Source organism: Rubricoccus marinus, assembly GCF_002257665.1.
Taxonomy (GTDB): Bacteria; Bacteroidota; Rhodothermia; order Rhodothermales; family Rubricoccaceae; genus Rubricoccus; species Rubricoccus marinus.
Genome location: NZ_MQWB01000001.1, coordinates 2,215,711 through 2,329,551, shown reverse-complemented (window position 1 = coordinate 2,329,551; position 113,841 = coordinate 2,215,711). Strand labels below are relative to the sequence as shown.

Sequence of the window (113,841 nt, the reverse complement as noted above, 5' to 3'; positions counted from 1 at the left end):
CAATAGGGGCGCAAGAGGCCTCTGGCGGCGCGCTCGGCTACGCCCCTGACTTGGACGCCCGCGTGGGGGTAGCGCTCAGCCGCTCCAACACGTCGTGGCGGCGCGACCGGCTCACGCTCAGAACGGGCCCGTCCCGGAGGCGCACCGAGTAACTGCCGCCGGCCGCCGTCATCATCGCCTCGACGTGCCCGAGTTGGACGATCGTCGAGCGGTGGATGCGGGCAAAGAGCGCGGGGTCCAGCGCATCCTCGATCTCCTGCATCGTCTCTCGGATCACGTACACGTCGTCTCGGGCGTGCAGCTCAGCGTACGGACCGGAGGCGGAGATGTACGCCACGTCCAAAACCGGGACAAACGCGGTCTGGCCGCGGACGTCTACGGGAAACCGTTCGAGGTACGTGGGGGCCTCGGCAGAAGTGGGCCTCTGGCGACCTTCGACCTGGCGGAAACGGACGGCACGGCACGCCCGCTTCAGTGCTTGCGCGAACCGCTCGTCGTCGTACGGCTTCAGGAGGTAGTCCGCCGCAGCCGCGTCGAACGCCGCGATGGCATGCTGATCGTACGCCGTCACGAAAACCGTCTCCGGCATCGCGTCCACGCCAAACTCATGGATCACGTCCAGCCCGCTCATCCCCGGCATCCGCACGTCTAGAAACACGATGTCGATGGGCTCGCCCTCCGCCTGGTGCTTCTCCAGCGCCGCGATCGCCTGCGGACCCGTCGCGGCGGTGCCCACCACCTCCACGCCAGAGGCCCGCGCGATGAGGTCCTCGACGCGCCGTCGCGCGAGGGGCTCATCGTCGACGACGAGGACGCGAAGCGGGCTGCTCATGGCCACACCTGGCTAAGAGGCTCGTCCGCCAAAGGCGCCTCTAACGAGCCGGCCTGCACCCTCGCGGGCGCCTGCTCTGCCGCCCCGTTCTGCAACGGGGCTCTGGCCTCTGGCGAGCCCACGCTGCGGTACGGAATCACGACCTCGGCCACGACGCCGCCGCCAGAGGCCGGGGACAGCGTCAGGGAAGCCGCGCCACCGTAGAGCGCGTCCAGGCGCGCTCGCGTGTTGGCAAGCCCAACGCCGAGGCGGGAGCTTTTGGCCTCTGGCGGCAGGCCCGGGCCGTCGTCCTCCACGCGCAGCACGAGCGTGGCGCCGACTCGCGAAGCCGAGAGCCGCACCGTTCCGACGCGGTCGGAGATCTGGGAGATGCCGTGGCCGACCGCGTTTTCCACGAGCGGCTGCAGGATGAGAGGTGGCACGAGTGCGGCGAGCGTACCGGGCTCCCATGACTCCTCGACGCGCAGGCGGTCCTGAAGCCGGATCTGTTGCACGTCCAGGTAGTCGCGAAGGAAGTCGGCCTCCTCGCGCAGCGGCATCTCCTGAACGCTCCCGTCTGAATCCAGCACACGGCGCAAGAGGCTGCTCAGCCGCGCGATCATCGTCCGAACGCCCGCAGGGTCGTGCTCAACGAGCGCGCTCACGGCGTTGAGCGTATTAAAGAGGAAATGCGGGTTGAGCTGCATCCGAAGGGCGGAGAGCCGCGCTTCGGCGAGCTGGGCTTCGAGCCGCGCGCGGTCCGCGACCAGTTGCGCTCGCTCGGAGCGCAGGCGCTCGGCCTCGGCCCGCCGCTCCTGCACCTGAAACATCGCGGTCCGGGCGTACCCGGCGGCGAGGATCGCGAGGTACACCACCACCTCGTCCAGCATCCGGAGCCGCACGAACGACCCCGCGGCGGTCCACTGGCGGTCCAACGGGACCGGCCCTCGGAGCAACGGGCGGAAAACGCCGCGCGTGATGTATTCCACGACGAACGCGATCGCGAGACCGGCCACGACTTGCAACGCGATCCGGCTTACCCACGCGCCGCGTTCGGCTGGAGCGCGGCGGACGAGCCAGAAAACGGCGGGCGTCAGCAGCGCCCACAGTCCGATCTCGGCCATCATCTCGGCGATCGCGTTCCACGCGATGGGCTCTCCGGGTCCAGACCGCGAGATCTCGCGCGCCGACATCAGCAGCCCGAGCGTGAACCAGAAGGCGACGGCCACAGCCCCTTCCATGCGACGGGACCACGGCCGGGCGGGCGTCATAGGCGTCGGGTCCGGCGGAATCATGCGCACAATCTAGCCTCTGGCGAGCCGCCGTTTCCCCGAGTTGAGCGCTCTGAGGACCGTTCGTGACACGGACGTGCTACTCGTAACAGCCAGAGGATCTGTGCGGGCGTCGCGCGATTTGCCCACCAGAATCCCACCCGACATCATGCACCGCTTGCTTCGCCTTTCCCTTCTCGCATTCGTCATCTTCGCCTCTGGCGCGGTGGCGCCAGAGGCCCTCGCGCAAGACGGCTCGGTTACGGGCCGCGTGCTGGACGCCGAGAGCGACCTCCCGCTTCCCACCGCGACCGTCGCGCTGTGGTCGCTCGGCGCCGACTCCACGTTGGTCGGCGGCGGCTCGGCCAACCTCGACGGCGAGTTCAGCGTGACCGCCGAGCGCGGACAGTACACCCTTGTCGTCAGCTTCGTCGGCTATGGCGACGTGCGCCAGAGGCTGACGTTGGGGGCTCAGCCGGTGGAGGTGGGCGCGGTCCGGCTCTCGCCCGATACCGAGGCCCTCGCAACGGTCAGCGTCCAGGGCGAGCGCACGCAGGTCGCCTCGCGCATCGACCGGACGGTGTACAACACCGCCGACGATCCTGTCTCCTCTGGCGGCAGCGCGACCGACGTACTCGCGAACCTGCCCTCGGTAGACGTGGACATCGACGGCAACGTCTCGCTTCGCGGTGCGGGCAGCGTCGCCGTGTTCGTCAACGGCCGCCCATCGCCGGTCTCTGGCGACTTTATCGCGTCGTACCTCCGCAGCCTGCCGGCGGGCACCATCGAGCGGGTGGAGGTGATCCCGAACCCGTCTGCGGCCTTCGAGCCCGATGGGGTGGGGGGCATCATCAACATCGTGCTCAAGGAGAACACGGACCTCGGGCTGGGCGGCACGCTGACCGCCGGGACCGATACCCAGGGCGGGCTGAACGCGACCGGCGCGCTGACCTACGGCAAAGGCCCGTGGTCGCTCGCGGCGACGTACGGCTACCGCGGCGACGTGCGCGCAGGCACGGGCACGAGCTTCCGCATCAACCGCTACGAGCTGGCCCCGTCTTCCCTGGACCAGATCGAGATGCAGGAGCGCAACCGCACGAGCAACTTCGTCAGCTTCGCTGCCGACTACTCCATTTCGCGCGCGACCGTTCTCACCTCACAGTTCCAACTCAGCGTGCAGGACAGCGACGAAGAGGAGCTCAACACCACGCTCCGCGCCGACGCCTCTGGCGCCCCGATGCTCCGGTACGAGCGCCTCGCGACCGAACTGGGCGACGGCTACTCCGGTGGCATCCGCCTGGGCCTACGGCAGACCTTCGGCGAGCGGCACACGCTCACCGTTGAGGGCAACGCCGAGGCCGAGGAAGAGGGCGAACTCCAGACCTTCCGCAACACCGTGCTCTCCGGAGTGGGCGACGACCTCGACGCGCCGCAGCAGACCGACGAGAACGATTCCGAGCGTGAGCTGGAGTTCCGCGTGGACTACACCCGGCCTCTGGCGGGATTCCAGGTCGACTTCGGCTACAACGGCAGCATTGAGCTGGAATCGAGCGACGTGGACGCGCAAAAGACCGATGACGCCAGCGGCCAGCTGGTGCCGGACCTCGACCTCAACAACGCCTACGACTTCGACGAGCGCGTCCAGGCAGTGTATGCTCAGGCCTCGCGAGACTGGGGTCTGTTCGGCGTCCAACTCGGTCTCCGCGCCGAGCAGGCCGTGACCACCTTCGACCTGCTCACGACCGATCAGAGCTACGACAACGACTACCAGAGCCTTTTCCCGAGCGCGTACCTCTCGGTCAAGCCATCGGAGTACACCACGCTCCGCGGCGGCTACAGCCGGCGCATCAACCGCCCGCGCCGGTGGGAACTCAACCCGTTCGTCTCACCCGAGAACCCGGACAACATCCGAGTCGGCAACCCCGCCCTGAAGCCTGAATACACGGACTCCTTCGAGATCCGCGCCGAGCAGATCACCGGGTTCGGTTCGCTGTCCATCACGCCGTACTACCGCCATACGACAGACGTCATCCGCCGGATCACGACGGTGCGCGAGGACGGCGTGACGGTCCGCACCACTGACAACCTCGACACCGCTGATGCGTGGGGCGCCGAAGGCGTCGTCTCGTTCGACGGCATCGGCGGCCTCAAGGGCTTCATAAGCCTCGAAGGCTACCGGCTCCAGACCGATGGCACCACGACCCAGGCCGCGCTCTCCAGCGACGCCTACGGTTGGGGCACACGCGTCAACGCGAACTACAGCTTTGGCGACCGCTTCGGCGTCGGCGCCCTTGACCTCCAGGCGACGGCGCGCTACACCGCGCCCATTGATACCGAGCAGGGCCGCGTCGGCGCCCGCACGTTTATCGACCTTGCGCTTCGCCAGAGGCTTCTCGGTGACAAGGCCTCGCTCACGCTCCAGGCGCGCGATCCGCTCGGCCTCGCCGGGTTCTCCTACGTCCAGGATGGCGTGGACCTCTACCAGGAGGTCTCGCGGGACTGGGGCGCGCAGCAGGTCGGCCTCACGTTCTCGTACACCTTTGGCCAGCAGGAGCCGCAGCGGGAGCGCGGCCAGCAGGGCGGCGGCGACTATGGCGGCGGCGAGGAGTACTAGGCTTTTCGCCAGAGGCCTCTGGCGGGCCTTCCGCACAAACGCCCCGGCGCATCGCGCGCCGGGGCGTTTTCTGTAGTCTCTGGCGCCAGAGGCTCACCCCCCGATCCGCTCTAGCGCCGCTTCCGCCTGGTCCGTCTGCCCGGCCTGCTGCCGGGCGCGCGCCCAGGCCCGCACCTCCTCCGCGCTTGCCGAGACGTGCGCGTCCTCCCGGACCGCCTCGGCCTCTTGCGTCTGACCCAGCGCCGCCAGAAGCCCTGCCTTGGTCATGCGGTTGGCGAAGGTGGGTTGCCGCGCGATGGAGGTCTCCACCCAGGTCAGCGCCTCCTCCATGCGCATCTCGTTGTCCAGCGCGTACTCCGCGATCTGATTCCAGCCCTCCCAGAAGAAGCGCGGCACGCCGCGAAGCTCGCGCTCCATGCTCGCGAGCACGACCGCAGGCGTGTCCACCGTCACGGAAACGGGCACTTCCAGCCCCGCCCAGTGCAGCACGAGGGTCGCGCCAGAGGCGGAGGGGGCGTCAAAGCGGTACTGCAGGCGCTCGGCCTCTGGCGCCGAGCGCGGCGCGACCGTCACGCGTAGGGCGTCCTCGGCGCGGTCATAGGAATACGAGCCCCAGGCGTCGGCCATCGTGGAGAAGATGACGGTCCATTCGCCTTCGCCCGGAATCGTGTGCAGGCCGTAGCGACCCGCTTCGAGAGGCTGACCCTCAATCATGATCGCGGTCGAGGTCTCGAACACGGTGTTCTCGTTGGCGCCCGCGCGCCACACCTCGCCGTAGGGCACCAGGCCGCCCCAGATCTCGCGCCCGCGGGCGGCGGGGCGGTGGTACTCCACGCTCATCTCCGTCAGGCCGACCGTCTGTTCCACGCGCGCGTGCGGACTCGCCTCGGGCGTGGTGAGCGTACGGTTCTGCGCCTGCGCCGCGCCAGAGGCCAGCACGAGGGCGAAGAGGAGAGGGGCAAGAGCGAGGCGCGGCATTGAGTCGTGACGGAGTGTGTGGTGAAACCTACCGCCTCTGGCGCGTTGCGGTATCTTGAACGCCCATGTAAGCGCTTACCCTCCCGATTCCAGATGTCTCTCGATTCTCCCCGCGTCGCCTACTTCTGCATGGAGTACGGCCTCGACGACGCGCTGAAAACCTATTCCGGCGGCCTCGGCATCCTGGCCGGTGACCACCTCAAAGGCGCCCACGATCTCGGCCTCCCGCTTGTCGGCATCGGCCTGAAGTGGAAGCAGGGCTACGTCCAGCAGCAGATCGACGAGGAGGGCTTCCAGGTGGACGCCTTCCCGACGTACTTCTACGGCGACGACGTCATGACCGACACGGGCGTCGAGGTGGCTGTCACCATCGCGGGTGACCACGTGCGCGTGAAAGTGTGGAAGTGCGACGCCTACGGCAACGCGCCGCTCTACCTCCTGGACACCGATCTCGACGGCAACCCGCACCGGTGGACGACGGGGCAGCTCTACGCCGGCCCGGAAAGCCGCCGCGTGGCGCAGGAGATCGTGCTCGGCGTCGGCGGCGTCCGCGCGCTCCGCGCCCTTGGCATCGAAACCGACGTGTACCACTTCAACGAGGGCCACGCGCTGCTGGCGGCGTTCGAGCTCGCGCGCGAGAAGATGGAGAGAGGCATGTCCCGCGACGAGGCGCTGGCCGAAGTCCGCGAGGAGTGCGTGTTCACCACACACACGCCCATCCCGCAGGGGAACGAGACCCACCCGACCGAGCGCCTCGTCTACATGGGCGCCGGGCTCGGCGTGATCGATCAGGACAAGCTCCGTGAGATCGGCGGCGAGCCGTTCAACATGACCGTCGGCGCGCTGCGCCTGGCGCGTGTTGCCAACGGCGTGGCGCAGCTGCACGGCAAGACGGCCAACGACATGTGGAACTGGGTGGAGGGCCGCGCGCCCATCCACGCCATCACCAACGGCGTCCACCCCGGAACCTGGATCGATCCGGACGTAGACCAGGCCGCGGTCGACGGCGACCTCGACGGCCTCTGGCGCGCGCACCAGGCCAACAAGCGCGCCCTTATCGCGCACACCAAAGAGCGCACCGGCGTTCAGTTCACCGAGGACAAGCTGCTGATTGGCTTCGCACGCCGCGCTGTCGCGTACAAGCGCGCGATGCTGATCTTCGAGGACGAGCAGAAGATCTCGCCGCTCTTGGAGACCGGCCGCGTGCAACTCGTCTTCGCCGGCAAGGCGCACCCGATGGACTCCAGCGGGAAGGCCATCGTGCAAGGGCTGGTGGAGATGCAGCGCCGCTACCCCGACTCCGTCGCGTTTATCACCGACTACGACATGGTGACCGGCGCAGCGATGACGCGCGGCTCCGACGTGTGGCTCAACACGCCGCGGCGCCCGAAGGAGGCCAGCGGCACGAGCGGCATGAAGGCCGCCATGAACGGCGTGCTCAACGCGAGCATCCTCGACGGCTGGTGGCCCGAGGCCGTCAACGACGGCAAGAACGGCTGGGACATCGGCAGCGGCTTCATCTCCGCAGACCAGCGCGCGCAGGACGAGCACGACGAGGCCTCCCTCTACGACGTGCTCCTCAACAAGATCATTCCGACGTACTACGACGAGCGGGACACGTGGATCGAGATGATGCGTCAGAGCATCCTCGACACGCGGGACTTCTTTTCATGTCATCGGATGGTGCGCGAGTATGTCGAAATGATGTATCGTCAGCCCGTCGCAGCGTAGAAGCCTCTGGCGAGCCGCTCGCCGCGATACACGACCGCCCCGTCGTCTCCGTGACGGCGGGGCGGTTTGCGGTTGTGGGGTCCGCGCGGGCCTCTCGCGCCAGAGGCCCGTCCTGGAAAGCGGCGTTTAGCGCGCGTTCAGCGTGATGCCGCCGGAGCCGGTGTGGATGTCCATGTCCGGCCCGCCACCGCCGATCTCGCCTCTGGCGTCGCCGCGGCGCTGTTCGCCGCGGAAGCCGAGTGCGTTGTCAATGCGGATGGGACGGCCCGAGAGGTCCACGTCGGCGCGCGCGCGGCGCGGCAGCGTGAGTTCGACCCGGCCCGAGCCGGTGTCGATGTCGACCTCGGCATCGCGCCAGAGGCCCGCGCTCACGGCGCCGGAGCCGGTGTCGGCCGAGAAGCGGTCCACGTCGGCGCGCTCCACGCGAATGCTGCCCGAGCCGGTGTCGCCCTCGAACGAGCCACGGACGGCGTCGATGCGGATGGCGCCGCTGCCGGTGTCGGCGCGGATGGCCCCATCGAGCGACTCGGCACGGATGGAGCCCGAGCCGGTGTCCAGAACGATGCGGCGGCCTCTGGCGGAGCCGACGGTGACGGACCCGCTGCCGGTGTTGACGTCCAGGTTGCCGACGACCTCGTCCACGCGGACCGACCCCGAGCCCACGTCGATGCGGCCGTTGAACTCGGCCGGGATCTCGATTGTGACGACGAAGCGGGCGTCGCGCGAGCGCATCCGCACGGACCGCGGCGGGTCGGTGCGCACGGTGAGGGCGTTCGCGGCGCGAGAGGCCGTAAAGCGTCGGCGCTCGAACTCGCTTCTTGCGTCGCGGCCTTCGCCGCGGACGGTCACGGTCGCCTCGCGGCCTCTGGCGCGGAGGATCTCGACCCGCTCGCTGCCGAGCTTGACGACCAAGTCGCCGCCTCTTTGGACGGCGAAGGAGCGTTCGTAGAGCACGTCGTCATCGGCGCGGACTGTACGGACTTCGTACTCCTTCTCGTGCGCCTGAGCGGCATGCGTCCCGCCAGAGGCGGAGAGGTGCTGCGCGACGAACGCGGTGCTGAGGAGGCCCACGCCAACAAGGGCGAGGCGTTGAAAGGTGCGACGAGGGGAGATGGACATGGCGAACCAGAAGTGAGGTGCATCGGTAACGGACCGCGCTCTCCGATGGTTACACCCCCATGACACCGCTCGACCGCTCCTTCTTCTCGCGCCCCACCCTGGAGGTCGCCCCGGACCTGCTCGGCGCCGTCCTTGTCCACGAGCATCCAGACGATGGGCTTCTGGCGGGGCGGATCGTCGAGACCGAGGCGTACACCGACGACGATCCGGCCATGCACGGCTGGAAGGCGACGTTCGGGACAGACGGCCGCGTGCTGCCGCAGGGCCGCGCCGCTGACCTGTTCGCCGCCCCCGGGACGGCGTACGTCTACCGCGTCTACCGCACGAACTGGCTCATCAACGTCGTGACCGAGCCCGAGGGTACGGCGGGCGCGGTGTTGATCCGCGCGCTGGAGCCTCTGGCGGGGGAGGAGGCCATGAGCGCGCGCCGCGCAGCTGCCCGGCGTCAGCGCGATCTCACCAACGGCCCGGGCAAGCTTACCCAGGCGCTGGACATCGCGGAGCCCACCTTTCACGGCCACGACCTCACCACGCCACCGCTCTACATCGCCTCGGACGGCTTCGCCAGAGGCGATATCGACACGACCTCGCGCATCGGCCTCTCGCGGGGCGTGGACCGGCCGTGGCGCTTTTTCCTGGCCGGCAACCGCTTCGTCTCGCCCGGCGTGCCGAGCGACGTCCGCGTCGCGCGCAAAACGCGACGGCAGTAGCCAGGCGCCAGAGGCCTCTGGCGTGCGGGAGCCCGTCCGCGCCCGCCGCGTATCGGCGAACCCTACCCCGACGCCTCTGTGCACGCCCGCTTCCTCGCCCTAGTCGACAAACTGAAATCCAGCTACTGGTTTATCCCGACGCTTATGGTGATCGGGGCGTTTGCCCTGTCGTTCGCGACGACGGCTGTGGACGGGTGGCTTGGGCCGGACTGGATCGAAAACGTCTCGTGGCTCTACGCCAACAAGCCCGAGGGCGCCCGCAACCTCCTGACGACCGTCGCCGGCTCCATGATCGGCGTCGCGGGCGTGACGTTCTCGATCACGATTGCGAGCGTGGTGTACGCCAGCGGCCAGTACGGGCCGAGGCTGCTGACCAACTTTATGTCCGACCGGGGCAACCAGATCACGCTGGGCACCTTTATCGCGACGTTCGTCTACTGCTTGCTCGTGCTCCGCACCGTGCGGTCGGCCGACGAGGCCTCTGGCGGCGAGAACCCGGCCGGCGACGTGATCGGGGCGTTCGTGCCTCACGTCGCCATCGTGACGGCCCTCGCGCTGACGCTGGCATCGGTGGGCGTGCTGATCTTCTTTATCCACCACGTGCCGGAGTCCATCCACGTGTCCAACGTGATCTCGGGCGTGGGGCGGGACCTGCGTAAAAAGATCGACACGTTGTTTCCGGAGCGCATTGGCGACGCGGATCCGGGGTGGGAGGCTCGCCGCGACAGCGATGTGCAAACGCAGATGCCGGCGGACTTCTACCTCACCGCCGAGGCCATCCGGGCCGACGGAACGGGCTACATCCAGGGCGTTGACGCGGATACGTTGCTGGAGGTCGCCACCGAGCACGACTTGGTGCTGAGGCTCCGCCACCGACCGGGCGATTTCATCTCGGACGGCGACGCGCTTCTCCTCGCGTGGCCCGCCGAGAACGTCACCGATGACGTGTGCTCCACGCTGCGGGTCGCATTCGCGTGGGGGCGCCAGAGGACTGCGTTGCAAGACACACGCTTTCTCGTCAACGAGCTCGTCGAGATCGCCGCGCGCGCCCTCTCGCCTGGAATCAACGACCCGTTTACGGCCATCTCCTGCCTGGACTGGCTCTCGGCCGCTCTCAAGGCCCTCGCGGACCGGGACTTCCCCAGCGCCGCACGCTACGACGACAGCGGCAACCTCCGCGTGGTCGCGGAACCGACGACGTTCGAGGAGTTCGTGGGGCACGTGTACGGGCAACTCCGCCCGTACGTGGCCTCTGACCGGAACGCGGCGCTCCACACCCTGAAGACCATCGGGGAGCTGGCAGCGCGCGCCTCTGGCGAGCAGCGCCGAGCACTCCAGTTCCAGGCGGACGCCATTTTGGAGGGGACGCAGAAGATCCTGTCCCTCGAAGCCGACCGCCACGCCGTCCGGGACCGCCACCGGTTGGTGGCCCAACTGCTGTTTGGCGAGGTCAACTTCGAGGAGGCCGCGAGCCGTGCGGACTGGATCGGCGGGACCGCCTAGCCGCCGGAGGCGGCCTCTGGCGCCAGAGGCCTGTCCACCCACCGCACGAACGCCTCGGCGAATCGCTCGGGCGAGGCGGCGTCGTAGGGGAAGTAGAGCGAGGGCTCGATGATCTCCAACTCCATGAGCGCCCACGTGCCGTCCGGCATCCGCACGAAGTCCGGGCGGGCGTAGAGCAATTCCTCTGGCGCTGCGGCGAGTGCGCGGTCTGCGGCTTCCAACAGCGAGGGCTCAGGCTGGATCGCGCGGATCGTCCCACCGTGCTCTTCTTGGACGCGGAAATCGCGGGGCGCGGGCGTTTTCAGAATGGCGTGGCTGTACGCGCCGTGGAAAAAGAACAGCGAGAACTCGCCGCGCTCCACCACGCTCCGGACGAACGGCTGGGCCATGAACCGCTTTGCCGCGAACGTGCGGAGCGCGCCCGAGGCGTCGGCCTCTGGCGTGAGGCGGAACGCGTTGTCCGCGTTCGCGCCCACGATAGGCTTGATCACGATCTCGCTTCCATGCTGCCGAAAGAGGCCATCCAACGCCTCTGGCGTGAGCCGCTCGCCCCAGGTCGTCGGCACGATGGTGACGCCGGCTGCCTCCATCTCGCGGAGGTAGGTCTTGGTCAGGTTCCACCGCACGGCCCGCAGATCGTTGGCGAGCCGCGCGCCAGAGGCCTCAATGGCTTCCAGCACCGCGAGAAAGTCTTCCGGGGCGTCCTGGTAGTCCCACGGCGTGCGGATCACGACGGCCTCGAATCGGCTCCAGTCCACATCGGCGCGCCACGGCACGTCGGTCACGTCCCAGCCTCTGGCGCGGAGCGGCGCTACGGCGAGGTGATCGTAGGCGACAAAGGCTTCCAGCGAGTCCATCGTCAGGAACGCGACGTGCCTCATGCCGTCGGGGTCTCGCCTCCTGGCTTGATGATGGGGCTGCTTTCTGAGGCCGCGTGGCCGGCCCCGCCGTCCGGGGTGTCGTCGCCGGAGGCGTTGTCGCTAGAGACGGTGCCGCCAGAGGCGAGTTGCCCGGCGATGGTGCGCGGCTTGGGAGCCTTCCCGCTCTTGGGCACCGGCCAGCCCTCGCGCTGCCGCGTGCGGTCGCCGTCGGTGGCTTCGGTCTGATCGTGCCAGAGGATCTGCTGCGTGGGGAAGGGGAGGTCGATGCCTTCCGAAAGGAGCGCCTGGCTGACCTTGCGGAGCACGGCGTCGCGGAGTTTGACCACGTTTGCGCGCGTGGGATCGCTCCACCAGCGCACGCGGAGGTTGACCGAGGAGCCCGCGAGGTCCCACGTGATCACGTCCGGCGCCGGGTCATCCATAATGCCGTCGATGCTCTTGAGCGCCTCCAGCGCGATCCGCTTCGCCTCGTCGATGTCGTCTCCGTAGCCGATGCCGACGTCGTACTGGCTCCGCACCATGTGGTAAGCGGTGATCACCCGTACGGGGTCTGTATAGATCTGGCTGTTGGGGATGATGACGCGCGTGCCGTCGTACGTGCGGATAAACGTCGCCCGCGTCTCGATGCTCTCCACGGTCCCGGTGTACTCGCCAGAGGTGATCTCGTCGCCTTCGCGGAACGGCTCGCGCAAGAGGATGAGAATCCCCGCGAGGAGGTTCTGGAAGATGTCCTGGAACGCGAAGCCCAGCGCGACGCCGCCCAGCCCAAAGGCCGCGAAGATGGCCGAGAACTCCAGCGAGGGGATCACAATCGTCAGCGCGACGAACACGCCGAGAAGGATCATCCCCGCGTATGTCAGCCGGCCCAGGACGATGCCGATGTTGGAATCCACCGGCCCCGGCGTGACGCGATGGACCACGCTGCGGAGCCCCCGCGCGACAAACCAGAACAGCACGAACACGACGAGCGCGATGCCGATAAGCGGCAGCAGCGCAAAGAACCCGTCCACCATGTCCTGCAACTGGCTCACGGCCTCACCCGTCGCCTCGGCGACGCTTACCGCCGCGGTGTCCGCCTCTGGCGCGAGGTCCGCGCGCGTGATCACGGTGTCGATGGGGACGGACCCTTGGAAAAGGGTGTCGGCGGTCTGGAGGGGCATCGCAGAAGGGAGGAGCGAAGCCGTAGCACGCCCCTTCCGCGCCGTGGGGTCCCTCTCGCGTGGTTATGCCTCCCATCCGGCCTCTGGCGCCAGAGGCCGCACGCGTCTCGCTACCGGCTGATTCAGCCCCGCCAGAGGCTAGGCGGCACGGGCGGCCGAGGCGGTGGCGTGGCGCTGAAGCCAGAACACGAGCACGTCGTCTTCGAAGCCGGGCTTGGCGCTCCGCTGGAGCATCCACGAGAGCAACTCCTTGACCGGCTGCTCGGCGGTGCGGGCGATCCGGGCGGCCTCCGCCACGCCGGGCTCTCCGAACATCTTGCCGCTGCGGGCCACCTGCTCGTTCAGGCCGTCGGTGTAGCACAGGAGCGCGTGGTCCGGCGGAATCTCCAGGGAGTAGTCCGTGTACTCCGTCATCGGGTCCAGCCCGAGGATGAGGTCGGAGTGCTCCACCATGCCGGCGCCCTGCGGGCCGACAAGGATGGGGCGGCAGTGGCCCGCGTTGGTGTACACCACGCGGTTGTTCGCGGGCTCCCAGCGCATCAAGAGGAGGGACGCGAAGGTCTCCTCCAGCACCTGGTCATTGATCAGCATCTCGTTGACGCGCTTCATCAGCGCGGCCGGCGAGACGGTGTTGCGGAGCATCGCGTGGATGGTGCTCCGGATGTAGGAGAGGAAGCTGAAGGCGTAGAACTTCGCCTGCAACCCCTTGCCCATGATGTCACCCACCGTGATGAGGTACGTGCCGTCGCCAGAGGGCGTCCAATCGAACAGGTCACCTCCGCCGTCCTCCTTCGGCTGGGAGAAGAACACCGTCCGGTAGCCGGCCTCCACGGGCATGTGGCGGGGCAGCAGCTTGTCCGAGAAGTCCCGCCCGATCTTGGACGTGAGCTTGGTCTGGTACAGCTGGCTCCGCTGCACGATCTGGTCCACGCGCCCGATGAGGTGGTCGATGTCGAACGGCTTCGTGAGGTAGTCGTCGACGCCTTTGCGGAGTCCCTTCTGGCGGCTGAGGTCGTCGTTCTTCGCCGTGAGGAAGATGAACGGGATGGCCTGGAACCGCTCGTCGGAGCGGAGCGCCGCCAGAAGCGCGAACCCGTCCATGTGCGGCATCATGATGTCGCTCACGATCAGGTCCGGCGGCTCCTCCTCGATCAGTTGGAGCGCGTGCTCGCCGTGCATGGCGGAGCGGACCTCGAAGCGTTTGCCGAGGCGGTATTCCAGGAGACGCCTCAGGGTGGCGTTGTCCTCGACGACCAGAACAGCGGGGCGGGCCGTCATCGTGTGTGGGGCTGAAAGGGCTGAGGGAAGGACGAGAGTTCGTCACCGCTCGCGGCGCCGTCTCCGCGGCTCTGCAGGGACGCAGGCAGCGAAGGCGCGCCAGAGGCGGCGTCGGAATGGAAGAGGCCGGCGAAGATGGCCTCGTCGGGGTTGTAGAGCTCGAACGAGAGCCTCTGGCGGCCCTCCGTGGCGGGGCGGTAGTCCAGGGTCTCGGTGCACGTGATGAGCATCAGCAGGCCGCGCCCACGCTCGGAGGGAGCGGGCGCGTTGAGGAGCTCGTGCTGCTCCTCGAGCTGGCCCAGGAGGTCGAACCCCTGGGAGGTGTCCTCGATGCAGACCTCGACGACCTCGGGTCGGATCTCGATCGAGACGCAGATTTCGGGCACGCCTACGTGGAAAGAGGCGTGCTGCACCAAGTTCGCGACCCACTCGTGCACCGCGAGGCGGAGCACGATTTCTCCGTCCTTGTTCAGGGGAGGGCGGAGCATCCCGCCATCGCTCCACGCATCAAACAGCGCGTGGAGGTCGTCGATGACGGTCGTAAGGTCGGTGAAGCGGTGCGTGCTCATGGCCGCAACGCGCGTTTCCCAGGAGAGCGGAGCCTCCCGGAAAAACGCTACGCCGTTCCTGTGGGACGGGGAGCCTGAGCCGCGTGCTGCGACTGGATCGCCGCGTCGACGGTCGGGAACTGGCGGAACACCTTGTAGGTGCGCGTCAGCTGCACGACGACCTGAACGGGCCGGCTCACGCTCGCGAAGACCACCTGCCCGCCTGCGGGCGTCAGCTGGCGGTAGAGCGAGAAGATGACGCCGAGACCGGTGGAGTCGAGGATGCCGGTGCCGGAAAAGTCGAGCACGAAGAAGCGGACGCCCTGGCGAGCGTGCTCCTGGCAGGAGGCCTTGAACTCAGCCGCGTTGCGGAAGTCCAAGGCTTTGCCGACGCGGATGACGGCGGCACTGGGGGAGGTCTTCTGAATGGTGAAGCTCATGGCGCTGTGGGCGCAGAGGCCGAGGGGGCCCGGGTAATGGGTAAACGGGGTCGCCGAGAGGGTATCGGCTGACGCACGCCCCAGGTCGAATATCGTACCAGCCTCTGGCGAGGATAGGGCCTTCAGCTGTGCAGGCGGGTGCGGGCGTGAGACAGGGCGCGAAACCAAAGCCTAGGGGCGTTGAGACCCCAACGCGCCCTCGCAGATCCGCCTCTGGCGCAAGCGGCCTGCCACGCCAGAGGCGCCTCGTGTGCAGGGACTTTGGTAATCCGCCGGGGCGAAACGTACCGCCAGACGCCTCGCGCTAGCTTGCCGCATGCCGCACCGCTTCCCGTTCCTCCTCGCGCTTCTGGCGCTCGCCGCCAGCGGCTGCGCGCGCTCAAGCGCCGGGCTCCCAGAGGGCATGACGGTGGAGGACTTGCCCGACGGGGAAAGCTGGAACGCCGAGCTCCGCGTGTCGGAAGACGGGCGCCAGTCGCTCGCGCTCGGCGCGCCGTACATGGCGCGGTTCGACCGCCCGGACACCGCCTACGTCTACCTCGGGCCGCCGCCCCAAACGCCGGACTCTGTGCAGGCCCGCATCACTGTCCAGCTTTTCGACGAGAGCGGAGAACCCAGCGCCACGATCTCGGCGCGGCAGGCGTGGTACTACGAGCGCCAGAAGCGGCTCGTGGCGGACGGCGGCGTCAAGGCCGAGACGTTCGGCGACGGCGCAACGGCCATCGAAGCCAACCGGCTTCGTTACACCAGCGGCGGCGACTTCTCCGCCTCTGGCGAGGCGCGCGTAGACGTGCGAGGCGCTGCGAACGCGAAGATCCGGGCGCGGACGATCTCCGGTCGGCTGGACGGCGGCCGCTACACCGCCGAGGGCGACGTGTTCGTCGACGCGGGCGGTGGCCGCTCGCTGCGGTCCGCCCGCGTGACCTGGGATGGCTCGCGCTTCCGCGCGCCCGGGGCGTTCTCGTTTACCGGCCCCGGCGAGCGAATACGCGGCGTGGGTCTGACGGCGAACGCGGACCTATCGCGCTACTCGTTCTCGCAGATGCGCGGCGAGATCGACGTACAGGAGTAATGATGCACTGGACCATGGAGACTGGGGGCCTCTGGCGAAACCGATGGGCCTCTGGCGCCAGAGGCCTGGCGGTGCTACTCGCGCTGCTTGTGAGTGCGCTTGCGCCAGAGGCGCAGACGCGGACGATCGAAGTCCTTTCTGCAGATCAGAGCGTGTCCGAGAGCGACAGCACGACCGGCCGCGTGGAGCGCTTGACGGGAAGCGTCGAACTCCGAAGCGATACGACCACGATCCGAGCAGATCGCGCTACCCTCTACGACAGGCGCCGCGTTTTACTGTCAGGGCGGGTGCGCATCGTCGCGGGAGATGATACCCTCACGGCCCGGGACGTGGAGTACGACGCGCAGACCAAGCTTGCTGTCGCCAAAGGGGATGTCCGAATCGGAGCCGATGGGGGCGTGCTTTTCGCGCCAGAGGTGACCTACAACTCGCGCGACAAGCGCGCCGCCTTCTCCGGCGGCGGCCGCATCCTCCAGGACGGCGCCGAGATCACCTCCCCGAGCGGCACGTACGAGACCGAGCGACGCTTCGCAACGCTGACGGGGCCTCTGGCGATCACGGACTCCTCTGGCGTGCTCACCGCCGCCAGAGGCACGTACGCCGCCCGCGCCCAGCGCGCCGACGTGGTGGGGACGGTCCGGCTGGTGCGCGAGCGAGACCGGCTGGATGCGGATTCCCTCGTCTACTTCCGCCGGACCGAGCGCGCGCGCGCCTTCGGGCAGGTGGTCCTGGACAGGCTCGGCGGGGAGGCGCCAGAGGACAGCCTCCGCCGGTTCGTGCTCTTCGGCTCCGCGTTGATCTACGACGGGCAGGCGGAGACCGCCGAAATGACGGCGGGAGACGGCCTCGTGCTCCTCGCGAGCCTGGAGCAGGACGCCGAGGGCCGCGTGGACACCACGCTCGTGCGGGCCTCTGGCGTGCGCGCTGCCCGCGAGACGGAGGGGGAGACGCGAACCGAGCGGCTCGTCGCCAGAGGCGGCGCGCGACTCTGGCGCGAGGGCCTCGGCGCCGCGGCCGACTCAGCGGTGTTCGTCCGCACAGCCCCAGTTGACACGCTCGACGCCACGCCACCGCGCGACCGGCTAGACCTTATCGGCGGCTATGCGGGGCCTGCGCCAGAGGCGGCAGGGGCCTCTGGCGACGAGCGGCCGACGGTGTGGCTGCGGGGATCGCAGCTCACCGCGGACTCGCTCTGGATCGTCTCCGGCGCCCTGCGCGATTCGGTGTTCGCCCGCACCCGGGCGTTCGCGGGCAAGCTGGATTCCACGCTCGGGCGCGTGCAGCAGCTCGCGGGCGGGCGGATGCTCGGCATCGTGCTGGACGATCAGTTGCGCCGCCTGCACGTCTCCACTGCCGCCGAGGCAATGGTGTATCAAGCCACGTCGGACGGCCTGCTGGACAGTGCGATCCGCCTGGGCTCGGACAGCCTCGTCTTCCGCTTCGACGCCGGAGGCGAGATCCGCCGGCTGGACGGCAAGCGCGTCACGGCGGGCATCGAGGGCACGCTGTACCCCGGCGCGCTCGTGCCAGCGGTCCAACTCCCCGGCTTCACGTTCACGCCAGAGGAGCAGCCCACGCGCGAAGCGCTTCTCACGGGTTGGGAAGCCGCCTGGCTCCTCTCGCACCCGGACTGGAACGCGCCGCCAGAGACGCTCCCGGCCGACGCACCGCCCGCCGAGGACTCTGGCGAGACCGAGCCGGCGCCTCTGGCGCCAGAGGCGAGCGCGGAGGTGGAGACCAGCGCCGAGGACGCGGAGTAGGTTGCGCGCATGGAAGCACCCCTCGTCCTCCGCTCCGAAGGCCTCGTCAAGCGCTACCGCCGCCGCACCGTCGTGGACGGCGTCTCGCTGCGCGTGCAGCAGGGCGCGTGCGTGGGCTTGCTCGGCCCCAACGGCGCGGGCAAAACGACGACGTTCTACATGACCGTTGGGATGGTGCGGCCGGACGCGGGCGACGTGTTCCTGGGCCGCGAGGGCGAGAAGGAGACGCGCCTCACGCGCATGCCGATGTACAAGCGCGCGCGCCTCGGCATCGGTTATCTCGCGCAAGAGGCCAGCATCTTCGCGCAGCTCAGCGTAGAGGACAACCTGCGCGCGGTCCTCGATTTTCAGCCTCTGGCGAAGGCGGAGAAGAACGAGCGCGTGGAGCGGCTGATCGGCGAGTTCGGGTTGGAGACCGTCCGGCGGAGCAAGGGCTACCAACTGAGTGGCGGTGAGCGGCGACGGACCGAGATCGCGCGCGCGCTCGCGACCGAGCCCAAGTTTCTGCTCCTCGATGAGCCCTTCGCGGGCGTCGACCCCATTGCCGTCGAGGATATTATGCGCATCGTAAGCGGCTTGCGCGACAAAGGCATCGGCGTGCTCATCACGGACCACAACGTCCACGAGACGCTCGCCATCACGGACCGCGCGTACCTCCTCTACGACGGCGAGATCTTTATAGAGGGGACGGCGGAGGAGTTAGCCGCGAACGAGGAAGTCCGCCGCCGGTACCTCGGGGAGAACTTTACGCTCGAACGCTACCAGGCCTAAGGCCTCTGGCGCCAGAGGCCCGGGGCGTCCGCACTAAGGGCTCAGGCAGCCTCCACCTCGGCCTCTGGCGAGGCGGCAATGGTAATGGAGTCGAGTGCCTGGGAGAGGTCGGCGAGGATGTCCTCGACGTCCTCCACGCCCACGCTGAGGCGGATCAGGGAGTCTGGCAAACCGGCTTTACGGCGCACGTCCGCCGGGATGGAGCCGTGCGTCATGCTCGCGGGGTGCGAGACGAGGCTTTCCACGCCACCAAGGCTCTCGGCGAGCGCGAACACACGCGTCGCCTGCATAAAGCTGACGGCCGTGTCGATGGTGTCGTCGGCGAGCGTGAACGAGACCATGCCGCCGAAGCGCCGCATCTGCTTTGCCGCGACCTCGTGGCCGGGGTGGTCCTCGAAACCGGGGTAGCGGACGTGGCCCACCTTCGGGTGGTCTTTGAGAAAGCTCGCGACAGCCTCGGCGTTGTCGCAGTGGCGCTCCAGGCGGAGATGCAGCGTCTTGGTCGCGCGGAGGAGCAGGAAGCAATCCATCGGCCCGGGGACCGCACCGGCGGACTTGATGAGAAAGCGGAGCCGCTCTGCCCAGTCATCGTCGCTCGTCAGGACCGCACCACCGACCACATCGGAGTGGCCGCCGAGGTACTTCGTCGTTGAGTGCAGCACGAGGTCCGCGCCCAGCGCCAAAGGCTGCTGGAGGTACGGGCTCGCAAACGTGTTGTCCACCACGACGGTCACGCCTCTGGCGCGGGCGCGCTCGGCCAGCGCCGCGATGTCGAACACGCGCAGCAGCGGGTTCGTCGGCGTCTCGATCCAGAGCAGCTTGGTCTTGTCCGTGAACACGGCGTCCACGTCGGCCGGGTCGCTGAGGTTGGCGAAGGTGAAGTCCAATCCCCACGGCTCGTACACCTGCGTCATGAGTCGGTACGTGCCCCCATAGAGGTCGTCCGTCGAGACGATGTGATCGCCTGGCTTGAGGCATTTCAGGATCGCATCGATGGCGGCCACGCCAGAGGCGAAGCAGATGCCGTGCTCGGCGCCTTCGAGCGCGGCGAGGTTGCCTTCGAGAGCGGTCCGCGTCGGGTTGCCCACGCGGGCGTAGTCGTAGCCCTGATGCACGTCGGGCGCTTCCTGGACGTACGTGCTCGTTTGGTAGATCGGCGTCATGATGGCGCCGGTGGAGGGGTCGGGGGTTTGGCCAGCGTGGACGGCGAGGGTGCCGAAGCGGGCGTCGGGGATGTGAGCCATGATGGGAGCCTCTAGCGCGCGCGGATCCGGTCCGCGGCAAGCGCCGGCAGGCAATGGGGTCAAAGGGTGGCCTCTGGCGTCGCGCGAGAGACCGGGGAGATGGGGGCTTGGCGAGACTCGTCCCGCCAGAGGCCAACAAAACGGGGGGCGCAGCGAACCACGCCCCCCGCTAGAGAGAGTCAGACTTGTGGCGCCAGAGGCCCCACAAGACCGGCGGCCTTACATGCCACCGTCAGCGCAGGCCTGGGCGCTTGTCGCATCGTCGGCGCGGCCGAGCGAGTTGTAGATCGTCACGAGCGTGCGGCAAACCGTCGGGCGCGTGGCGCCGTCGGCGAGGTCGCGCGCGGTGGTGAGCGCCGAGAGGGAGCCCTCGATCAGCTCGTCACGCTGGGCGATCATCGAGTCGTAGGTGTCCTGCTCGCTGAGGTCCAGCGCGCCGGCTTCCGTCTCGATCCGTCCGGCCTCGCGGAGGCGAGCCACGCCGAGGTTGTAGAACGCGTCGGCGTTGTCGTCCTCCATCATCGATGCGGCCTCGAACTGCTCGATGGCGTCCGCGAACCGGTCGACTCCGAGGAGGAGCGTGCCGTAGTTGTAACGGATCAGCGGGTCGTTCGGGAAGTTGTCGACCTGCGTCTCGAACTCCGCAATCGCGCGGTCAGACTGGCCGCTGGAAGCGAGGGTGTTCAGGTACTCCTGCTGGAGGCGGTCGCGGTCCTCGTCGGCTACCATCGTGCGGGCCTTCTCGAGAACGGTCACGGCGTCAGCGCCGCGGTCCATCTGGAGGTACGCCTTGGAGAGGTAGATGGAGGCGTTGGTGTAGCCGGGGTCCATCTCCAACGTGTTCTCAAACGCGGTGGCCGCAGCCGCCGAGTTGCTCGAAAGAAGTTGAGCGAGACCGAGGCCGAAGTGCCCACCGACGGAGTCGGGGTTGACGGCGATCGCACCCTCGAAGAACGGGATGGACTCGGCCGCTGGCGTACGCTCGTTCTGGAGCGACTGGTTGCCCGTGTTGAGCATCTGCGCCCACGCGAACCCGCGCATGGCAGCAACGTCAGCGTCCTCTGGCGCGAGGCGAGCTGCGCGGGTGATCGTGGCCTGGAGCTCAGGAATGAACGCGGCACGCTCAGCGACGGGGGCCTTCTCCATCTGAAGCGTCAGGACCTGGGACTTGAGGCGAAGGGCCTCAACGTTGTCCGGGTCCTCTTCCAGGGCCGTGTTGAGGTTCGCGAGCGCGCCGTCGAAGTCCTCGGTGCGGATCTTGAGCTTGGCACCCTCGACGTTCGGGTCGCTGGAGCACCCGTCCGCGCCACCGACGACGAGCGCGAGGGCGAGCAGAGCAGGGAGGAGGGGGAGGCGGAATCTCATGTCGTGGGGTGTAAGAAAGGCGCGGGTGACGGCGCCGATGTATGGATCGGAAGCGGCCGGGGAAGCGCTGGAAGCTACTCGTACCTTCCACGCCCGCACAGCCCAGAGGGTCCCGAAACCGGCCTGAACCTCCCCATGTTGCCCGCATTCCGCGCGTTTCTCACCGAGATCATCGACTACGCCGGGCTCTTCCCTCCCGCCGCGCTTGATCTCGATCCCGCCATCCGCAACCACGTCCGGTACCGGCAGAGTCCGGAGGCCTGGATGCTCGGTCGGTTTATCGTCCCTGCGGCGCGGCTGAGTGCGCTGGACGCCTACGCGGACCTGTTCGCCCAGGCGCCGCCGGTCGGCTTCAGCGTGCTCGGCCTCACGGACGCCTCTGGCGGGCTGGACGGCACCGCTCGCGCCACGCTTGAGGCCGCGCGCGCGTTTGAGGCCCGCCACCCCGGACGGGTCCGCTGCGACCGGTTCGAACTCCGCGCCGCGCCAGAGGCCGCCGGCGCGCTCGCGGCGGTCCTCTCGGACCTGCCTCTGGCGGACGGCGACGGCATCGCGGTCGAGTTTCCCATGACCGGAGACGGCTACGCGCCAGAGGTCATCGAAGAGGCCGCACACGGCATCGCGGAGGCCAACGCGCGAGCGCGCGAGAAGCGGTTCGCGCTCAAGCTCCGCTGTGGCGGCGTGACGCCAGATCTCGTCCCCGGCGTCGAGCGCCTGGCGGACGCCGTGGCCGCTTGCGCGAAAGCGGACGCCCCGTTTAAAGCCACCGCCGGCCTCCACCATCCGTTCCGCAACTACGACGAGGCGGTGGGAGCCGAGATGCACGGCTTTATGAACCTCTTCGGCGCCGCCACGCTCGCCCTTGCCAGAGGCTTCGACCGTGACGCGATCGCGGAAGTCCTGGACGACGGGGACGGCTCCCACTTCCAATTGGGCGACGCGTTCGCCTGGCGCGGCTTCGCCGTCGAGGCCGCTGGCGTCCACGAAGCACGCCAGCGGCGGGCTCTTTCCTACGGCTCGTGCTCGTTCGACGAGCCCATCGAGGACCTCCGCGCTCTCGGCTGGATGGCCCCCGCCGAGTAGGCCGCGCGATCTCTCGCCACGCCAGAGGCCTCTGGCGCCCGAACCGATCCCGGCGTGCGGCGGTATGCCTGCCCGAGCCCTGACCCCCGACGACTGCACCCCGCGCATGACCGCCTTTCTCGACCTCCCCGCTGACACCGCTTTCGGCCTCGACAACCTCCCGTACGGAGTCTTCTCAACCCAAGATGATCCGAGCCACCGCGTGGGCGTCCGCATTGGCGAGCACGTGCTGGATCTCGCGTACCTCGAGACGCACGGGTTGATCGCCGCGCCAGAGGCCGGGCGCGCGCCGGTCTTCCACGGCACGCTCAACGCATTCATGGCGCTCGGCAAGCCGTCGTGGGACGCCGTCCGCGGCCGCTTGCAGGACTTGTTGAGCGCCGACGGCCCGGACGACCTCCGCGGCTCGGAAACCCACCGCGAGGCCGCGTTCACGCCTCTGGCGGAGGTCGCGATGCACCTCCCGGCGACGATCGGGGACTACACGGACTTCTATTCCTCGCGCCAGCACGCGACAAACGTGGGGACGATGTTTCGCGGTCCAGAGAACGCGCTCATGCCCAACTGGCTGCACCTCCCGGTGGGCTACCACGGCCGCGCGTCTAGCGTCGTCGTGAGCGGGACCGACATCGTGCGGCCCAAGGGACAGCAGAAGCCCGAGGACGCACCCCCGGTGTTCGGCCCCTCCAAGCTGCTGGACATCGAACTCGAACTCGGCTTCTTCGTTGGGCCTGGCAACGACCTGGGCGACGCGATCTCCATCGACGACGCGCGGGACCAGATCTTCGGCTTCGTGCTCGTCAACGACTGGAGCGCGCGCGACATCCAGAAGTGGGAGTACGTGCCGCTGGGGCCGTTCCTGGGCAAGAACTTCGCGACGAGCATCAGCCCCTGGGTAGTGCCCTCCGCAGCATTAGACCCGTTCCGCGTAGCGGGCGAGGCGCAGGACGAAAGCGAGGGCAACCCGGAGCCTCTGGCGTACCTGCAGCAGAGCGGAAACCGTTCGCTGGACATCGCGCTGGAAGTCCACCTGGAAACCGAAGCGATGCGCAACGACGGCACGGCGCCAGAGGTCGTCTCGCGCTCCAACGCGAAGTACCTCTACTGGAGCCCGGAGCAGCAGCTCGCGCACCACACCGTCAACGGCTGCAACGCGCGCCCGGGTGACCTCATGGCGAGCGGTACGATCTCGGGCGAGACCGAGGACAGCTACGGCTCTTTCCTCGAACTGACGTGGCGGGGGAGCAAGCCTCTGGCGATGCCCTCTGGCGAGAGCCGGAAGTTCCTGGCCGACGGCGACCGGGTGGTCCTGACGGGCGTGGCCGAGCGAGACGGAACGCGCATTGGCTTTGGAGAGGTGGAGGGAACGGTGGTGCCCGCTCGCTGAGCAGGGCGGAGTTCTGCTGCGCGCACAGGCGGTAAAGGCTTATCTTTTCGGTCCTCGGGAGCGGCGACCCACCGCGCCGCCCTCATGCGCTGACCTGGCCCTGTAGGCCTCCATTCCCGCATGCGTCTCGCCCCTGCGTCGAACCTGCTTCGTCATACTGCCCCCACTCGGCTAACGGATTTCGACTTTGACTTCCCCCGAGAACTCGTCGCCGCGTATCCGGCCGAGCCTCGGGACTCGACCCGCTTGATGGTCGTCGATCGTGCAGAGCGCACGATCGAGCACAAAACGATGGTGGACCTCCCGGATTACTTCGGGACCGGGGACGTGCTCGTGGCCAACGACACCCAGGTGTTTCCGGCACGCTTGCGCGGCTACAAGGACAAAACGGAGGCCAAGGTCGAGGTTTTCCTCTTGCGCGAGCTCAACCCCGAGCAGCGCCTCTGGGACACGATCGTCGACCCCGCCCGCAAGGTCCGCGTCGGCAACAAGCTTGTCTTTCAGGACGGCCTGGAAGCCGAGGTGCTGGACAACACGACGAGCCGGGGCCGCACCCTCCGCTTCATCTTCGACGGCTCGCCAGAGGCCCTCCACGCCCACATCGACCGCATCGGGGAGACGCCGATCCCGCCGTACCTCCGCCGGCCGGCCGAGGCGGCGGACAAGGTGCGCTACCAGACCATCTTCGCGCGCAACCGCGGGGCCGTTGCGGCACCCACGGCCGGCCTGCACTTCACGCCGGAACTCATCTCCGCGCTCGAAGCCAAAGGCACGGCGGTGACCTCGGTGACGCTGCACAAGGGGCTGGGCTCGTTCCGCCCCGTGGACGTGGAGGACCTCTCCAAGCACCGGATGGACGCCGAGAAGATCGTCGTCACGCCAGAGGCCACCGAGATCGTCAACGCGGCACTCACGTCCAACGACCGCACCGTGACGGCCTGTGGCCTCACGGTGATCCGCGCGATGGAATCCTCGCTCTCGGCCGAGCGCACGCTCAAAGCGGTCGAGGGGTGGACCGACAAGTTCATCCTGGAGCCCTACGACTTCCTCATCACCGAGCGGCTGCTGTGCAACTTCCAGCGTCCCCGCTCCACGCTCCTGATGATGAAAGCGGCCTTTATGGGCCACGACCTCTTGCGCGCGGCCTACGACGAAGCCGTCAAAGAGGAGTACCGCCTGTTCTCCTTTGGCGACGCGATGTTGATCCTCTGATCGCCTCTGGCGATAGGGGAGGGCGACACGCTCGCCAGAGGCCTGCGCTGGCCTCTGGCGAGAGCCTGCCGCATTACCGGACGATGGTGATCGTGCGGGTTACGGTCCGCGTGCCCGCGACCAGGCGGACCACGTAGAGGCCTGGCGCGAGCGACGCGGCATCCAAGGATGCCGTGAGGGCGCCCGACGCCTCGCCGTCGTGGAGGAGAGCGACCTCGCGCCCGAGGGCATCGTGGACCGAGAGGCGGGCGGTGCCGGGCGTTTCCAGCGCCGCACGGATCTGCATCACGCCAGAGGCCGGGTTGGGACTGACGGCGATCTCAAACGGGTTGGCCTGAACCGGAGGCTCCGCGTCGGTCGCGTTGACGTCGAGCTCGATGACGAACAAGCCGCTCTGGCGGTCGGAGACGACGACGCGGCCGGAGGCGAAGTACGGATAGATGCTCCACACGCCGCTGTAGCCATAGCCCTCGCCCTGGTACGTGTCGTACAGCGCCACTTCAATGGGCGCCGTGGGGTCCGAGATGTCGAACACGCGGTAGCCCTCGGTGTAGTGGCCGAGGTGGAGGAGGTCGCCGGTGACGTAGCAGTTGTGCACCACCGCTGCGGGGTCCACGATGATCTCGGTCACGAACTCGGCGTTGAGCGGGTCGGAGACGTCGAACACGCGCGTCCAGTTGCCCGCGCTGCCGATCTCGTCGCCGACGAAGACGTAGCGGCCATCCGTCGTTCCGCAGACGTTGTGGGCGCCGCTGTTGGGGTACCCGAACGTGCCAATCCGTTGCGGGGCAGCGGGGTTCGAGAGGTCGAGGATGTCCACGCCGCCACCGTAGATGTTGGGGCCGTAGCCCGTGGTGCCGTCCACGTAGAAGTCGTGGTAATAGGGCGTGGCGAAGTGGCTGGGGCGATACTCACCGATCAGCGTCGGGGCCTCTGGCGTATCGGTGGAGTAGATGCGGACGCCCGCGTTGCCGCTCGTGCGGCCGCCGGTGACGTAGAGCCGCCCGCCATCCACGCTCACGTTGTGCGAGCCGCTGCCGCTCACGCCTTCCTGCACGTCCAGCAGGCCGACTTGGACGGGGTTGGTCGGGTCTGCGAGGCTGATGATCTGGACCGGGCCACTCTCGTTGACGAGGTAGGCGTACGCGCCGATCACCTTGACGTCTTTGGAATCGTTCGCGCCAGAGGCCGTCGGCACGAAGCCGACTTCAGTAGGCGTGCTTCCGCTGATGTCGACCACGCTGAGGCCGAAGTTCTGGAGCGCGATAAGCGCGTACTCCGTGCCGTCGGGCGCGGTGTAGCCCCAGATGTCGGCGTAGCTGCCCCGCTCGTCCCAGCGTCCCACGAGGGTGGTGTTGAGAGAAATCACGGGCTTGACCCGGACCACGTCGCTCTGGTACAGCGTGCCGCCGCTGGCGTCGCGGACGACGGCCTGGAAGGAGTAGGTACGCGCCGGGTCCAACCCGTCAACGCTCCCGATCGCCTCGAACGGCGTGCCCTCGGCGGGGTAGGTGGTGCCTACGTCTTGCGGCGAGCCGCCATCAGGCGCGTAGGTGAACGCGAGCGTGGCGCCAGAGGCGAGGGCCGCTGGCGGAAAGTAGGACGCGGAGACCTCCACCTGCCCGTTGTTCACCACGCGGGCAGACGGAAAACGCAGAGTTGGGAAGGTCAGGGTAAGCGAGGCGGGCTCCGTCTCGTACAGGGTGCGGCCTGCAGGGACACGCGCGGCGACGGCGTAGAGAAGGTCGAAGTCCACGCTGTACGGGCTCTGGTTGGCGTAGGTGTTGCCGCGCCCGTCGTAGTCGCTTGCCATGATGTAGAGGTACTCGCGGCATCCCGTCTGGTCTACCTGAGGGTTCCAGATGCCGTTGGCGCCGCCACAGAGTCGCCCGTCCTCGACAAACGTGACGTTGAGGCGCCGCGGGTTCGCCGGGTCGGAGACGTCGTAAGCCGCCCCGCGGAAGGTGCCGACCCCGGCATCGGAATAGTTGCCATCGCGGCGCCACACGCGCCCGAGCGTGGTCTCACTCGTCGAAAACACGATCTCGACGGGCACGTCGCCAGAGGCCTCGATAGAGGAGCCGGAAAACCAGTTCCGCCCGTAGAAAGCGCCACCGCCAAACGCTGAGCCGGTAAAGCTCACGCCTTCCAACCACTGCGGGGTGCCCTCCCACGTGGCGACGAGGTCTGCCTGACCGCCGCTTTTGGCCTCTTGCGCCATCACGAGGGCGGGCTCCACGCCTACACGCGAAGGGACGGCATCGGAGGCGAACTGCGCGTTCGCGGAAGCGGAGAGCCCGAGGAGGAGGGCGAGGAGAAGCGTGCGAGACATCTGTAGCGGGGATGAGCGGCTACAGTCTACGGCGCCAGAGGCGAAATCATTCTCCCAGGACCACCTTCAGGGACACGTCGAGCGCGAGGACGGAGTGCGTGAGCGCGCCGCTGGAGATGAAGTCGACGCCCGTCGCGGCGATGGCAGCTACGGTGTCGAGCGTGACGTTGCCAGAGGCCTCGGTTTGGACCCGCCCGCCAACGCGGTCTACGGCTGCCTGGAGCATGGACACGTCGAGTCCGTCGGGCGTCCGGACGGCCATGTTGTCCAGGAGCACGCGGTCTAGGCGGAAGCCAGCGGCGTGGGCCGCGAGGGCTTGGTCGAGCTCCTCCATCGTGCGCGTCTCGCACTCCACGGGCACGTCCAGGCCTCTGGCGCGCAGGTGCGCATCGGCGGCTTCGATGGCGGCACGGACGCCGCCAGAGGCCGCGATGTGGTTGTCTTTGATAAGCACCATGTCCCACAGCCCGACACGGTGGTTGGCAGCGCCTCCCAGCGCGACGGCCCACTTGTCGAGTTGGCGCAGACCGGGGACGGTTTTGCGCGTATCCAAGACCGTCGCGGGCCGCGCGGCCTCTTGCATCCGATGCGCCGCGGTGGCGACGCCGCTCATGCGCTGCACGAGGTTGAGCGCGAGCCGCTCCGCGACGAGGATGGAGCGCGCCTTGCCGCGCACGGTCCCGGGCTGATCGCCTCTGGCGACGCGGTCCCCGTCGGCGGCGGTCCACGAGACCTCCAACTCGGGATCGACCATCTCGAAGACGCGCTCGGCCACGGCGAGGCCAGCGATCACGCCGTCCTCCTTCGCGAGGAACCGGGCGACGGCAGGCGTGCCCTCGGGGATGGTGGCCTCGGTGGTGACATCGCCTGCGCCGATGTCTTCCGCGAGGGCGTGGGGGAGGAGCCAGTCCAGGGCGTCGGCAACGGGGGAGGGGATCGGCAGCATGGAGCGGGAAGCGGGAAGCGGGAAGCGGGAAGCGGGAAGCGGGAAGCGGGAAGCGTTGGACGGGAGACGCGCGAGAAGTTCCGGCCTCTGGCGCCCGAGGCGCGCTCGGCGATGGCCCTCGCGGAACCTGTGCGCCGCCAGAGGCCTCAGATGGCGACGCTAGATTCCGACGATTCCCTTCTCTACACCTGATGCGCCGACTCCTTTCTCTCGCCCTCGTTCTCCTCGCCGCGCCTGCGCTCGCGCAACCCGGCACGTTCGACCCCGACACGGTCCGCGCCTTCCCGCTCGACGGCGGCAAGATGTGGCTGTTCGAGGACCCGCCGACCGAGTACCTCGCCGAGACCTACGACTTCGAGCCCGACGACGCGTGGTTCGAGCGCGCGCGCCTCGCCTCGCTGCGCATGCCCGGCTGCTCGGCCTCGTTCGTATCCCCGATGGGACTCGTCGCCACCAACCACCACTGCGCGCAGAGCAGCGTGGTAAGCGTGAGCGCCGATGACGAGGGGCTCTTGGACGCCGGCTTTTCCTCGCGCTCCCGCGCCGAGGAGCGGCCCGTCGAGGGGATGTACATGGACCAGCTCGTCGAGATCGTGGACGCGACGGCGGAGCTCGCCTCTGGCGCCACGCCAGAGGCCATCCAGGCGCGCCTGCTGGCCGCGCGGGGCGTAGAAGACGCCGACGCCGATGACGCGCCGTACGTGGTCCAGATGGTGGACCTCTACGACGGCGGTCGGACCTCGGCCTACGTGTTCCGCCGCTACCGCGACGTGCGCCTCGCTTTCGCGCCAGAGGCCCGGCTGGGGTACTTCGGCGGCGACTTCGACAACTTCACCTACCCCCGGTACGCGCTGGACTTCGCCTTTTTCCGCATCTACGGCGACGACGGCCAGCCTCTGGCGACCGAGCACTACTTCCCGCTCTCGCCCGAAGGCGTCGACAAGGACGACCTCGTGTTCGTGATCGGAAACCCCGGCCGCACCAACCGCGGCTACACCGTCGCGCAGTTGGAGTACACCCGTGACGTGAACCTCCCCGCGACGCTCGCCTTTATCGACTCCCGCGCGGCCGCTCTTCAGGCGTACCTCGCGACGGGCCCCGACAACCCCGACCCGATTCGAAGCCAGCTGTTCGGTCTCCTGAACTCGCAGAAGTCGACCGGCGGCCGTCTCCGCGGTCTGCGTGATCCGTACATCATCGCGCGCCGCGCGAAGGCGGAGGAGGCCTTTGTCGCCGCGACGCCAGAGGCCCGCGCGCTCGTCGCGCAGATGGCCGAGGTGCAGGCACAGAAGAGCGCGCTCGGGCCGGACTTCAAGGCCTTCGCCTACCTCTTCAACGCGCGCTACGGCTCCGCGCTGCTCCAACGCGCCCGCGCCGCCGCGATGGGCGGCGACCCGTCGGCGATCGCCGCAGGCCCGACGGAGGAGGCATACCTCACCGCCGAACTCCAGGCGCTCCAGCAGTACTACGAGACGACGGGTGCCCCGATGCCGAAGGTGCTGCAAGGCGGCGCGGCCGAAGGCGCCGCGTTCCTCCTCGCGAACTCGCCTCTGGCGGGCAGCTCGCCAGAGGCGACCGCGGACGACCCTGCGGTCCTGCTCGTGCAGGAGGTGATGCCGCGTATCCAGGCCTTTGGCGAGCAGTTCAGCGCGCTTTCGGACCAGGAGCGTGATCTGGCCGCCAAGCTGGGCCGCGCCCGCTACGAGGCGTTCGGCAACGTGGTCCCGCCCGATGCCACGTTCTCGCTCCGGTTCACGGACGGCGTCGTGACCGGCTACCCATACAACGGCACACAGGCGCCGGCGATGACGACGCTCTACGGCTTGTTCGACCATCACTACTCTTACTGCGTCGCGGGCGAGGGCAGCACGAGCGAAGGCGACTGTGACTGGCGCTTGCCGCAGCAGTGGCTGGACGCGGAGTCACGCTTGAACCTTTCCACGCCGGTCAACTTTACCTCCACGTCCGACACCATCGGAGGCAACTCCGGTTCGCCGGTCTTGGACCGCGATCTGAACCTTGTCGGCCTCAACTTCGACCGCACCATCGAAGGTCTCGTTCGGGACTACCTCTACGCACCTGAGCGCGGCCGCAACGTGATGGTGGATGCCCGCGTCATCCTCGAATCGCTCCGCAACGTGTACGGCCTCCCCGCGCTCGCAGACGAGCTGACGGGGCGCTAACCGAACCTTTCGCCAGAGGCTCCGTTGTAGCGACACCTTCCGTTGGAAGGCCACCTCACCCAACACCTCTTTACTATGGGCTGGATTTTTTGGATTGTCATTGGCGCTATCGCTGGATTCCTCGCCGAGAAGATCATGAAGGCTGACATGGGCCTCCTCATGAACATCGGCCTCGGCATCGTCGGCGCTCTCGTGGGAGGGTTCTTGATCAACTCCCTTCTCGGGTTCGGAGACGGCGAAGGCCTTATCGAGAGCATCGTGGTGGCCACGATCGGCGCCGTTTTGGTGCTCTGGGTGGTCAACAAGGTTCGCGAGAGAACCGCTGCATAGCCGCATGACCACGACGTATTCCGCGGCGGCCCGATCCTTCAGGGCCGCCGCGTTTCTGTTCCTCGGGCTGCCTCTGGCGCTGATCGTACCCCTGGCGGGGTGCGGGACTGACGGTACGCCAGAGCGCCAGAGGCCGGCCGTCTCGAACGCCGAGGTGGAGATGCTTCGGACCGAGGCCGCCGCGCGCTTTATCTCCACCGACGACGCGCTCGCAGACCTTGAAACGGCGGTGTCCACGCTGGACTCGACCGGTCAGGCCAACGCCCGGCCTCGCCTCGACGCGCTCAGAAGCAGCCGTGCTCGGCTCCAGTCCCAGCTCGATTCGCTGGACGCGTCCGGCTTTGCCACGCGCGAGGCCTTTGCGACGCGTGCGACCGAACTGCGCCAGAGGCTCGAAACCCTTGATGGTTCCATCGCGCGTGACCGCATCCTGATCGAGCCCGATGCTGGGCGCCTACGTGCGGCGACGAGCGCGCGCCTCGCCTTTCTAGCCTCTCGCGCGGACATGCTGCGCGCAGACTCCACGCAGTCCGCCGTTCGCGCCGCTGCAACGTTGGACAGCGCCCGCGTTCGCCTCGAACGCACCGTTGCCCAACTCAACCGGCCCAACGCGCCGTTCGACAGCCTCCGTGACGTGATCGCGCAGGCCTTTAGCGGGCTCCCTCGTCTGGAGAGGGACTCGCTTACGACACGGCTGATGCCGGACTCGTTGCGGTAGTCTGGCGTCTGGAGCTTTCCGCTACGAACAAGGCGGGACTCTCGCCTCTGGCGTGTCGGTCACGATCGAGTCGCTGTGCTCGTGACAACGGCCCAGCCGGCGCCAGAGGCCTCTGGCGCTAGCGTCCGCGGAGCCAGCCCGTGGGGTTGAGCGGCGTTCCGCTGCCCTGGAAAACGGCGAAGAACAGGGACGCGCCGCGGCGGTCCTCGCCCGTGCCTGCGCGGCCAAGTGCTTGCCCGGCCCGGACCTGCTGCCCTCCGCTGACGACCACCTGGGAGAGGTTGCCGTAGACCGTCGTGTAGTCACCGTGGGAGACCATGACAAAAGTCCCGAACGTCGCCATGGTACCGACGCGCTCAACCGTTCCCTCGAAGACGGCTCGCGCGGCCGCACCCGGCTGCGTCGAGATGTCGACGCCGACGGAATTGATGGTGGTGCCGGAGACGGGGTCCTTGCGGTTGCCAAACGCGCCGGTAATGGTGCCGTCGGCAGGCCAGGGAAGGCTTCCTCGGTTGCGCGAGAACGAGCCCGTCAGGCGCTCCATTCGGCTTTCTGGAGCCGCAGTCGGTGCAGAGGCGACGGGAGCCTCTGGCGCTGGGGCGGGTGTCGCCACCGGCGGGGCAGGACGGGTGTTGTTACGAGGCTCCGGGGCCGTCCGCCGCTCGTCCTCAAGCATGGCCCGCCGTGAAAGCTCGTCGGCACGGCGCTGAGCTTCGGCTGCGCGCCGGGCTTCTGCAACGCGCTCGGCCTCACGCCGCGCGGCCTCGCGGGCTGCCGCTTCGGCGCGAAGCCGCTCCTGCTCTTTGCGCTGCTCCTCCGCCCGGAGATCAGCGACGAGTTGAGTGAGCGCTCCCGCGTCGGCACGCCGTTGGCGGAGCTGGCGCTCCAACTCGCCGCGCCTCTGGCGCGCATCAACGATCAGTGCCTGGTGGTCGCGCTTTTTGAGGTCCAGCTCGCGCTGCTCTCCCTGGCTGGCCGCCAGAAGCCGCTTGGTGGACTCCAGAGAGGTGACGACGGCGCGTTCGCGCTCTCGCAGTTGGGAGGTTTTCTCGCCGATCCGCTCCACTTGGTGGCGCCGGCGCCCGGCGAACTGCTGGAGGTAGCGGGCACGCGCCAGCATCTGGTTGATAGAGCCCGAGGCCAGGATGAGCGCCAGAGGGCTCCGGCGGCCGTGCTTGTAGGCGTGGAGGGCCCGCGTGCGGTAGGCCTCTTGCGCGGACTCGATTTCGCTGTCCAGGCGCTGGATCGAGCGCTGGAGCGCCTCGGTCTCGCGACGGGTCTTGGCGACCTCGTTCTGGTATCCCGTCACGAGCTCCTCGCGAAGCGCGATCTCGGTCCCCAGCCGTTCCACGGCCCGCAGCGCGTCGGTTTCGACCGAGCGGGCCTGGCTTACTTCCCGCTCCACGCTCGCGATCTGCCCACGGATCTCGCGCAGCCGTTGCTCATTCGCCGCGCGGTTCTGCGCGAGAGCGCCAGAGGCGAGCCCAAAGCTGAGAAGCGCGAGAATGGAAAGGCAAAGCGGGCGCATGAGGCGAGCGGCCGGTGGAGAGAGAAACTACGTGCCTTCTGCCGCGGGCCGTGCGGAGAGGGCGCCAGAGGCGAGTATCGGCCGCTGGCGCCGAAACCCAAGCGAGGCGTCCACCAGAGGCGTCAGACCGAGAACGCGGCGAGCACGCGCTCTGGAGCGGAAACGGGCCTGTGGCGCGCGACGTCGACAAAGCACAGCGTGACGCGGCCTGAGATCAAGACCTTGCTCTCGCCCTCGCGCCGGACGGCGTAGTCGATCGGGATCTTGACGCGGGGACGTTCTGCAAACGTGGCCTCGACCTCGATCACTTCGTCATAAAAGACGCTTGCGTGGTACCGCAACGTGGCCTCTACCACGGGCATGATGATGCCGCTGTCCTCCAGCGCCTTGTAGGCCAGCCCGCGCTCGCGCAGCGCTTCGGTCCGAGCGGCTTCAAACCAGTCCAGCGCGTGCGTGTGGTAGACCACGCCCATCGGGTCGCACTCGCGGTAGCGGACGCGGTGGCGGTAGATGTGGGTCATGGGAGTGTGGGGAGGGTGCCTGCTTCATGCCGCCAGAGGCCTCTGGCGCGTTTGGCGACCTCTGATTCGAGGGGAGCAGGCGACACTGCGCGGTCGGCCTCTGGCGCCAGAGACCGATCCCGTGCGTTTGGGGGACTCAGTACCAGGCCCTAAGCCGGCTCGCCCTCGGTCCACGAGCCCATCGCGTCGAACTTCGCGAGGCGGTCCGCCAGGAGTTTGTCCGTGGGGAGGGCTCCCAGTGTGTCCAGCGCCACAGCGATCGCCTTGCCGACAGCGTCGAACGTCTTTTTGGGGTCGCGGTGCGCGCCGCCGAGCGGTTCGGGGATGATCTCGTCGATCACGCTGTGCTCGATGAGGTCCGGCGCGGTGAGCTTGAGCGCGCGCGCGGCGTCCTCCTTGTAGTCCCACGAGCGCCAGAGGATCGACGAGCAAGACTCCGGCGAGATCACCGAATACCACGCGTTCTCCAGCATCAGGATCTTATCGCCCACGCCGATGCCGAGCGCACCGCCAGAGGCGCCCTCGCCGATTACGACGACGACGACCGGGACGGGCAGGCGCGCCATCACGAGGAGGTTTCGCGCGATGGCCTCGGCCTGTCCGCGCTCCTCGGCTTCGAGGCCCGGAAACGCGCCGGGCGTGTCCAAAAGCGTGATGATGGGCTTGCCGAACTTGGCGGCCATCTCCATCAAGCGCTTCGCTTTGCGGTAGCCCTCAGGGTTGGGCATCCCGAAGCGGCGGTCTTTGCGCTGCTTGGTATCGCGGCCTTTCTGCTGGCCCACGATGCACACCGTCTGGTCCCGGGAGCCCCAGCGACGGCCCATAAACGTGCCGAAGCCGCCTACCATCGCGCGGTCCTCACCAAAGAGGCGATCGCCGTGGAGCTCGACGAACCCCTCGGTAAGCGCGCCGATGTAGTCCAGCGTGTACGGGCGGTCCGGGTGGCGCGCGAGCTGCACCCGCTGCCACCGGGTCAGGTTTTGATAGATGGACGCCTTGAGGGTTTCGACGCGCCGTTCCAGCGCGTGGATCTGTTCGGTGAGATCGACGGTGCCGTCTTCGGCCTCGAACGTGCGAAGCTCACGGAGCTTCGTCTCCAGGTCGACCAGGGGTTTCTCGAACTCGAGCAAGTGCATAAGAGAAGGGCGCGGGGGTAGCACGCACCGGAATTACGACGTGCGCGCGAGCGCTTTCAGAAGAACGTCGAGGTCCAGCGCCAGCGACTGGTTGCGGGCGTAGCCCCAGTAGGCGCGATGAGCTTCGACGATCGTGGTGGGTGGAGTGTCCAGCGTGTCCAAGATGGAGACGACGCCGGGGCGGAGGCCCCAGGCCTCTGGCGGATGTGTGCCCGCGGGATCGTACCCGACGAGGGCACGGCGGCCGGAGAGGACGCTGGGCATCCGGGCGGTAAAGTGGGCGAGGCGGCGGCGCAGGCTCGACGCGGGCGCGCGGCGCGCCAGAGGCTTGAGCAGCGGGTGCACCGCGATGCCGACGAGCGCGACGGGCACCTCGAAGGCGCGGCGCGCCAGAGGCGAGCGGAGCGGCGCCACAGCGCGCTCGGCGCTTACGAGCGGCGCTGAGAGATCCTCCACGCTCGCCTTGCCGATGATCCGGTCGCGGTGCTGCGCGAGGATCTTGAGCTCGACGGGGAGATCACCGAGCGCGCGCATCCCGGAGAGGATCGCCGTGTTGGTGAGCGCGTCGGCGGCAAAGACGACCTCGCTGGCATCGTAGAGACGCACCAGGTCGCGGAGCTGGCGCGCGGGTCCGGCGTGTGGAACGCTTTCGCCGGGCTCCGGGCCTCTGGCGCCAGAGGCGTCGTCGCGGTCGCCCACGTAGCCGACGATGTCGAGGTGGAGGCGACCCTGGGCGAGGCGGCGGAGGCGGTCGGCCTCGGCGCTGGAGCCGACGACGAGCGCGCGCCGCGGGCCGGTCACGCCGCGCCGGGAAAGCAGCCGTTTCGCGATGAGGAAGACCATTCCAAGCGCGAAGCCCGTCAGGACCGTCGCGCGTGAGAACGCCACGAGGGGGACGAGAAACGAGACCGTCGCGACGGCGAGAAAGCCGACGCCGGCGCCGATCAGGACGGGGCGGATGCGCCGCTTGCGCCGTCCGTAGCCGCCCGCCCCACCGACGCCGAGCACGAGCGCGAGAGCGTACAGCGGAAGGACGACGGCGTAGAAGTCGGCGTCGAACGCGAAGCCGCGGGGGAGCGACCACAACAGGGCCGCAATCGCGAGGGCGATCCAGCCCAGTCCGGCGTCTGCCGCGGGCGGCGCGAGGGCGCTACCGAGCCGAGACAGCGCGGCCACGGCGGCGCGCCCCAGAATCCCGAGCCGGAGGCCGAGCGCCAGAAGCCAGGAGCCCGCCCGCCCCAGTGCGCTCTGCCCGCCTCCCGTGAGGTGCTTCTCGACAAAGCGGAGCATCGCGCCATAGAACAGGCGCACGTAACGGAGGTCTCCCTTTTTGGTGCTCTCGCCCTTGTAGTGGACGATCTGCGTGGCGGGCGTGTACCGGATCTTCCAGCCCGCCTGCTGGATGCGGTAGCACCAGTCCAGGTCCTCGCCGTACATGAAGAAGGCCTCGTCGAAGAGACCCGCCGCGTGTGCCGCGGCGTCGGCTGGCGCTCCGTCGCCAGAGGCCTCTGGCGCGGCGCCCTCGCGGTCCAGGATGGCGTCTCGGCGGACCATCATGCACGAGCCGCTGAGCGCGTCGACCTCGCAGACTTCGTCTTGCGGGAGGTAAGTCAGGTTGTAGCGGCCGAAGGTCGGGCTGTTGGGGAACAGGCGGCTCAGGCCGGTCAGGCGGAAAAACGCGACGGCGGGCGTCGGGAAGGCGCGGCGACTTTCGGGCGCGAACGTCCCGTCCGGGTTGAGGATGCGGCAGCCGGCGGCGCCCGTGTCCGGGTGCGCGTCCATAAAGCCGACCAACTCGCGCAGCGTGTCCTCCTGAAGGAGCGTGTCCGGGTTGAGGACGAGCGCGTAGCGGCCTCTGGCGCGCCGAAGCGCCTGGTTGTTGGCGGTCGCGAAGCCGACGTTCTCCTCGTTCGCGATCACGTGCACGTCGGGAAACCGCGAGCGGACCATCTCGACGGAGCCGTCCGCCGAATCGTTGTCCACCACCCACGTCTCGACGGAGAGGCCTCCGCTGGCGCGCTGCACGGATTCGAGCGCCTGTTCCAAGAACTCCCGCACGTTGTACGTCACGATGACGACGGACACGTCAACGGGAGCGACCTCGGTGGCGGGAGTGGGAGAGAGGGCGACGCGCATCGGGCGAAGTATACGGCTGCGGGCGCTGGAGGCGGAATCGCGCGTGGGACCCGTGGGGCCTCTGGCGCCAGAGGCCTCGCGTTTGGAGCGGGGCGTTGGAAACGCCGATAAAGGCGCGAAGAGGGCCGGAGGGCTCGGCCGCGAGGGTAGCTTCAGCGCCCCCGCCAGAGGCCCATGCTGTCCGTTCCTGTTCGTCGCGAGGTCGCGGCCACGCTCCGTTTGGCGGCGCCGCTCGTCGGCGCGCAACTGGCGCAGATGTCGATGTCGTTTGTGGACGTGGTGATGGTGGGGCGGTTGGGGACAAGCGCGCTGGCGGCGGCCGTCTTGGGATCGACGGCGTTTTTCACGCTCTCGCTGATCTGCGTCGGCGTGATCCTGGCCGTCAACCCGACCGTCGCGCAGGCCGTGGGCGCGGGCGACGATGACCTCGCGGCGCGCGCCACGCGCCAAGGGCTCTGGCTTTCCGTGATCCTGGGCGTGCCGCTGTTCGTCGCGCTCGGCTGGTCTGAGGAGGGGCTTCTGGCGCTGGGGCAGGACCCGGATACGGCGGCGCTTGCCGCGGCGTACCTCCGCGCGATCCGGTGGGGCATCGTGCCCAACCTCATGTTCTCAGCGTTCCGCGGCTTCTACGAGGGAACAGGCCGGGCTCGGCCGGTGCTCCTGGCGACGATTGTCGGCGTGGCGGTCAACGTGGTCGCTAACAACGCGCTCATGTACGGGAAGTGGGGGCTTCCAGCCCTGGGCCTGGAAGGCACGGGGTGGAGCTCGGCGCTGGTGTTTACCGCGATGGCCGCCAGCCTCGCGATCGGCATCCGTGTAAGCCCGGCGCTCCGGCGCTTTGGCGTCCTTACCGGCCTGCGCTCCCCCGATCCCGTGATGCTCGGCACGCTCGTCAAGCTCGGCGCGCCCATCGGCGTCACGTTCGGGCTCGAAGCCGGCCTGTTCTCGGCCGCGACGCTGCTCGTCGGCTGGCTGGGGGAGACGCCTCTGGCGGCGCACCAGATCGCGCTCAACGCGGCCTCCTTTACGTTCATGGTGCCTCTCGGCATCGGCATGGCGGCCACCGTGCGCGTGGGGCAACTCGCCGGCGCGGGGAATGACGCGGGCGCGAGGCGAGCGGGATTCGTCGCCATCGCGCTGGGGGGCGCGTTTATGGCGTGCGCGGCCACATTCCTGTGGCTCCGCCCGGACTGGGTCGTGTTCCTCTACGCAGGCGCGGCGCCAGAGGCAGAACTAGCCGCCCTCGCGACGGCACTGCTGGGCATCGCGGCGGTTTTCCAACTCGTGGACGGTATCCAGGCCACGGCCGCTGGCGCGCTGCGCGGCCTAAAGGACACGACGGTCCCAGCCATCATCGGCGCCGTTGCCTACTGGGGCGTCGGGCTGGGCGTCGGTGCCGGGCTCGCCTTTGGTCTGGACTGGGGCGCCAGAGGCCTGTGGTGGGGCCTCACGGCGGGGCTGGCCGCGGCGGCGGTTTTGCTCGTCGGGCGCTTCCAGCGGCTAGTGCGCTGAGACGTTCTAACAAAACTGGCTGTCATTGCAAGCGCAAGCGAAGCAACCTTGACACGCCGAGCGTTTGGTGACGAGATCGCCGCGTCACTGTGTTCCTCGCGATGACACCAGTGGGGTTTCGTGAGGCGGTCTAAGCGTCGGCGCCGAGGCCGTTTGGCCTCTGGCGCCAGAGGCTTAGCGGATGCGCTGGGCGTCCTCGGGGTTAAGCACGCGGAACTCGACGCGGCGGTTGAGCGCGCGGCCGGTCTCGTTTTCGTTGGAGGCCACAGGCCGGTTCTCGCCGTAGCCGACTGCGGTCAGCCTCTGGTGCGCGACGCCCTGAGCGGCGAGGTACGCGGCGACGGACTCGGCGCGGCGCTGCGAGAGCGCGTCGTTCGTCTCGTCAGAGCCGACGTTGTCCGTGTGGCCGCCGATCTCGATGCGGAGCGCGGGGTAGCGCAAGAGGACCGTCGTAAGCGCGTCCAGCGTCTGCTCGGAGAAGGGGAGAAGCGCCGCCTTCGCGAACTCGAAGTTGACGAACGTGGTGCGGAACAGCCCCGTGTCCAAAATGTCGCGCTCGATCTCTTCCACCGTCGCGATGGGCGCCTGAAGCGGGGGAGTGGCCTCTGGCGTGCGGTCGCGGGGGCGCTCTGGCAGTGACTCGATGGGCCGCTGCGGGGCCGGAACCGGAACGGGCACGAGAACCGTCGCCTCGCCGCGCGGTGGCGCGTCGGTGGGCGCCGCCACGCTTCCAGGGCGCTGCACGACCTCACGGTCGCGTGCAAGCGCCGAGAGGCGCCGGTCGAGCGCGTCCAGCAGGCGGTTTTCCAGCCGGTCCAGATCGCGCTGCGTGACGCCAGAGGCGACGGTCCGGTCCAACGTCGCGGTCTGACCGGTCACGCGCGAGGTCTCTGGCGCGGTCGCCGGAGATGGGGTACCGGGAGCGGTCGCCAGAGGAGAAGGGGGGAACGCTGCAGGGGCTGAATCCGGCTGCACTTCTGCAGGGGCGCCCGACGCGCTCCGGCGGCGGACGCCGGTCCCGGAGCCCGCGCGGTAGTAGAACACGCCGCCCTCGGTGGGGAACGCGAACCGCGCCGACCGCTGCGGCATGGCCTCTGGCGCGACGAGCGTGTCGGGTGAGGCGGCGCCGCGGGCCTCTGGCGCGCTCGTTGAATCCGGCGCGGCCGGAGACCGGACGGCCTGCGCCGACGCCAGAGGCGAGGCGGTGAGGAGTCCGGCGAGGAGAAGGGCGCGCATCAGTTGTCCCGCTCGTCAAGCGCCTGGCGGAGCGCGTCGAGGAAACGGGCCTGGAGGCGCTGCTCCATCTCTTCCAGGTCGGCCATGGTGACGGCGCCAGAGGCCTCTGGCGTCATCCGCTGCGCCGTGCGAGCGGCAACGCGAGTGACCAGGCGGTTCTCGATCTCGGCCAGCTCGGTCTCGGTCAGGACCGGCGCCAGAGGGTCGCGCGAGGCCAGCACTTCGGCGAGGGCTTCCCGGACCGCTGCCCGGAGGTCGGCCTCGCTCGGCGCGAGCGCCTCGCTGGACTCGATCGTGACGCCGCCAGGAGGGCCGTAGCGCACGTAGAGCTCGCCTTCTCGCGGGAGAGGGATCGTGACCATGTGCTCGGCTTCGACCTCGCGCTCGATGATGACGTCCTCTTCCTCGACGACAAAGTCCACGACCGAGGTCTCGCCGTTGATGGTCTGGCGCTCCACGACCGTCGTGTCGCGTTGCATCTCTGCCATCTTCCGCTCCAGCTGTGCGATCCGGGACGCGTCGCCAGAGGCCCGCGCGTCAGCGATCTGCTGGCGGAGTGCTTCGCGCTCAGCGGCGCTAGCGGCCACTTCCACGTTGCGACGGGCCTCGAGAGAGAGGATCTCGGCGCGGAGCGAGTCGCGCGCGGCTTCTAGCTGCATCCGCTCCGTCATCATCATCGCGCGCTCGTCATCTAGCTCCGACTGGCGCACGACTTCGGTCCGGCGTCCGGCTTTGCCACCCAGGCCGACGGCCAGTCCCACGCGGTACATCGGGCTGAAGTAGACATCTTCGGGCTGGCTGAGGTCGGCTTCGTCCTGCGTGCTCATCAGCAACCCGCGCACCTCGCCGATCGCACGGAGGCGCGGGGAGACGAGAAAGCCGATACCCAGCCCGGCCGACGCAAACGGGCTGTCCTGCGCGTTGACGTTTTCCACCTCGGCGCTCTCATCGGTCGTGTAGCCGTCCAGCACGTCGAGGTAGCCGCCGCCGACGGACAGGAACGGGACCAAGCCGCGCCCTTCGCTCAGGCGCAAGCGAAGGTTGCCGCCGATCATCTGGACGTTCTCGATGTCCGTCGGGTTCGTGTCGCCCGTGCCTCTGGCGTAGAAGCCGCGGACGCCCACGAGCGGGCCGAAGTCGAAGCCCGCCTCGGCGCCGATAAAGGTCTGGTCGCGCAAGGAGAGCGCGTCGTCGAACTGCGCGTGCGCCGCGAACGGCTCCACGACGAGGCTGAGGCCGGAGAGCCCGCCGGAGAACTGCCGCTGGAACTCCCGATCCAGGTCCGTCAGCTCCCCCGGCCGGCGTCCGCCGAGGTACAGGTTGAGCGCCGCCCGCACCCCCAGGTTGTGAACCGTTGTCTGCTCGAAATCGCCCAGGCTGACGCCAGAGGCGGTCAGGTCCTCTGGCGTAAAAAACGTGGCGCCGGGGTTATACCGGTACGCGAAGTCCTCGGCCGCGATGGACAGCGCGAAGCGGTCAAAGGCGGTGAACTGCACACCCGCTCCGCCGATGAGGTAGATGCTCCGCGTGGCATTGAGGCCCTCCGGGTTAAGCCGCACGATGCCGGTCCCCGCGGTGAGGTACGGCACCACGGCCGTGCTGAGCAGGTTGAGCTTGAGCGCGCCGCCGTACCGCTGCACGTCTACATCGCGAGGGGCCAGTCCCGCGAACGTGACCGCTGGCGCGTCGAAGCCGGAGAGCCCTTCGAAGTCCGTCTCGAACGACCCGAACTGAACGCTGCCGCCCAACTCGATAAACTCCCCGAAGGAGAAGCCAACGCCGCCGCCATAGAGCAGGCCGTCAGAGAGAGCCGCGTCGTCGTCGAAGAGGACGTAGTTGGCCGACGGCGTCAGCCGGTAGCCGATACCCTGGATCTGCGCCGAAGCTGGGAGCGCCCCGAGGAGAAAGAGGAAGGCGAGGAGTAGCGGTGTGCGCATATCAGTAGCGTAGAGGAGCGAAAGCGGCGGGTGACACACGTTACCACATGTCCCGGTTCTTCCCGGCGTGTCGCTGCCAGCTACGGGCGTTCCCTGGAATCGGTGCGGCAGGACCCGTCGCGCCGCTCGCCAGCACGCCCGCCAGAGGCCTCTGGCGAACCCCGAACGGGAGGCCCAGGCGCGTGGTTGGGAGGAGGAAACCACGGTCAGACCCAGGTTTCCCCCAGTTTCAACTCACATTGAAACCTTCCAGGCGGGGCCAAACCGCACACATCGCCTCGCCTGTGTTGGTCAGTTCGGTCTATCTTCGCCTTGCCCCAGAGGGCCCCGATCTACCTTCGGTCCGGCCCTCCTGCCCCTCACTCCCCGGGTCTTAACCGAGGCATGCAGCTTTTCCCCCGCAAAGCCAACGCACTCCCCGCGCTCTCCATTATGGGCGCCCTTGGAGGCGGCCTGGTGCTGGTCGCGCTGGCGACGTACTACCTCTCCCCAGAGTTCTACGAAGTCGGCTACCAGCCCGAGCAACCCGTTCCGTACAGCCACGCGTTCCACGCAGGCCAACTCGGGATGGACTGCCGCTACTGCCACAACCACGTGGAGCAGAGCCCGCACGCGAACATCCCGAGCACGCAGACGTGCATGAACTGCCACTCGCAGATTCAGACGCAGAGCATCAAGCTCTTGCCTGTCCGTGAAAGCTGGGCCACCGGCGAGCCTATCGAGTGGGTGCAGGTGCACCACCTCGCGGACTACGCGCACTTCTCGCACGCGGCGCACGTCAACGTCGGCGTCGGATGCGCGAGCTGCCACGGCCGCGTCGACCAGATGGAGGTCGTCTACCAGGCGGAGCCGCTCAGCATGGGCTGGTGCTTGGAGTGCCACCGCGCACCTGAGGAGTACCTCGTGCCGCCCGAAGAGGTCACCAACCTCGCGTACCTGGAAACGATCAAGGCAGACGACGACGCGTGGGAGGCGTACGTCGCTTCCAACAAGGAGCGGATCAAAGCCGAAGGGATCGCCCCGCCAGAAAACTGCTCCGCTTGCCACTATTGATCGGTTAGGAGCGAGGCGACCCCGCGGTACCGCGCCAGAGGCCTCGCCTCGCGCCCGCCGCTCGCGCCTCCTTCGACCTTTGCACTCTTGAGACTCCTCGCATGATCGAACTCGACGTTCTTGGTGCCGCAGAGATCGCGGCCGACGACGACGCGCAGGCCGCCACCGGCCAGCCCCGCCAGTGGCGTAGCTCCGGCGACCTGAACAACGCCCCCGGCTACGCCGCTCTCCGTCAGCGCGAGTTCCTCGACGGCGCGGTGGAGAGCCCCGGCGGAGACGCGGGCCCGGACCGCCGCACCTTCCTCAAGGTGATGGGCGCCTCGGTCGCGATCGCCGGCCTGACGGGGTGCCGTCGGCCTGTGGAGGAGGTGCTTCCCTACGCGCGGAAGCCCGAAAACATCATTCCCGGCATCGCGAACTACTACGCGACGTCGATGCCGCTTGGTGGCGTGAGCCACGCGCTCCTCGTGCAGAGCCACGAAGGCCGCCCGACCAAGGTGGAAGGCAACCCCGAGCACCCCATCGCACAGGGCGCCGCGGACACGTTCGCCTATGCGAGCGTGCTCAACATGTACGACCCGGACCGTTCCAAGCACGTCTGGCGCGAGGGCGCCATTCTGGAAGAGAACGGCTGGGATGCGTTTGTCGCCGCGATGGCGCAGTTCCGCCTTCAGGGCACCGCTGCGCCTCTGGCGATCCTCGCCGAGCCCGATCCGTCCCCGACGGGTGCCCGCCTGCGCCAGCAGGTAGAGGCCACGTTCCCAGGGGCACGCTGGATCACGCTCCACCCGCAGGGAGACGACGTCCGCGCCCTCGGCACGCAAGAGGCCTTCGGGCGCCCGCTGCGGCCGCTCTACCGCTTCTCGGAGGCCGACGTCATCGTCTCGTTCGACGGTGACTTCCTCGGCGCGGAGGACCCCAACTCGGTTTACAACTCGCGCGAGTACGCCGCCAGCCGCCGCGTCGAAACGCGAGAGGCCGCCGGCCGCCCCGCGATGAGCCGCATGTACGTCGCCGAGAGCGCGTACACGACGACCGGCGGCATGGCGGACCACCGCCTCGCCTTCAAGGCCAGCGACGTCAGCCTGTTCGCCGGTGCTGTCGCAACCGCGCTCGGTGTCTCCACCGGCGCCCCGACGATCGCGGTCTCGCAAGAGGCCAAGGCTTTCGCCGAAGCCCTCGCGGAGGACGTGCTCGCCTCTGGCGGCCGCGCCGCGTTCGTCGCCGGCGCCACGCAGCCCGCCGAGGTCCACGCCCTTTGCGCCTCGCTCAACGCGCGCTTTGGCGCGCAGTGCGTGAGCTACCTCGACACCGGCGCCACGCCAGAGGCTCCGGTCGGACCGCAGCTTCAGCGCCTCGTGGCCGACATGGCCTCTGGCGCCGTCGGCGCGGTGATCATGCTGGGCACGAACCCGGTGTACACGCTTCCGGCCGAGCTGAACTTTGAAGCCGCGCTCGCTCGCGTACCGCTTTCGGTCCACGTCGGGCAGCACCGCGACGAGACCGGGCAGCGCGCCACGTGGCACGTGCCCGCCGCGCACTACCTGGAGTCCTGGGGCGACGGCCGCTCGTACGACGGCACGTTCTCTATCACGCAGCCGCTGATCGCGCCGCTCTACGCCGACGCGCACTCCACCCTTGAGGTGCTGGGCGCGCTGCTGACCGGCCGCGACGTGAGCGGCTACGACCTCGTCCGCGAGGCCTTCGCGGACCGCGTCGGTGGGGGAGCGGGCACGCAGGCGTTCGAGAACAACTGGCGCACGCTGCTCCACGACGGCTTCCTGCCCGATACGCAGTTCCCGACCGCCGGCGTCAGCGCTGGTGCCATGGATCTCTCCGGTCTTCGGGCCGCGCCAGAGGGCGGCTACGAACTCGTCACGCGCGTCTCGCCGACGCTCTACGACGGCCTGTTCTCCAACAACGGCTGGATGCAGGAGACGCCGGACCCGGTCACCAAGGTGGTCTGGGACAACGTCGCGGTGATGAGCGCTGAGACAGCCGCCGCACTCGGGGTGGAGGCGTTTATCGAGAAGGCGGACATCGATGCCGATACGGTCACCATCCGCGCCAACGGCGCCGAGGTGACGCTGCCGGTCTGGATTCAGCCCGGCCACCCGAACAACAGCATTACGGCCTACCTCGGCTACGGACGCGAGATCGCGACCGAGCGCGTCGTCAAGGACCGCAACATCATCGCGCGTCTCTTCGACAAGGACGTCGACGTGTACACGCCGGGGCCTCTGGCGAACGGCATCGGCCAGCGCGTCGAGGGCCTCCGGTCCGCCGGGTTCTTCGCCGTCACGCCAGAGGCGGCGGTGGAGAAGGCCTCTGGCGGCGACTTCCCGGTCGTCACCACGCAGGACCACGGCTCCATGGAGGGCCGCGCGATCGTGCGGATGCAGGAGGTCGAGGACTACCTGGAGCAGCCGCGTCCGTTCGACGCCGAGCACCTCATCGAGGACACGCCGTGGGAGGAGTTCCCGCCGCTGTGGGGGACCGAGAACGGCGCCTCCAACCAGATCATGGAGCGCGAGGAGGGGCAGCTCATGTACTCCGAGCAGCAGTGGGGCATGACGGTCGACCTCAACTCGTGCTCCGGCTGCAACGCGTGCGTCGTGGCGTGTACGAGTGAGAACAACGTGCCCGTCGTCGGGAAGGACCAAGTGGGCCGCGGCCGTGAGATGCACTGGTTGCGCCTCGACCGCTACTACGTGGGCGACGAGAAGGCACCCGGCATGGTCATGATGCCCATGATGTGCCAGCACTGTGAGAACGCACCGTGCGAGCAGGTCTGCCCCGTTGCCGCGACCGTCCACTCCCCGGACGGCACCAACGCGATGGTGTACAACCGGTGCATTGGCACGCGCTACTGCGCGAACAACTGCCCGTACAAGGTCCGCCGCTACAACTTCTACAACTGGACCAAGACGCTCCCGCTGGAGGTCCAGATGCAGCAGAACCCCAACGTCACCGTCCGCTACCGCGGCGTGATGGAGAAGTGCTCCTTCTGCATCCACCGCGTCCGCCGCGTGCAGCAGTACGCGCACATCGAGGACCGTCCGCTGGAGGACGGCGAGGTGCTCACGGCGTGCCAGCAGGCCTGCCCGAGTGACGCCATCGTCTTCGGCGACCTCAAGGACCCGAACAGCGCCGTCAGCCAGTCCAAGCGCAACAGCCGCAACTACGCGCTGCTCGCCGAACTCGCCGTCAAGCCGCGCCTGACCTACCTCGCGCGCCTCCGCAACCCGCACCCGCGCCTCGCGACGCCGTTCGACGCGCTCGAAGAGGGCCACCACGGTGGCGAAGCGCACGAAGAGGCCGCCGACGGCACCCACGCTTAGCCCCGCCAGACGCTTTTAACGCCAGAGGCCTCTGGCGCCAGAGGCACCCCCACACGCCCCCACATGGCTACTGTCACCTCCCGCACCGCCTACGCCGACCCCGGTGGCAACGGTCACGCCGGTGCGAAAACCCTTGAGGAAGCCCCGCTCGTACAGGGCAACCTCTCTTTCCACGACGTCACCGACCTCGTCTCCTATCACACGGAGAAGAAGACGCCGCTCGGGTGGTTCCTCGCCTTCTCGCTGGCGCTGACGGGCCTCGGGATTCTCGGCCTCGCGCTCGCCTACCTCGTGTGGAACGGGCCGGGCGTCTGGGGCCTGAACAACCCTGTGGGCTGGGGCTGGGCCATCGTCAACTTCGTGTTCTGGGTCGGTATCGGCCACGCGGGCACGCTGATCTCGGCTGTTCTCTTCCTGTTCAGGCAGAAGTGGCGCACGAGCATCAACCGAACGGCCGAGGCGATGACGCTGTTTGCCGTGGCCTGTGCGCTCATCTTCCCGACGTTCCACGTCGGCCGTGTCTGGGCCATCTACTGGACGCTTCCGCTGCCCAACCAGATGGCGATGTGGCCGCAGTTCAAGAGCCCGCTGCTCTGGGACGTGTTCGCCGTCTCCATCTATGGCGGCGTTTCGCTCATGTTCTGGTACGTGGGCCTGATCCCGGACCTGGGCACGCTCCGTGACCGCGCAGCCAAGCAGGGGCGCCTCTTGCGCGCTCGCATCATGGGCTTCTTCTCGCTCGGATGGACCGGCTCCAACCGCAACTGGCGGCACTACGAGCGCGCCTACCTGCTTCTGGCGGGTCTCGCAACGCCGCTCGTGCTGTCGGTTCACTCGGTCGTCTCCTTCGACTTCGCGATCTCGATCGTTCCCGGCTGGCACACGACCATCTTCCCGCCGTACTTCGTCGCGGGCGCCATCTTCTCGGGCTTCGCGATGGTGGTGACGCTGATGGTGGTCGCGCGAAAGGTCTACAACCTGGAGAACCTGATCACGCTGGATCACTTGGAGAAGATGAACATCATCATCCTCGTGACCGGTACCGTCGTCGGCTTCGCGTACATCACGGAGTTCTTTATCGCGTGGTACTCGGGCGTCGAATACGAGCAGTACGTGTTCTTCGAGACGCGCATGGCGGGTCCCTACGCGTGGGCGTATTGGACGATGTTCGCGTGCAACCTGGGCTTCCCGCAGCTTTTCTGGAAGAAGAGCTTCCGGCGCTCCATCCCGATCATGTTCGCGATCTCGATCACGACCAACATCGGCATGTGGTTCGAGCGCTTCGTGATCACGATCACCTCGCTCCACCGCGATTACCTCCCCTCGTCCTGGGACTACTACTCCCCGACGATCTGGGACGTGCTCCTCTTTGTCGGCTCCTTCGGCCTCTTCTTCACCCTCTTCCTGCTGTTCCTCCGGTTCCTCCCGGCGGTAGCCATCGCAGAGGTGAAGGGCGTGATGCCCCAGGCCGACCCACACTTCTACCACGGACAGGGAGACGGCCACGGCACGCCTGCGGAGATCGCCCACGCCTCTGGCGCCGGCGGCTACCAGCAGGACGCCTACGCTCAGTCCGCCCAGGACCCCCAGGGATCACCCGACGACGCCCGCTAGCATGCTCGACCGCATCCGACAGATCCTCGACGACCGGGCGAACAAGAATGTCGGCCTCCTGGCCGAGTTCTCTGATCCCGGCGCGCTTTACGACGCCGTCAAGTCGCTGCGCAAGCAGGGGTACAACCGGCTCGACACGTTTTCGCCGTTCCCGATTCACGGGATGGACGCCGCGATGGGCCTGCCCGTCTCCAAGCTCGGCTTCCTCGTGTTCATCGGCGGCTCCATCGGCGCCTTCTTGGGATGGCTGCTGCAGTGGTGGATGGGCCTGGACTACGCGATCAACGTGTCCAACAAGCCTCTCTTCGCGCTGGAGTCCTCGATCCCGATCATGTTCGAGCTCACGATCCTCTTCTCCGCGCTCACCGCGGTAGGGGGGATGCTGGCGCTCAACGGCCTGCCCAAGCCGTACAACCCGCTGTTCCACTCCGAGCGGTTCAACCGCGTGACGGACGACGCGTTCTTCCTCCACATCGCGGAGGCGGACACCAACTTCAGCGCCAGCGGCACCTCGGCAGCCCTCTTCGAGGCCGGCGCCCTCGCCGTGGAGCACATCACGCACGACGGCGCGACCGAGCTCGACGCCAGCGGCCAGCCTCTGGCGGTGGAAAGCGCGCCCTCCGGTGAGCCCATCCTGTTGGAGCCCACCGCCTCTGGCGCGCACCCCGTCACCCCGTCTCACACCACCGGCGAGATCTAAGCAGGACGAGTGATGCGCAGCGCGCACGCGCTCTCGGATCACGAATCACATCGCACGACATGCCCCTCCGATTCCTCCCCCTGCTCCTCCTCGTCGCCGTCGCCGCCAGCGGCTGCCGTGGCATGAAGAGCGACGAGACGCCGATCCACCCGAACCTCAACATGGACTTCCAAGAGAAGTTCGAGGCACAGGAGAAGAACACCTTCTTCGAGGATCAGGCCGCCATGCGCCAGCCCGTTGCCGGGACCGTCGCCAGAGGCCAGCTCCGCACGACGGACAACGCGCCGTTCGAGTACGGCCGCACCGCCTCTGGCGCGTATGTGCCGCAGATCCCGCTGCAGGTCACCGAGGCGCTCGTGGAGCGCGGGCAGGAGCGCTACGACATCTTCTGCTCCGTCTGCCACGGTGGCTCCGGCGATGGTCAGGGCATCATCATGGTGGGCAACGCGGGGCAAGGCTACGGCTACACGCCCGCGCCGACCTACCACTCGGACTACCTCCGCGACATCGAAGACGGCTACCTGTACGGCGTGATCGCCAACGGCGTGCGCAGCATGCCGTCCTACGGCCACGAGATGCCACCGGCCGATCGCTGGGCGATCGTCGCGTACATCCGCGCGCTCCAGCGCTCGCAGAACGCCGACGCCGCAGATATCCCCGCCGAGCAGCGCGACCGCGTCGCCTCGGAGTACGTCGGCTCCAACTGATTTCCCGCGTCCGCCTCGCCAGAGGCCACACGCTACACGCTACCCGAATGAGCGCCCTCACCCGCCTTTTCTTCGACCCCGTCGACTCTGACCGCGACCGCGCGGCTCGGCGGTACCAGTTCGTAGGGGACCGCCTGCTGTGGCTCGTCCCGCTGGCCGCTGGCGCCGTGGCGCTCGTCCTCGCCCTCGTGTTCGGCCTGGGCGACATGCAGCGCTTCTTCTACGCCTACCTCGTGGGCTGGACGTTCGCGGTCTCGATCTCCATCGGGGCGCTGTTCTTCGTGATGATCCAGCACATCACCAAGGCGCGCTGGAGCGTGACCCTGCGCCGCATCCCGGAGATGCTGGCAGCCAACTTCCCGCTTCTGGCGCTGTTGGGTATCCCGGTCCTGATCGGCTACCACGACCTCTACCACTGGTCACACCACGACCTGTACGAGGCGGGCACGGCGACGTACGACTCGATCCTCGCAGGCAAGGCGGGCTACTTCTTCTTCCCGTTCGAAGCGGGCGGTCTGCCCTTCTTCTGGATCGCGCGCTACGTCATCTTCTTTGCGCTCACTTCCCTGGTTGCGTCCAAGCTTTACGGCTACTCCGTCCGTAACGACACCGAGCCGAGCGCGGAGAACACGATCAAGCTGCGCTGGTGGAGCGCCTTCGGCATTCCGATCGTCGCCGTTCTCGTGTCGTTCTTCGCGTACGACATGCTGATGAGCCTGGAGCCGCACTGGTTCTCGACAATGTGGGGCGTGTACTACTTCGCGGGCGGTTGGCTCGGAAGCCTCTGCCTCATCACGTTCCTGGCGTTGCTCTACAAGAAGAGCGGAATGCTCCAGCACGAGGTGACGAAGGAGCACATCCAGGACATGGGCAAGTTCATGTTCGCCTTCGTCGTCTTCTGGACGTACATCGCGTTTAGCCAGTACATGCTGTACTGGTATGGCAACCTCCCGGAGGAGACGCTGTGGTTCCACAAGCGCGCCTTCGAGGGCTACGGGACCGTCGGTAAGGCCCTCGTATGGGTCAACTTCGTCCTGCCGTTCCTCATTCTGCTGCCCCGCTTCAGCAAGCGGCTGTTCCCCCTGTTGGCGACGATGGCCGTATGGCTCCTCGTCATGCACTGGATCGATCTGTGGTGGATCGCGATGCCATCCATCATCCCTGCAGAGCACGGTGCCGAGGCGTACTCCACGCTTGCGCCTGCCGTCGAGGGCGTGCAGACCGCTCTTGCGAGCCTCCAGACCGCGCCTCTGGCGCCAGAGGCCCTCGCCGAAGCAGGGCAGACGGCTCTGGACCCCGACGTGCTGGACGCGACGTTGCGTGAGCACCTCGTCCCCGCTGCGTTCCACATGGTGGACGTGCTGTGTGGCCTGGGCTTCGCCCTCGTCCTCGTGGGGGCAACGATCCTGCGGTCGACTCGCCACGCGATGACGCCGTACAACGACCCGTACTTCAACGACTCGCTCCGGTTCGAGAACGTGTAAAGTCAGGCGCGACCGGTTGGAACCCGGTCGTCTCGTCCTAACTTTCACTCTGGAGTGAAAACAAGCCGCAGGTACTCCCGTTGGAGAGCCTGACCCCACACCCGATGGCCGACACGACCCCCGATCCACACCGCGACGAGCCCCTCCCGGAGTCCCAGGAAGGGATGCGCCCCGAAGCTGTAGCCTCTGGCGTCCGCCCCGAGCAGGACGAGCCCGGAGGCCCGCTTCCCGGCTTACTCTCTACGGCCTCTGCCGAGGTCGCGGAGGAAGTCACCGATTCGCCAGAGGCCGAGGAGCAGCTCGACGCCGCTGGCGTGGAGGAGGAGGGGATCGAAAGCGGTCAGATCATGGGCATCACGCTCGCGATCCTCGTGACCGTTGCGCTCCTGGCGGGCAGCGTTTTCTGGTTCTTCTACGCGCCGAAGCTCGACGCGACAGAGGACACCGCAGAAGGGCAGGTCGAACTCGCGCCAGAGGGGCAACTTCTGAACGCGCAGGCGCAAGCGCAGCTCGGCGACTACGGCATGAAGGCTGATTCGACCTACACACTCCCCATCGGGGTCGCGATGGAGGACGTCGCTCGGAGCTACGCCAGCGGTACGGCCGAGGCAGCGCTCAGCGGTGAAGCCGTTGCAGGCGCGACGCCTCTGGCGGCCACGCGCGCCGGCTTCAACGTTGCGCCCATCGAGCTCGCACCCCGCCGCGCCGTGCGCGCGGCCTCCTCGCGCGGTGCGATGACGGCTCCCGTTCCTGAGACGGCTACCGACGCGCCCTCCGGCGTGAGCGCGCAGCCGACGACCGACGAAGAAGTCGGCGTGGATGGAGATGCCTTGTTGACCCTTCCCAGAACCGACTCCGACGAGTAGACACCCATGACCCGCCTCCGCATTCTATTCCTGACGTTGATGGCCGTCGCCATCACGGGTGGAGCGGAGGCGCAGGTCATGAGCACGCAGCCCGCTCCCATCGAGGGCCAGCAGCCTGAAGGCGCGCTCCCGAACCGGTTGCAAGGCGGCGTGGGCGTTATCGAACGGCTCGGGGACAAGGTCTCCCCAGAAACGCAGTTCGTGGACAGCGACGGCGAGATCGTCCGCATCGGCGACCTGCTGAACCAGGGCAAGCCGGTCGTGGTGTCGTTCGTGTATTACAACTGCCCGATGCTCTGCAGCCTCGTGTTGGATGGCTTCGCGGACGCGATGGCGGAGTCCGACTTGCAGCCCGGCGAAGACTACACCGCTCTCGCGCTCTCGTTCGACTCTCGCGATACGCCCGCACTGGCCTCTGGCGCCAAGGAGAAGTACGTACCCCTCGTGGACAAGCCCGGCGCCGCCAGCGGCTTCCACTTCTGGACGGGCGAGGAGGACGCGATCGAGCAGTTCACGTCCGAAGCCGGATTCGAGTTTGCGTGGGATGCCAAGACACAAGAGTTCGCGCACAACGCGGTTCTTGTTTTCCTGAGCCCCGACGGCACCGTGACACGCTACCTCTACGGCGTGATGTTTCCCCAGCGCGATTTCAAGCTGGCTCTCGTGGAGGCCGGACAAGGCACCGTCGGTTCTACCGTCGACCGCATTCTGCTCACGTGCTACCAGTTCGACCCCGACGCTCGGTCCTACTCTCTCGCCATCCTCGGCGTAATGAAGTGGGGCGGCGGCGCCCTCATGCTCGCCCTTATTGGTGGGCTCGCGTTCTTCTGGCGCCGCGAAGTGCAGCGACAGAACGCTGACGCACCCGACCCCGATTTTCCTGCTGGTGCCACGCCAGCAGCCTAACGCGCCTCTCGCGCGCACGACCCATGCAGATCCAGGACACAGTCGCAACCCGGCAGGAGTTCTTCACCGGCGAGAACGGCCTCTGGCTTCCCCCTCAGGAATCCACGACCGCGCATCAGATCGACGGCCTGTTCAACTTCATCCTCTACACCTCCACGCTTCTGACGCTCATCGTGGCGGCGGCGATGGTGTACTTCGTCTGGAAGTACCGCCGCAAAACGACGGCGGACCGCGCGGTGGATGTCAAGGAGAGCAAGTTCCTCGAACTAGTCTGGGTCATCGTCCCGACGCTTCTCGTGGTCGCCGTCTTCTTCTGGGGCTTCACGAGCTATGTCGGTACGAGCATTCCGCCTGCCAACGCGTACGAGATCAATGTCAAGGGGCAGAAGTGGTTCTGGTCCTTCGAGTACAACAACGGGATTCAGACAACGGGCGAGATCGTCGTGCCCGTCAACACGCCGATCAAGCTTCAGATGACGAGCCAGGACGTGTTGCACAGCTTCTACGTCCCTGAGTTCAGAATCAAGCACGACGTGATCCCGAACCGATACAGCTACGTCTGGTTCGAGGCGAAAGAGGAAGGCACGTACCAGGTGCTCTGTACGGAGTACTGCGGCACGGCTCACTCCAACATGGGCGCCCTCATCAAGGTCGTCGGCCGCCAGGAGTTCAACGACTGGGTGGCCTCTGGCGGAGGCGCCGGTCAGGGAGACAACTCCCTCGTGGAGTACGGCGCCCTGCTGTATGAGAAGCAGCAGTGCTCCACGTGCCACAGCATCGATGGCTCCGCAGGTACCGGCCCCTCGTGGCAGGGCATCTGGGGCAACACCCACCAGTTCACAGATGGCACGAGCGCCGTTGTCGACGACGCGTACATCATCGAGTCGATTCTGTACCCCGGAAACAAGATCGTTGCGGGATACCAGAACCAGATGCCGGCGTATCAGGGCAAGCTCGACGACGGACAACTCAAAGGCATCATCGCGTACATCAAGGACCTCAGCGGCGCGGCGGCGCCAGAGGAACTCCTGAAGCCTTCCGAAGGCGGCATCTCCGTTGACGAGAGCGCCGAGGTCGATGTCGACGGCGCGCCAGAGGCCACGCCCGGTCAGGGCGCAGGTGCTCCTGCCGACGCCGTTGGCATCACGACAGGACAGTAAACCCCACAGCAGCCAACCTCCCCCCACGTCATGGCGACGCTGACTCCCGCCCCCGTTCGTTCGCGCCCGGCTCCGGCCGCGCCGAAGAACCCGGGCTATCCGCAGGGCCACGAGCCCGTCCATAACTACCTCCACGAGCCCGGTCCGGGCCCCGAGGTCACCGGCTTTGCCCGCTTCCGCGCGATCGCGTGGGAGTGGATGACCACGGTCGACCACAAGCGCATCGGCCTGATGTACTTGGCCTCGGTCTCGCTGGCGTTCGCCGTTGGCGGCTTCCTGGCGCTGGCGGTGCGCCTTGAGCTGTTCACGCAGGGCGAGACGATCATGACGGCCGACACCTACAACCAGGTGTTCACGATGCACGGCATCGTGATGGTCTTCCTGTTCATCGTCCCGTCCATCCCGGCGTCGCTGGGCAACTTCCTCTTGCCGATCATGATCGGCGCGAAGGACGTGGCGTTCCCGAAGCTCAACCTCGCGAGCTTCTACATCTACGGCATCGGCGCCGTTGTGGCGCTGACCGGCCTCGCCTTTGGTGGCGTGGACACGGGCTGGACGTTCTACACGCCGTACTCCAAGGAGACGGTGGATGGCGTTCTGTTCATGGGGTTGGGCGTGTTCATTATGGGCTTCTCGTCCATCCTGACCGGGCTCAACTTTATCGTGACCATCCACAAGATGCGCGCGCCGGGGATGACGTGGAACCGGATGCCGCTCTTCCTCTGGTCCATCTACGCGACGTCCATCGTGCAGATTTTGGCCACGCCCGTGATCGGTATCACGATGCTGCTGCTGTTCCTGGAGCGCGTGCTCCAGATCGGCATCTTTGATCCGGCGCTGGGAGGGGACCCAGTACTGTTCCAGCACTTCTTCTGGTTCTACAGCCACCCGGCCGTGTACATCATGATCCTGCCCGCCTTTGGCGTGGTCTCGGAGCTGATGGGCACGTTCTCGCGCCAGAGGGTGTACGGCTACCGTGCTGTCGCGCTCTCGTCGGTTGCCATCGCGCTGTTGGGCTTCCTCGTGTGGGGCCACCACATGTTCACCTCGGGACAGAGCCCGGTGAGCTCGGTGATCTTCAGCCTGATCACGTTCCTGATCGGCATCCCGTCCGGCATCAAGATCTTTAACTGGGTCTGGACGATGTACAAGGGCAGCGTCTGGCTTCAGACGCCGATGCTTTACGCGCTGACGTTCCTCTTCCTGTTCACCATCGGTGGCGTGACGGGCATCATGGTGGGCGCGCTCTCCGTCGACATCCACCTGCACGACACGTACTTCGTCGTTGCCCACTTCCACTACGTGATGATGGGTGGAACGGTAATGGCGATGCTCGGCGGCCTCCACTACTGGTGGCCAAAGATGACGGGCAAGCTCTACAACGAGACGGCTGGCAAGGTCTCGGCGCTTCTCGTCTTCCTGGGCTTCAACATGACGTTCTTTATCCAGTTCATCATGGGTAGCCAAGGCATGCCCCGCCGCTACTACGACTACCCCGACATGCCGTGGCTCGAGCCGCTGCACCAGATCTCGACGGTGGGCTCCTGGGTCCTCGGTCTGGGCCTGATGGTCGTCTGGGCGAACGGCATGTGGTCGCTCTGGAAGGGCAAGCCCGCACCGGGCAACCCGTGGGGCGGCGCGACGCTGGAATGGACCGCGGCCACCACGCCGCCGGACCACCACAACTTCCATCACACCCCGCTCGTCACCCACGGCCCGTACGACTACAACGCGGCCCTCTACGGCGCCTCTGGCGACGGCATGAGCGGAGACGGACACGCGGCGCCGGTCCCGGACGTGACCGTAGGCGTCGCGCAGAACGAGCGTTTTATCGACGACGGCACGAGCCAGCCTGACAGCCTTTCCTAAACATGGCGAACCCGACCACCCTGACCGTCGACGACCCGCACGCGCCAGAGGCCCCGGCCTCTGGCGACCACGGGCACGGAGGCGACGGCCACCACGGCGAGCTGATGCTGAAGGGCCACGATGGCCAGATGCATCCGGCGCACTTGCAGCACCACTTCATCAGCGCCGAGCAGCAGTTCGAAGCGTCGAAGCTGGGGATGTGGCTGTTCCTCGTAACGGAGGTTCTGCTCTTCGGCGGAATGTTCGTTGCCTACGCGATCTATCGCGCGTGGTACCCGGACCTGTTCCAGGAGGCGAGCACGCAGCTGGACACGCTCTTGGGCGCGTTTAACACGCTCGTGCTTCTGGCGTCATCCTTGACTGTCGCCTGGGCGATCCGTGCGGCGCAGACCGACAACCGCAAGCTGCTTGTCGGCATGCTCTGGCTGACCGTAGCGCTGGCGGGTGGCTTTATGCTGGTGAAGTACTTCGAGTACACCCACAAGTTTGAGCTGGGCATCTACCCCGGGAAGTACTTCCAACTCGATGAAGGCACGCCAACCATCGCAGAGCTCACCGCTGGTACGGCGGTGCTCGCGCCAGCGGCCGTTATCGGCGAGGATGGCCAGCAGCTCGACGTGACCGAAGGCGCCTCTGGCGAGAGCCCGACGGGCGAAGCCGAGCAGATCGCACCCGGTGCTGTGGACATGCCGGAGGCGAACCCCGAGGTGGGAGCAGAGCGGAGCCTCGAAGAGACCGAAAACGCTCTCGCGGAGGCCACAGGCCACGCCGCGGACGGCGAGCACGAGGAGGGACATGGACGCGAAGGCGCCATCTTCTCGAACCCTCGTGCCGGCATCTTCTTCTCGATCTACTACGTGATGACGGGCATCCACGGCCTGCACATCATCATCGGCATGATCGCGATGGGCATCCTCGCGGTGAAGGCACAGCGCGGCCGCTACACGAGCGTCTACTACACCCCGGTCGAGAACGTGGGCCTGTACTGGCACATCGTCGACATCATCTGGATTTTCCTTTTCCCCCTGATGTACCTGATCTAGAGGGCAACGCCAGAGGCCTCCACACGCGGCCTCTGGCGGACTCGGATCCCACGCATCACGCACGATGGCACACGCAGCACACGCAGACGGACACGACGAGCACACCGGTCATGGCGGGCACCACGTCGCCTCCCCGGCTCTTCTCCTTCGGACGATCGGCATCCTTGTTGGCCTTACGGTCCTGACGGTCGCGTTGGGCTGGATGGAACAGAATGGAGTCATCCACCTTGGCGCGTTCTCGGTTCCGGTCGCACTCCTCATCGCGGGCGGAAAGGCGTACTTCGTCGCGGCCTACTTCATGGGGCTTAAGTACGACGGCGGAACGAACCTTCTCGCGTTCGTAGGCTCCATCGTCTTCCTCGTCATCTTCCTGACGTTCACCTATCTCGATACGGGCTTCCGCGACACGTTCGAGGAGCAGTCTGCGACGCCGATTGACGAGATCGAGGCCGGGATTCTGGAGGCGACCCGGGAGAGCGAGGCGCTCGCGCCCGCATTTGAAGCGGTGCCGTTGGTAACCGAGCCCGATGCGGACCTCTTCCCGAACGCCGCTGGATCGGCAGACGCCGGCGCGGCGATGGATGCCGCCAACACGCCTACAGAAAACGCGCTGCCGGCTGTAGAGGCGGACGCTAGTGCCAACGACGTCGTCGTTACCGACTGAGCCCATCCCGCCGCACTCCTATGCAGCTTCCCATCGCCGCTATCGCCACTGGGTTCGTGCTCGTCGCCGTTCCAGTGCTGATCCTGATGGTGATCTGGACACTGGTGACGATGTGGCGGGTGGTGTTTCCGGACGACGAGCTTCCGTTCGATAAAGGCATCGGGCGCGAGATCGCGAAGCGGCGAGGGCAACCCGTCCCCGTCCAGCTTGCGGACATCATGGAGGAGCAGCGGCACCATCCGGTCTGGCCGGTCATGCCCATGCGCCAGCGCGTCGAGGCGGAGATCGAGGAGGGAGGCCGCAACCCTCTCCAGGAGGACCTCTGGCGCCGCAGGAACTAAGCCTCTGGCGCTGCTCCGCGTTTTTCTCTCTACTCCTGGCTCCTCGCCAGAGGCACAAGGTCTCCCATGAAAGTCATCGAGCACTACGAGCAGGCGACCGAGCCGCTTATCTCCTACGAGATCATCCCGCCAAAGCGCGGGAGCTCGGTTTCGGACGTGCTGGAAATCGTGGACGCGCTGAAGCCGTTCGATCCGCCGTTTATCGACGTGACGAGCCACGCGGCGGAGGCGACGTATGACGAGATGCCCGACGGCACAATCAAGCGCCGCGTCAAGCGCAAGAGGCCCGGCACGCTAGGGCTATGCGCTGCCATCCAGCACCGTTTCGGCATTGACGCCGTCCCGCACGTGCTGTGCCGGGGGTTCACGCGAGAGGAGACGGAAGATGCGCTGATCGAGCTCAACTACCTCGGCATCCACAACGTCTTGGCTGTCCGTGGGGATGATGTCAGCGTCGCCAAACGCGAGAGGCCCGGGCGGAGCAGCAACGTGTACGCGGAAGACCTCGTCCGCCAGATCTCGGCGATGAACGCAGGCGAGTATCTGGACGAGGGGCTGCTGGATGCGGCGCCGACGAACTTCTGCATCGGCGTTGGCGGCTACCCCGAGAAGCATGAGGAGGCGCCAAACCGGACGTGGGACGTGCTCAACCTCAAACGGAAGGTGGAGGCCGGGGCGGATTACATCGTGACGCAGATGTTTTTCGACACGTCGCAGTACATCGACTTCGTCGAGCGCTGCCGAAACGTGGGCATCAACGTCCCGATCGTTCCAGGCTTGAAGATCCTGACCACCAAGCGACACCTCCGCACGCTGCCCCGCACGTTCAAGGTCGAGATCCCGGAAGCCCTCGCCGCTGAGGTCGAAGCGGCCGACGACGCGCGCGTGCCCGACGTGGGCATCGAGTGGGCCCGCCAGCAGTCCGAGGAGTTGCTGGCCGCTGGCGCCCCGGGCATTCACTTCTACATCATGTCCAACCCCGCGCACGTGCAGCGGGTGGTGGAGCCGCTGCGGGCTTAGCTTCCTGCCGACGGAAGCGGGGCGGCCCTTAGATACAGCGACGCCAGAGGCGGACGAGTGGCCTCTGGCGTCTAAAAGCGGGGAGAAGGAGCTACTTCCGCCTCAGGCGGGCTTTGTAGCGGAGGACGCGGCGGCGCATCTGGCGGACGGCTTCGTCGACGGCGGACTCGTGAGAACTCGCTTCGGCGCTGGCGGTGAGCGTCTGACGGTAGACGCGGAGTGCGACTTCGGCTCGCTTGCTACCGGATTGCTCTGCGAGCACGACGCGCGGGTCGTGGATCCCGTCGTATAAACGGTCGAGGCTGCCCATCTGCTTGGCGATGTGTGCGCGGAGGCCATCGCTGGCGTCGAACTGTCGGGCGGTGATGCGAGGTTGCTGCATGTCCAGAGTGGAAGCTGGTGAACGGATCCAGGGCGTGACCGCTCGTCCTCGTTCACGCCGTCTCCATGAATAGTCACCGAAGCCGCCGAACGCAAACGAATCCGACCAAATCCCCTCCGCCGTCGCACGATGGTTCCGCCAGAGGCCGTCAGCCTGCCAGGTAGCGGTCTTCTAGGCCCCTCATGACCGCCCGCTCCTCGTCCGTCGCGTCGTCGTACCCCACCAAGTGGAGCAACCCGTGCGCGACGTATCGAAGCGCCTCGTGCTCAAACGTCGCGTCCACCTCTGGCGCGACCTCGCGCGCCGTGTCCAGGTCCACGTAGACCTCGCCCTCGATCACGCCTCTGGCGCGTGCCTCCTCATCGAGCGGGAACGAGACGACGTCGGTTTCCCAGTCGTGGCCCAGCCACTCCCGGTTGAGGTCGTGAACGAGCGCGTGATCGCCCAGGATGATGCCGACCTCGTGCCACCGCACGTTCTCGCCCGCTGCGATGCGGTCAGCGAGGGCGCGCACGTCGGCCTCGCGTAGCGAAAGGCTCTCGTGTTCCAGGTACACGTCGAGGCCGCCAGAGGCCTCTGGCGGTTCCGCGCCCGCTCCCTCGGTCTCCATCCCTACTCGAACATCGTCTCGCCGAGCGAGAGCACCACGGCGCTCTGCATCACCTCTGGCGCGAGCGACGTGAAGTCGGCGGAGAGGAGGCGCTCGGGGACGTTGGCATAGAGCGAGCACCCGGCGCCGCGCTCTACGACGAGGCCGCTCACGCGCGCCCCCTCACGCGCCATGAACAGCGCCTCTCCCAGCTCTTCTGAAGCGACGACCGCTTCGCATCCTTGAAGCTGGAGGTGCGCCACCTGGCTGTACACCGTCACGAGCGATCCGTCGTCGGTTGTCGGCATGATCTCCAGCACGAGCGTGCGGCCGCTGGCGGCGTCGGAGAGCGAGAACCGGACGAGGTCGCCTTCGCGTTCGGGGTCCACGCCCAGCGCGCTAGCGATGCGGTCGAAGTCGGCGGGGGAGAGGGCCATGCAGGTGGCGGGAAGCGGAGGCGGAAGGTACGCCTCTGGCGGGGACAGGGCCGCGCCAGAGGCGTGGGGGGAGAGGCTCGGGCGCCAGAGGCTACTGCTGCGCGGCGGGCTCTGGCGGGGCGTTCATGGCTTCGGCCTGCTGGCGGAACTGCTCGGCCGACTGGCGGATGGCGGGATCGCCCACCTTGTCGGCCAGGCGGTTGGAGAAGGCCGCGGCGGCGTCGAACGCCTCGCCGGTGATGTACGCCATCTGAACGAGCTGGATGTACTGGAGCGCGGTCTGCTGCTGGCTCTGCGTTGTCGCCGCGTCCAAGCGTGCGAGGGCTTGATCCTCGGCGCGCTGCATTGTGCTTACCAGGCCCTGCTTGTCTCCGAGTACGCTGTACGCCTCGGCAAGCGTGTACAGGCTCGCGAACGACGCCGGGACCGTGGAGGCAGGGATCTCTCTGTCCATCCGCGCCAGAAGCGCACGCGCTTCGTCGCGCTGGCCCTTCTCGGCAAGACCCGACGCGAGGCTGCCCACCGTCCGGCGGTAGCTGTCGGCCATGCTGCGCGCGTTCTGATCCAGGTACACGCTCGGATCGGCCAGGCCATCAAACTTGAACTTGCTCAGGCGGTCCTGCGCGATCTCAGGAACGACGAACCCATCGGGGCCAACGCCGGGGCGCTGGATCGGGACGACGCGCCGCGCGAGCCCCTCGTTCTGGAAGAACGGCTGCAAGTCGAGTTCTGAATCCGGCCCGACCGTGGACGCGAAGTAGATGGGCCGTTCCCATCCCTGCTCCGCATTGGCTTTCAAAATGTCCAAGACCGCGATGTCCGCCACGTAGAGCGCGCTCCGATCCTGGGAGATCGGGCTCGGGCGCCCCTTCAGGTTCCACCGCATCTCTGTCGGCAACGAAGCGGGGTCCAGGCGGCCCGCAACGGTCTCGTCGAGCAGCCTCTGGCGGTCCACCGGAAGCGAGTACTCCCCAGCCGGGAAGTCGTAGACCGGCTGGAGACCGTCCACCTGTGCATCCGTAAGGGTAAACGGCAGCGGCGCGCTGTCGCGGCTGTACTGGTTCTTGAGTTGCTTGATGTACCACTGCGTGTTGAGCAGCGAGAGGTTCACCACGCGCACATCGCGGCGCACGCCCATGACCTCCTGGAGGTACCACAGCGGGAAGGTGTCGTTGTCGCCGTTGGTGAAGAGGATGGCGTTGGGGGCCGTGCTCTCCAACATGTTGCGCGCGAAGTCGGTCGCGATGCGGCGGCCGGAGCGGTCGTGGTCGTCGTAGTTCTCGACGGCCATCCACCCGGGCACGGCGACGAAGATGAGCGCACCCACTGCCAGAGGCGCCCACTTCTGCATCGCCGCGCTGTTCTTCAACGCCTCCGCCGTGAGTTGCACCAGGCCTGTGGCCCCGATGCCGATCCACAGTGAGAAGGCGAAGAACGCCCCGACGTACGAGTAGTCGCGCTCGCGCGGCTGCATCGGCGTCTGGTTGAGGTAGACGATGATGCCCACGCCCGAGACGATAAAGAGGATGAACACAGCCAGCGCCCGTCGCCAATCCTTCTGCGTGTGGAAGGCGAGGCCCAGCAATCCGAGCAGGAGCGGAAGCCCCCAATACGCATTCTGGCCGGCCCTCTCGCTCGGCGTCAGTCCGGCGGCGTCGGACTTCTGCCACGGGAACGCGATCCAACTCGCGTCTTGCGTATCGGCCGCCTTCCCGGTGAACTGCCACATGAAGTACCGCCCGAACATGTGCCCGAGCTGGTACCGAATGAAGTAGTCCATGTCCGAGCTGTACTCCCGGTAGACGTTGATGTGGTTCGGGTCCATCGAGTGACGGCGCGGGAACGTGACCTCTGGCGCCTCGCGGAGCTGACCGGACGCGTCGGCGACGTAGCCGACCATGCCGGACGAGGGCTCGTAGGTGTAGCCCTTGAGCAACGGCGTGGAGCCGAACTGCTCGCGCTTGAGGTAGCTCACGATGGCGTCCGCTGTCTCCGGGTCGTTCTCGTCGATGGGCGGATCGGCGCCGGAGCGGATAAAGATGACCGCGTACGAGGAGTACCCGATGATGACCACCGTCGCCGAAAGCGCGATCAGGTTCGCGATAGGCTTGTGGTTCTTCTGCGTCCACCAGACCGCCGCGGCCAAGACCGCCACGACGAAGAACAGGAAGAACAGGGGAGACCCAACGGCTGCCGCCATCGTGGGCAGCCACTGCACCACGCCGGGGTAGATCGCCACGAAGATGACCGATGCCACGAGCCCCGTCGCGAGCATCATTAGCGTGTTCTTACCCGCCGTCCACTCCGCGCGCTCCACCTTCTCGAAGTACACGATCAGCGCGACGAAGAACAGCGCGAGCACGTTCAGGAGGTGGACACCGATGGCCAAACCGAAGAGGTACGCGATGGCCACGAGGAGCCGGTCTGCGTGAAGCCCAAACGGGTGGTCGCCTCTGGCGCGGATGGAGGCCTCCTCCTCGCGCGTGCGCTCGCGCCAGACCAGCGCCAGCCACACGACCGCCGCCGTGAATAGCATGGACATGCCGTAGACCTCCGCCTCGACAGCGTTAAACCAGAACGAGTCCGTGGCCGCGAACGTCAGCGCGCCGATCGCGCCGCCTACGTTGGCCGCCGTGCGTTGCCATCCCGACCACGTCTCCGGCGTGCCCAGCCAGACCCGCGAGAGGCGCACGATCACGATGTGCGTCAGCAAAACCGTCAGCGCACTGCTGAGCACCGATACGAGGTTGACCGCGAAGGCCACCGGCTCGGGCGAGAACGCCGAGAACAGCGGCGCGAACATCGCGAAAAAGCGACCCACGATCATGTAGAAGGGCGCGCCCGGCGGGTGGCTCACCTGCAACCCGTACGAGATGGCGATGAACTCGCCGGAGTCCCAGAACGGGGACGTCTCGGCCATCGAGGCGAGGTAGAGGACGAGGGCGTAGACGAAAACGCCTGCCGCGACGAGGCGGTCGAGTTGCTTCCCGGACATGCAGGGGGGCCTGAGGTCGAAAATCGGAGAGTGGCGCGGATTTTTGCGCCGCCGGAAGCTAACCCCGCGCCACGGCCTCTTCGTGCCCCGTCTGGGCCTCTGGCGCCAGAGGCCTCTACGCCCTCGCGAGCGCCTCGGCGGCGATCTCCCGCCCGATGGCCAGCGAGGCGGTCGCGGCTGGAGACGGCGCGTTGATGACGTGCACCGCCCGCCGCGTCTGCTCGATCACGAAGTCGTCCGCCAGCGACCCGTCTGGCCGCACCGCCTGCGCGCGGACGCCAGAGGAGCCTCTGGCGACGTGCTCGCGCTTGAGCTCCGGCACCAGCCGCCGCGCCGCGCGCCAGAACGCCCCCAGGCTGACGGACCGGCCCAACTCGCCGAGCCCCATCCGCCAGTGCTGCCGCGCGAGCGTGCGGAAGCCTCTGGCGCCGAGCGACTCGGCGAGCTCGCCCACCTTGAGCGTCCCGAACGTGTAGCCCTCGCGGGCGAACGCCAGCGCCGCGCTCGGTCCGGCATGGACGTGTCCATCCACCGAGCGCGTGAGGTGGACGCCGAGAAACGGGAAGGCGGGGTCCGGGACCGGGTAGATCAGGCCGCGAACCAGATGGTGCGCCTGTGGCGCGAGGTCAGCGTACTCGCCGCGGAAAGGAACGAGCAGCACCTCTGGCGCGACGCCGAACAGCCGCGCGACGCGGTCGGCAAAGAGCCCGGCGCAGTTGACCAGCACGTCCGCGTCCACGGGTCTCGCCTCGGTTTCCACCACGACGCCAGAGGCGGTCTCGTGCCCGCCCGTGACCGCTACGCCCGTCTGGATGTCCACGCCCGCTTCTCGGAGTTCGGCTGCGAGGGCTCGTGAGACCACGCCGTAATCCACCACGCCGGTCTCCGGCACCCAGAGCGCGCCCACGCCCGACACGTGCGGCTCGCGCTCGCGCATGGCCTCTGGCGCGAGGCGCTCTACCTCAACGCCGTTCTGGCCCGCTCGCTCGCGCAAGGCTTCCAGGCGCGGGAGTTCCTCTGGCGCAACGGCGACTACGAGCTTGCCGCTCCGCGTCCACGGGATGCCGCGCTCGGTGCAGTAGGCCTCCATCTCGGCCTTGCCCTCCCGGCACAGCCGCGCCTTGCGCGAGCCGGGGCGGTAGTACAGCCCGGCATGAAGCACGCCCGAGTTGCGGCCCGTCTGGTGCGTCGCCACGGTGCTCTCCTTCTCCAGGATCGTGATCGCCAGAGGCCTCCCGCTGGCGACGAGCGCGCGGGCCGTCGCCAGCCCCACAATGCCGCCGCCGATGATGACGACGCGCTTAGGCACGGCCTCTGGCGCCAGCGGCGCGGGTGTGGGGGAGAGGGTTCATTCCGGGAGTATCGGCACGTCGTGCAGCATCCGAAGCCCTACACCTGAGATCTGGATAGCCGTTGTCGGACGGGTGGGCTGGGATTCGAACTCGCGTAGGGACACACCGCTGGTGTGTCCGCGTGTGGTGTGTCCGCGTTTCGCGCCGAGCGCCAGAGGCTTCGACGCCAGAGGCCCTAGGGCGTGTAAAACGTCGGCGCTTCTGGCCCGACCGGCAGGCCCAGCCCGAACACCCAGAGGTAGAACAACGCGACCCAGCCGATAAGGAAAAAGATGGTGTACGGCAGCATCATCGCCACCATCGTGCCCACGCCGGCTTTGCGGTCGTAGCGGACGACAAAGGCGAGGATGAGCCCGAAGTAGCTCATCATCGGCGTGATGATGTTGGTCGTGGAGTCGCCGATGCGGTACGCGGCCTGGATCACCTCTGGCGAGAAGCCGATCAGCATTAGCATCGGCACGAAGATGGGCGCCGTCACCGCCCACTGCGCGCTCGCGCTGCCCAGCATGAGGTTCACGAAGCAGCACATCAGGATGAACGGGATGAACACGAGCGGGCCGGTGAGATTCGCCGCCTCCAGCCCGTTGGCGCCCGTAACGGCGAGGATGGCGCCGAGGTTGGTCCAGCCGAAAAAGGCCACGAACTGCGCCGCGAAGAACACGAGCACGATGTACAGCCCGAGCGTGGACATCGACTTCGCCATTCCGTCCACCACGTCCTTGTCGGACTTCATGCTGCCCGTCACCCACCCGTAGACGACGCCCGGCACGAGGAAGAACACGAAGATCAGCGCCACAATCCCGCGCAGGAACGGGCTCCTGAGCACGTCGCCCGTTTCGGGGTCGCGGAGCACGCCCCACTCCGGCACGATCGTCAGCGCGAACAGCGCGATGACGCCCAGGATCGCGAGGCCGGCCATTTTCAGCCCGCGCACCTCGCGCGGCGCCAGAGCCTCCATCCGCGGCGGCGGCACGTCGTCGCCGGCCTTGGACGGGTCGTACGTGCCCAGTTGCGGCTCCACGAACCGGTGTGTCACCCACGTGCCGATCCCCGCGATCATGAACGTGCTGACGGCCATGAAGTAGTAGTTCACCGCCGCGTGGACCTCGTACGTCGGGTCGATCAGTTGCGCGGCCTCTTGCGTGATGCCCGCGAGCAACGGGTCCACGGTGCCGATGAGGAGGTTGGCCGAGTAGCCGCCGGAGACGCCCGCGAACGCCGCGGCGAGCCCCGCCAGAGGATGACGCCCGAGCGCGTGGAACACCACGGCCGCCAGAGGGATCAGGACCACGTAGCCCATCTCGCTGGCGGTGTTGGAAAGGATTCCGGCCAGCACGACCGCAAACGTCATGAGCCGCGCGGGCGCCTTCTGGACGAGCAGCCGGATCCCCGCCGTGAGCAGACCGGAGTGCTCCGCTACGCCCACGCCCAGCAGCGCCACGAGGACCGTCCCGAGCGGGACGAAGCTGGTAAAATTGGTCACCAGGTTGCTCACGATCATCCGCAGCCCTTCGCCCGTCATCAGGCTGACGGCGCGGATCATGCCATCCTCGGCGCGGCCCCCGGCGCCTTCGGGCCGCGGGTCCTCCACCGCGAGGTCCATCCACCCCGCGATGCCGCTTATGATCACGACCGCGAGCGCGAACAGCGCAAAAAGCGTGACCGGGTGGGGGAGAAGGTTGCCCAGCCACTCCACGGCCTTCAAGAACCGGCTGAACCACCCGCGCTCAGTCCCCGTCTCGCCAGAGGCCGCGCTCGGAATCGCCTCTGGTGAATGCGGGAACTCCTCGGGGGAGTTCACCGACTCAGGCGAGCGGTTCGGGTCGGGCGTGATCGGCTCGTCGCCGTCGGGGATCAGGGGGTGCTCGGGGCGGTCGGACATGCGGGAGCGGGGTGGGGAGGCGGCCCGGAAGATATCTGGCGGGGCTTCCGTCTGGCAGGACCTTGCGCGCCAGAGGCCGCGCGCGGGGCCTCTGGCGTCACGCCCCTCGCGAAAACGGCCCGGCCTCCGCTGGGAGACCGGGCCGCAGGGCGGAAACGCCAGAGGCCTCTAGCGCACGAGCACAACGCGCGTCGTGGCTTGCTGGCCGCCGCTGCTCAGGCGGACGGTGTACGTCCCGCTCGGCAGGCCGAAGCCGTTGATGCGGACCGTCTCGTCGCGCTGCCCGGCTACGTCGCCCTCGAACAGCGTCTGGACCTTGCGGCCGAGCGAGTCATAGAGGTCGAGCACGACCGATCCCGCCTCGGGGATCTGGAAGCGGACTGACGTGAACGGCGTGAACGGGTTGGGTCCGGCCGTGTCCAGACGGAAGCCGTTGTCCGCGGTGGTCGCAGGCTGCGGCTCTCCGGCGACGCCGAACGTGAGCGGGCGCAACTCGGGGCCCACGATGTCGCACTCCCAGGGGTTACCGGCTTGGTGCAGCGCGCTGGAACGATACCAGAACACGATGTCCTCGCCGACGATGCTCTCGTTGTTCTGCTCGCTCTGGTAGTCGATCGCGCACCCCACACTGCCGTCGTCCATCTCGGTCGCGTCGTATTGGAGCACGAGCGCGTCGGTCTTGGAAAAGGCATCGATGGGCAGCTTGAGGTCCTCGTCGCTTGGGTAGATGCCGTAGCCCTTCCGCGTCTGCGCGTCCTCCACCGTCCAGTACACACCGTCGGCGGGGTTGCCCCACGTCCGGTCAGCCTCGCGGTCGAACTGCATCACGACGCCAGCGGCGTTGTGCTCGCGCACGATGTCGTTATTGGGCGTGCCCTCCAGGTCGAAGTCGAAGCGCCAGTAGGCGTGGTGCCTGTGGCCCTTCTCGGTGCACGTCGCGCGGCCGGCCGCGAAGGAGTACTCGGGCCAGATGCGGCCGTCGAGGTAGAAGTGCCACTTCATGCGGTACCGGTACCAGCCCGCGCTCGTGTGCATCGTTAGCACTAGCTCGTCGCCGTAGTCCTCTACGGCAACGCCCTCGAACCCGAAGTTCTGCGGGTATGGGGACTCTCCGCAGTAACCCGACGCGTTGGGGTTGGTCACGCGCGGGTCGCACGTGGGTCGGTTGACGTATTCGCACGTGGTCTGCACGTCGCCCGGCGTGGACTGCGCAAAGCACGTGTTTTGCGGGTCCACGCCGTCCGCGATAAAGCTGGACTCGTCGTACTGCCAGTCGCGGAAGCAGCCGCAGCCGCCCGCGCCGGGGTCGTACTCCACGTTGAGGACGGGCACGTTGCCCTTTTTCATGACCAAGCGCCCATCGTAGTACACGTCGCGGATTTCGAGGCCTGTGCCGTCCTGCGTGGTGCTGTTGCCGGGGCGGAGAAAGTCGAACTCCCAAACGGGATCGTCCGCAGGCCAGGAGATGTGCCCGTTGGGCGCCGCGCGGGGGTCACCGCTGCGGCTGTTGGTGGTGCAGTTGAGGTCCGTGGCCGCGACCTGCGCCTGGGCCTCTGGCGCAAGCGCGAGGAAGAGCAGCGCGGCGGCGAGGAAAGAGAGCGTCTTGGTCATCGGAGCCTACTGGGAGTCGGACGGGAACGCGAGACCGCGAGCCCGGGAATCGGTGCGGATGGCGGGGTTGGCGAGGTTGCCCTGAAGCTCGGGGTCGAGATCACGCGCGACGACCTCGCCGCGGCGCATGTCCACGACCACGAAGCGGATGCGACGGGCTGCGCGCTGATCGGGCACCATCTCCAGGATGTCGAACTGCATGCAGCGCGTGCCGGGGCCGCAGAAGCCCGCGTCGGCCTCGCGGACGAGTGGGAAGCCGCCCACCACCTCTACGGGGTACTCCGCCGCGCCGATCAGCGCGGACAGCTCGACGTCGGCTTTGATGAGTTGTTGTGCCGCTTCCGCCTCCTCGGGCGTCGGGCCGCGCATGATGGACGGCAGCACCTCGCGCTTGACCGTCGCGCCAGAGGCCTCATCCTCAACCGTGCGGACGTACTCGCCGCGGGCGGGGTCGTAGGTCGTCGTGTACCGGTACATCGCCGGGGTGCCGTCGGGGCCTTTCACCTCGGTGACTACTGTGTGGAGCACGCGGGGAGCGTCCGAGGAGAAGTCCAGGGCGTCCTGGGCAAAAGCAGGTGCGGCGAAGAGCACCAGCGCGAGGAGGGGGAATCGATGCATCGTCGGCGGGGGGCAGAGCGCCTCTAAAGTACGTGCGGGCGCGGGATAGGGCGGCAGGAGGCAGAGGGTTCTGCACCGGCCTCTGGCGCGCAAGAGGAGAACTGCACCGGCGCCCGGGCGTCCCACTCGGGACCCCGCCAGGGGCCTGCGGGTATATTCCGAGGGCCGGCGGCGCAGACCCTGCCTGCCCGTTCCGCCTTTGCGTCCCGCCGCCTGGAAGCGGTTCCAGCGCGACTTCCGATCCGCCCCTCTTTCGACCCCCTATGGCCGCCGACAACCCGACCCCCGACTTTCAGGACGATTCGTTCCCGCCCGCGCCGCTGCCGTCCGACGACGGCGGCTTCGTTGCGCACCCGCTCCTGACGCCGGACGAGACCGGCGGCGACGGCGCGCCAGAGGCTCGCGCAAACGACGCGGCGCCCACAGAGGCCTCTGGCGAGACCGCCATCGAGGAGATCACCGAGTCCTACGACGACGCGTCGCCAGAGGCCAAGCTGGACGCCGAGGCCAAGGGCCCCGAAGGCGACCTGGAGGTCACGCCCGTCGGGCCGGAGGACTTCGACCCGGACGAGCTCAAAGCTGTGCTCCGCACGATGATGACCTCGCGCAAGCTGGACGACAAGATGCTGACCCTGCTCAAGCAGGGAAAGGGCTTCTTCCACATCGGCAGCATGGGGCACGAGGCGGCGCAGGTCGCGCTCGCGACGCACCTCAAAGGCGGGCACGACTGGTTCTGCATGTACTACCGCGACCTGGGCACGTCGCTCGAAGTCGGCATGACGCCGGCGGACGTGCTACGGGCGCACTTCGCCAAAAAGGACGACGTGTTCGGCGGCGGCCGCCAGATGCCGGAGCACTTCGGCCACCGCGGCCTCAACATCATGACGACGTCCTCGTCGGTCGGCGCGCAGTTCGTGCCGGCGGTCGGGTTCGGGCTCGCCATCAAGCGCGACGGCGACAACGGCGCGGGCGAGAAGAAGGTGGTCTACGTCTCCGGCGGCGACGGCTCCACGAGCCAGGGCGCCTTCCACGAGGCCATGAACTGGGCCGCTCGCGAGAGCCTGCCGGTCCTCTTCCACGTGCAGGACAACGGCTACGCCATCTCCGTCCCGCGCTCGGAGCAGACCGCCAGCGGCTCCATCTGGCCCATCCTTGGCGGCTACCCCGGCATGGCCCGGATGCGTTACGACGGCACGGACTTCTTCGAGAGCTACGCCGTCGCGCAAGCGGCCGTCGCGCACGCCCGCGCGGGCAACGGGCCTGTGGCCCTCCACGCCGACGTGGTGCGCCTGCTCCCGCACTCCTCCTCGGACGACCACAAGAAGTACCGCACGGCCGAGAGCATCGAGGCCGACGCCAAGCGGGACCCCATCGCGAGCTTCTCCGCGCGCCTCATCGAGGCCGGCATCATGACCGACGCCGAGGTGGAAGCGCTGCGGACCGAGGTCGCCAAGGAGATCGACGCGCTCGCCAAAACCATCGAGGCCGAGCCCGACCCGGACCCATCCGAGGCGACGACGCACGTCTACTACGAGGGCGAGGACACGCGCGAGTACGAGGCCTCTGGCGAGACCGGCGACCTCGTCGTGATGGTGGACGCCATCAACCACGCGATGGACGAGGAGATGGAGCGCGACGAGCGCGTGCTCGTCTACGGCGAGGACGTGGGCGGCGGCAAGGGCGGCGTCTTTACCGCCACGCGCGGCCTCACGGCCAAGTACGGCGACCGCTGCTTTAACTCGCCTCTGGCGGAGCACAGCGTGATCGGCAGCGCGGTCGGGCTCGCCGCAGCGGGGTACAAGCCCGTCGTCGAGATCCAGTTCGCGGACTACATCTGGCCTGCGATGCAGCAGATCCGCAACCAGGTCGCCAGCTTCCGCTATCGCTCGCGCGGTGAGTGGGCGTGCCCGATGGTGATCCGCGTGCCCGCAGGCGGTTACATCCACGGCGGGCTCTGCCACAGCCAGAACGTGGAGGCCATGTTCAGCCACTTCCCCGGCTTGCAGGTCGTCATGCCGTCCAACGCGGCCGACGCGAAGGGGCTGCTCAAGAGCGCGATCCGCGGCGAGGACCCGGTGATCTTCTTGGAGCACAAGGCGCTCTACCGCCAGGGGCCCGCCCGGCGCCCCGAGCCCGGCGCGGACTACCTCACCCCGCTCGGCAAGGCTGCCGTCGCGCGCGAGGGCTCGGACCTCACCATCGTGACGTGGGGCGCGCTTGTCTACAAGGCGCTCAACGTGGCGAAGGCGTTGGAGAAGGAAGGCGTAAACGTCGAGGTGATCGACGTGCGCTCGTTCATGCCGTTCGACACCGAGACGGTTCTCGCGAGCGCCAAAAAGACGGGCCGCGTGCTCGTCGCGTATGAGGACCACGAGTTCATGGGCTTCGGCGCCGAGATCGCCGCGCAGATCTCCGACGCCGCGTTCCCGTACCTCGACGCGCCGGTCAAGCGCGTCGCCGGCGCCTTCTCGCACATTCCCTACGCGGACCCGCTCGAAAAGGTGGTCCTTCCGCAGGACGACGACGTGATGGAGGGCGCCCGCGCCGTTCTCGCGTACTAGACGCCCGCCCCCGTCTGTTTCACGCGCCAGAGGCCCCGGTCGCCTCTGGCGCGTTCCCGTTTCTGCCCCTCTCTCTATGCTTCGCCTCTCCCTTTTCGCCATCCTTCTCCTCCTCGCCTCTGGCGTGAACGCCCAGGGCCAGCTCGTCTTCGAGACGCCGCGCCACGACTTCGGCACGTTCACCGAGGGCAAGACCGTGACGCACACGTTCCGCTTCACCAACGCGGGCGATGCGCCTCTGGCGCTGAGCCAGGTGGAAGCCTCCTGCGGCTGCACCGCGCCACGCTGGACAAGCGAGCCCGTCGCGCCCGGCGCCAGCGGTGAGGTCACGGTTGCCTTCGATTCCGAGGGCCGGTCCGGCCCGTTCGAGAAGACCGTGATGGTCGCCACGCCAGAGGCCGGCGTGGTCACGCTCCGCATCCTGGGCGAAGTGACGGCGGCGTTCGTGGGTGCGGGCGTCGAGATGGGCGCGCTGACGTTCGACCGCGAGCGCGCCGAGGTGCTCCCCGTGCCGGGCACGCCGGTGCAGGAGGTCTTCCGCTTCCAGCACACCGGCGACCGGCCCGTGCGCATCGCGAGCGTGACGGCCTCTGGCGAAGGCGTGCGGACGGTGTTTCCGCAGCGCCCCATCTACCCCGGCGACGTTATGGCCGTGATGGCGATGATCGATGAGCCCGCGCGCGGGCAGACGACCGAGGTCACGCTCACGCTGGACACCGACGACGCTGCACAGCCGGTCAAGACGCTCCATCTCATTGCGACGGTAGAGTAAGACCGCCTACCAAAACCCTACTGGTGTCATCGCGAGGAACACAGTGACGCGGTGATCTCGTCACTCAACCCTCGGCGTGTCGAGATGGCTTCGCTTGCGCTCGCAACGACAGCCGGTTCTGTTAGGGCTGTTCTAAAGGAACGGCGCGCCAGAGGCCTCCGAACCCTCGCGCACTCGTTCCCGCCAGCGGCGCGTTCTCGGAGCATGACCCGATTCCTCGCGCTCGCCTCTCTGTTTCTCGCGCTGCCTCTGGCGGCGCTGCCTGCCGTGGCCCAGTCCGATGTGGAGGGGCCGTTGAACCGCGTGCTGGGCGCCGTGGTGCAGCCCGATGGGCGCGTGAACTACGCGCTTCTTGCGCGCTCGCACCGTGCCGACCTGGACGCGGCGCTGAGCGCTATCGCGAGCCAGGACCCCGGCGCGCTCCGGACGGACGCGCAGAAAACGGCGTTCCTCGTCAACGCCTACAACGCTCGCGTGCTGGAGCGCGTCCTCGCACACCCCCGCGCGACGAACCTGGAGCGCCAGTCTCTCTTCGGTGCCTTTTTCGAGACGCCGTTCCCCATCGCCGGGACCCGCGCAACGCTCAACCAGATCGAGCACGGCGCGCTCCGGCGCCAGAGGCAGGTGGATGGCGGCGGCGTCCCCGCCGGGCTTCGCGCGCTGCGCCCGTCGCGGCTGGATCCTCGCATCCACGTTGCGCTCAACTGCGCGGCCCTTTCGTGCCCGCGCCTCCAGCCGCGCGCGTTTTCGGCGTCGTCGCTGAACGCCACGCTGGACCGCGCGATGCGCGAGTGGACGGGCTCCAGCCGCTTCGCCACCGCCTCTGGCGGGACCGTGACGCTCTCCTCGCTCGCGGACTGGTACGGCGCCGATTGGGAAACACGCCAGAGGCCCCTGGGCGACGCGCTCCTGGCGGCGATGCCAGCCAACCGCCGCGATGCCGCCGCGATCCGCTCGGCGCTTCGCGGCAAGACGCGCGCCCAACTCAAGGCCGCACGCGACGTGCGCTTCGCCTACGACTGGACCGTCAACCGCGCGCGCTAGCCTCCTGCGATGACGGCGCGGCCTCTGGCGCCAGAGGCCTGGGCGGCGGATCTTGAGGGCTCACAGCCTCTGGCGTCATGCCCGCTCGCGTCCTCCAAGTCAACGTCTCCGATGGCGGCGTCCCCAAGCGCGCGGTGGGTTCGGCGCACGTCACCCGCCTCGGGTTGGAGGGCGATAGCGTGAACCACCCCAAGGTCCACGGCGGCCCGGAGCGAGCGGTTTGCCTCTTTCCCGTCGAGTTGATCCAGACGCTTCAGGACGAGGGGCACCCCATCTTCCCCGGCGCGGTGGGGGAGAACCTGACGGTCGCCGGGCTGGATTGGAGCGTGCTGGACGTCGGCAGCGAGATCGAGGTGGGCGACGATCTGCGCCTCCAACTCACCTCGCGCGTCGAGCCGTGCAGCACCATCAAGGCCTACTTCGCGGGCGGCAACTTCAAGCGCATCAAGCCCGACCGCGTGCCCGGCGAGACGCGCTGGTACGCCCGCGTCCTTCAGGAGGGCGAGGTCAAGCCGGGCGATCCGGTGCGCGTCCCGGCGTAGTCTGCTCGCCAGAGGCCTCTGGCGGATCTCCGTTTGGCGTGGGATCGAGCCGTGCAAGCTCTGCGCGTTCGCGCGCCGCGGCGACGAGCCACGTGAGGACGAGGATTACGGCCGCACCCGCCACGAGCCCGTCGAACAGGGTCCACATCGCGCCCGCCAGAGGCCACGCTGGATTGCCGGTCGCCCACACGGCCGTGCACGCTGCGATGACGACGAGGCGGAGTTCGGTCGGCCCCAGGCCGCCCGTCGGCGCGAGGCGCAGCACGCCTCTGGCGGTGGCGACGACAAAAGCGAAGCCGAAGTGCGAGAGGTAGCCCGCGAGCGCGGCGAGCGCGAGCCACGGCCGCACAAGCCCCGAGGCCGCCAGCCCGCCCAGGAGGAGCCACGCCGAGATCGCGTCCGATGTGTGGTCCACGAACGTGCCGTAGCGGGGCCGCTCAATCCGCCTCTGGCGCGCGAGCGTGCCGTCCAGACTGTCCGCCGCCCAATGCGCCACGAGCGCAAGCGACGTGAGGTGCAGCCACGCGAGGGCGCCCGTGCGCCCCGCGAGCACGAACCCGAGACCGCCCACCATCGCCGCGGCGATCCCCGCGCTCGTCAGCACGTCGGGCGTGACCCACAGCGGCAGCCGCGCCGCCATGCGCGGCAGCGCCCACCGCTCAAAGCGGCCGGTCAGGGTGCGGATCTCTCGGTCGTGGGCCATCGGCAGGGGAGGGGGCGCGAAGGTAGCGGGGCGCAGAGGCCTCTGGCGCCAGAGGCCCGGGAACCGAGAACGCGACGCACCCTTCACAGGAGCCCCTGGCGCGGCCGGGTATCTTCGCGCCCTCACCTACCCCCATTCCCGATGCGTCTCGTCCTCTTCGGCCCTCCCGGTGCGGGCAAAGGCACACAGGCCAAGCGGCTCGCCGAGCAGCACGGCCTCGTGCACCTCTCCACCGGTGACCTGTTTCGCGCCGCCATCAAGGCGCAGACGCCCCTGGGCCAGGACGCCGACCGCTACATCCGCGACGGCCTCCTCGTGCCCGATTCCGTGACCAATGGCCTCGTCGCGGAAAAGCTGGAGGAGATGGACTACGACGCCTTCGTGCTGGACGGCTACCCGCGCACGATCCCGCAGGCCGAGTGGCTCATGCAGCACCTCGCCGATCACGACGCGCCGATCACCGCCGTCGTCAGCCTCGTCGTCCCCGAGGAGGACATCGTGACGCGCCTCTCGCGCCGCCGCACGGATTCGCAGACGGGCGCGATCTACCACCTCGACTTCAACCCGCCGCCAGAGGACGTGCCCGCCGACCGGCTCGTGCACCGCACGGACGACCACCCGGACGCCATTCGCACGCGCCTGGGTGAGTACCACCGCGAGACGCAGCCGCTGGAGGTGTTCTTCCGCGAGCGCTCCAGCTTTTTTGAGGTGGACGGGACCGGCGCACTGGACGACGTGCAGGGCCGCGTCGCCGACGCCATCGCGGACACCCGCGGGCTTTCCGGCATCTAGCCCCACCACACCCTGAGCCTCTGGCGCCAGAGGCCTCCGCGCCGCGCGCAACCGCCGAGGCCGCGCCTGGAATCCGGGCGCGGCCTCTCGCGTTCGTGACGGCCTCCGCTTTCCCACGCTTGTGTCCAGCCTTCCGCCCGCCCTCGCCTCCGCCGTCGCTGATGTCGACGCCGCGCTCGACGTCCTCGACGTGCCCACCACGCCAGAGGTGCTCTACGCGCCCGTCCACCACGCGCTGCGTGGGCGCGGCAAGATGTGGCGCCCCGCCATCGTGCTCCTCACCGCCGAGGCGTTCGGGGGCGCGGACGCCCGCCGCCGCGCGATGCCCGCCGCGCTCGCGACCGAGGTGTTCCACACGTTCACGCTCGTCCACGACGACATCATGGACAAGTCCGCCACGCGCCGCGGCGCGCCGACGGTCTACGCTGAGTGGGGCACGAGCACGGCCATCCTCGCCGGCGACCTGCTGTTCTCGCTCGCCGGCGACCTCTTGCGCCGGACCGAGACGGACCGCCTGGGCGACGCGCTCGAATCCTATCACGCGATGGTGGCGAGCCTCTGCGAAGGCCAGGCGCTCGACCTCGCCTTCGAAACCCGCCACGACGTCACGCCCGACGACTACCTCGCGATGATCGACGGCAAGACGGGCGCGTTGCTCGAACTCGCCTTCGACCTCGGCGCCCTGATCGGCGGCGCGTCCGACGACGAGCGCCGCCGCCTCCGCGAGGCCGCCCACGCCCTCGGCCGCGCCTTCCAACTCCAGGACGACGTGCTGGACATCGCCGCAACCGAAGCCGACCTCGGCAAGCCCATCGGCGGGGACCTCCGCGAGGGCAAGCGCACGTGGCTCCTCCTGCGCGCCATCGAGGCCTCTGGCGAGGAGGGACGCGAGGCCGACCGGGCGTTTTTCGACGGCGCCCTCGACGGTGGCCTCGCGCCAGAGGCCATCGGCGACGCCCGCGAGCGTATGGAGCGGCTTGGCGTGCTCTCCGAAGCCTCTGGCGAGGCGCAGGCTTACGCCGCGCGGGGCGAAGCCGGTCTGGACGTGCTGCCCGCCTCTGGCGCGGCCGACGCCCTCCGCGTTCTCGCCCACGCCCTCGCCACGCGCGGCAAGTAGACGCCCGCCGCCTCGTCGCGCCGCTTCGCCAGAGGCCACGCGGCTATCTTCGCCGCTCTCCAATCCGTCCGTCCCATGCTCACACGCGAGGTCACCGTCCGCAACCGCGCAGGGGTCCATACCCGGCCCGCCTCGATGATCGTCCGCGAGGCCGCTCGCTTCGCCGCGGAGTTCTTTATCAAGAAGGACGGCTACGAGATCAACGGCAAAAGCATCATCGGCGTGATGACGCTCGCGGCCGAGCAGGGCGCCACACTTGAACTCCAGTTCGACGGCCCCGATGAAGCCGACGCCGCCGACGCGCTCGAAGCGCTCTTCGAGTCCGGCTTTGGAGAGCCCGTGTAGTGAGGGGCTGGGTTTCGGAGGCTAGGGACTGGCAGAAAGCCTCCTGTCCGCTCCGAATCGCTCGCCTCTGGCGCCAGAGGCTCTCCGTAGGAGATCTGTCTCTGCGAGCCCCCGTCCCCACCCCTTAGTCCCCAGTCCCCACCGATGCCGCTCCCTGAACTCCACGACGCCGCGGACGCCGCCGCTCAGACGCGCGGGGAGATCGTCGTGGACGGCATCGGCGTTTCGCCGGGCGTAGCGGTGGGGCCGGTGTATTTGTACGCGGGCGGGGCGTACCAGGCGGATCCGCAGGAGTTGGGAGAGGACGAGATCGAGGCGGAGGCCGAGCGGTTCGAGCGGGCCATCGCGCGCAGTGAGCGTGAGTTGGGCAAGATCCGCCTGATCGCGCGTCAGAAGCTCGGCGACGGCTCGGCAGGCATCTTCGACGCCCAGGCGCTCATCCTCCGCGACAGCCAGTTCTACGACCGCGTCCACGACTTTATCCGCAAGCGGCGCATGGGCGCCGGCTGGGCCACGCAGGAAGTGCTGGACGAGCACCGCCAGAGGCTCCTCGCCAGCGACAGCCCGCTGCTCCGTGACCGCGCGGGCGATTTTTTCGATGTGCAGAACCGCGTGCTGCGCAACCTCCAGCATGGCCGGGCGGTCTCGCGGATCGACAAGAACCGCATCGTTATCGCCAAGAACCTGACGGCGGCGGACGTGCTGCTGTTCAGCCGGCACGGCGTGCTCGGCGTCGTGCTAGACCACGGGGGGCCGACGAGTCACGTCTCCATCATGGCCCGCGCGCTTGGCGTGCCCACGTCGGTCAGCCTCCACGGCCTGGCCGCGCAGGTGAACCCCGGCGACGAAGTGATCGTGGACGGCTTCTCCGGCCGCGTGATCGTCAACCCGACCGACGAGACGCGAGAGGCCTACACGGAAAAGCAGGCGCGCTTCGCGAACCTGGAAGCCACGCGCGACGAGGTGGTCGCCGAGCCGTCCGAGACCGCCGACGGCCACCACGTCTCGCTCCAGGCGAACGTGGAGTTCCCCCAGGAATTCCCGCTCCTGCACACCTTCGGCGCCGAGGGCGTAGGCCTGTTCCGGACCGAGATGCTGTTCCTGACCCAGGGCCGCGCTCTGGACGAGGAGCAGCAGTTCGAGGTTTACCGAGATGCCGTCGCCGCCGCGGCGCCGCACGCCGTCACGTTCCGGTTGTTGGACCTCGGCGGCGACAAGGTGTTGCCCATGGCGCGCCGCGAGGCCAACCCGTTCCTGGGCTGGCGCGGGCTCCGCATCCTGCTAGACAAGCCTGAGATCCTGCGCCCGCAGATCCGTGCCATCCTGCGCGCCGCCGCGGCCTCTGGCGAGACCGACGCGCCGGCCCGGCTGCTCCTGCCCATGGTCTCGTCGTTGGACGAGGTGCGCCTGACGCGCGCGGCCATCCGCGAGGTGATCGCTGAGTTGGAAGAGGCGGGAGTGGAGCACCGCAGCGACATCCAGGTCGGCATCATGGTGGAGGTGCCCGCCGTGGCCCTTATGGCAGACCGATTCGCTCGCGTCTCGGACTTTTTCTCCATCGGCACGAACGACCTCACGCAGTTCACCCTCGCCGTGGATCGCGGCAACGACTTGGTGGCAGGGCGCTACCGCGAGTTGCACCCGGCCGTGCTCGGCCTCATCGCGCAGACGGTGGAGGCCGCGCACGCCAGAGGCATCCCCGTCAGCGTCTGCGGCGAGATGGCCGCCGATCCGCGCATCACGCCGCTCCTCGTCGGCCTCGGCGTTGACTCGCTCTCGGCCAGCCCGGCGTACCTCTCGCTCGTCAAGCGCGTGCTCCGCGCGCTCACCATGGACGAGGCCCGCGACCTCGCCACACGCGCCCTCCGCCAGCCCGACGCCGACGCGGTTGGTCGCCTGCTGGACTACTGGCTCGTCTGCCACAACCGCGACCTCGCCGCGCTTCTCGGCGCCGACGACGCTGTTCGGCGGTAGGTAAGAGGCTTGTGGGGAGTGGCCAGTAGGGAGTGGTCAGTAGGGAATGGCCAATGGCGGATGCGCGCCCGGCCTCTGGCGCCAGAGGCCGGTTGGATACGATGCGCCGGGGCCAGTGCTGCACGTCGCCTTGCCTCCGGTGTCACTTGGAGCGTCCCTCTTGCATCCGGGCACCGTCCCCACCCGGCGTCATTCCCGCGAAGGCGGGAATCCAGAGTACCGGGCAAATTTCCCGCCGGCCGGATTCGCGCCGGACGCGCGCCAGAGGCGGTCCCGTTGCATCGCTCCTTCCTGAGCGTTCGAGACCGGCGCCCCCTGGCAGTCGTCACCCTGAATTCCCGCGTGCGCGGGAATGACGATATCTAACGAGTGTTGGCCCTGCACAGGGGAAAGGGAGTCGGTTGACATCGCCTCGTTCGACATCGCCAGGAGCCTCTGGCGCTTCGCTCTCGAACACATCCGCAGCGGCCTCTACGGATTCCCGCGCCCGTGCCGATACTGAGCCTCTGGCGCGGCGCTCCGCCAGAGGCCGTATCCCTCCATCGCGCATCCCTCTATTCCTCTCCGTCCCATGCCCCGCTCCCTGTTCGACGCCGACCTCGATCCCCAAGACATGCGCGGCGCCATCGCCGCCTTCCCGGATCACCTCGCCGAGGGCTGGCAGCGCGGCGCGGACGCGCACGCCTTCGGCCTCGACGCCGATGACCTCAACGGCATCGTCGTGCTCGGCATGGGGGGCTCGGCCATCGGCGCCGACTTGGTGCGCGCGCTTGCGGCGCCAGAGGCCACGGTGCCGGTGGTGGTGAACCGCGCCTATGACCTACCCGCGTGGGTGGGAGAGCGGACGCTCGTCATCGCGTCGTCCTATTCCGGCGGGACGGAGGAGACGCTGAGCGGCTTGGATGCCGCCGAGGCCTCCGGTGCGCGGACTGCTGCGATCACATCGGGCGGGCCTCTGGCGGAGCGCATGGCCGGCCGGCCGGTCGTGACGATCTCGGGCGGCTTGCAGCCGCGAGCGGCGCTGGGCTACTCGCTCGGCGTGCTCCTCCGCGCCTTTCGCGATGGGGGACAGCTTTCGCTGACGGACTCCGAGTTTTTGACCGCCCTCGGAGAGGCCCGCGAGCGTGCCGACGCCTACAACCAGGACGACCGGAACAACCTCGCGCGCGAAGTCTCCGGCGCGATGGAGGGACACCTGCCCGTCGTCTACACCGGTCCCGGCCTGCTGGAACCCGTTGGGATGCGCTGGCGCACGCAGATCCACGAGAACGCGAAGCATCCCGCCTACGGCAATGTCTTCCCCGAACTGGACCACAACGAGATCATGGCCTTCGAGTCCATCCCGCCAGAGGTCTCGGACCGGATGCAGATCCTCGCGCTGACCGACGCAGGCGACCACAAGCAGGTGCGTCGTCGCTTCGAGATCACGCGAGAACTCGTCGCGCGGAGGGTCGCCGGCTGGCGCGAGATCGAGAGCGAATGCGAGACGCCTCTGGCGCGGATGCTCTCGCTCGTGCAGTTGGGAGACTGGGCCAGCTTCTGGCTCGCCATGCGCAAAGGCGTGGACCCCACGCCCGTGGAGACGATCCAGAAGCTCAAGGGCGTCCTCGCGGGGTAGCCTCTGGCGCCAGAGGCGGGGCTTGACCAACGCCAGGCTCGCCAGAGGCCGCCGCACCGAAGCCTCTGGCGAGCGGCGCGGCTACTTCTTGCCGGGGGCGGGCGCGACGTGCTTCGCGTCCTGAATCGCCTTTTTCTGCTTCTTCGTCGCGGCCGACTTCGCGTCGTGCTGTTTGGACTTCTTGTTCGTGGACTTCGGTGATTTGTCGCCCATGGGGGTGTGCCTCGTGGAGGCGGTTGGTCCGGGCAACGTAGGGGGGCGGGGGCCGATCTCGACGTGCGCGCGGAAAGCTCGCGCGGCGCCAGAGGCCTCTGGCGGTTGCTTCTAACTGCTGTACCACATTGCGTTGCGGTAAGGAGCGTGCTCGGGGAACGCGGCCACAAAGATGTCCTCAAGTCGCCTCTGCTTGACATCCAGGTCGATGTAGGATGACTGGGGGCCTGTGGACATGAACGCGAACGCATTTGTGCGCGAGCCGACCCTCATCGAGATCACCGGGGTCGTAAAGTCATGGAAGTAGACCACCCCTCCATATCGAGCATCTCCTGTGCTCATCGCTCCTCGCGCTTCCAACTCCGACAACAACCGGGAGCAACCGCCTCGCACCGGGACGTCTAACGCGTTAAGGAAGGGAATAGGCCGAGAGCTGCTATCTGGCGGCCGAACTCCGAATGTGTAGACTGTAGCAGAGCATCCAGAAGTGTCCTGAATAATCTCGATCGACGTTCCTCCCCAATGAATCCGCGCGACGCGATCTCCCGTCGATTCTGAGATCGGGCCCAGTTCTGCGGCTGCGAAATCTGCGACACACCCATCCATCATGTGGGCATACGCTCTTCCGCACCTTCGCTCAATGTCAGAGGGTGATTCGAGCAGAGGTGCGCATCCCGGGAAAAGGGTGGCGGCTAGTAGGCAGAGCAGTTGACGGGACATGAAGGTCACTCTCATTCACAGATACTACAGAGGTTCGGTCCGGCTGGCCTAACCACCCACCCGCCTCTGGCGCCCGCCCAGCGCACATACGGCCGGCTCAGCGTTGTGCCCTTGCCCGGCCAGAAGACCGGCCCTATCGTGCCTGTGGAACCCCACCCGGCACATGTTCGCTCGCGCTCCCCGGCCCGGCCCTCGCGCCCGGGCCGGTTTCGTCTCTTCCCGCATCGCGCCCCTGGCGGCGGCGCTCACGCTCGCACTGGTGGTCGGGCCTCTGGCGCCAGAGGCCGACGCGCAGGGCTTCGGGCGAAATAAAGTTCAGTACGACGACTTCGACTGGCACATCCTGGAGACCGAGCACTTCGACATCTACTACTACCCGGAGGAGCGGGAACTGGCCGAGATCGGGGCGCAGGCGGCAGAGGAGGCGTACGTGGAACTGGAGAACCGCTTCGCGTTCTCGTTCAACCACCGGGTGCCGATGCTCTTCTACGCGAGCAACCTGCACTTCAAGCAGACCAACACGACGCCCGGCTTTATACCGGACGGCGTGGGCGGCTTTTTCGAGTTCCTCAAAGGCCGCGTGGTCATCCCGGCCGATGGCAACGTGCAGCGCTTTACGCGTGTCGTCCAGCACGAGCTGGTGCACGTGTTCACGTTCAACAAGCTCGCGCGCGTGCTCCGGGACCACCGCCGCCCGGTGGATCGGTTCGTGCCGCTGTGGTTTACCGAGGGCTTGGCGGAATACTGGAGCGGCGAGCCGGACCACCAGCACGAGATGATCATCCGCGACGCCGTCGCGTCCAACTTCTTCGTACAGCTCGACGACATGGACCGCATCGCGGGCTCCTTCGTGATGTACAAGGAGGGCGAGGCGTTCTGCCGCTTCGTGGCCGAGACGTACGGCGAGGAGCGCATCCTGGACCTAATCGAGAACTCCTGGCGCGACGACGACTTCTCCAAAGTCGTGGAGTACGTCATGGGCGAGGACTTCCACGTCGTCTCGGACAAGTGGTGGACGTGGATCCGCGAGCAGTACCTCCCCAAGCTCGAAGACGCCGACGTGCCCTCGCTCGCCTCGCGGCCTGTGGCCGCCAGAGGCGCGCACTTCAAGCCCGTTGTGCACACGTGGCCGGACGGGCGCCGCGAAGTCCTGAGCGTCGCCAACCGCGGCGGCTACTCCGAGATCCTCGCCACGCCTGTCGGCGCCGACCTGGAGCCTCTGGCGAAGCCCGAGGTCATCGTCCGCGCGGGCAAAAACCTGGACTACGAGGCGTTCCACCTCTTCGAGAGCCGGATGGACGTCAGCGACGATGGCCTGCTCGCGTTCGTGACCAAGCGCGGCGAGCGCGACGTGATCCACCTCCACGATCTCCGCCAGAGGCGCCGCGTGGAGATGCTGGGCTTCGACGAACTGGTGGGCATCTACTCGCCCACGGTCTCCGCAGATGGGCGGCAGGTCGCGTTTACGGGCATTGGCCGGAACGGCCTGGCAGACCTCTTCCTCTACGACCGCGACGGCGGCCCGGCCGGCGCGGGCCTCTTGCGCCAGCTCACCCGCGACGCCTACGACGACCGTGACCCCGACTTCTCGCCCGACGGCCTGAGCCTCGCGTTCTCGTCCGACCGCACGGCGTTCGCGGGACCGGGCACGCCCATCTTCAACATCTTCCGCTACGACCTGGAGACCGACGAGATCGGCTACATCACCTCGGGTCCGCAGGTGGACGTGGCGCCGCGCTACAGCCCGGACGGCCAGCACCTCGCCTACGTCAGCGCGCACCGCGAGGCCGACGGCAAGTTCAGCGCGCAGAACCTCTGGGTGGCGGACCTCTCGCCAGAGGCCCCGCTCGACGAGCCGTTCGTGACGGCCAGCGCCGCCCGGCGCCTCACCGCTCCGGCCTCTGGCGAGACCGTAACGGTCGCCTTCGCACCCGACTCCGATACCTCCGCCGAGCCTCTGGCACCGGGTTCTGCCTCTCGCGGGATGGCCCCGCCCGCTGTCGAGGTGCGCCAGCTCACGGAGTTCACCGGCGCCGCCTACGACCCGTTCTGGGCCGACGACAGCACGCTCGTGTTCGCCGCGTTCGAGGACTTCCGCTGGACCGTTCGCGCCTTCGACGCCGACTCCGCCTTTGCGCAGCCGCGCCAGAGGCTCGCGGTCACGGCGCCCGCGCCGAGTGAGGCGTGGGAGTACCCGCGCTATGCGGTGAGCGACACGACGCGCGCCCGGCCATACAAGCGTCGCTACGCGCTCGATGTGGCCGGCGGCTCTTTTGCGACCGCCGCGACGGCGGACTACAACGCCGGTGGCGCTGCCATCGCGTTTTCGGACATGCTGGGCGATGACCGGATCTACGTCAGCGCCTACAGCTCCAGCCGCATCGGGCGCTCGTTCTTGGACGGGCTGAACGTTTCCGCGACACGCATCCATGTCGGCCGCCGCGCGAACGTGGGCTATGGCGTCTTCCGCCGCGCCGGCCCGCTCTTCGACCGCGGCGACCCCGACCAGGTAGACGCGATCCCGAGCTACCAGCAGATTCACGGCGCGCTAGGACTCGTGAGCTACCCGCTCTCCACGTTCCGCCGCGTGGACCTCTCCACGTCGCTGGGCTACAGCTCCAAGGAACTCCTCGGCGACCTCGACGGCAGCGGAGGCCTCCAGTTCGACACGCTCAAGACCCTGACGTTCTCGAACTACATGGCGCTCGCGCACGACAACGCGCTGTATAGCATGTTCGGCCCCATCGACGGCTGGCGCGCGAACGCCGGCGTGGGCTACTCGACAGACCTGCTCCAGTCAGCACTGAGCTATTACACGCTGAACGCGGACGTGCGGCACTACGCCCGGATCACGAACGACATCACGTTCGCCTCGTGGGGGCTGGCCCGTGCAAACGTCGGCCGCCGCGCGCGCTACAACCTGATCGGCGGCTCGTGGTCCGCCAGAGGCTTCCCGCTGCTCCGCATCCGCGCGCAACGGCTCCTCTTTACGTCGCAGGAGCTCCGCTTCCCCATCGTGAAGGCGCCGTACCTGATCTCGCCCGTCCTGGGCGCCTTTGGCGTGGCGGGGCTGAAAGGCGCGCTGTTCGTGGACGCCGCGCACGCGTGGAACGAGGACGGGACGGGACCGGACCTGTACAACCTCAACAGCCAGACCATCGGCAAGACGTTCGGCTCGGTCGGCGCTGGGGCGCGGCTCAACCTCTTCGGCGCCTTCGTGCTCCGCTACGACGTCGGCTACCGCTTCTGGGACGGCTTCCAGTTCGACGAGCGCGAGCCGTTCACGCAGTTCTTCTTCGGGTACGACTTCTAGATGCCGACTCTCCCCGAGCCCGCTCCCTCACGTCCCGCCTCTGGCGCCAGAGGCCTTGCCGTCGCGCTGTGCGTGCTGGCCGTGCTCGCGGGCTGCAACACCGTCAAAGTGAACAAGCCCTTCGGCGCGGCGGCCGCGCCGGAAGCGGCTCCCGCCCCGCCGCTGGAGCAGGTGTGGCGCATCAACGCCGAGGCCGGCTTCGGGCCCGACGCGCCTTTGGTGACCGACGACGGCCGCATGGTCGTCGGCACGCGCGATGGGAAAGTGTTCGTGTTCGACGCGGCCTCTGGCGAGGGCGCGGGGAAAGGCGAGGTCGGCGAGGCCATCGAAGGGCCCATCGCGGTCTCCGGGCCGATGATGTACATCCCGCTGACCAAAGAGCGCGGCGGGCTCTTGGCCTACAATGCCGTGACCGCGAGTCGCGCGTGGGCCGTCCGCGAGGGCTCGTTCATGGCCGGCCCGCTCGTGATGGGCGCGCTGATCGTCGCTGCGACGAACGACGGGACGGTCCTCGGCATCGACCGCTTTGACGGGGCGGTCGCCTGGCGCCAGAGGCCCGACACGACGGCGCAGATCCGCGCGACGCCTCTGGCGATGGGAGCTCTCGCCATCGTGGCCGATACCGAGGGGACGGTCCGCGCCTACGACCCAGTGTCGGGTGACATCGCCTGGACCGCCGACGCGGGCGCCCCGATCTACCGCACACCCGCGACCGACGGCGAAACGCTCGTCGTGCCGACCACGCGCGGCCGCGTCGCGGCCTTCGGGGCCAGAGGCGAGCGGCTGTGGAGCGCACAGGGCGCGCCGCTGGCGCGTTGGGGGACGCCCTCCATCGCCGACGGGATTGCCGTCGCGGGCGCGACGGACGGGACCGTAACGGCATGGGACGTACAAACGGGCGAGCAGCGGTGGACGACGAGCTACGACGGTGGCGTGGGCGCCGCCCCGTTGGTTTCCGGCGGGATGGTATACGTCGGCACGTACCGCCGTGAGCTGATCGCGCTCGACGCGGCCTCTGGCGACGAGCTCTGGCGCGACGAACTCCGAGGCCGCATCTCGGCTGGACTCGCTTCGGCCGACGGGACCGTCGTCGTCCTCGCCGAACCCTACTACATCTACGGCTTCCGGCCCGCCGGGGTCGCCACCCGCTGACCATGCGCCAGACCCCCATGCGCCTGTTGACCCTCGCGTTCCTGTTCGCCTCTGGCGCCGCCGCGGCGCAGTCCCCGGGCTACCTCGCCATCGAGACCTCGACGCCAGAGGCACTCGTCGTCGCGGACGGCGTGGTGCTGGGCGCCGCGTCCGAAGGGCCGTTCGCGCTCGCGGCGCAGACCTACGCCGTCGCGCTCGTGGAGGCCGGCGTGGGGTGGGACGCGCGCCGCGCGGATGCGAGCGCAGCCGTGGCCTCTGGCGAGACGCTGACGCTCGCGCTGGACCTCCCCGTGAGGACGCGCATCGAGTCGCTGCCGCTGCACGCCGAGGTGCTGCTGGTCCACCCCGATGGCACGCAAGAGGCCCTCGGCGTCACGCCGCTCGTGCTGGACCGCCCGGAGCCGCTCCGTGGTCGGCTGGTGGCCTCGTTGGACGGCTACGCCGATGCGTCCGTCGCCGCGCCAGAGGCCGGCGGCAAGGTCGCGCTCGTCCTCCGGCCGGATGGCGCGACGGAGGCGGACCTCGTCGCGTACGCGCTCCCCACGCAGCGACGCAACACGGCGCGGACGGCGCTCGACATCGGCTTCGGCGTTGCAGCCATCGCCGCTGGCGCCGTCGCGGTGCACTACAAGTTCCAGGCGGACGCCGCCGACGACCAGTACCGCGGCACGACGAGCATGCTGCGCGGCAACGACGACCTCCGCGACGACGCGATCCGCTACGACACGATCTCTGGCGTCGCGCTCGGCGTCTCCACCGCCAGCCTCGGCATCCTCGCGATCCGCTTCGCGATCCGGTAGAGCGACGGGCCTCTGGCGCCAGAGGCGCATCTTCTGGCGAGGGCGTACGTCTCGACCCGCGAACCCCTCGCCCGACCGATGCCTGCTTTCCTCGCCACCGCGCTCCTGTTTATGCTCGCCATTGGCGGATGCCGCGCCGACGCGGCCCCTGACGATAGCGACGCGCCAGAGGTCACGTTGCAAGACTTCCAGCGCGTGGCCGGAACGCCGGTGCTGACGGCAGACCTGGGCGCTAGGGTCACGTCGGAGAGCTCGCGAGGTCGCTCCTCGTATTCTGACCCGTCAGGCGCGACCGTCAACGTGTTGTTCTACGACACCGAGGCCCGCCAGGGCCGCTGGCTCTTCCCGAGCAACGCGGCGCGCATCCTCGACCGCCGAGACGTGACAGCGGGGGAGACGGACACGCGCGCGGTCGTCTACACCGTCGTCGCGCGCGACACCGACGGCGACGAGCAACTGACAGCGAGAGACGAGCGCAGCCTCGTCGTCGTGTCGCCCGACGGGACAGGACGCCGCACGCTCGTGGAGCGCTTCGATTCCGACCTGGGCGATTTCCGGGTCTCGCCAGAGGCCGTCGTCTTCACCTACGCCTTTGAAGGCCAGCCTGCGGCGGTGGAGTTGAACCTCGCGGACCTCAGCAGCCGAGCCGTCGCGCTGCCCCGCGTGCCCGGCGTGGACGCCTAGACGGCTCCGGCCTCTGGCGCGCGCGGCAAACCTTCCCGGCTTCTCACACGCCGCGCGCCTGGGCTCCCGCGTACCTTCGCGTCCCCACTCCCGCGCCCCGCATGTCCCGCCCCGAAGCCCTCCAGAGCGCCCTCGACCGATACAAAGAGGTCCTTGCCGACATGTCGACGCCAGAGGCGGCGAGCGATCCCAAAACGCTCGAAACGCTCGGGCGCGAGCTTTCGGACCTGGAGCCCATCGCGCGGCTCTCGGAACGGCTGGACGAGCTGCGGCAGGAGGCGGCCGACCTGAAAGAGATGGCCTCTGGCGAGAGCGGCGAACTGGCCGAGATGGCCGCGATGGAGCTGGACGAGATCAAGCCGAAGCTTGAGGCCGCCGAGGCGGAGATGGAGGAACTCCTCGTCCCCAAGGACCCGACCGACGCGCGCGACGCCATCATCGAGATCCGGTCCGGGGCGGGCGGCGACGAGGCGGCGCTGTTCGCAGGTGACCTGTTCGAGCTCTACAACAAGTTTGCGGCCAACAAGGGGTGGAAGGTGGAAGTCATGGACCTCTCGGAGGGCACCGCAGGCGGCTTCCGAGAGATCACGTTCGCGCTCAAGGGCAAGGGCGTCTTCGGCGAGATGAAGTTCGAGGGCGGCACGCACCGCGTGCAGCGTGTGCCGAGCACGGAAAGCCAGGGCCGCATCCACACGTCGGCCGCGACCGTCGCCGTCTTGCCCGAGGCCGAGGAACTGGACGTCGAGCTTCGCGCCCAGGACATGCGCATCGACGTGTATCGCTCCTCCGGCCCCGGCGGGCAGAGCGTCAACACGACGGACTCCGCCGTCCGCATCACGCACATCCCGACCGGGTTGGTGGTGAGCATCCAGGACGAGAAGAGCCAGCACAAAAACCGCGACAAGGCCCTCCGCGTCCTCCGCTCGCGCCTCTACCAGCTCAAGCGAGACGAGGCCGACGCCGAGCGCTCCGCGATGCGCAACGAGATGGTGGGGTCCGGCGACCGCTCCGGCAAGATCCGCACCTACAACTGGCCTCAGGGCCGCGTAACGGACCACCGCCTGGAGGGGGACGACAAGAACCACGCGCTCCAGAACATCTTGGACGGCAACCTGGACCCCATCATCCACGCCCTCCACCTCGCCGACCGCGCGTCCCGCATGGACGACGCGGGGTAGCGGCCCAGTTGGCAGTGGGAAGGGACCAGTGGCAGAACCCTATGGCGCCAGAGGCCCCGGCGCTTCCGTGCGTAGAGCGAGGTGCGGCAGCGAGGCCCCTAGCGTGACATCCCGAGCGTGCCGAGGGATCTAGTCACCGGATGCCCGCACGCTGAACACGCCTCTGGCGTGAGGACCTGGCTAGATCCCTCGTCGCTTCGCTCTGTCTGGATGACACGTTGATGAGCGGGGAAGCACCGCACGCCGGCAGAGGCACCGCGCACCGCCAGAAGCCTCTGGCGTGGCAACGAGCCTCCCCGTGCATTGCCAGCGCCAGAGGTTACCAGGCGCTCTTCGCGCCTTCGATGGCGGCGTCTAGTTGCTCGTGCGTGACCTCGCCGTAGTTGAAGGCGTACGCGAGCCGGCCTTCGCGGAACACCCAGGTCGTGGGGATCCACGTGACGGGAAGGCCAAGGAACTGCGTGTCGCGGTACTCCTTCGGCGCGTCCTGCCCCACGCCGGGCTGCGCGACGACCTCGGCGCGCTCGGGGATGCCGTACGCCCGCAACGTGTCCAGGCCGCTGGCGCCAGAGGCCCAGAGCGAGACGAAGGTGAAGCCCACGTCCTCGTGCTCGGCGATGGCGTCGGCCAGGCCGCGCTCCAGTTGCGAGATGGAGTTGCCGCACCAGTCGGCCCAGAACACGACGACCTGGATGCCACCTCTGGCGACGGCGGTAGCGACGGCGCGCTCGGCGTCGGTGGAGGGGGGAGAAAACGGGAACTCAGACACAGGGATCAGTCGTGGTGCCAATCGCTCTGGGCGTCGGCGATGGCTTGGGAGAGAAGCACGGGCGAGACCTCGCCGTAGTTGAAGGCGTAGGCGAGCGTGCCGTTGCGGTTGAACACCCACGTGGTAGGCGTCCACGTGATAGGGCGCCCGAGGAAGACGACGGGCTTGCCGCCGGGATGCGCGAGAACCTCTACGCGCTCCGGCACGCCGTACCGCGCGAGCGTGGAGGCGCCGTCTTCGCCGTCGTTGCGGACGGTCACGTAGGTAAACGTCACGTCGGGGTTCGCGTCGACCACCTCGGCGATGCCCGAGCGGAGCTCGTTGATGGAGTTGCCACACCAAGGCGCCCAGAAATGGACCACGTGCACGCCGTCTCCAGCCACGATGTCGCGGACCGCCGCCTCAGCGTCGGACTCCTCGGCGGAGCCAGAGCCCTCGGAGAGCGGCGCCTCTGGCGTCGCATCGGCGGTGCGGATCGTCGTGTGATCGCGAAGGTCCAGCGCCTCAGTGGGCGCCTCCGGCGTGGACTGCGCGCACGCCGAGGCGGAGGCGAGGACGAGAGCGAAGATGAGAAAACGCATAGGGAGAGGGAGACGCCAGAGGCTCAAGATCGGTCACGTCCACGCCGCTGGCGCCGGGTCGGTTCGCCAGAGGCCTCCTTGGGCTGGCCGCTTCCGCCGCCAACCACGACGGCGATCTCGCCGCGGACTTTGGGGCGCGCCGCGAAGTCGGCTTCGAGCTCGGCGAGGGTGCCTCTGGCGGTCTCCTCGTGGAGCTTCGAGATCTCGCGGCAAACCGCGGCGGGGCGGTCGTCTTCGAGGTGCTCCCGGAGTTGGCCGAGGAGCTTGACGAGACGGTGCGGGCTCTCGTAGAGCACCATCGTGCGCGTCTCGGTTTCGAGCGCTTTCAGGCGCGTCTGGCGGCCCTTCTTGTGGGGCAGAAAGCCTTCGTAGACGAACCGGTCACAGGGCAGGCCGCTGGCGACGAGCGCGGGCACGAACGCCGTCGGTCCAGGCAACGCCTCGACGCGCACGCCAGCCTCGATGGCCTCGCGGACGAGGAGGTAGCCGGGGTCCGAGATGCCGGGCGTCCCGGCGTCGCTCACCAGGGCGACGTGCTCGCCGGCCTCCATCCGCTCGACGAGCGACGCGGCCTTGGCGTGCTCGTTGTGGATGTGGAAGCTGGTCCGCGGCGTGGTGATGCCGTAGTGCGTCAGCAGCACGCCGGTTGTCCGCGTGTCCTCACATGCCACCACGCTGGCCTCGCGGAGCACGCGGAGCGCGCGCATCGTGATGTCTTCAAGGTTGCCGACGGGCGTGGGGACGAGGGTGAGCACGGGATGCGGGATGCGGGATGCGGGATGCGGGATGCGGGATGCGGGATGCGTAAGGCTCCGCGGTGCCTGAAAAGTTCCGACCGCCTCTGGCGCCAGAGGCCCGCGCCGAACAGCTTCTCTCGGAACTCGGAACTCGGAACTCGGAACTCGCCAGAGGCCGCGGCTACTTCACCGATTGCCCGGGGAGCGACATCTGCCCGCCGGCGCGGATCTCGCCGATGCGTGCCGGGGAGCCCAGCACGATCAACGTGTCACCAGCGTCGAGCGGGACGGTCGCGTCGGGGTTGAACCGCCAGTCGCCAGAGGCCTTGAGCACGCCGACGACGATGGCGTTGTACCGGCGGCGGAAGTCCACCTCCACGAGCGAGCGGCCGTCCAGGAGGCTCCCTTCGGACACGCGGATCTCCTCCAGGTCGAAGTCCAGCGCGCCGACGCCGAGGACCTTTTCCATGAAGCGGTCCACGCGAGGCCGCAGGATGGTCTGCGCGATGCGGTCGGCGCCGATCTCCAGCGGGGAGATGACCTTGTCGGCGCCGGCGCGCTTGAGCTTGTTCAACGCCGACTGCTCGTTGGTCCGTGCGACGATGAACAGGCCGTCGGGACCGGCTTCTGGCCGGATCTCGCGGGCCGAAAGGGCCACGAACACGTTCGCGGCGTCCTGGGGGAGGACAAGGATGAGCCCGGCGGCGCGCTCAAGCCCGGCGGCGCGGAGGATCTCCTCTTCCTCGGCGTTCCCCTGCACGAAGAGGAAGCCCTGGTTCTCCAACTGCTCGGCGGGCTCGTCGCTGCGGTCGATCACGACGAGGTCGCGGCCGGCCTCGCGGAGGTCGGTCGCCACGCGCTCACCGATGCGGCCGAAGCCGCAGATGACGTAGTGGCCGGAGAGGGAATCGATGCGCCGTTGCATGCGCCGGGACCGGAAGTTGGCGTTGAGGACGATGATCTGAACCGCCCGCGTGGCGAGCGTGGCGAACGTACCGATGCCGACGGTGGCGATCACCATCGTGAACACGCGCCCGGCGTCGCTCAGCGTGCCGACCTCGGTGAACCCGATGGTGGTCAGCGTGATAAACGTCATGTAGAGCGCGTCCAGCAGCCGCATCCCTTCCAGGAGCGCGTACCCCGCCGTCCCGACGCCCATCAGGCCGGTAACCACCGCCGCGCCGACGGCAAGCTCGCGGCCTGCGCCAGAGGCCCGAGGCCGCGCCGCCACGCTAGGCCGGGACGCCGAGCGCGAACGCCGCGCCGTGCCACGCCTCGGAGGCCGGGCGGACGGCGCCTCTGGCGCGGAGCGTGCCGAGGTCGGTCGGGGTGAGGTCCAGGACCGGAGTCTGGCCGCTGACCTCCCCCGCGCGAGCGAGTTTGCGGAAGGCCGAGCGCGGGACCGACTGCCACGTGTCCTCCGCGTCGCGGTAGCTCACCGCCAGAGGCGAGGCCTGGGCAAGGCCTGTGGCCCCGAAGGCGGCTTCCACAGCGTGCGTCATCGCGTCGATGCCGCAACCGGAGACGCCGGCGTTGAACTCCTCGGGCGAGATCACCGCCGCGACGGCGAGCACGGAGTCCGCCACGCGCTCCGCGGCAGCGGTGACAGGACGGCCGTGGCTGGCCCAGGTGGGGAGAAAGGCGCGGACCTGCGCCAGGGTGTCGTCAGAGATCGGAGCGTCGGCGGCGAAAAGCCAGAGCCGGGCCGAGTCTGGGAGGGAGCTGAAAGCGTTCATGCTGGAGGATACGCCGCCTCCACGGGAGGGATCGGCCTCCGCGGAGCCTTCGCCAGAGGCCGGCCCGTCCCGTGGGCCTCTGGCGCGAGGCGCGGTCCCTGGCGTACCGCCAGAGGCGTCAGTCCGTGCTGACGAGGACCGGCTCGCCAGAGTCGAGGTCCGTCGCGCCGATGGCGACGGTGCCTTTGTCGTCGATCGCGAAGACGACCTGCATCCGCAAAAAGCCGCGGGGGCGGGGCGGAAGGTCCACAAACGTCACGCGGCCCAGGCCGTCGGCAGAGGACGCGGGGAGGGCGCCGTCCCCGCAGATAACGCGGATGGTGAGCGCTTCCTGGAAATCGCGCGCGTTGGTAAACGTCTTGGCCGCGGCGCAAGGCACGGTGGAGCCCGTCGTCAGGATTTCCGCGAAGCGGTCCCCGCCGACTTCGAGGCCGAGGCTGCAGGACAGCCGGGTCTCGTCGGTGGGCACGCAGCACAGCGTGACGGTTTTGCGCGCGGCCTCTGGCGCCTCGGTGGCGGCAGGCTTCGCCATCAGCTGCTGGCTGGGGGCAGAGACGCGGAGGTAGTCGGTGACCTGCTCGTAGGCCTCGTTGATGCGCTTGATCTTCTCGACCGCGCGGGACTGGAGCTCCTGGTTTTCCGGGAAGCGGTCGGGGTGCCACACCATCGCGAGCTCGCGCCGAGCCTTTTTGGCGTCGGAGAGCGAGGCCTCACGTTCGAGGTCGAGAAGGTGGAAGGCGTCGTCGAGAGGGATCGGCACGGGCGCGCGCGAGGGGGAGAGGACAGCGGGAGCGCAGCAACCGATGTGCCAACGGCTCCGTCGCGCCGTTCAGGCCTCTGGCGCGGCACGCGCGCGCAACTCTGAAACGCCAGAGGCTCAGACTCCCCGCATCGCGAGCGCGGCCATCAGGCCGACGCCGGTGCGCATGGCCTCCTCGTCTAGCGTGAACCGTGGCGTGTGGAGGCCGTGGCGGCTGTCGGCCTCGTCGGAGCCCGTGCCGAGCACGTAGAAGCAGCCCGGGACCTCGCGGGTGTACCACGCGAAGTCCTCGGCGGCGTACCACTCTGGGACCTCCACCACGCGCTCGGCGCCCAGGAACTCGCGCGCGAGCGCGGCCACGCCAGAGGCCAGGCGTTCGTCGTTGACCAGCGAGGGGTAGCCGACGACGATCTCGACCTCGCACGTGGCCCCGAGCGCGAGCGCGGTGTGCTCCGCCACGCGACGGATCAGGCGGTGCGCCTCCCAGCGCCAGTCCTCGTCCATGGACCGGAACGTGCCGATCAGCCGCACGTCGTCCGGGACGATGTTCGTGGCGCCGTCGGCTTCGACGCGGCCAAAGGAGAGCAGGCTGGGAACGCCGGGCGGGCGGTGGCGAGAGATCACGGTCTGGAGCGCCGTCAGGATGTGCGCCTGCGCCATCACGGGGTCGACGAGGAGGTGAGGCGCCGCGGCGTGCCCACCTTGGCCGTGGACGGTCAGATAGATCTCGTCCGCGCTCGCCATGAACGCGCCGCCACGCACGCCGATCACGCCGGAGTCCAGGTGCGGGACCACATGCTGCCCCAGGATGGCCTCTGGCGCGCCAACGCCGTCCATCTCGTCCAGCACGCCCTCCTCGATCATGATCTTGGCGCCGCCGGGCGCCTTCTCCTCGCTGGGCTGGAAAACCAGCCGGACCGTCCCGGCGAGGTCCTCCCGCAACGCGTGGAGCACGCGCGCGACGCCGAGCAGCATGGCGGTGTGCCCGTCGTGGCCACAGGCGTGCATCTTCCCCTCGTTCTGGCTCGCGAAGCTGAACGTGTTGGCCTCGCGGATGGGCAACGCGTCGATGTCGGCGCGGAGCGCGCGGACCGGGCCTGGCTGCGCGCCTTCGATGTGCGCAACGACGCCCGTTTTGCCGACGCCTGTAGTGGGCTCCAGGCCGATCTCCCGCAACGTCTGCGCGATGAGCGCGGCGGTCTCGTGCTCCTCGAACGCCAGTTCGGGTGCGCGGTGGATCTGTCGGCGGAGGCGGACCACGTCGGCGTGGCCGCTGTCGGTGAGGGAGCGGATGCGGTCGAGCACAGGCGGGGCGGGAGGGGAGCGGCAAGCTACCCGGCGCCAGGGGCCTCTGGCGCGGAGCCCCGGGGGCAAGGCTTCTCCCCATTGCGGAGAACAGGTGGGCGTTGTACCGTGCGAGCGAACCCGACCTCAGCCCCATGAGATATTGCGTCCTCGCGCTTGCCGCGCTCCTCCTCACCGCTTCGGCGCCAGAGGCCCAGACCCTGACGGCGCCCGACGGCTCCTCGGTCGTCATCAGCCGCGACGCGTACGGCGTTCCGCGTATCACCGCGAGCTCCGAGGTCGGCGGCTTCTACGCGCAGGGCTGGGCCGTGGCGCAGGACCGGCTGTTCCAGATGGAGACGTTCTGGCGCGCGGCCACAGGCCGCCTCTCGGAGATTCAGGGCTCCGCAGCGCTCTCCACCGACCAGGCCGTCCGCACCGTTTTTTACACGCCCGCCGAGCGCGCGGCGCAGTTCGACGCGCTGCCCCTGGCCATCCGCGACGGCCTCGACGCCTACATCGCGGGCATCAACGCGTACATCGACCTCGCCGAGTCCGACGCGGCGACCTACAAGCCGTTCGAGTACACGCAGTTTCCGCTCAACCAGGGTCCCATCGAGCGCTGGGACCGCGACAAGGCGGTCGCGGTCTTGCAGTTCTTTATGCGCCGCTTCGGCGAAGTCGGCGGCGACGAACTCGCGCGCCTCGCCGAGCTAGAGGCCAACGGCCAGGAGTGGTTCGACGCCAACCGGCCCATCAACGACCCCGAGGCCTTCACGACGCTCGACTCCATCGTGCCGACCGTCGGCGCGAGTGCGCCCGCGCCAGAGGCCTCTGGCGTGGGTTCGGTGGACCCCGAGATGGTGGCGGCGCTCCGCGCCGAGCGCGAGGCCATGGAGGCGTATCTCCGAGGCCTCGGCGTGCCGCTCAAGCTGGGATCGTTCGCGGCGCTCGTGAAAGCCAACGTCTCGGCCTCTGGCGACGCCATGCTGCTCGGCGCCCCGCAGATGGGCAACCCGTCGCAGACGGCCAAGGCCGTGACCAGCGAGGTCGAGATCGCCATCGACGGCGGCTTCCACATCGCGGGCATGACCGTCCCGGGCATTATGGGCGTCATCATCGGCCGCGTCGGCACGCCAGAGGATCAGCGCGCGTGGACGCTCACGACGGGCTTTACCGATAACACGGACACGTTCGTGGAGACGCTGGCTTCGTCCACGAGCTACGTCTACAACGGCGAGCCGCGTGCGTTCGAGGTGCTCACGGACCAGATCCGCGTGCTGGGCGCCGATGACGTGGCGTACACGCACTTCCGCACGGTCCACGGGCCGGTCTACGCCGAGGACTTCGCGGGTGGGCGCGTGTTCGCCTACCAGTACGCGTTCTGGGACCGCGAACTGGAGATGGTGGAGGCGTTCTACAGCGCGTGGCAGTCCACGTCGCTCTCCGACTGGGAGCAGGTGGCGAGCGAGATCCCGATGTCGTTCAACCTCTTCTACGCCGACACGGAGCAGAACGTGGCGTACTGGCACGTCGGGCGCTACCCCGAGCGTGCCGTGGACCCCCGGTTGCCGGCCTCTGGCGTCGGGACCGAGGAGTGGACCGGCATCGTGCCTTTCGAGGACCACCCGCAGGCCGTCAACTTCACGCAGCCCATCCTCGTGAACTGGAACAACAAGCCCTCGGCGGACTGGGACCAGGGCGACAACGTGGACTGGACCGACACGAAGCCCGGCGGCTACACGCGCACGTTCGACGGCGCCGCGTACCTGCAGCAACACCTGGAAACCGCCCAGGCCTCTGGCGATGGCATCACGTTCGAGGAGGTTCAGGAACTGACCCGAGTCGTCCGCTCCAACCCGGAGTACCAGGAGTACCCCGGCACGTACCAGCAAGTCCTGAGCTTTGCCGACGGCAGCGTGACGCGCGCTGAGAACGTGATTCCTCCCGGGCAGAGCGGCTTCATCTCCGCCGCTGGCGTCCCGAGCCCGCACTTCTCGGACCAGTGGCCGCTCTACATCTCCTCCATCGGCGAGGAGCCGGTGCGGATGAAGACGTTTGGCTTCAGCGCCGGGACGGACACCGCGCTCCCGCCAGAGGCCACGGGCGCCGCCCTCGGCGCGGTCTACCCCAACCCAACGGTGGGCGCGCTCGCCATTGATCTCACGCTGGCCTCTGGCGCCGAGGTGCGCCTGTCGCTCGTGGACGTGTTGGGCCGCGAGGTCGTATCGCTCACCGAGCAGCGCGCCACGGGAGAGCAGCGGGTGACGTTGGACGCCACGGGTCTGGCCGCTGGGACCTACACGCTCCGCGTGCAGACCGGCGAGCACGTGCAGACGCGCCGCGTCGTCATCGCGCGTTGAGGCCTCCTGCGCCAGAGGCCTCTGGCGCGTGCGGTACCAACGAGAAGCGGCCCCGACGCACGTAGCGTCGGGGCCGCAGGTCTGTCTGGCGAGTGGCCTCTGGCGCCAGAGGCGTTGAGGTCCACTCGCCGGAGAGGGCGGGTTCCGCCAGAGGCTAGTTGAAGCCGACGCCGCTGACGGCGGGGCGCTCGTCCGTGTTGGCGATGTGCCACGCGGTGCCGAAGACGAGGCGGGAGATCTTCGCCATCCGGTCGTAGTCGATCTTGTCCGGGCTGTCACCGACGGCGTGGTAATCCTCGTGCGTGCCGGTGAAGTAGAAGATGAACGGGATGTCGTGCTTGCCGAAGTTCCAGTGGTCTGAGCGGCGGAAGAACTGGTTCGGGTCGTCCGGCGAGTTGAAGCGGTCAGAGAGCAGGAGCTCCGTGCCCGTCACGTCGTTCACGGTCTCGTTCCAGTCGGAGATGTCCTGCGAGATGAGGTCACCGCCGATGATGTACACGTAGTCCGTGGTGTCGAAGCGGCGCTCGGGGTCGTAGCGGCCGATCATGTCGATGTTGAGGTTCGCGACCGTCTGCTCCAGGGGCACGAGCGGCTCCATGTCCGCGAAGTACGCCGAGCCCAGCAGGCCCTTCTCCTCGCCGGTGACGTGGAGGAAGAGGATGCTGCGGCGCGGTCCGTTGCCGTCAGCGGCGGCGGTCTGGAAGGCCTCGGCGATCTCCAGGATCGAGATCGTGCCCGATCCGTCGTCGTCGGCGCCGTTGAAGATGCCGTCCTCGCCCTCCTCTACGTCACGCGTGCCGACGTGGTCGAGGTGGGCGGAGATGATGACGAACTCGTCCTTGAGCAGCGGGTCCGAGCCCTCCACCATCGCGACGACGTTCTCCGTCTCCACCTGGTTGTTCTCGTACTCTATCGAGACGGAGATCATCGCGCCCGTGGGGCCGGCCTCCATCGCGGTGAAGTCCTCCGCGGTCATGCCCTCCTTGCCGACCATCATGCTCGCCACGTCGAGGCCGGTGAGCAGGATCACCGGGTCGTCGCCAGAGGCCTCTGGCGAGGGGAGCGCGAGGCGGCCGCGCGTGAGGCCGGAAGCCATCCGCTGGAAGCGGTCCACGGTGGGGGAGGCCGGGAGCACGACGGCGCGGGCGCCCATGTCCATGAACTTCTGCGCCGTCGGCATCATGGACGCCTGATCGGTGACGGCGAACATGACGTAGGCGTCGCGCACGTCGAGGTCGTCCACGTCGGAGCCGTCGCCGGCCCACACGAGGGGCGCCGGGGAAGCGTCGGTGATCTCGCCCCGAAACGGAATGAGGTTGAGCATGGCGTCGCCGGCGAGCGGGATGGCGCCGGTCATGATCTCGGCGCCGCCGCGGGTGACGCTGTAGTTCATGGAGACCATCCGCTTGTTGTCCAGCATGAACGGCTGGCGGTAGCCGTCCACGCCGTAGTTGGTGGCCTCGGCGGTGCCCATCGGAGTTACGCCCATGGTGGCGTACTGGCCCGCGAGGTACGTCGCGGCAAAGCGCTGGCCGGGCTCTCCGGTATCGCGGCCGGCCATGTAGTCGTCGGCGTAGACGTAGAGGTGGCCGGCGAGCTCGGCCGGGGTGATGGTGGCTTGGTAGCGCTGGACGAGCGCCGGGTCCTCGGCGGCGTCTGGCGTTTGCGCGATGGCCTCTGGCGCGAGGAGTGCGAGGCCGAGCGCGGCGAGGGCGAAGCGGTGAGTCATCAGGGGGTGTAGCGGTGAGTAAACGTGGGGTGGGCGGGCGCCCACAGCGGGGAGGCCTTTGGCGCCCCGAGGGCGGGGCGGCGGCGGGCTAGAAGAGCCGTTTGCGCTTCTGGAGGTACGCGGAAAGCGCGTGGTCGTACGGCTGCGCGGTGTCGAGGAGCACGTAGTCGGCCTCGATCTCGCGGCAGCGGCGCTTGAAGTCGTTGAAGAACGCGCCAGAGGCCTCGCGGTAGTGCTCGCGGAGCTGGGCGGGTTGGAGCGTGAGCGTCTCGCCGGTCTCCATGTCTCGCATCCGAACGGGGAGGTCGTCGAAGGCGAAGTCGCGTTCGGTCTTGGCGTCGAGCACGTGGAAGACGAGGACCTCGTGGCCGCGGTGGCGGAGGTGGCGGAGCGCCTTGGCGATCTCGGCGGCGCCGTCCATCGTCTCGAACAGGTCGGAGATGATGGTGACGAGCGAGCGCTTGGGCAGCCGCTCGGCGACTTCGTCCAGCGCGCGGGCGACGCCAGAGGCCCCGGTCTCGGCCTCTGGCGCCGGAGGCGTGGCGGGCGCGGACTCCAGCCGGTCCAGCGTGGCGAGAAGGGCGCGGAGGTGGGCGCGCGCGGCGCGCGGCGGCACGAGCGTGTGCAGCGTGGAATCGAAGGCGGCGAGGCCGGTCGCGTCGCGCTGGCGCACCATCAGCGTGTGGAGCGCGGCGCCGAGCGTGGCGCCGTAGGCCAGCTTGCTCACGCCAGAGGCCCCGGCGTAGCGCATGGACGGGCTCGTGTCCAGGACCACGGCGTGGCGCAGGTTGGTCTCCTCCTCGTACTGCTTGACCATCCAGCGGTCCTTGCGTGCCCACACCTTCCAGTCCACGTGGCGGAGTTCGTCGCCTCGGTTGTACGGCCGGTGCTGCGCGAACTCGACCGAGAAGCCGTGGTACGGGCTCCGGTGCATGCCCGTGATAAAGCCCTCCACGATGAGCCGCGCGCGCAGCTCCAGCGAGCCGATGCGGGCGAGGGCCTCTGGCGTGAGGCGGTCGGAGGGGGCGGGGGAGACGGGCAACGCGTGGGGAGAGACGCCGGGGGAGGGTAACGCCGGTCGGCGTGCTTTCGGATGCAGCGCGGCGGAGTTGCGCCCGAGCGGCCCGCTCTTGAGGCGAAACGGACACGCGCCGCGGAGCCTCTGGCGCAACGTCTTGAATCCGCTCGCCAGAGGCCGATACAATCCCCATGACGCTTGCAGGACGCACGCTGGACCTCGAACGCTGGGTGGTATCGCTCGCGCTTGTCCCGGCGTGTGCCTACTTCCTGTGGGTGGACTTCGGCGCCAGAGGCTGGGCCGGGGTGCCGTGGATGCTGTTCCACTCGATGGACCTCATCGTGCACGAGGCGGGGCACTTCTTTTTTCGCTTTTTCGGGCGGACGCTAGAGATCGCGGGCGGCTCGATTCTCCAGGTTCTCCTGCCCGCCATCGTCGCGTGGAGCGCGCTGACGTGGGGCTCACGCGTAGGCTTCCAACTCGGCGCGTTCTGGACGGGCCAGAGCCTCATCGACGTCTCGGTCTACGCTGCCGACGCAAAGGCCCGGTCGCTCCCGCTGCTCGGCAACCTGTCCCGCGAGTCCCACGACTGGTACAACCTGCTCGCGCCCATCGGCTGGCTGGACCACGCGGAAGCGGTCGGCGTGGCGTTCGTGATCGCGGCGCTGGCCGTGTGGGCGCTCGCCCTCAGCGCGCCGAAGTGGACGGCGTAGCCTCTGGCGCGGCGGCGCTTCGCCGCCCCGAGAGGAACGGCGCCATTGCGAACGGAGCGTAGCCATCTGGTACACTCAGGCGCTGCATCACGTGGCCGTCGCGCCGCGACGTCTCTCGTGCGGACACGGGTCGCGTTCGGTCAGGTGGCCTCAGGAGACGCCAGAGGCACTAAACGGGCCGGCTCGCCAGAGGCCGGGGCGAACCTTCATCTGGCAAGCATGCCTCTGGCGAGTCCGATGCGGTACCATCGTCCCCCCACATCCCTGCCGACATGCGCATCGCCGTCCTCACCCGGAACGCTTCCCTTTACTCCACGAAGCGCCTCATTGAGGCGGCCGAAGAGAAGGGCCACGAGGTCCACGTGCTGGACACGCTGCGCTGCACGGCGCACCTCACCGCCAGCGGCCCGGAGGTGCATCTGCACGGGGAGAAGCTGGAGAAGTTCGACGCGGTGATCCCGCGCATCGGCGCGTCCATCACGTTCTACGGCCTCGCGATGGTGCGGCAGTTCGAGGCGACGGGCGCGTGGTGCCTCAATGGCTCGGTCGGGATCCAGCGCTCACGCGACAAGCTCCGGAGCCACCAGCTCCTGGCGAAGGCGGGCATCGGGCTCCCGCTCACGGCGTTCGCGCACGACCCCGAGTCGGCTGAGGACCTCATCCGCGCGGTCGGTGGCCCGCCGGTAATCGTCAAGCTCTTGGAGGGCACGCAGGGCGTGGGCGTCGTCCTCTGCGAGACCAAAAAGGCGGCGGAAAGCGTGATCCAGGCGTTCCGCGGCATGAAGGCGTACCTGCTGGTGCAGGAGTTCGTCAAAGAGGCCGGCGGCGCCGACGTGCGCCTGCTCGTGGTCGGCGACAAGGTGGTGGCGAGCATGGTGCGGCAGGGCGCCGAGGGCGAGTTCCGCTCCAACCTCCACCGCGGCGGCTCGGCCTACGCGACGAAGATCACGCCCGCCGAGCGCAAAACGGCCGTCGCGGCTTGCAAGGCGCTGAGCCTCCGCGTCGGCGGCGTGGACATCCTCCGCAGCGACCGCGGGCCGCTCGTGCTGGAGGTCAACTCCTCGCCCGGCCTCGAAGGCGTCGAGAAGGCGACGGAGATCGACGTGGCCGGCAAGATCATCGACTACATCGACAAGCAGGCCACGCCAAAGGCGCCGGCGTACTAGCCTCTGGCGCCAGAGGCCAGGCTCGGTTTCGCCCCAGCCTCCTTTACAGCGTCCCTTCGCGGGCCATCGCGCGGACGCCATCGGCTCGCTCGCCGATGGCCTCTAGAGCCTCTGGCGTTTTGCGGTCCAGGTTGCGGAGCTGGAAGGCCATCCGGTTGTTGCCCTCGAGAAGCGCGCGGTGGCGCGAGAGGAAGTCCCAGTAGAGCGTGGTGAACGGACACGCCTTCTCGCCAGAGGCTTCTTTGGGATTGTAGCGGCACCCGGAGCAGTAGTTGCTCATCCGGTCGACGTAGGCGCCGCTGGCAACGTAGGGCTTGGTGGTGAACAGGCTGCCGGTGGCGAACTGGCTCATGCCGATCACGTTGGGCAGCGTGACCCACTCCACGCTGTCCACGTAGTACGCCATGTACCACGCGTGCACCGCCAGAGGCTCCACGCCGAGAAGCTGCGCGAACAGCCCAGTCACCATCAAGCGCTGGATGTGGTGCGCGTAGGCGTGCTCCTGGAGCTGCGTGACGACGTCGCGGACGCAGGCCATATGGGTCTCTCCGGTCCAGTAGAACTCGGGCAGCGGCTCGTGGGCTTCTAGCACGTTGTCCGTGTGGAGCCGGTCGTGGAAGGCGGTGTAGACGCCGCGCATGAACTCGCGCCAGCCCAGGATCTGACGGATAAAGCCTTCGGCGGCGTTGATCGGCACCTTGCCGGCGCGGTAGGCGGCCTCCACGCGCCGCGCCATCGCCAGAGGCTCGATGAGGCCCACGTTCATCGCTGGCGAGATCAGCGCGTGGTAGAGCCACGGCTGCTGCGTCCACATCGCGTCCTGAAAGGTGCCGAACTCCGGGAGCCGCTCCGTCACGAAGGTCTCGAAGGCGGCCTCCGCGGCCTCTGGCGTGACGGGCCAGGCGAAGGACTCGGTCTCGCCCCAGCCGTCCGGGAACTGCTCGTTCACCATCGCGACCACGTCTTGCGAAAGGCCGCTGGCGGCGGGGCGCTTGGCGTCGGGTAAGAGGCCGGGTCCCTTTTTGCCAAACGACTGCTGGTTCTCGGCGTCGAGCGACCACGAGCCGCCTTCTGGTCCGCCGGCCTCGTCCAGGAGAATGCCGTGGCGCGTCCGAAGCGAGCGGTAGAAGTCGTACATCAGGACCCGCTTGCGGCCGTCGAGCCACTCCGCGAACTCGGCGCGGGAGCAGGCGAAATGGTCGTTCTCGCGGAGGTCGAGCGGTACGCCTTCGGCCTCGCAGACCTCCCGGATCTCGGCCTCCAATGAGAGCCTCCCTGCCTCCACCATCACGACGGCCTCTGGCGCGTGCTCGCGGATCTTGGCGCGCAGAAACGCCGGGAGCGAATCCGCGCCAGAGGCCTCCGTCAACTCCTGGTAGTCCACCGTCCAGCCGCCTTCGCGGCGCGCGGCGGCGAAGTGCCGCATGGCGCTGAAGAAGTACGCGAGCCTCTGGCGGTGGTTGGGGAACAGGTCCGCTTCGTGGCGGACCTCGGCCATGCACACGACTGTCTCAGCGGGATCGGCGTCGCGGAGGGCGGGGTGGTCCGGGGCGAGATGGTCGCCGAGGACGAGGACGAGGCGGGCGGGCATCGGAAGGAGAGAGGTGCGGACTCCGCACGCGCCAGAGGCCGCCGCCGTTCGCCCGGCACGAGATCTCAGGGTGCGCCTCTGGCGTCAGAGGCTCCGGGCAGGCTAGCGGGGCCGCGCGTGCGCGAAGCCGCCGTCCACCGAAATCGTCTCACCAGTAATCCAACCCGCGCGCTCGCGGTCGAGGAGAAGCGTCAGTGCGCCCACCAAGTCGTCCGGCTCGCCGATGCGGCCAAGCGGGTGCATGGCCGCCGACGCCTCCACGGCGGCGTCGCTGGCGACGAGCCGGCCCGCCAGAGGCGTGCGGACAAGGCCCGGCGCGACGGCGTTGACGCGGATGCCGCGTGGCGCGTAGGTGGACGCCGCGGCGCGTACCATGCCTTCAATGCCCGCTTTGGCCGCCGCGACGGCCTCGTGGTTGGCGAGACCGTACTGCGCAGCCACGCTCGACATCAGCACGACGGATCCGCCTTTAGGCTCGTCGTTTTTCGTCATCACGCTCGCTGCCGCTTTCACGGCGTAGAACGCGGTGAAGAGGTTGAGGCGCATCGTCTCCTCGAACGCCTCCACCTTCATGGCGTGCGCGGGCTTGAGGTCGATGCTGCCCACGAGGTTGACGACGCCGTCCACGCGCCCGTGGCGCTCCATCGCGCCTTTGACGAGCCCCTCTACCTGGCCGTAGTCGGTGGCATCGAGCGTGAAGGCTTCGGCGCCGATCTCGCCGGCGAGGGCGGAGAGCTTCTCCGGTGTGCGGGCGCCGAGGACAACGGTAGCACCAGAGGCCGCGAGCGCACGCGCGAGCGCGGAGCCGATGCCGCCGGAGCCGCCGAGAAGTACGTGGACAGGTGCAGTCATGGCGGCGCCAGAGGCCTCTGGCGAGGGAGCTAGTTGGCAGAAAGGACAGCGTCTACGACGTGGACCACGCCGTTGGTGGCGTCGAGGTCCGCGCGGAGGACGGTGGCGCGCACGCCGCCAGAGGCGACGGCGGGCGGGCTGCCGGGCACGACATCGAGCACGGCGCCGCTGGCGGCCTCGATGCTCTGCTCAAAGTCCAAGTCCCCGGAGAGCATCCGGATGGGGAGCACGTGACTCCGAAGCGTGGCCTTGAGCGCCTCCATATCAGACGAGGCGGCGTCCAGGTCGATCGCGGCGAAGGCGTCGTCGGACGGCGCGAAAAGGGTGTAGGGACCCTCGGCCGCGAGTTCGTCGACGAGGCCGGTTTCGCGGAGGAGCCGCCGGAGCGTGGTCAGGTCGCGCGCATCGGCCACCATGTCCACAACCGTCGCGCCTCCCGCGGGCGACGCGTTCGTCCCGTCGGAGGCGGGGAGCGCCTCGATGGCGTTGGCAGCGTCGGCGATAGAGCCGTCGGCCTCTGGCGTGTCGTCGGACCCGCAGGCCGCCAGGGGCAGGAGAAGGGCGAGGAGGAGGGCTGAGCGTGTCATACGAGGGAGGAATCTCGAGGGCTGAAGGGCTCTAGAGAGAGAACGGTTCCGGGCATCGCGCTGAAACCGCACGGTCTCCTCTGGCGCAGGCCGCCCAAACGATGCCCAATGACGACGCTACGCCAGAGGCCTTTACGCCGGAGCCTTCAACCCCGCGCCGAAGTGCTCTCTCAGCGTTTGGTACAGCCGGTGCAGCGGCAACCCCACCACGTTGAAAAAGTCGCCCTCGATGCGCGCCACGAAGAGCGATCCCAGGTCGTCCTGGATGCCGTACGCGCCCGCTTTGTCCATCGGTGAGCCCGTCGCGACGTAGGCCTCGATCTCGGACGCCGCCAGAGGCGCGAACGTGACCTCGGTCGCCTCGTGTGCCGTCACGTGGCGTTCGCCGTGGATCAGTGACGGCCCGGTGTAGACCGTGTGGCTCCGTCCCGAAAGCCGCGCAAGCGTGGCGCGAGCATCCTCTGGCGTGCGGGGCTTGCCCAGAACGTCGCCGTCAAGCACGACCACCGTGTCCGCGCCCAGGACCAGCGCTTCGGGCCTCTGGCGCGCGACGTCGCGCGCTTTGCGCGACGCGATGATCTCGGCGGCGGGTCCGGGGGGCGTCGCCTCGGGCCACGTCTCGTCGGCTCCGCTCGGGAGCACGTCGAAGTCGAGGCCGAGGCGGGCGAGAAGGTCGCGCCGACGTGGCGAGGCGGAGGCGAGAACGAGGGGGGCGTGGAGGCTGATCACAGGCGGACGTGGGGGACGCCCGAACCTACCCGCGCTCCGCTTCTGGCGACAGCGCCAGAGGCCAGACGGCACAGCGCGTGCGCCTGGGCGCGTCACGCCAGAGGCACCCGGACCCGTGCGCCAGAGGCTCAGCCGGGCACGCGGCGCATCCGCGCCATGGAGCGGCTCCGTGGTGCCTTTTTGGGGCGGACGCGGTTGATGTACGCGAACGTGGCGTGGCCGATGATCCCGATCAGGAGCGCGAGCTGCCCCAGCCAGTCGCCGTACATCACGTACAGCGTTTTCCCGGAGTAGATCGGCGCCTCCACGCGTGTACCCTCGGGGACGTTCGTGGAGACCAGGTGTGTCGCCCGGCCATCGGGTAGGACGAGGGCAGAGCCTCCACTCGGCGCAGCGACTACGATGGCGCGGCCTGTTTCCAGCGCGCGGAGGCGGAGAAACGCCAGGTGCTGGCGCCGGCCCGCGAGGCCGCCCGTAGCCGGTGACATCGCAACGAGGAGGTTGGCGCCATCGTCCACGAACCGCCGCGTGTGGTCGCCAAAGACGGATTCGTAGCCCAGCGAAGCCGCCAGATGCGTGCGGCCTGCGGGGAGAAGCGTCCGCCGCGAGCCCAGCTTGAACGCCGGGACGGCATCGCCCACGCTCCGCGCGATGGCGCTCGGGACGGCTTCGAGGATGGGGATTCTCCGCGACTGATCGTAGCGAGTCGCGCCGTCTTGGGAAGGGACGAAGAGCAGCGCCGACTGCTGCGAGCGGCTCATGGGGAGCGGGAAGAACTGAGCGGCCTTGTCCGTCCGTCCTTCGTCGTTGATGGCGGTGCGTGCGCCGGTCAGGAGCGGCGTCCGGCGTCGCGTGGACCACGTGGAGAGGCGCTGGTACAACTCCCGCTCTCGCTCCACGTCGCCGTACACGGGCAGCGAGTTGCGCGGCCAGATCAGCAGGTCCGGGCGAGGCGTCGCGGCGAAGTTGGACCGGCTGGCCGCCGTCTCTTCTGTAGCCCAGTCCGCGAGAAGGGCGTCTGAGACCCGCGCGAGGTGCAGAACTCGCTTTTCGTCCTGCGGGTCCTCCCACCGGTCCGCCGCGATGTCAGGCTGCACGATCCCGATGCGAATGTGTCCGGGCGGCACGTCATCTCCGGCGGTACGAACGGTGCTGTAGAGCGCCGCCACCACTACGATCGCGGAAAAAGCGGCGACGGCCACGCCTCGGTCAGCCCAGCGGCGCGGTGCAGGTGCCCGGCTCGCTTCGATCGCCATAAACGCCGCGATGTTGAGAGCGAGCACCCACGCCGACAGCATCAGGACGCCGCCAATCTCGACGGCCTGGATAAACGGGAGCGCGAGCGCCTGGGTGTGGCCCAGAACCGACCACGGCGTTCCAAAGGGGAGGTGGAGGGTCAGAAACTCAGCCGCGAGGACGTCCACCAGCAACGCGGTAAGCCCCAGCTTCAGCCCAAACCGCTCGCGGACCCACGCGGCCCCCCAGAACGCCGCAGTAATGGGGAGCGGGACGAGGAGCAAGCCCAGCCCGGCGAGCGCGGACTGCAACTCGTTGGGGAGGTGGAGCGCCCAGAAGCCCGTCGCGGCGGAGGCCACGAGGAAGACGGCGTAGATCTCCCGCGCGAGCGCCAGCGACGCCTTGCGGCCGACCCACCGCGAGAGCAACGGCACAAGTGCGACCCACGCCAGCGGATAGAATCCGACAGGCGGGAAGCTCAGCGACAGAGCCAGGCCTCCGGCGAGAGACCAACCGAGAGAGCCGAACGGGCGGGGGCGGTGGCGGGAGCCCATGCGCAGGGGGAGAGGAGTTGCGGGGGATGTATCGGCGGCTCGTGTCCCACTATGAAAACTTGCCTCCCGTCGGGCCTCTCAACCGGCATCAATGGAATGGGATGGTTCCGGCTTCTGGCGCCGTCTCCCGCCGCGCGGACTCGCGCACGGACCTCGCCAGGGGCCCGGCGCTCCCACCGCGGAGCCCCAGCGCTCTATCTTCAACGACCTCGACACCAAGGAAATCTGTGGCTACGCTCACCATTTGCAACCACAAAGGCGGGACCGGTAAGACGACGTCCTCTGTTCACCTCGCGGCGGCCTTCGGGCTCATGGGGCACCGCGTGCTCCTCGTCGACCTCGACCCGCAGGGCTTTCTCACGAGGACCGTTGGTGCGAACGAACCGCGGACGGAGCACTCCTCCCTCGCGCTGATCCACCCAGAGGGAGACCTGCGGAAGCTCCCGGTTCAGAGCTTCCCGCACTTCGATGTGCTCGGGGCGTCGATGAACATGACGCGCGAGCAGCGGCGCCTGACACGCCCGACGGACGTGTTCTGGATGCGCGAAACGCTGGCCGAGGGCCACGATTACGACCTCATCCTTATCGACACGGCGGCGGCGGTCTCGGTGTTCACGATGAACGCTCTTGTCGCCTCCGACGCTGTCCTGATTCCCGTTACGCCGGAGTACCAGCCGGTCGTCGGCGCGGAGCAGACGTGGCAGACGTGCGGGCTGGTGCGGAACAAGCTCAACCCTGGGCTCCAGGCGCCTCGGTTCTTGTTAACCCAGGTGGACGGCCGCCTGAGCCGGCACGCCCGGTACTCGGAGTACCTGAAGGAGAAGTACGCCGCGAGCATTCTGGAGACACCCATCCGCACGAGTTCGTCGCTGGCTGTCGCCGCTCGGAACGGCCGGACCGTTTTTGACGCGAAGGTGATGTCCCGTGGCGGGTTGGACTACGCCTACGCAGCGGCGGAAGTCGCCCGCGTGTTCTTCCCGGAGTTGATCGCGCCGGCGCCTATCAAAGGGGCGTATAACCCGGACGAGGACCTGGGAGACGAGCCCGACCTCCCACCAACCGAGCCCACGCCACCCCCTCCGCCTGCTTTCGGCCTTGGAGCGCCGCGCCCGGGTTCCGCGCAAGCGGCCTCTGGCGCGACGACGACGACTACCGCGCCGCCGACATCCGCTCCGATGGCGGAGGAGCCGACGTCGAAGCTGTTCCAGCACGCGCCGATCCCTGGACGCGGCCTCGCGCCGGCTGTCCGGCCCGTGCAGAGCACGTTTGAGGACCCCTTCGCGAACCCGGAAGCCGTGATCCAGCAGGCGGCCGACGCGAAAGCCTCGATCCGCCGCACGAACCCCTCGCACCCGCGCTCTTTCCAGCCGCTGCGCCCGCTCGGCAAAGACGGGGCGACCGGGCCGCAGGACCTGGATCCCTTCTGGGAGTAGGCCGCTGGCGCCAGAGGCCGCCTACTCTTCGGTGGCAGCGCCGGCTCGCGCCAGCTCCCCGTAACCGCCGACGTTGTACACCTCAGTGTGGCCCAACTCTTCCAAGACGGCCGCCGCGCGGCTGGATCGGACGCCAGAGGCGCAGTACACGTACACGGGCTCGCCAATGGGGAGCGTGGCGGCGCGCTCGCGGAAATCGCCCGAGGTCACGTTCATGTTGATGGCGCCGGCAAGGTGGCCGTCCTCGAACTCGCCCGGCGTGCGCACGTCGAGCAGGATCTGGTCGGGCTCGTAGGCCGCCACGAACGCCTCTGGCGAGAGCGATGTGCCGCCGCCCATCAGGCGCTGGACGAGGATGAAAACAAGGATCGCGGCGATCGCGATAACGGTAAACGTCGGAAAACGCTTCATCTCCAGGTCGAGGTGGCGGTGGCGAGCAGGCGGCGGTCGGACTCCCGCAAGATCGCGTGCGCGAGCGTCGCGTCGCCAGAGGCCTCGGAGAGGACGGTTTCGCCCGCGAGCGCTTCCCCCTTGAACGCGAGGTCGAGCGACCGCAGGCGCGACCAGTCGCGAGCAGCGGGCGCGGATTCGAGCGCCCATTCCGCGAAGCGCGCGTTGTTCGCGTGCCCGTTTCTGTCTAGGTCTGAGCGCCGCACGTCGAACGTCCGGCCGACGACATCGGCGGACGCGGCCTCTGGCGCCATAGGCTCGGGGCCGAGCACGAGCGCCGCTTCGCGGTCGGGAGGGTGGAGGGCGACCACGGCGGGAGGGAGGCGGATGGGACGCCGGCGGGCGAGGTCGAGGACGAACCAGACCGTTCGCGCCCGGACAAGCGTAGCGCCAGAGGCGTCGCGGAGAACGAGGTCGCGGGTGACGCGGAGCCCGTCGCGCCCGCTGGGCCACGTTTCCACCTCGACGGCTTCGCGCCAGGTCGGGAGCCGGTCGATCTCCATCGCGAAGCGGGTAAGGACCCAGGCCGCGCCCTGCTCGCCGATGTCGAAGTGCTCCACGCCGAGCGCCTGCGCGTGCTCGCCCGCGGCCTCTTGGAGGTAGTCCATCACCGCCAGAGGCGAGGCCACGTCCCCGGGGCCGACCTCGTAGGCGCGGACGTGGAACGGCTGGGTCCAGATGAGCGGGGCCTCTGGCGTGGTCATCGGCGTGGGGGTGGAGGTCCGGCGAAACGGCGCCGTGCCCGAAACCGATCCCGGGTGGTCTGCATCCTCCCTCTCTCACTTTTTGACTGCTCCATGCCCGCAACTTCCGGCGACACCGTTCGCGTCCACTACACCGGTACCCTCGACGACGGGACCACCTTTGATTCGTCCGCGGGCCGGGAGCCTCTGGAGTTCACGCTCGGCGCCGGCCAGGTCGTCCCGGGCTTCGACAAAGCGGTCGACGGCATGGAGATCGGCGAGACCAAGACGGTGACGATCCCCGCGAAGGAGGCGTACGGCGACGTCGATCCCGATCAGACCGTGACGGTCGGCCGGGACCAGATGCCGCCAGACGCGGATCTCAGCATCGGCGACCGCCTCCAGATGGGGATGGGCAACGGCCAGGTCGTCGTCGTCACGGTCGCCGAGCTGTCAGATGATTCGGTCGTGCTCGACGCCAACCACGCGCTCGCGGGACAGGACCTCACGTTCGAGATCACGCTGGACTCCGTCGCGTAGCGCCAGAGGCCTCTGGCGGTGTCCGTACCGCGCGTCGGGGAGTAGGGGATTTCCTGGGACCTGAGGGTTTGAGAGAAGGATGGAACGTGTATGTGCACATACAGTATCCCTTACCCCTCTCTTTATCCCCCTTCTGACCATGACTACAGACAATCGCCCCCTCGTCGCTGGAACCTTCCGCGACCGCAACGACCTCGACCGCACCGTTTCTGACCTCCGCTCCCGCGGCTACTCCGACGACGACTTCCACGTCGTGATGTCCGAGGACACCCGCGAGCGATACCACGATGGTGGTGAGGTCGAAATCGAGCAGGGCTCCAAGGCCATGGAAGGCGCAGGAGCCGGCGCCGCCACGGGCGGTACGCTCGGCGGCATCATTGGCGCGATCGCCGGAATCGGCGGCGCGATCATCGTTCCAGGCATCGGCGCAGTCGCCGGACCTCTGGCGGGCGCCCTCGCCGGCGCAGGCGCCGGCGGCGCTGCCGGTAGCCTTCTCGGTGCCCTCGTGGGCGCTGGTATCCCCGAGGACCAGGCCAAGATCTACGAGAACGACGTCAAGGACGGCGGCATGATGCTCGGCGTCCACCCGCGGACCGACGAGGACCGCGACTACGTCCAGACGCGCTACAATGAGTACAACGCGGACAACGTCTACACGACGTACTAAGCGACCGCTCGCGATAGAAAAAGGGGGCCGAGGCACACGCTTCGGCCCCTTTTCTATGTCTGCGCGCCAGAGGCCTCTGGCGTCAGCGCGCGGCGCGGATCGCGTCGAGCGTCGCCGGGTCTTCGAGCGCGGTCACGTTGCCCACGTCGCCGCCGAGGTGAGCGGCGCGGATCACGCGGCGCATGACCTTGGAGTTGCGCGTCTTGGGCAGCGCGTCGGTGAAGTAGACCGCCTTCGGCTTGAGCGCTTTTCCGAGCGCGTCCGTCAGCCGCGCGACGAGCCTCTGGCGGAGGTCGTCGGACTCGTCGGCGCCAGAGGCCAGCACGCAGAACACGACGAGGGCCTGCCCCTTCACGTCGTCCGGGACGCCGATGGCGGCGCTTTCCAGCACGGCGGGGTCGGCGTTGACGGCGGACTCGGCTTCGGCCGGACCCAGCCGCTTGCCTGCCACCTTGATGGTGTCGTCCGACCGTCCAAGGATGAACCACTGGCCGTCCTTGTCGATGGCGGCGAAGTCGCCGTGGACCCACCAGCCGGGCTGAGCCCGCCAGTAGGAATCGAGGTAGCGCTCGCTGTCGCGCCAGAAGCCGCGCGTCATGCCGATCCACGGCTGGCGGATCGCGAGTTCACCGACTTCGGTGCGGACGGGGTTGCCCGCGGCGTCGATCACGTCGGCGTCCATGCCGAGAATGGCGCCGGGGAAGCCGCAGGGCTTGAGCGGGCGCACGAAGTCGCCGCAGACGATGCCGCCGGAGATCTCGGTCCCGCCCGAATAGTTGAGGATGGGCTTGCGGGATTCCAGCACGTTCTCGAACAGCCACCGCCAGCTTTCGGGGTCCCACGGGCTTCCCGTCGAGCCGCACGCGCGGAGCGCGCTGAGGTCGTGCTTCGCCAGAGGCTCGGTTCCGTGCGGCATGAGGGCGCGCACGAGGACGGGGGAGAGGCCGAAGTGCGTCACGCCGTGGTCGGCGCAGAGCTGCCACGAGCGGTCTGGCCCGGGCGTGTCGGGCGCGCCGTCGAAGAGGACCATCGTGGCGCCATTCAGAAGCGTCCCGAAGACGAGCCAGGGGCCCATCATCCAGCCCATGTCGCTCATCCACCACATCACGTCGCCCGGCCGCACGTCCATCGGGTGCGCCATGTCCTGCGCCGCCTTGATCGGGAAGCCGACGTGCGTGTGCACCGCCCCCTTGGGCTTGCCCGTCGTGCCGCTGGTGTAGATGAGCATGACCGGCGTCTCGCTCTCCACGATCTCCGGTGCGCCCGCCTCTGGCGTCGCGGCGAGCGACTCGCGGCCGCTGGCGACGAGCGCGTCCCATTCGATGTCCATCGCGCCAGAGGCCACCGGGTTGCCCGCGCGGCGGTGCACGATCACGTGCTCGACCGTCGGGCAGTGCTCCAGCGCCTCGTCCAGCGTCGGCTTCATCGGGATGGCCTTGCCGCGGCGCACGCTGCCGTCGGCGACGAAGACCGCCTTCGCGTCGGCATCCGAAAGCCGGTCCGCGACCGCACTCGCGCCATAGCCGGAGAACAGCGGCAGGATCACGCCCCCGATGCGGATGACGGCCAGAAAGGCGATGACCTCCTCTGGCGTCAGCGGCATGTACAACCCGACCGCTTCGCCCGCACCGAGTCCTCTGGCGCGGAGCCCGGCGGCGACCGTCTCGACCTGCTCCAATAGCTCCTCGAAGGTGTACCGGGTGACGTCGCCTTCCTCGCTTTCGTAGCGGATCGCGTCCTGCGTCCACTGTGGCGTCCCGCGCCAGCGGTCCAGCATCGAGACGGTGATGTTGAGCCGCCCGCCCCTGCACCAGCGCGCGTGCTCCGGGCCTCTGGCGAGGTCCAGGATCTCCGAGTACGGCGTCTCGAACACGATGCCGAGGTCGGCGATCACGCGGTCCCAGAAGCGGCCCACGTCGGCCGTCGCCCACTCCGCCAGAGGCTCGTAGCCGTCCAGCCCGAGGTCGCGCCAGAGGCGGCCGAGGTTGGTGTCGGCGGCGGCCTCTGGCGTGGGCGACCAGGCGATCTCTTGGCCGAAGGGGAAGGGCTGGGACATGCGGGCGGGAGTCTGGCGCGAGGGGACGCCCCAAGATCGCCAGAGGCGCCCGCCTAGTCCTACGCTCCCGGGCGCTTCGCTACAGGCTCGCCAGTGCCTCCCGGATCGGCGTGTCGCCAGAGGTCATCTCAATGATGGCGCGCTCGGTCTCGGAAATGGTGAGCGTCGCCACGAGGGCGGCGGCCACGTCCTCGCGTGCGTTCTCCATCGGTCCGTCGCGGTCGATGGACGGCGCGACGTGGATTGTGCCTGTGGCCGCACCGTTCGTCAGCGTCGTCGGGCGCAGGATGGTGTAGGTCAGCGACGTGCCCTTCAGGTGCTCGTCGGCCTTGTGCTTGGCGCGGAGGTAGTCCTGCAGTTGGTCGGCCTCCTCTGGCGCGTCGGCGCCGATAGAGGAGAGCATCACGAACCGGCTCACGCCAGAGGCCACGGTCGCGTCGATCAGCGCGATGGCGCCGTCGCGGTCCACGTCTTCGACGGCCTCGCCGCCGGAGCCCGCTGCGAAGATGACGGCGTCGCAGTCCTCTGGCGCCTGGGAGACGTCGCCGGTGAGGTCGGAGACGAGAGGCTCGCCGCCGAGCGAGCGGATGAGGTCGGATTGATCCTCGTCGCGGATCATCGCGCGGACGGTGTGTCCGGCCTGGGAGAGCTGCTTGAGGATGTGCTGGCCGACGGCGCCGTGGGCGCCTGCGAGGAGAATGGTCATGATGCTGGGAGAGGTGTGCCCTTCCCACGAGCGCCTCCGCTCACCGATCCTCCCGCGCGGGCAAGAGCCGGCGAAGTCCGAGCCGACCGCACGCAAAACGCCCCGCCAGAGGCCTCTGGCGGGGCGGGAGTCTCCGTCTCTGGAAGGTGTGCCGGGTCTTAGCCTCTGGCGGCGTCGATCGCCGGGCCGTCGGGAACAGCGCCAGAGGCCCCGTCGCCGGAGATCTGCGCGCCGGGCGGGATGGGTGCGGCGTCCGGCAACGGGTGACCGTGCTTCTCAGGCTGCCAGGAAAGGACGTAGTCCGGCTCCTCGATCTCCAGCGCCGTCTTGGTCAGCTTGAGCGGCGCGAACGTGTCGACCATCACGGCCAACTCGTGCGTTTCCTTGGCGCCGATGCTCGCCTCCGTCGTGCCCGGGTGCGGGCCGTGCGGGATGCCGCCGGGGTGGAGCGTAAAGCTGCCCCGCCCGATGCCCTTGCGCGACATGAAGTCGCCCTCGGCGTAGTACAGCACCTCGTCGGAGTCGATGTTGCTGTGGTTGTACGGCGCCGGGACGCTGTCCGGGTGGTAGTCGAACAGACGCGGCACGAACGAGCAGACCACGAAGCCACGCGCCTCGAACGTCTGGTGGACGGGCGGCGGCTGGTGGATGCGGCCGGTGATGGGCTCGAAGTCATGGATCGAGAACGCGCTGGGGTACATGTACCCGTCCCACCCGACCACGTCGAACGGGTGGTAGCGGTAGACGAACGGAAACAGCTTGCCGTGCTTCTTGATCTTGACCGTGAAGCGGCCTTCCTGATCGATGGGGTTGAGGGCCTCTGGCGGACGGAAGTCGCGCTCGCAGTACGGGCTGTGCTCCAAGAGCTGGCCCATGTCGTTGCGGTAGCGCTTGGGCGGCCGGAACTCCGTCGGCGACTCCATCACGAGGAGGCGTGGCTGCACGTCGCCCGCAAAGCTCCAGCGGTGGATCGTCGTGCGCGGCACGTGGACGTAGTCGCCTTGCCGAAACTCGACGTCGCCCAGGACGGTGTGGAGCGTGCCCTCGCCGTCGTGGACGTAAACCAGCTCATCGTGGGTCGCGTTCTTGTAGAACGTGTCCTCCGGCATCGACTCGGTCGGCGCGCAGAGCGCCATGTCGATGTCGTTGTTGCCCATGATGTACCGGCGGCCCGTCAGCCAGTCACCCCCAGCCTCCACCTTGGGGCCGATAAAGTGCCGGTGCTTGAGAAAGGCTCCCTCGACGTACTCCGCGCCGAAGTCCTCGGGCTCACCGACAGAATCGAC

At 68.3% G+C, this 113,841-nt stretch carries 97 protein-coding genes; 48 read left to right on the top strand and 49 right to left on the bottom strand.

From position 1 onward, the window contains the following. Window positions 1–37: 37 nt before the first annotated feature. Together BSZ36_RS09895 and BSZ36_RS09890 are read right to left on the bottom strand one after the other, a co-directional pair. A complete protein-coding gene (locus tag BSZ36_RS09895) occupies window positions 38–832 on the bottom strand; it encodes a LytR/AlgR family response regulator transcription factor (protein WP_218827631.1) in 795 nt (264 codons plus the stop codon). Next, a complete protein-coding gene (locus BSZ36_RS09890) occupies window positions 829–2,106 on the bottom strand; it encodes a sensor histidine kinase (RefSeq protein WP_094548450.1) in 1,278 nt (425 codons plus the stop codon). Before BSZ36_RS09890 ends, BSZ36_RS09895 begins: the two co-directional genes overlap by 4 nt. A 145-nt stretch (window positions 2,107–2,251) precedes the next feature. Between BSZ36_RS09890 and BSZ36_RS09885 the strand changes: the two genes are divergently transcribed. Beyond that, window positions 2,252–4,696, top strand: a complete 2,445-nt coding sequence (locus tag BSZ36_RS09885) for a TonB-dependent receptor domain-containing protein (RefSeq protein ID WP_094548448.1) — start codon at window positions 2,252–2,254, stop codon at window positions 4,694–4,696. Between the two features lie 93 nt (window positions 4,697–4,789). Here the strand turns inward: BSZ36_RS09885 and BSZ36_RS09880 are convergent, their stop codons facing one another. After that, window positions 4,790–5,674 (bottom strand): DUF2911 domain-containing protein, encoded by an 885-nt coding sequence (locus BSZ36_RS09880; RefSeq protein WP_094548446.1) that lies wholly within the window; start codon window positions 5,672–5,674, stop codon window positions 4,790–4,792. A gap of 93 nt (window positions 5,675–5,767) precedes the next feature. Here BSZ36_RS09880 and glgP point away from each other — a divergent pair, with 93 nt between their 5' ends. Next, on the top strand, window positions 5,768–7,405 hold the full coding sequence (gene glgP, locus BSZ36_RS09875) for an alpha-glucan family phosphorylase (RefSeq protein WP_094548444.1): 1,638 nt from the start codon (window positions 5,768–5,770) through the stop codon (window positions 7,403–7,405). A 126-nt stretch (window positions 7,406–7,531) separates the two neighbouring features. Here the strand turns inward: glgP and BSZ36_RS09870 are convergent, their stop codons facing one another. Next, window positions 7,532–8,524: a DUF4097 family beta strand repeat-containing protein gene (locus tag BSZ36_RS09870; protein ID WP_094548442.1), complete on the bottom strand. Its 993-nt coding sequence runs from the start codon at window positions 8,522–8,524 to the stop codon at window positions 7,532–7,534. Window positions 8,525–8,583: 59 nt separating this feature from the next. Here BSZ36_RS09870 and BSZ36_RS09865 point away from each other — a divergent pair, with 59 nt between their 5' ends. Both BSZ36_RS09865 and BSZ36_RS09860 read left to right on the top strand, forming a co-directional pair. After that, window positions 8,584–9,234, top strand: a complete 651-nt coding sequence (locus BSZ36_RS09865; RefSeq protein WP_094548440.1) for a DNA-3-methyladenine glycosylase — start codon at window positions 8,584–8,586, stop codon at window positions 9,232–9,234. Between the two features lie 78 nt (window positions 9,235–9,312). Next, window positions 9,313–10,737, top strand: a complete 1,425-nt coding sequence (locus BSZ36_RS09860) for a DUF2254 domain-containing protein (protein WP_094548438.1) — start codon at window positions 9,313–9,315, stop codon at window positions 10,735–10,737. On the opposite strand, the gene BSZ36_RS09855 is transcribed toward BSZ36_RS09860, so the two are convergent. The 5 genes from BSZ36_RS09855 to BSZ36_RS09835 form a co-directional block, all read right to left on the bottom strand. Further along, window positions 10,734–11,618: an ATP-grasp domain-containing protein gene (locus BSZ36_RS09855; protein WP_094548436.1), complete on the bottom strand. Its 885-nt coding sequence runs from the start codon at window positions 11,616–11,618 to the stop codon at window positions 10,734–10,736. The genes BSZ36_RS09860 and BSZ36_RS09855 overlap by 4 nt on opposite strands. Continuing rightward, window positions 11,615–12,778, bottom strand: coding sequence for a mechanosensitive ion channel family protein (locus BSZ36_RS09850; protein ID WP_094548434.1), 1,164 nt, complete (start codon window positions 12,776–12,778; stop codon window positions 11,615–11,617). The genes BSZ36_RS09855 and BSZ36_RS09850 overlap by 4 nt, the downstream gene beginning before the upstream one ends. 138 nt (window positions 12,779–12,916) lie before the next feature. Further along, entirely contained in the window at window positions 12,917–14,056 is a 1,140-nt protein-coding gene (locus BSZ36_RS09845) for a PP2C family protein-serine/threonine phosphatase (protein ID WP_094548432.1), read from the bottom strand. Next, window positions 14,053–14,625, bottom strand: coding sequence for an ATP-binding protein (locus tag BSZ36_RS09840; RefSeq protein ID WP_094548430.1), 573 nt, complete (start codon window positions 14,623–14,625; stop codon window positions 14,053–14,055). The genes BSZ36_RS09845 and BSZ36_RS09840 overlap by 4 nt, the downstream gene beginning before the upstream one ends. Window positions 14,626–14,672: 47 nt before the next feature. Continuing rightward, window positions 14,673–15,044 (bottom strand): STAS domain-containing protein, encoded by a 372-nt coding sequence (locus tag BSZ36_RS09835; RefSeq protein ID WP_094548428.1) that lies wholly within the window; start codon window positions 15,042–15,044, stop codon window positions 14,673–14,675. 316 nt (window positions 15,045–15,360) lie between these two features. Here BSZ36_RS09835 and BSZ36_RS09830 point away from each other — a divergent pair, with 316 nt between their 5' ends. Genes BSZ36_RS09830 through lptB form a run of 3 tightly spaced genes read left to right on the top strand, consistent with a single transcriptional unit; the run spans window position 15,361 to window position 18,647 of the window. Beyond that, window positions 15,361–16,116: an LptA/OstA family protein gene (locus BSZ36_RS09830; protein ID WP_094548426.1), complete on the top strand. Its 756-nt coding sequence runs from the start codon at window positions 15,361–15,363 to the stop codon at window positions 16,114–16,116. Continuing rightward, window positions 16,116–17,876 (top strand): OstA-like protein, encoded by a 1,761-nt coding sequence (locus tag BSZ36_RS09825; protein WP_094548424.1) that lies wholly within the window; start codon window positions 16,116–16,118, stop codon window positions 17,874–17,876. Before BSZ36_RS09830 ends, BSZ36_RS09825 begins: the two co-directional genes overlap by 1 nt. A 9-nt stretch (window positions 17,877–17,885) precedes the next feature. Continuing rightward, window positions 17,886–18,647: an LPS export ABC transporter ATP-binding protein gene (gene lptB, locus BSZ36_RS09820; protein WP_094548422.1), complete on the top strand. Its 762-nt coding sequence runs from the start codon at window positions 17,886–17,888 to the stop codon at window positions 18,645–18,647. A 41-nt stretch (window positions 18,648–18,688) separates the two neighbouring features. Here the strand turns inward: lptB and BSZ36_RS09815 are convergent, their stop codons facing one another. Both BSZ36_RS09815 and BSZ36_RS18940 read right to left on the bottom strand, forming a co-directional pair. Beyond that, window positions 18,689–19,891, bottom strand: coding sequence for a cystathionine gamma-synthase (locus BSZ36_RS09815; RefSeq protein ID WP_094548419.1), 1,203 nt, complete (start codon window positions 19,889–19,891; stop codon window positions 18,689–18,691). A 219-nt stretch (window positions 19,892–20,110) separates the two neighbouring features. Beyond that, on the bottom strand, window positions 20,111–21,256 hold the full coding sequence (locus BSZ36_RS18940) for a tetratricopeptide repeat protein (RefSeq protein WP_143536837.1): 1,146 nt from the start codon (window positions 21,254–21,256) through the stop codon (window positions 20,111–20,113). A 135-nt stretch (window positions 21,257–21,391) separates the two neighbouring features. On the opposite strand from BSZ36_RS18940, the gene BSZ36_RS18935 reads away from it, so the two are divergent. The 3 genes from BSZ36_RS18935 to queA all read left to right on the top strand — a co-directional run bounded on the left by BSZ36_RS18935 (window position 21,392) and on the right by queA (window position 24,938). Continuing rightward, window positions 21,392–22,339, top strand: coding sequence for a hypothetical protein (locus BSZ36_RS18935; protein ID WP_143536836.1), 948 nt, complete (start codon window positions 21,392–21,394; stop codon window positions 22,337–22,339). 64 nt (window positions 22,340–22,403) lie between these two features. Further along, window positions 22,404–23,726 carry a fumarylacetoacetase gene (gene fahA, locus BSZ36_RS09805; protein WP_218827630.1) on the top strand — a complete coding sequence of 441 codons (1,323 nt, stop codon included), beginning with the start codon at window positions 22,404–22,406 and terminating at the stop codon, window positions 23,724–23,726. 120 nt (window positions 23,727–23,846) lie between these two features. Beyond that, entirely contained in the window at window positions 23,847–24,938 is a 1,092-nt protein-coding gene (queA, locus tag BSZ36_RS09800) for a tRNA preQ1(34) S-adenosylmethionine ribosyltransferase-isomerase QueA (protein WP_094548413.1), read from the top strand. Between the two features lie 73 nt (window positions 24,939–25,011). Here the strand turns inward: queA and BSZ36_RS09795 are convergent, their stop codons facing one another. Together BSZ36_RS09795 and nadC are read right to left on the bottom strand one after the other, a co-directional pair. Continuing rightward, window positions 25,012–27,270: a choice-of-anchor B family protein gene (locus BSZ36_RS09795; RefSeq protein ID WP_094548411.1), complete on the bottom strand. Its 2,259-nt coding sequence runs from the start codon at window positions 27,268–27,270 to the stop codon at window positions 25,012–25,014. A gap of 46 nt (window positions 27,271–27,316) precedes the next feature. Further along, the gene (gene nadC / locus BSZ36_RS09790; protein ID WP_094548409.1) at window positions 27,317–28,216 is read right to left on the bottom strand and encodes a carboxylating nicotinate-nucleotide diphosphorylase; all 900 of its coding nucleotides are present in this window, start codon (window positions 28,214–28,216) and stop codon (window positions 27,317–27,319) included. A 191-nt stretch (window positions 28,217–28,407) separates the two neighbouring features. Here nadC and BSZ36_RS09785 point away from each other — a divergent pair, with 191 nt between their 5' ends. The 3 genes from BSZ36_RS09785 to BSZ36_RS09775 all read left to right on the top strand — a co-directional run bounded on the left by BSZ36_RS09785 (window position 28,408) and on the right by BSZ36_RS09775 (window position 31,447). Continuing rightward, a complete protein-coding gene (locus BSZ36_RS09785) occupies window positions 28,408–30,399 on the top strand; it encodes a S46 family peptidase (protein ID WP_094548407.1) in 1,992 nt (663 codons plus the stop codon). Between the two features lie 75 nt (window positions 30,400–30,474). Continuing rightward, window positions 30,475–30,729: a GlsB/YeaQ/YmgE family stress response membrane protein gene (locus BSZ36_RS09780; RefSeq protein ID WP_094548404.1), complete on the top strand. Its 255-nt coding sequence runs from the start codon at window positions 30,475–30,477 to the stop codon at window positions 30,727–30,729. A gap of 4 nt (window positions 30,730–30,733) precedes the next feature. Continuing rightward, window positions 30,734–31,447, top strand: a complete 714-nt coding sequence (locus BSZ36_RS09775; RefSeq protein ID WP_094548402.1) for a hypothetical protein — start codon at window positions 30,734–30,736, stop codon at window positions 31,445–31,447. A 118-nt stretch (window positions 31,448–31,565) separates the two neighbouring features. Here BSZ36_RS09775 and BSZ36_RS09770 read toward each other — a convergent pair whose 3' ends face one another. The 4 genes from BSZ36_RS09770 to BSZ36_RS09755 form a co-directional block, all read right to left on the bottom strand. After that, window positions 31,566–32,975: a murein hydrolase activator EnvC family protein gene (locus tag BSZ36_RS09770; RefSeq protein WP_094548400.1), complete on the bottom strand. Its 1,410-nt coding sequence runs from the start codon at window positions 32,973–32,975 to the stop codon at window positions 31,566–31,568. A gap of 122 nt (window positions 32,976–33,097) precedes the next feature. Then, the gene (locus tag BSZ36_RS09765) at window positions 33,098–33,496 is read right to left on the bottom strand and encodes an acyl-CoA thioesterase (protein WP_094548398.1); all 399 of its coding nucleotides are present in this window, start codon (window positions 33,494–33,496) and stop codon (window positions 33,098–33,100) included. Window positions 33,497–33,645: 149 nt separating this feature from the next. Continuing rightward, window positions 33,646–34,632: an acetyl-CoA carboxylase carboxyltransferase subunit alpha gene (locus tag BSZ36_RS09760; RefSeq protein WP_094548396.1), complete on the bottom strand. Its 987-nt coding sequence runs from the start codon at window positions 34,630–34,632 to the stop codon at window positions 33,646–33,648. Between the two features lie 33 nt (window positions 34,633–34,665). Next, complete coding sequence (locus BSZ36_RS09755) at window positions 34,666–36,768, bottom strand: glycosyltransferase (RefSeq protein ID WP_094548394.1); 2,103 nt, start codon at window positions 36,766–36,768, stop codon at window positions 34,666–34,668. Between the two features lie 174 nt (window positions 36,769–36,942). Here BSZ36_RS09755 and BSZ36_RS09750 point away from each other — a divergent pair, with 174 nt between their 5' ends. Further along, window positions 36,943–38,280, top strand: a complete 1,338-nt coding sequence (locus BSZ36_RS09750) for an MATE family efflux transporter (protein ID WP_094548392.1) — start codon at window positions 36,943–36,945, stop codon at window positions 38,278–38,280. Window positions 38,281–38,454: 174 nt separating this feature from the next. Here the strand turns inward: BSZ36_RS09750 and BSZ36_RS09745 are convergent, their stop codons facing one another. Further along, window positions 38,455–39,516, bottom strand: coding sequence for an OmpA family protein (locus BSZ36_RS09745; RefSeq protein ID WP_094548389.1), 1,062 nt, complete (start codon window positions 39,514–39,516; stop codon window positions 38,455–38,457). Continuing rightward, window positions 39,516–41,453 carry a flotillin family protein gene (locus BSZ36_RS09740; protein WP_094548387.1) on the bottom strand — a complete coding sequence of 646 codons (1,938 nt, stop codon included), beginning with the start codon at window positions 41,451–41,453 and terminating at the stop codon, window positions 39,516–39,518. The genes BSZ36_RS09745 and BSZ36_RS09740 overlap by 1 nt, the downstream gene beginning before the upstream one ends. 384 nt (window positions 41,454–41,837) lie before the next feature. On the opposite strand from BSZ36_RS09740, the gene BSZ36_RS09735 reads away from it, so the two are divergent. From BSZ36_RS09735 to metF, 14 genes are all read left to right on the top strand, one after another. Beyond that, window positions 41,838–42,506, top strand: a complete 669-nt coding sequence (locus BSZ36_RS09735; RefSeq protein WP_094548385.1) for a cytochrome c3 family protein — start codon at window positions 41,838–41,840, stop codon at window positions 42,504–42,506. 101 nt (window positions 42,507–42,607) lie between these two features. Then, window positions 42,608–45,847: a TAT-variant-translocated molybdopterin oxidoreductase gene (locus BSZ36_RS09730; RefSeq protein WP_094548383.1), complete on the top strand. Its 3,240-nt coding sequence runs from the start codon at window positions 42,608–42,610 to the stop codon at window positions 45,845–45,847. 63 nt (window positions 45,848–45,910) lie between these two features. Next, window positions 45,911–47,461, top strand: a complete 1,551-nt coding sequence (gene nrfD / locus BSZ36_RS09725) for an NrfD/PsrC family molybdoenzyme membrane anchor subunit (protein ID WP_094548381.1) — start codon at window positions 45,911–45,913, stop codon at window positions 47,459–47,461. A gap of 1 nt (window position 47,462) precedes the next feature. Beyond that, complete coding sequence (locus tag BSZ36_RS09720) at window positions 47,463–48,161, top strand: DUF3341 domain-containing protein (RefSeq protein WP_094548379.1); 699 nt, start codon at window positions 47,463–47,465, stop codon at window positions 48,159–48,161. A gap of 59 nt (window positions 48,162–48,220) precedes the next feature. Next, complete coding sequence (locus BSZ36_RS09715; RefSeq protein WP_094548377.1) at window positions 48,221–48,868, top strand: c-type cytochrome; 648 nt, start codon at window positions 48,221–48,223, stop codon at window positions 48,866–48,868. 47 nt (window positions 48,869–48,915) lie between these two features. After that, the gene (locus BSZ36_RS09710) at window positions 48,916–50,352 is read left to right on the top strand and encodes a hypothetical protein (RefSeq protein WP_094548375.1); all 1,437 of its coding nucleotides are present in this window, start codon (window positions 48,916–48,918) and stop codon (window positions 50,350–50,352) included. Between the two features lie 104 nt (window positions 50,353–50,456). Then, window positions 50,457–51,218 carry a hypothetical protein gene (locus tag BSZ36_RS09705; RefSeq protein ID WP_094548373.1) on the top strand — a complete coding sequence of 254 codons (762 nt, stop codon included), beginning with the start codon at window positions 50,457–50,459 and terminating at the stop codon, window positions 51,216–51,218. A gap of 6 nt (window positions 51,219–51,224) precedes the next feature. Further along, a complete protein-coding gene (locus BSZ36_RS09700; RefSeq protein WP_094548370.1) occupies window positions 51,225–52,124 on the top strand; it encodes an SCO family protein in 900 nt (299 codons plus the stop codon). Window positions 52,125–52,147: 23 nt separating this feature from the next. Then, entirely contained in the window at window positions 52,148–53,284 is a 1,137-nt protein-coding gene (gene coxB / locus BSZ36_RS09695) for a cytochrome c oxidase subunit II (protein WP_094548368.1), read from the top strand. Between the two features lie 30 nt (window positions 53,285–53,314). Further along, on the top strand, window positions 53,315–55,153 hold the full coding sequence (gene ctaD, locus BSZ36_RS09690) for a cytochrome c oxidase subunit I (protein WP_094548366.1): 1,839 nt from the start codon (window positions 53,315–53,317) through the stop codon (window positions 55,151–55,153). 2 nt (window positions 55,154–55,155) lie between these two features. Beyond that, on the top strand, window positions 55,156–56,196 hold the full coding sequence (locus tag BSZ36_RS19715; protein WP_218827629.1) for a cytochrome c oxidase subunit 3 family protein: 1,041 nt from the start codon (window positions 55,156–55,158) through the stop codon (window positions 56,194–56,196). Between the two features lie 64 nt (window positions 56,197–56,260). Further along, complete coding sequence (locus BSZ36_RS09680; RefSeq protein WP_094548364.1) at window positions 56,261–56,860, top strand: cytochrome C oxidase subunit IV family protein; 600 nt, start codon at window positions 56,261–56,263, stop codon at window positions 56,858–56,860. Window positions 56,861–56,880: 20 nt separating this feature from the next. After that, entirely contained in the window at window positions 56,881–57,201 is a 321-nt protein-coding gene (locus tag BSZ36_RS09675) for a hypothetical protein (protein ID WP_094548362.1), read from the top strand. A gap of 66 nt (window positions 57,202–57,267) precedes the next feature. Beyond that, complete coding sequence (gene metF, locus BSZ36_RS09670; RefSeq protein WP_094548360.1) at window positions 57,268–58,221, top strand: methylenetetrahydrofolate reductase [NAD(P)H]; 954 nt, start codon at window positions 57,268–57,270, stop codon at window positions 58,219–58,221. Window positions 58,222–58,312: 91 nt separating this feature from the next. Here the strand turns inward: metF and BSZ36_RS09665 are convergent, their stop codons facing one another. The 8 genes from BSZ36_RS09665 to BSZ36_RS09630 all read right to left on the bottom strand — a co-directional run bounded on the left by BSZ36_RS09665 (window position 58,313) and on the right by BSZ36_RS09630 (window position 68,087). Further along, a complete protein-coding gene (locus tag BSZ36_RS09665; RefSeq protein WP_094548358.1) occupies window positions 58,313–58,603 on the bottom strand; it encodes an HPF/RaiA family ribosome-associated protein in 291 nt (96 codons plus the stop codon). 148 nt (window positions 58,604–58,751) lie between these two features. Further along, a complete protein-coding gene (gene ybeY / locus BSZ36_RS09660; RefSeq protein WP_094548356.1) occupies window positions 58,752–59,213 on the bottom strand; it encodes an rRNA maturation RNase YbeY in 462 nt (153 codons plus the stop codon). Window positions 59,214–59,215: 2 nt separating this feature from the next. Next, complete coding sequence (locus tag BSZ36_RS09655) at window positions 59,216–59,629, bottom strand: hypothetical protein (protein WP_094548354.1); 414 nt, start codon at window positions 59,627–59,629, stop codon at window positions 59,216–59,218. Between the two features lie 91 nt (window positions 59,630–59,720). After that, window positions 59,721–62,624 (bottom strand): glycosyltransferase family 117 protein, encoded by a 2,904-nt coding sequence (locus BSZ36_RS09650; RefSeq protein ID WP_094548352.1) that lies wholly within the window; start codon window positions 62,622–62,624, stop codon window positions 59,721–59,723. Window positions 62,625–62,739: 115 nt separating this feature from the next. After that, window positions 62,740–63,933 carry an L-2-hydroxyglutarate oxidase gene (gene lhgO / locus BSZ36_RS09645; RefSeq protein WP_094548350.1) on the bottom strand — a complete coding sequence of 398 codons (1,194 nt, stop codon included), beginning with the start codon at window positions 63,931–63,933 and terminating at the stop codon, window positions 62,740–62,742. Between the two features lie 218 nt (window positions 63,934–64,151). Continuing rightward, window positions 64,152–65,858, bottom strand: coding sequence for an AbgT family transporter (locus BSZ36_RS09640; RefSeq protein ID WP_094548348.1), 1,707 nt, complete (start codon window positions 65,856–65,858; stop codon window positions 64,152–64,154). A 168-nt stretch (window positions 65,859–66,026) separates the two neighbouring features. Further along, window positions 66,027–67,469 (bottom strand): T9SS type A sorting domain-containing protein, encoded by a 1,443-nt coding sequence (locus BSZ36_RS09635; RefSeq protein ID WP_094548346.1) that lies wholly within the window; start codon window positions 67,467–67,469, stop codon window positions 66,027–66,029. Between the two features lie 6 nt (window positions 67,470–67,475). Beyond that, window positions 67,476–68,087 carry a hypothetical protein gene (locus tag BSZ36_RS09630; RefSeq protein WP_094548344.1) on the bottom strand — a complete coding sequence of 204 codons (612 nt, stop codon included), beginning with the start codon at window positions 68,085–68,087 and terminating at the stop codon, window positions 67,476–67,478. 263 nt (window positions 68,088–68,350) lie between these two features. On the opposite strand from BSZ36_RS09630, the gene BSZ36_RS20005 reads away from it, so the two are divergent. The 4 genes from BSZ36_RS20005 to BSZ36_RS09610 all read left to right on the top strand — a co-directional run bounded on the left by BSZ36_RS20005 (window position 68,351) and on the right by BSZ36_RS09610 (window position 73,006). Then, the gene (locus BSZ36_RS20005) at window positions 68,351–70,648 is read left to right on the top strand and encodes an alpha-ketoacid dehydrogenase subunit alpha/beta (RefSeq protein ID WP_094548342.1); all 2,298 of its coding nucleotides are present in this window, start codon (window positions 68,351–68,353) and stop codon (window positions 70,646–70,648) included. Between the two features lie 76 nt (window positions 70,649–70,724). Then, entirely contained in the window at window positions 70,725–71,420 is a 696-nt protein-coding gene (locus tag BSZ36_RS09620) for a DUF1573 domain-containing protein (RefSeq protein WP_094548341.1), read from the top strand. A 204-nt stretch (window positions 71,421–71,624) separates the two neighbouring features. Continuing rightward, on the top strand, window positions 71,625–72,464 hold the full coding sequence (locus BSZ36_RS09615; protein ID WP_179271118.1) for a DUF547 domain-containing protein: 840 nt from the start codon (window positions 71,625–71,627) through the stop codon (window positions 72,462–72,464). Window positions 72,465–72,541: 77 nt separating this feature from the next. Continuing rightward, window positions 72,542–73,006 carry an MOSC domain-containing protein gene (locus BSZ36_RS09610; protein ID WP_094548338.1) on the top strand — a complete coding sequence of 155 codons (465 nt, stop codon included), beginning with the start codon at window positions 72,542–72,544 and terminating at the stop codon, window positions 73,004–73,006. Here the strand turns inward: BSZ36_RS09610 and BSZ36_RS09605 are convergent. Continuing rightward, window positions 72,972–73,709, bottom strand: coding sequence for a CDP-alcohol phosphatidyltransferase family protein (locus BSZ36_RS09605; protein ID WP_094548336.1), 738 nt, complete (start codon window positions 73,707–73,709; stop codon window positions 72,972–72,974). The genes BSZ36_RS09610 and BSZ36_RS09605 overlap by 35 nt on opposite strands. 141 nt (window positions 73,710–73,850) lie before the next feature. Between BSZ36_RS09605 and BSZ36_RS09600 the strand changes: the two genes are divergently transcribed. The 5 genes from BSZ36_RS09600 (at window position 73,851) to BSZ36_RS09580 (ending at window position 79,555) form a co-directional block, all read left to right on the top strand. Continuing rightward, window positions 73,851–74,501 carry an adenylate kinase gene (locus BSZ36_RS09600; RefSeq protein ID WP_094548334.1) on the top strand — a complete coding sequence of 217 codons (651 nt, stop codon included), beginning with the start codon at window positions 73,851–73,853 and terminating at the stop codon, window positions 74,499–74,501. A gap of 121 nt (window positions 74,502–74,622) precedes the next feature. Beyond that, complete coding sequence (locus tag BSZ36_RS09595; protein WP_094548332.1) at window positions 74,623–75,618, top strand: polyprenyl synthetase family protein; 996 nt, start codon at window positions 74,623–74,625, stop codon at window positions 75,616–75,618. 75 nt (window positions 75,619–75,693) lie between these two features. Continuing rightward, a complete protein-coding gene (locus BSZ36_RS09590) occupies window positions 75,694–75,963 on the top strand; it encodes an HPr family phosphocarrier protein (RefSeq protein ID WP_094548330.1) in 270 nt (89 codons plus the stop codon). Window positions 75,964–76,107: 144 nt separating this feature from the next. Next, window positions 76,108–77,937, top strand: a complete 1,830-nt coding sequence (gene ptsP / locus BSZ36_RS09585) for a phosphoenolpyruvate--protein phosphotransferase (protein WP_094548328.1) — start codon at window positions 76,108–76,110, stop codon at window positions 77,935–77,937. 571 nt (window positions 77,938–78,508) lie between these two features. Then, a complete protein-coding gene (locus BSZ36_RS09580; protein ID WP_094548326.1) occupies window positions 78,509–79,555 on the top strand; it encodes a bifunctional phosphoglucose/phosphomannose isomerase in 1,047 nt (348 codons plus the stop codon). An 81-nt stretch (window positions 79,556–79,636) separates the two neighbouring features. Here BSZ36_RS09580 and BSZ36_RS20000 read toward each other — a convergent pair whose 3' ends face one another. Together BSZ36_RS20000 and BSZ36_RS19995 are read right to left on the bottom strand one after the other, a co-directional pair. After that, on the bottom strand, window positions 79,637–79,768 hold the full coding sequence (locus BSZ36_RS20000; protein ID WP_281253148.1) for a hypothetical protein: 132 nt from the start codon (window positions 79,766–79,768) through the stop codon (window positions 79,637–79,639). A 111-nt stretch (window positions 79,769–79,879) separates the two neighbouring features. Then, entirely contained in the window at window positions 79,880–80,005 is a 126-nt protein-coding gene (locus tag BSZ36_RS19995) for a hypothetical protein (RefSeq protein ID WP_281253147.1), read from the bottom strand. Window positions 80,006–80,651: 646 nt separating this feature from the next. Here BSZ36_RS19995 and BSZ36_RS09570 point away from each other — a divergent pair. From BSZ36_RS09570 to prfA, 5 genes are all read left to right on the top strand, one after another. Continuing rightward, window positions 80,652–83,801, top strand: a complete 3,150-nt coding sequence (locus BSZ36_RS09570) for a peptidase MA family metallohydrolase (protein WP_094548322.1) — start codon at window positions 80,652–80,654, stop codon at window positions 83,799–83,801. After that, the gene (locus BSZ36_RS09565; RefSeq protein WP_094548320.1) at window positions 83,802–84,953 is read left to right on the top strand and encodes a PQQ-binding-like beta-propeller repeat protein; all 1,152 of its coding nucleotides are present in this window, start codon (window positions 83,802–83,804) and stop codon (window positions 84,951–84,953) included. 2 nt (window positions 84,954–84,955) lie between these two features. Further along, complete coding sequence (locus BSZ36_RS09560) at window positions 84,956–85,753, top strand: hypothetical protein (RefSeq protein ID WP_094548318.1); 798 nt, start codon at window positions 84,956–84,958, stop codon at window positions 85,751–85,753. Window positions 85,754–85,831: 78 nt separating this feature from the next. After that, entirely contained in the window at window positions 85,832–86,437 is a 606-nt protein-coding gene (locus BSZ36_RS09555) for a hypothetical protein (RefSeq protein WP_094548316.1), read from the top strand. 101 nt (window positions 86,438–86,538) lie between these two features. Beyond that, entirely contained in the window at window positions 86,539–87,615 is a 1,077-nt protein-coding gene (prfA, locus tag BSZ36_RS09550) for a peptide chain release factor 1 (RefSeq protein ID WP_094548314.1), read from the top strand. Between the two features lie 319 nt (window positions 87,616–87,934). Here prfA and BSZ36_RS09545 read toward each other — a convergent pair whose 3' ends face one another. The 7 genes from BSZ36_RS09545 to BSZ36_RS09515 all read right to left on the bottom strand — a co-directional run bounded on the left by BSZ36_RS09545 (window position 87,935) and on the right by BSZ36_RS09515 (window position 93,503). Next, window positions 87,935–88,384, bottom strand: coding sequence for a TlpA family protein disulfide reductase (locus BSZ36_RS09545; protein ID WP_094548311.1), 450 nt, complete (start codon window positions 88,382–88,384; stop codon window positions 87,935–87,937). A gap of 5 nt (window positions 88,385–88,389) precedes the next feature. Continuing rightward, window positions 88,390–88,965: a TlpA family protein disulfide reductase gene (locus BSZ36_RS09540; RefSeq protein ID WP_094548309.1), complete on the bottom strand. Its 576-nt coding sequence runs from the start codon at window positions 88,963–88,965 to the stop codon at window positions 88,390–88,392. Window positions 88,966–88,988: 23 nt separating this feature from the next. Next, window positions 88,989–89,720, bottom strand: a complete 732-nt coding sequence (gene rsmI, locus BSZ36_RS09535) for a 16S rRNA (cytidine(1402)-2'-O)-methyltransferase (protein ID WP_094548307.1) — start codon at window positions 89,718–89,720, stop codon at window positions 88,989–88,991. Between the two features lie 163 nt (window positions 89,721–89,883). After that, window positions 89,884–90,933: a potassium channel family protein gene (locus BSZ36_RS09530; RefSeq protein WP_143536835.1), complete on the bottom strand. Its 1,050-nt coding sequence runs from the start codon at window positions 90,931–90,933 to the stop codon at window positions 89,884–89,886. Window position 90,934: 1 nt separating this feature from the next. Continuing rightward, window positions 90,935–91,438 (bottom strand): hypothetical protein, encoded by a 504-nt coding sequence (locus BSZ36_RS09525; protein ID WP_094548303.1) that lies wholly within the window; start codon window positions 91,436–91,438, stop codon window positions 90,935–90,937. Window positions 91,439–91,556: 118 nt separating this feature from the next. Beyond that, window positions 91,557–92,198, bottom strand: coding sequence for a J domain-containing protein (locus BSZ36_RS09520; RefSeq protein WP_143536834.1), 642 nt, complete (start codon window positions 92,196–92,198; stop codon window positions 91,557–91,559). Window positions 92,199–92,315: 117 nt separating this feature from the next. Beyond that, window positions 92,316–93,503, bottom strand: coding sequence for a M20 metallopeptidase family protein (locus BSZ36_RS09515; protein ID WP_094548299.1), 1,188 nt, complete (start codon window positions 93,501–93,503; stop codon window positions 92,316–92,318). A 134-nt stretch (window positions 93,504–93,637) separates the two neighbouring features. On the opposite strand from BSZ36_RS09515, the gene BSZ36_RS09510 reads away from it, so the two are divergent. Continuing rightward, window positions 93,638–95,845 (top strand): penicillin acylase family protein, encoded by a 2,208-nt coding sequence (locus BSZ36_RS09510; RefSeq protein WP_094548297.1) that lies wholly within the window; start codon window positions 93,638–93,640, stop codon window positions 95,843–95,845. 154 nt (window positions 95,846–95,999) lie between these two features. Here the strand turns inward: BSZ36_RS09510 and BSZ36_RS09505 are convergent, their stop codons facing one another. Continuing rightward, window positions 96,000–97,574, bottom strand: coding sequence for a M28 family peptidase (locus BSZ36_RS09505; protein WP_094548295.1), 1,575 nt, complete (start codon window positions 97,572–97,574; stop codon window positions 96,000–96,002). Between the two features lie 88 nt (window positions 97,575–97,662). Next, window positions 97,663–98,616, bottom strand: coding sequence for a DUF58 domain-containing protein (locus tag BSZ36_RS09500; RefSeq protein WP_218827628.1), 954 nt, complete (start codon window positions 98,614–98,616; stop codon window positions 97,663–97,665). Between the two features lie 167 nt (window positions 98,617–98,783). Here BSZ36_RS09500 and BSZ36_RS09495 point away from each other — a divergent pair, with 167 nt between their 5' ends. Then, window positions 98,784–99,305, top strand: a complete 522-nt coding sequence (locus tag BSZ36_RS09495; RefSeq protein WP_094548293.1) for a hypothetical protein — start codon at window positions 98,784–98,786, stop codon at window positions 99,303–99,305. A gap of 272 nt (window positions 99,306–99,577) precedes the next feature. After that, the gene (gene rimK, locus BSZ36_RS09490; RefSeq protein WP_094548291.1) at window positions 99,578–100,471 is read left to right on the top strand and encodes a 30S ribosomal protein S6--L-glutamate ligase; all 894 of its coding nucleotides are present in this window, start codon (window positions 99,578–99,580) and stop codon (window positions 100,469–100,471) included. 43 nt (window positions 100,472–100,514) lie between these two features. On the opposite strand, the gene BSZ36_RS09485 is transcribed toward rimK, so the two are convergent. The 5 genes from BSZ36_RS09485 to lnt all read right to left on the bottom strand — a co-directional run bounded on the left by BSZ36_RS09485 (window position 100,515) and on the right by lnt (window position 106,020). Then, window positions 100,515–102,062: a cryptochrome/photolyase family protein gene (locus BSZ36_RS09485; protein WP_094548289.1), complete on the bottom strand. Its 1,548-nt coding sequence runs from the start codon at window positions 102,060–102,062 to the stop codon at window positions 100,515–100,517. Between the two features lie 102 nt (window positions 102,063–102,164). Continuing rightward, the gene (locus BSZ36_RS09480) at window positions 102,165–102,914 is read right to left on the bottom strand and encodes an SDR family NAD(P)-dependent oxidoreductase (protein ID WP_094548287.1); all 750 of its coding nucleotides are present in this window, start codon (window positions 102,912–102,914) and stop codon (window positions 102,165–102,167) included. 29 nt (window positions 102,915–102,943) lie between these two features. Next, window positions 102,944–103,501 (bottom strand): fasciclin domain-containing protein, encoded by a 558-nt coding sequence (locus BSZ36_RS09475; RefSeq protein WP_094548285.1) that lies wholly within the window; start codon window positions 103,499–103,501, stop codon window positions 102,944–102,946. A 132-nt stretch (window positions 103,502–103,633) separates the two neighbouring features. Then, window positions 103,634–104,227, bottom strand: a complete 594-nt coding sequence (locus BSZ36_RS09470; protein WP_094551269.1) for a Maf family protein — start codon at window positions 104,225–104,227, stop codon at window positions 103,634–103,636. A 131-nt stretch (window positions 104,228–104,358) separates the two neighbouring features. Continuing rightward, window positions 104,359–106,020: an apolipoprotein N-acyltransferase gene (lnt, locus tag BSZ36_RS09465; protein ID WP_094548283.1), complete on the bottom strand. Its 1,662-nt coding sequence runs from the start codon at window positions 106,018–106,020 to the stop codon at window positions 104,359–104,361. A gap of 227 nt (window positions 106,021–106,247) precedes the next feature. Between lnt and BSZ36_RS09460 the strand changes: the two genes are divergently transcribed. Further along, complete coding sequence (locus BSZ36_RS09460; RefSeq protein ID WP_179271116.1) at window positions 106,248–107,453, top strand: ParA family protein; 1,206 nt, start codon at window positions 106,248–106,250, stop codon at window positions 107,451–107,453. A gap of 21 nt (window positions 107,454–107,474) precedes the next feature. Here BSZ36_RS09460 and BSZ36_RS09455 read toward each other — a convergent pair whose 3' ends face one another. Further along, window positions 107,475–107,864, bottom strand: a complete 390-nt coding sequence (locus BSZ36_RS09455; RefSeq protein WP_179271115.1) for a rhodanese-like domain-containing protein — start codon at window positions 107,862–107,864, stop codon at window positions 107,475–107,477. Further along, window positions 107,861–108,607, bottom strand: coding sequence for an acyl-[acyl-carrier-protein] thioesterase (locus tag BSZ36_RS09450; RefSeq protein ID WP_094548277.1), 747 nt, complete (start codon window positions 108,605–108,607; stop codon window positions 107,861–107,863). The genes BSZ36_RS09455 and BSZ36_RS09450 overlap by 4 nt, the downstream gene beginning before the upstream one ends. A gap of 93 nt (window positions 108,608–108,700) precedes the next feature. On the opposite strand from BSZ36_RS09450, the gene BSZ36_RS09445 reads away from it, so the two are divergent. Together BSZ36_RS09445 and BSZ36_RS09440 are read left to right on the top strand one after the other, a co-directional pair. After that, entirely contained in the window at window positions 108,701–109,126 is a 426-nt protein-coding gene (locus BSZ36_RS09445; protein WP_094548275.1) for an FKBP-type peptidyl-prolyl cis-trans isomerase, read from the top strand. Window positions 109,127–109,265: 139 nt separating this feature from the next. Next, a complete protein-coding gene (locus BSZ36_RS09440) occupies window positions 109,266–109,793 on the top strand; it encodes a hypothetical protein (RefSeq protein ID WP_094548273.1) in 528 nt (175 codons plus the stop codon). An 82-nt stretch (window positions 109,794–109,875) separates the two neighbouring features. Here BSZ36_RS09440 and BSZ36_RS09435 read toward each other — a convergent pair whose 3' ends face one another. From BSZ36_RS09435 to BSZ36_RS09425, 3 genes are all read right to left on the bottom strand, one after another. Further along, window positions 109,876–111,849 carry an AMP-binding protein gene (locus tag BSZ36_RS09435; RefSeq protein WP_094548271.1) on the bottom strand — a complete coding sequence of 658 codons (1,974 nt, stop codon included), beginning with the start codon at window positions 111,847–111,849 and terminating at the stop codon, window positions 109,876–109,878. A gap of 79 nt (window positions 111,850–111,928) precedes the next feature. Continuing rightward, on the bottom strand, window positions 111,929–112,555 hold the full coding sequence (locus BSZ36_RS09430) for an SDR family oxidoreductase (RefSeq protein WP_094548269.1): 627 nt from the start codon (window positions 112,553–112,555) through the stop codon (window positions 111,929–111,931). A 158-nt stretch (window positions 112,556–112,713) separates the two neighbouring features. Further along, window positions 112,714–113,841 (bottom strand): homogentisate 1,2-dioxygenase (locus BSZ36_RS09425; protein ID WP_094548267.1); only part of this gene is annotated, 1,128 nt, incomplete at its 5' end.

What these genes read in the sequence shown, in the direction of transcription:
- BSZ36_RS09895 (WP_218827631.1), bottom strand. Translation starts at nt 832, where the DNA reads ATGAGCAGCCCGCTTCGCGTCCTCGTCGTCGACGATGAGCCCCTCGCG.
- BSZ36_RS09890 (WP_094548450.1), bottom strand. Translation starts at nt 2,106, where the DNA reads ATGATTCCGCCGGACCCGACGCCTATGACGCCCGCCCGGCCGTGGTCC.
- BSZ36_RS09885 (WP_094548448.1), top strand. Translation starts at nt 2,252, where the DNA reads ATGCACCGCTTGCTTCGCCTTTCCCTTCTCGCATTCGTCATCTTCGCC.
- BSZ36_RS09880 (WP_094548446.1), bottom strand. Translation starts at nt 5,674, where the DNA reads ATGCCGCGCCTCGCTCTTGCCCCTCTCCTCTTCGCCCTCGTGCTGGCC.
- glgP (WP_094548444.1), top strand. Translation starts at nt 5,768, where the DNA reads ATGTCTCTCGATTCTCCCCGCGTCGCCTACTTCTGCATGGAGTACGGC.
- BSZ36_RS09870 (WP_094548442.1), bottom strand. Translation starts at nt 8,524, where the DNA reads ATGTCCATCTCCCCTCGTCGCACCTTTCAACGCCTCGCCCTTGTTGGC.
- BSZ36_RS09865 (WP_094548440.1), top strand. Translation starts at nt 8,584, where the DNA reads ATGACACCGCTCGACCGCTCCTTCTTCTCGCGCCCCACCCTGGAGGTC.
- BSZ36_RS09855 (WP_094548436.1), bottom strand. Translation starts at nt 11,618, where the DNA reads ATGAGGCACGTCGCGTTCCTGACGATGGACTCGCTGGAAGCCTTTGTC.
- BSZ36_RS09850 (WP_094548434.1), bottom strand. Translation starts at nt 12,778, where the DNA reads ATGCCCCTCCAGACCGCCGACACCCTTTTCCAAGGGTCCGTCCCCATC.
- BSZ36_RS09845 (WP_094548432.1), bottom strand. Translation starts at nt 14,056, where the DNA reads ATGACGGCCCGCCCCGCTGTTCTGGTCGTCGAGGACAACGCCACCCTG.
- BSZ36_RS09840 (WP_094548430.1), bottom strand. Translation starts at nt 14,625, where the DNA reads ATGAGCACGCACCGCTTCACCGACCTTACGACCGTCATCGACGACCTC.
- BSZ36_RS09835 (WP_094548428.1), bottom strand. Translation starts at nt 15,044, where the DNA reads ATGAGCTTCACCATTCAGAAGACCTCCCCCAGTGCCGCCGTCATCCGC.
- BSZ36_RS09830 (WP_094548426.1), top strand. Translation starts at nt 15,361, where the DNA reads ATGCCGCACCGCTTCCCGTTCCTCCTCGCGCTTCTGGCGCTCGCCGCC.
- BSZ36_RS09825 (WP_094548424.1), top strand. Translation starts at nt 16,116, where the DNA reads ATGATGCACTGGACCATGGAGACTGGGGGCCTCTGGCGAAACCGATGG.
- lptB (WP_094548422.1), top strand. Translation starts at nt 17,886, where the DNA reads ATGGAAGCACCCCTCGTCCTCCGCTCCGAAGGCCTCGTCAAGCGCTAC.
- BSZ36_RS09815 (WP_094548419.1), bottom strand. Translation starts at nt 19,891, where the DNA reads ATGGCTCACATCCCCGACGCCCGCTTCGGCACCCTCGCCGTCCACGCT.
- BSZ36_RS18940 (WP_143536837.1), bottom strand. Translation starts at nt 21,256, where the DNA reads ATGAGATTCCGCCTCCCCCTCCTCCCTGCTCTGCTCGCCCTCGCGCTC.
- BSZ36_RS18935 (WP_143536836.1), top strand. Translation starts at nt 21,392, where the DNA reads ATGTTGCCCGCATTCCGCGCGTTTCTCACCGAGATCATCGACTACGCC.
- fahA (WP_218827630.1), top strand. Translation starts at nt 22,404, where the DNA reads ATGCCTGCCCGAGCCCTGACCCCCGACGACTGCACCCCGCGCATGACC.
- queA (WP_094548413.1), top strand. Translation starts at nt 23,847, where the DNA reads ATGCGTCTCGCCCCTGCGTCGAACCTGCTTCGTCATACTGCCCCCACT.
- BSZ36_RS09795 (WP_094548411.1), bottom strand. Translation starts at nt 27,270, where the DNA reads ATGTCTCGCACGCTTCTCCTCGCCCTCCTCCTCGGGCTCTCCGCTTCC.
- nadC (WP_094548409.1), bottom strand. Translation starts at nt 28,216, where the DNA reads ATGCTGCCGATCCCCTCCCCCGTTGCCGACGCCCTGGACTGGCTCCTC.
- BSZ36_RS09785 (WP_094548407.1), top strand. Translation starts at nt 28,408, where the DNA reads ATGCGCCGACTCCTTTCTCTCGCCCTCGTTCTCCTCGCCGCGCCTGCG.
- BSZ36_RS09780 (WP_094548404.1), top strand. Translation starts at nt 30,475, where the DNA reads ATGGGCTGGATTTTTTGGATTGTCATTGGCGCTATCGCTGGATTCCTC.
- BSZ36_RS09775 (WP_094548402.1), top strand. Translation starts at nt 30,734, where the DNA reads ATGACCACGACGTATTCCGCGGCGGCCCGATCCTTCAGGGCCGCCGCG.
- BSZ36_RS09770 (WP_094548400.1), bottom strand. Translation starts at nt 32,975, where the DNA reads ATGCGCCCGCTTTGCCTTTCCATTCTCGCGCTTCTCAGCTTTGGGCTC.
- BSZ36_RS09765 (WP_094548398.1), bottom strand. Translation starts at nt 33,496, where the DNA reads ATGACCCACATCTACCGCCACCGCGTCCGCTACCGCGAGTGCGACCCG.
- BSZ36_RS09760 (WP_094548396.1), bottom strand. Translation starts at nt 34,632, where the DNA reads ATGCACTTGCTCGAGTTCGAGAAACCCCTGGTCGACCTGGAGACGAAG.
- BSZ36_RS09755 (WP_094548394.1), bottom strand. Translation starts at nt 36,768, where the DNA reads ATGCGCGTCGCCCTCTCTCCCACTCCCGCCACCGAGGTCGCTCCCGTT.
- BSZ36_RS09750 (WP_094548392.1), top strand. Translation starts at nt 36,943, where the DNA reads ATGCTGTCCGTTCCTGTTCGTCGCGAGGTCGCGGCCACGCTCCGTTTG.
- BSZ36_RS09745 (WP_094548389.1), bottom strand. Translation starts at nt 39,516, where the DNA reads ATGCGCGCCCTTCTCCTCGCCGGACTCCTCACCGCCTCGCCTCTGGCG.
- BSZ36_RS09740 (WP_094548387.1), bottom strand. Translation starts at nt 41,453, where the DNA reads ATGCGCACACCGCTACTCCTCGCCTTCCTCTTTCTCCTCGGGGCGCTC.
- BSZ36_RS09735 (WP_094548385.1), top strand. Translation starts at nt 41,838, where the DNA reads ATGCAGCTTTTCCCCCGCAAAGCCAACGCACTCCCCGCGCTCTCCATT.
- BSZ36_RS09730 (WP_094548383.1), top strand. Translation starts at nt 42,608, where the DNA reads ATGATCGAACTCGACGTTCTTGGTGCCGCAGAGATCGCGGCCGACGAC.
- nrfD (WP_094548381.1), top strand. Translation starts at nt 45,911, where the DNA reads ATGGCTACTGTCACCTCCCGCACCGCCTACGCCGACCCCGGTGGCAAC.
- BSZ36_RS09720 (WP_094548379.1), top strand. Translation starts at nt 47,463, where the DNA reads ATGCTCGACCGCATCCGACAGATCCTCGACGACCGGGCGAACAAGAAT.
- BSZ36_RS09715 (WP_094548377.1), top strand. Translation starts at nt 48,221, where the DNA reads ATGCCCCTCCGATTCCTCCCCCTGCTCCTCCTCGTCGCCGTCGCCGCC.
- BSZ36_RS09710 (WP_094548375.1), top strand. Translation starts at nt 48,916, where the DNA reads ATGAGCGCCCTCACCCGCCTTTTCTTCGACCCCGTCGACTCTGACCGC.
- BSZ36_RS09705 (WP_094548373.1), top strand. Translation starts at nt 50,457, where the DNA reads ATGGCCGACACGACCCCCGATCCACACCGCGACGAGCCCCTCCCGGAG.
- BSZ36_RS09700 (WP_094548370.1), top strand. Translation starts at nt 51,225, where the DNA reads ATGACCCGCCTCCGCATTCTATTCCTGACGTTGATGGCCGTCGCCATC.
- coxB (WP_094548368.1), top strand. Translation starts at nt 52,148, where the DNA reads ATGCAGATCCAGGACACAGTCGCAACCCGGCAGGAGTTCTTCACCGGC.
- ctaD (WP_094548366.1), top strand. Translation starts at nt 53,315, where the DNA reads ATGGCGACGCTGACTCCCGCCCCCGTTCGTTCGCGCCCGGCTCCGGCC.
- BSZ36_RS19715 (WP_218827629.1), top strand. Translation starts at nt 55,156, where the DNA reads ATGGCGAACCCGACCACCCTGACCGTCGACGACCCGCACGCGCCAGAG.
- BSZ36_RS09680 (WP_094548364.1), top strand. Translation starts at nt 56,261, where the DNA reads ATGGCACACGCAGCACACGCAGACGGACACGACGAGCACACCGGTCAT.
- BSZ36_RS09675 (WP_094548362.1), top strand. Translation starts at nt 56,881, where the DNA reads ATGCAGCTTCCCATCGCCGCTATCGCCACTGGGTTCGTGCTCGTCGCC.
- metF (WP_094548360.1), top strand. Translation starts at nt 57,268, where the DNA reads ATGAAAGTCATCGAGCACTACGAGCAGGCGACCGAGCCGCTTATCTCC.
- BSZ36_RS09665 (WP_094548358.1), bottom strand. Translation starts at nt 58,603, where the DNA reads ATGCAGCAACCTCGCATCACCGCCCGACAGTTCGACGCCAGCGATGGC.
- ybeY (WP_094548356.1), bottom strand. Translation starts at nt 59,213, where the DNA reads ATGGAGACCGAGGGAGCGGGCGCGGAACCGCCAGAGGCCTCTGGCGGC.
- BSZ36_RS09655 (WP_094548354.1), bottom strand. Translation starts at nt 59,629, where the DNA reads ATGGCCCTCTCCCCCGCCGACTTCGACCGCATCGCTAGCGCGCTGGGC.
- BSZ36_RS09650 (WP_094548352.1), bottom strand. Translation starts at nt 62,624, where the DNA reads ATGTCCGGGAAGCAACTCGACCGCCTCGTCGCGGCAGGCGTTTTCGTC.
- BSZ36_RS09640 (WP_094548348.1), bottom strand. Translation starts at nt 65,858, where the DNA reads ATGTCCGACCGCCCCGAGCACCCCCTGATCCCCGACGGCGACGAGCCG.
- BSZ36_RS09635 (WP_094548346.1), bottom strand. Translation starts at nt 67,469, where the DNA reads ATGACCAAGACGCTCTCTTTCCTCGCCGCCGCGCTGCTCTTCCTCGCG.
- BSZ36_RS09630 (WP_094548344.1), bottom strand. Translation starts at nt 68,087, where the DNA reads ATGCATCGATTCCCCCTCCTCGCGCTGGTGCTCTTCGCCGCACCTGCT.
- BSZ36_RS20005 (WP_094548342.1), top strand. Translation starts at nt 68,351, where the DNA reads ATGGCCGCCGACAACCCGACCCCCGACTTTCAGGACGATTCGTTCCCG.
- BSZ36_RS09620 (WP_094548341.1), top strand. Translation starts at nt 70,725, where the DNA reads ATGCTTCGCCTCTCCCTTTTCGCCATCCTTCTCCTCCTCGCCTCTGGC.
- BSZ36_RS09615 (WP_179271118.1), top strand. Translation starts at nt 71,625, where the DNA reads ATGACCCGATTCCTCGCGCTCGCCTCTCTGTTTCTCGCGCTGCCTCTG.
- BSZ36_RS09610 (WP_094548338.1), top strand. Translation starts at nt 72,542, where the DNA reads ATGCCCGCTCGCGTCCTCCAAGTCAACGTCTCCGATGGCGGCGTCCCC.
- BSZ36_RS09605 (WP_094548336.1), bottom strand. Translation starts at nt 73,709, where the DNA reads ATGGCCCACGACCGAGAGATCCGCACCCTGACCGGCCGCTTTGAGCGG.
- BSZ36_RS09600 (WP_094548334.1), top strand. Translation starts at nt 73,851, where the DNA reads ATGCGTCTCGTCCTCTTCGGCCCTCCCGGTGCGGGCAAAGGCACACAG.
- BSZ36_RS09590 (WP_094548330.1), top strand. Translation starts at nt 75,694, where the DNA reads ATGCTCACACGCGAGGTCACCGTCCGCAACCGCGCAGGGGTCCATACC.
- ptsP (WP_094548328.1), top strand. Translation starts at nt 76,108, where the DNA reads ATGCCGCTCCCTGAACTCCACGACGCCGCGGACGCCGCCGCTCAGACG.
- BSZ36_RS09580 (WP_094548326.1), top strand. Translation starts at nt 78,509, where the DNA reads ATGCCCCGCTCCCTGTTCGACGCCGACCTCGATCCCCAAGACATGCGC.
- BSZ36_RS20000 (WP_281253148.1), bottom strand. Translation starts at nt 79,768, where the DNA reads ATGGGCGACAAATCACCGAAGTCCACGAACAAGAAGTCCAAACAGCAC.
- BSZ36_RS19995 (WP_281253147.1), bottom strand. Translation starts at nt 80,005, where the DNA reads ATGTCCACAGGCCCCCAGTCATCCTACATCGACCTGGATGTCAAGCAG.
- BSZ36_RS09570 (WP_094548322.1), top strand. Translation starts at nt 80,652, where the DNA reads ATGTTCGCTCGCGCTCCCCGGCCCGGCCCTCGCGCCCGGGCCGGTTTC.
- BSZ36_RS09565 (WP_094548320.1), top strand. Translation starts at nt 83,802, where the DNA reads ATGCCGACTCTCCCCGAGCCCGCTCCCTCACGTCCCGCCTCTGGCGCC.
- BSZ36_RS09560 (WP_094548318.1), top strand. Translation starts at nt 84,956, where the DNA reads ATGCGCCAGACCCCCATGCGCCTGTTGACCCTCGCGTTCCTGTTCGCC.
- BSZ36_RS09555 (WP_094548316.1), top strand. Translation starts at nt 85,832, where the DNA reads ATGCCTGCTTTCCTCGCCACCGCGCTCCTGTTTATGCTCGCCATTGGC.
- prfA (WP_094548314.1), top strand. Translation starts at nt 86,539, where the DNA reads ATGTCCCGCCCCGAAGCCCTCCAGAGCGCCCTCGACCGATACAAAGAG.
- BSZ36_RS09540 (WP_094548309.1), bottom strand. Translation starts at nt 88,965, where the DNA reads ATGCGTTTTCTCATCTTCGCTCTCGTCCTCGCCTCCGCCTCGGCGTGC.
- BSZ36_RS09525 (WP_094548303.1), bottom strand. Translation starts at nt 91,438, where the DNA reads ATGAACGCTTTCAGCTCCCTCCCAGACTCGGCCCGGCTCTGGCTTTTC.
- BSZ36_RS09510 (WP_094548297.1), top strand. Translation starts at nt 93,638, where the DNA reads ATGAGATATTGCGTCCTCGCGCTTGCCGCGCTCCTCCTCACCGCTTCG.
- BSZ36_RS09505 (WP_094548295.1), bottom strand. Translation starts at nt 97,574, where the DNA reads ATGACTCACCGCTTCGCCCTCGCCGCGCTCGGCCTCGCACTCCTCGCG.
- BSZ36_RS09495 (WP_094548293.1), top strand. Translation starts at nt 98,784, where the DNA reads ATGACGCTTGCAGGACGCACGCTGGACCTCGAACGCTGGGTGGTATCG.
- rimK (WP_094548291.1), top strand. Translation starts at nt 99,578, where the DNA reads ATGCGCATCGCCGTCCTCACCCGGAACGCTTCCCTTTACTCCACGAAG.
- BSZ36_RS09485 (WP_094548289.1), bottom strand. Translation starts at nt 102,062, where the DNA reads ATGCCCGCCCGCCTCGTCCTCGTCCTCGGCGACCATCTCGCCCCGGAC.
- BSZ36_RS09480 (WP_094548287.1), bottom strand. Translation starts at nt 102,914, where the DNA reads ATGACTGCACCTGTCCACGTACTTCTCGGCGGCTCCGGCGGCATCGGC.
- BSZ36_RS09475 (WP_094548285.1), bottom strand. Translation starts at nt 103,501, where the DNA reads ATGACACGCTCAGCCCTCCTCCTCGCCCTTCTCCTGCCCCTGGCGGCC.
- lnt (WP_094548283.1), bottom strand. Translation starts at nt 106,020, where the DNA reads ATGGGCTCCCGCCACCGCCCCCGCCCGTTCGGCTCTCTCGGTTGGTCT.
- BSZ36_RS09455 (WP_179271115.1), bottom strand. Translation starts at nt 107,864, where the DNA reads ATGAAGCGTTTTCCGACGTTTACCGTTATCGCGATCGCCGCGATCCTT.
- BSZ36_RS09450 (WP_094548277.1), bottom strand. Translation starts at nt 108,607, where the DNA reads ATGACCACGCCAGAGGCCCCGCTCATCTGGACCCAGCCGTTCCACGTC.
- BSZ36_RS09445 (WP_094548275.1), top strand. Translation starts at nt 108,701, where the DNA reads ATGCCCGCAACTTCCGGCGACACCGTTCGCGTCCACTACACCGGTACC.
- BSZ36_RS09440 (WP_094548273.1), top strand. Translation starts at nt 109,266, where the DNA reads ATGACTACAGACAATCGCCCCCTCGTCGCTGGAACCTTCCGCGACCGC.
- BSZ36_RS09435 (WP_094548271.1), bottom strand. Translation starts at nt 111,849, where the DNA reads ATGTCCCAGCCCTTCCCCTTCGGCCAAGAGATCGCCTGGTCGCCCACG.
- BSZ36_RS09430 (WP_094548269.1), bottom strand. Translation starts at nt 112,555, where the DNA reads ATGACCATTCTCCTCGCAGGCGCCCACGGCGCCGTCGGCCAGCACATC.